Consider the following 104,918-nt stretch of genomic DNA (forward strand, 5'->3'; position numbering starts at 1 on the left):
GGGACGGGCGGGGCGGGGCGGCTCAGGGAGGATTCAGTAAAGAGAGTGTTGCGTCGTTACCGGGTCGTTATATAGTTCAAGTGCGTCGACCGTTTGCTGTGGCGGGAAGCGCGAGAAGTGATTGCAGGACACTCTTGGTGCAAGGGAATGAAGGCCGGCCGCTCGCCTCAGCGGCCGGCCTTCTGTCGTTCCCCCGGCCCCCCTCCTCCGACTCCCCTCCTCCCAGCACCCCGGCGTAGGCTGTACGGCGTCTGGATGTCAGGGAACCGCTTCCTGAGCGCCGAGAAGGAGGACCAGTGGGGTCGAGAGAGGCCGTCGCCGCCTGGGAGTCGCTCTTCCGCGCCCAGGTCCAGGTGATGCGCACCCTGAGCATCGAGTTCCCCTCGCGGGAGATCTCGATGAACGAGTACGACGTGCTCTTCAACCTCACCCGGCAGCCCGGTCGGCGCGCACGGCTGCGCGACCTGAACCGGCACGTCCTCCTGACGCAGCCCAGCGTCAGCAGGCTGATCGACCGGCTCGCCGCCCGCGGCTGCGTCGAGAAGAGCGAGGATCCGGCGGACGCCCGCGGCACGATCATCGCGATCACCGACGAGGGCTACGCGCTCTTCCGCCGCGTCGCGCTCACCCACATGAGGACCATCTCGGAGCAGGTCGGCGGCGTCCTCGACGAGGACGAGCTGAAGCAGCTGACCGCGCTCTGCGACAAGCTCCGCGACGGCATCGCCTCCTCCTGATCCGTCCCCGCTAGCACGGGCCGCAGCGACCGGCCAGGTCTTCGCCGCGGCGCGGGACTCGCGGATCATGGGGGTCACCATGAGTGACACCTCCCCCACCCTCGTCTGGCTCCGCGACGACCTGCGCCTGGCCGACAACCCCGCTCTGCGCGCCGCGATCGACCGTGGCGGCCCCGTCGCGGTCTGCTACGTACTCGACGAGGAGTCGGCGGGCATCCGTCCGCTCGGGGGCGCCTCCCGCTGGTGGCTGCACGGCAGCCTCGCAGCCCTCGCCGCCGACCTGCGCGAGCACGGCGCCCCGCTGATCCTGCGCCGCGGGCCGGCCGAGGCCGTCGTCCTCCAGCTCGCCGAGGAGATCGGCGCAGGAGCCGTGCACTGGAACCGCCGCTACGGAAGGGCCGAGCGCACCGTCGACGCGGCGGTGAAGGAATCGCTCCGCAACGGCGGCCTCGAGGCCGAGAGCCACCAGGGCTCGCTGATGTTCGAGCCGTGGACCGTGCAGACCGGCGCCGGCGGTCCCTACTCCGTCTACACGCCCTTCGCCCGCGCCTGCCGCGCCAAGCCGACGCCGCGCGCGCCGCTCCCCCGCCCCCGCTCGCTCGACGGCGTCACGGGAGACATCGCCTCCGACTCCCTCGACGACTGGGAGCTGCTGCCCACGCGTCCCGACTGGGCGGGAGGGCTGCGCGAGCGCTGGGTCCCCGGCGAGAAGGCGGCGGCCGACCGGCTGCGCGCGTTCCTCGCGGAGCAGCTCGACGATTACGCCGACGGCCGCGACCGGCCGGCGGAGGACGCCACCTCGAACCTCTCCCCGCACCTGAGGTGGGGCGAGATCAGCCCCTTCCAGGTGTGGCACGCCCTGGAGGAGGCGCACGCGAAGGGCCTGCACCGCGGCGACGGCAGCGACCGGTTCCTCTCCGAGGTGCTCTGGCGCGAGTTCTGCTACCACCTGCTGTTCCACTGGCCGGATCTGGCGACCGCGAACTTCGACACCCGGTTCGACTCCTTCCCGTGGGGACGCCCCGGCCAGGAGGCGATCGACGCCTGGCACCAGGGGCGCACCGGCTACCCCCTGGTGGACGCCGGCATGCGCGAGCTCTGGAGCACCGGCTACATGCACAACCGGGTCCGGATGGTGACCGCGTCGTTCCTGATCAAGAACCTGCTGGTCGACTGGCGGGTGGGCGAGGAGTGGTTCTGGGACACCCTGGTCGACGCGGACCCGGCGAGCAACGCCGCGAACTGGCAGTGGGTCGCGGGCTCGGGAGCCGATGCGTCGCCGTTCTTCCGGGTCTTCAACCCGGTCACGCAGTCGAGGAAGTTCGACCCGGCCGGCGAGTACATCCGCCACAACGTGCCGGAGCTCGGCGGAGTCGAGGGCGCCGCCGTGCACGAGCCGTGGACGCTCGAGGACACGCTGACCGGAGGCGCGGACGGCTACCCGGCGCCCCTCGTCGACCTCAAGGAGACGCGGGCGCACGCACTGGACGCCTTCGCGCAGATCAAGAGCGCCCCGCGCGACATCTCGCCGCGGGGCGACGACTGAGCGTCGCCGGCTAGACGCGTCCCGCCGGTCCGGTGGAGCGGCCGGACCCGGCGAGCGGGTCCTCCTCCCCGCCCTGATCGCGCAGATCGCGGGCCGGGATGCCGACGAGCACCGCTCCGTCGGGCGCGTCCTTCACCACGACGGCGTTCGCGCCCACGCTGACGTCGGATCCGAGCACGAGCGGGCCCAGGACGACCGCGCCGGCGCCGACGACCACCCGGTCGCCGAGCGTGGGGTGCCGACGCTCGCGCCGGGCCGACCTCCCGCCCAGCGTGACGGAGTGGTAGAGCATGCAGTCGTCGCCGATCCGCGCGGTCTCGCCGATGACGACGCCCATGCCGTGGTCGATGAACAGACGCCGGCCGATGGTCGCACCGGGGTGGATCTCCACTCCGGTCGCCGCGCGCGCCGCCTGGCTGAGCAGCCGGGCGGGCAGGCGGAGGCCGCGCCGCCACCAGGCGTGCGCGACGCGGTGCACCCAGACCGCGTGCACTCCCGGGTAGGAGAGGACGACCTCCACCGCGCTCCGGGCGGCGGGGTCGCGCTCCCGGGCGGTGCGGACGTCCTCGCGGAGCAGGGCGAGGAGCCCGGGACGCTCCGGTCCGGACGGGACACGGCGCTCCGGCCGACCGTCGCGTCCGGAGCGGGGCGTCCCGGCTCGTCTCGAGGGGCTCAGCTGCGGAGGTCCTCGTACAGGACGGTCGAGATGTACCGCTCGCCGAAGTCGCAGACGATGGCGACGATGGTCTTCCCCGCGTTCTCGGGGCGCTTCGCGACCTCGAGCGCGGCCCACATGATCGAGCCGGAGGAGATGCCGCCGAGGATCCCCTCCTGCGCGGCCATCTCGCGGGCCACCCGCACGGAGTCGTCGAGCGTCACGTCGATGATCTCGTCGTAGACCTCGCGGTCGAGGATCGCGGGGACGAAGTTGGCGCCGATGCCCTGGATCTTGTGCGGACCGGCGGTGCCCTGGGTGAGGAGCGGGGAGTCGATCGGCTCCACTCCGATGATCTGCACACCGGGCTTGCGCTCCTTGAGCACCTGGCCGACTCCGGTGATGGTGCCGCCGGTGCCGATGCCGGCCACGAAGACGTCGACCTCGCCGTCGGTGTCCTCCCAGACCTCCTCCGCGGTGGTGCGGCGGTGCACCTCGGGGTTGGCGGCGTTCTCGAACTGGCGGGCGAGGATCGCGCCGGGGGTCTCGTCGACGATCGCGCGGGCGCGCTCGACCGCTCCGCGCATGCCCTCGCTGCCGGGGGTGAGCACGATCTCGGCTCCGTAGGCGCGGAGGAGGACCCGGCGCTCGACGGACATCGTCTCGGGCATCGTGAGGACGACCTTGTAGCCGCGGGCGGCGCCCACCATCGCGAGCGCGATGCCTGTGTTGCCGCTCGTGCCCTCGACGATCGTCCCGCCGGGGTGCAGCTCGCCGGAGGCCTCGGCCGCGTCGATGATGGCGACGCCGATGCGGTCCTTCACGCTGTTCGCAGGGTTGTAGAACTCGAGCTTGGCGAGGACCGTCGCCTGGTCGGCGCCCTCCAGCCGGTTGATGCGGACGAGGGGGGTCCTGCCGACGAGCTGGGTCACGTCGTCGTGGATGCGTGCCATGGTGTGCGCTTTCTGCCGGGGCCGGCCGCCCGGGGCCCCGGAGCGGTGGGTGGAACGGGTGCTGCAGCGCCCCTCGGAGCGGCGCTCCCCCCACGATACGGATGCATCGACCCGAGGTCAGCACTGCGGACGCGCCCGCTCCTGCGCATCACCCGCCAGCTCCTCATCTCCACCCGGAGGAGGACGCCCCGCGGGCGCACCCGTCACGTACCATGAACTCGGGGGATCGCGCGACTGCTCGCGAGGCTTCTCGCCACCCTCCCTCACATCTCCGCGGCCCCGCGCCGCGTCGAAAGGACGACCGCTCCATGGCACTTCCCACTGCATCCCGCCGCTCCGTCCGGCCGCTCGGGATGTCGCTGCGGGCGGTCATGGGGTTCATCGGGATGAGCGCCGTGGCGGGCGTCCTGATCACCGTCGGCGTCACGCCGGCCCTCGCGCTGACGGGCCTGGCGACGAGCAACACGATCGGCATGTTCCAGAACCTGCCGGGCTACCTCGACGTGGGCCAGCTGATGCAGCGCACCAACGTCTACGCGAGCGACGGGACGACCCTCCTCGCCTCCGTCTACGACCAGAACCGCGTCGAGGTCGGCTGGGACGACGTCGCGCAGTCCGCGAAGGACGCCGCCGTCGCCGGCGAGGACCCGCGCTTCTACGAGCACGGCGGCATCGACCTCCAGGGCACGCTCCGGGCGATCGCCGTCACGCTGACGGGCGACGACCTGCAGGGCGGGTCGTCGATCACGCAGCAGTACGTCAAGAACGTCCTGGTGCAGAAGGCGGAGTCGATCACCGACGAGGCCGCGCGCGACAAGGCCTACCAGGAGGCGACGGACCCGACCCCCGAGCGCAAGCTCAAGGAGATGCGCCTCGCGATCGGCCTCGAGAAGGAGGCGTCGAAGGACGACATCCTGCTCGGCTACCTCAACATCGCCCTCTTTGGGGGCACCGTCTACGGCATCGAGGCCGCGGCGAACTACTACTACGGCATCCCCGCGAGCCAGCTCTCGACCTCGCAGGCGGCCGCGCTGCTGGCGATCGTGAACAACCCGGCGAAGTTCCGCTTCGACAACCCGGGCGACGAGGCGAACGGCGCCGCCAACGGCTACGCCGCCACCAAGGAGCGCCGCGACTACATCCTCTCGGAGGAGCTCAAGCACGGCCGGATCGACCAGGCCGCGCACGACGCCGCCGTCGCCGAGCCGATCACCCCGAACATCACGGAGCCCTCGACCGGCTGCACCACCGCCGGCAACGCCGCGTACTTCTGCGACTACGTGCTGAACGTCCTCCGCAACGACTCCGTCTTCGGGGCGACCGACGACGAGCGCTACCAGCGCATCCGCCAGGGCGGCTTCGACGTCGTGACGACCCTCGACCTCGACATCCAGCAGGTCTCGCAGGCGGCGCTCAACGCCTACATCCCCTCCGTCGACCCGCGCTTCCAGGTCGGCGCGACGGCCGCCTCCGTCGAGGCGAAGACGGGCCGCGTGCTCTCCATGGTGCAGAACACGCAGTACAGCCAGGACGAGCAGTTCCTCGCCGCGAACCCCGGCTACAGCGCGATCAACCTCAACGTCGACCTCAGCATGGGCGGCGGCTCCGGCGTGCAGACCGGATCGACCTACAAGGTGTTCACGCTGGCGCAGTGGCTGAAGGCGGGGCACACCGTCAACGAGTCGTTCGCCTCCCCCACCTCCGGCTTCAGCTCCTACCCCCAGAAGTGCAACGTCGAGGGCGACGGCGGCTACTACGGCAAGTTCTCGCCTCGCAACGACGACCCGTCGGAGGACGCGAGCTCGATGAGCGCGCTCGGCGCGACCACGAACTCGATCAACACCGGCTTCATGGGAATGGCGCAGCAGCTCGACCTCTGCGACATCCGCACCACCGCCGAGTCGTTCGGGATGCACCGCGCCGACGGCCGCGAGCTCGCCAACGGGCCGGCCTCGGTCCTCGGGACGAACGAGATCGCGCCGCTGACGGTGGCCAACGCCTACGCGGGGATCGCGAACGACGGCACGACCTGCTCGGCGATCGTCATCGACCGGATCACCGACAGCGAGGGCAACGCCGTCGCCGCCCCGGCATCGGCGTGCACGCCCTCCGTGTCGCCCGAGGTCGCCCGAGGGATGCAGTACGCGATGCAGCGGGTGATGACCTCCGGAACGGCCTACGCCTCGAACCCCTTCGACGGGATCGAGCACATCGGCAAGACGGGCACCACCGACGAGGCCGCCGACGTATGGACGGCGGGCGCCAGCAAGGCCGCCTCCCTGGCGGTCTGGGTCGGCAGCATCAACGGCTTCGCCGACAACACCAAGCAGAACCTGCGCTTCATCAGCCTGACGGGCGAGAAGGGGACCATCCGCGCCTCCAACGCGCGGCACGCCATCTGGAAGCCGATCATGACGGCGCTCGACGAGAAGTACGGCGGCGACGACTTCACGGCACCGCCGGCCTCGATGCTCGCGTACTCGCCCCGATCGGCGGCGAACTCCGAGGTCCCCGACGTCACGGGCGAGACGGTCGAGAGCGCCACGGCGATCCTCACCGCCGCCGGTTTCGTCGTCGGGATGCACGAGTCGGTCGACTCCGCGACGATCCCGGAGGGCTCCGTCGTGTCGACGACGCCGAGCGCGGAGGAGACGGCGGTCGCCGGCGGGGTGATCCCCCTCCAGGTGAGCACGGGCAAGGCTCCGGCCAATCCGAACGACATCTCGGACCTGAACGGCGACCTGATCGAGTAGAGACGTCGCCCGTCCCGTGAAGGGGCCGATCCCTCCGGGGTCGGCCCCTTCTGCTGTCGCAGGCGCCGGGCCTGCGCGGGCGCCGTCGCGCCGACTCCGGGCGGACGGGCGTCCGGCGCGGCCGTGGCGCGCCTCGTCGGGGATGTCGCAGGCCTCGCCTAGGGTGCTGGTGCAGCGAGAGGATCCACCCTGAAGCGACCGAACGTCCCCGTCTTCCAGCCCCGTCGAACCGTCCACGGGGCTCTCGGCGCGCTGTTCGGATTCGTGATCGTCAGCGTCCTGGCGGGTCTGCTCGCCTCGCTCGTGGTCGCCCCCGCCGCCGCGCTCACCGGCGCGGCGACCTCCGGCACCATCTCGGCGTTCCAGTCCCTCCCGAGCTACCTCGAGGTCGGGCGCCTGATGCAGAAGAGCGACGTCTACGCGGGCGACCCGGACGATCCGACGCTGCTGGCCTCCTTCTACGACCAGAACCGGATCGAGGTCCCGGCCGACCGGATCGCCGACTCCGTGAAGGACGCGCTCGTCGCGAGCGAGGACCCGCGCTTCTACGACCACGGCGGGATCGACCTGCAGGGCACCCTCCGCGCCATCGCCAGCACCTACCTCCTCGACGGCGACACCCAGGGCGGCTCGTCGATCACGCAGCAGTACGTGAAGAACGTGCTGGTGCAGAAGGCAGAGTCGATCCCGGACGAGGCGGACCGCGACCGCGCGTACGCGGAGGCGACGGCGACCACGGCCGAGCGCAAGCTCAAGGAGATGCGGCTCGCGATCGGGCTCGAGAAGGTGTCCTCGAAGGACGACATCCTGCTCGGCTATCTCAACATCGCCCTGTTCGGAGGCACCGTCTACGGCATCGAGGCCGCGGCGGAGTACTACTACGGCATCCCGGCGGCCGACCTCTCCCTCGCGCAGTCCGCCTCGCTCCTGGCGATCGTGAACAACCCCGAGAAGTTCCGCTTCGACCGGCCGGACGACACGGCCAACGGCGAGGCGAACGGCTACGCGCAGACCCGGGAGCGGCGCGACTACATCCTCGACCGGATGCTCGAGACGGGGAGCATCGACCAGGCCGCGCACGACGCCGCGGCCGCCGAGGCGATCACCCCCGACATCACCCCACCGTCCACCGGCTGCCAGACGGCCGGCAGCGCGGCCTACTTCTGCGACTACGTGACCCACGTCCTCCGCGACGACCCGGCGCTCGGGGCGACCGACGACGAGCGCTACGCGGCGATCAAGCAGGGCGGGATCAAGGTCTACACGACGATCGATCTCGACCTGCAGAGGACCGCGCAGGAGCTGATGGACGAGCAGGTCCCCTCCTCCGATCCGCGCTTCGACGTCGGGGCGACGGCGGTCGCCGTCCAGAACGGCACCGGGCGCATCCTCACGATGGTGCAGAACAAGCGCTACAGCCAGGACCCGGACGTGATCGCGAGCGGGCCGGAGTTCTCGGCGATCAACCTCAACGTCGACGCGTCCGCTGGCGGCGGCAACGGCTTCCAGACCGGCTCCGCCTACAAGGTGTTCACGCTCGCCGAGTGGCTCGACCGCGGGCACACCCTGCTCGAGCAGTTCGACTCGAAGCAGAAGAACTGGACCGGCTTCGCCGACAGCTGCGAGGGCACCTGGGACTACGACTCCTACAACCCCAAGAACGCCGGCGACGGCGGCTACACCGACACCCAGACGGCGCTGTACTCGACGATCTACTCGCTGAACACGGGCTTCACCGGGATGTCGCACCTGCTCGACCAGTGCGAGATCCGCAAGCAGGCCGAGGCCTTCGGAGTGCACCGCGCGGACGGGACCGCGCTCGTGCAGTCGCCGGGAGCGGTCCTCGGCACCAACGAGATAGCACCGCTCACCATGGCGACCGCCTACTCCGGCATCGCCGAGAACGGCACGACCTGCACCCCCGTCGCGATCACGGCGATCGTCGGAGCCGACGGCCGCGAGATCGAGCCGGTGGAGACGACCTGCAGCCGGGCGGTGTCGTCGAGGGTCGCCTCGGCGATGCAGTACACGATGCTCAAGGTGACCGCCGAGGGCACGGGCGTCGAGGACGATCCGAAGAACGGCATCCAGCACATCACCAAGACGGGCACCACCGACAACTCCGCCGACACCTGGGCCATCGGGGCCTCGACCGAGACCTCCCTCGCGGTCTGGGTCGGCAGCATCTCGGCACGCGCGGACGGCTCGAGGGTGAACCTCGACTCGATCGACTTCGACAGCGGCTGGGCGCCCTCGGCACGCCACCGGATCTGGAAGCCGTTGATGACGGCGATCGACTCCCGCTACGGCGGCTCCGACTTCCCGCAGGCCGACCAGTCGCTCATCGCGGCGCCGCAGGTCACCGTGCCGGACCTGTCGGGCCGGACCAGCGACTCCGCCGCGCAGGCGCTGACCGCAGCAGGGCTCACTCCCGGAGCGACGTCGCAGGTCGACTCGACGCAGCCGATGAACACCGTGGCCGGCACCGGTCCGGCCGCGGGCACCCGCGTGGACAAGGGATCGGTGGTGGGCGTGCAGCTGAGCACGGGGAAGGCGCCGCCCGCTCCCGCTCCGGGCGGCTGACACCGCTGGACCGGGACGTCGCCGGTCGGCGAGGATCTGCGACGGGAACGGGTCAGGGGGGAACGGGTCAGGGAAGCCGGCTCAGGGCCCGACGGCTCCGGCGGGGAGCAGTCCGAACTCGACGAGCTCGTCGTCGGTGAGCAGTCGGCTGCGGATCATGAAGCGCTTGCCCTCGGGGGCTTCGACGCTGAATCCGCTGCCCCGCCCGTCGACGAGGTCGACGGTGAGGTGGGTGTGCTTCCAGTACTCGAACTGGGAGCGGGACATCCAGAAGTCGATCGGGTCCAGGCTGTCGAGTCGGAGCGATTCGACGAGCACGTCCGAGGCGCCGGTGCGGAACATCCCGGCGGGGAAGCACATCGGCGAGCTGCCGTCGCAGCATCCGCCCGACTGGTGGAACATGAGCGGCCCGTGCAGCGCCGTCATTCGGCGGAGCATGCCGGCCGCCTCCGCAGTGACGTCGACCCTCGTGGAGGTCATGAGTGGTGCTCCTTCGCTCGTGGTGCGGAATGTCTGTGTGCGCCCGACCGCTGACGGCGGACGCTCCTCCGGGCGGCGTCTCCATACGCCGCTGCGCGGACTACTCGATCGACATGAGGGGGCGCCCCCTCATCCGATGCCTCGCCCGCAGGGCCGAGCACCGCCCTTCCGCGCGTCGCGAGGCGCCTCGCCCGAAAGGGCCGAGCACCGTTCTCCCACGCGCCGCCAGATGCCTCGCCCGCAGGGCCGAGCACCGTTCTCCCGCGCGTCGCCAGGTGCCTCGCCCGCAGGGCCGAGCACCGAACGGCGGATCCGCGTGCCAGCGGATCCGTCTCGGTGCGAACGCTCCCCGCTCCTCCCCACCCGGCCACATCCACAAGCCGACCGCGGCACGGGCGACGAGGAACGAGGAGCCCGTGCGAACCAGCTCAGAAGAAGCCCATCGGTCCTTCTGCGTAGGAGACGAGGAGGTTCTTCGTCTGCTGGTAGTGGTCGAGCATCACCTTGTGGTTCTCGCGTCCGATGCCCGACTGCTTGTAGCCGCCGAACGCCGCGTGCGCGGGGTACTGGTGGTAGGTGTTCGACCAGACGCGGCCGGCTTCGATGGCCCGGCCGGCGCGGTAGAGCTGAGCGCCGTTGCGGCTCCACACTCCGGCGCCGAGGCCGTAGAGGGTGTCGTTGGCGATGCCGATCGCGTCGTCGAAGTCGTCGAAGGAGGTGAGGGCGAGGACGGGTCCGAAGATCTCCTCCTGGAAGATGCGCATCGAGTTGCGGCCCTCGAACACGGTCGGGTTGACGTAGTAGCCGCCGCTGAGCTCGCCGCCGAGGTCGGCGCGGTCGCCGCCGATGAGCAGCTTCGCTCCCTCCTGCTTGCCGATGTCCATGTAGGAGAGGATCTTCTCGAGCTGGTCGTTCGAGGCCTGGGCGCCGATCATCGTGGCGGTGTCGAGCGGGTTGCCCTGCTTGATCCGCTTGACCCGCTCGAGGCCGTCTCCGACGAAGTCGTCGTAGATCGAGCGCTGCACGAGCGCCCGCGACGGGCAGGTGCAGACCTCGCCCTGGTTGAGGGCGAAGAACGAGAAGCCCTCGAGCGCCTTGTCGTAGAAGGAGTCGCGTTCCGCGGCGACGTCGGCGAAGAACACGTTGGGGCTCTTGCCGCCCAGCTCCAGCGTCACCGGGATGAGGTTCTCGCTGGCGTACTGCATGATCAGGCGGCCGGTGGTCGTCTCGCCGGTGAAGGCGATCTTGCGGATGCGCGGGTGGGAGGCGAGCGGTGCGCCCGCTTCGAACCCGAATCCGTTGACGACGTTGAGCACGCCGGCGGGGATGAGGTCGCCGATCAGGTCGAGCAGCACGTGGATGGACGCCGGCGTCTGCTCGGCCGGCTTCAGCACCACGCAGTTGCCCGCGGCGAGCGCCGGCGCGAGCTTCCACACGGCCATCAGGATCGGGAAGTTCCAGGGGATGATCTGCCCGACCACGCCCAGCGGCTCGTGGAAGTGGTACGCGATCGTGTCGTGGTCGATCTCGGAGACGCCTCCCTCCTGCGCGCGGATCGCTCCGGCGAAGTAGCGGAAGTGGTCGATGGCGAGGGGGATGTCGGCGGCGAGGGTCTCGCGCACGGGCTTGCCGTTCTCCCACGTCTCGGCGACGGCGAGCAGCTCGAGGTTCGCCTCCATGCGGTCGGCGATCTTCAGGAGCATGTTCGAGCGCTCGGCGGGGCTGGTCTTCCCCCAGCTCGCGAACGCCTTCCAGCCCGCCTCGACGGCGCGGTCGACGTCGGCGGCGGTGCCGCGGGCGATCTCGCAGAAGGGCTTCCCGGTGATCGGGGTGATGTTCTCGAAGTACTGGCCGCTCGCGGGGGCGACGTACTCGCCTCCGATGTAGTGGTCGTAGCGCGAGCGGAAGGAGGCGACGGATCCCTCCGTGCCTGGATTCGCGTAGACCGTGGAACCGGGCTCCTGCGGTGCCTGCTCGGCGACCTGGTCGGCGTACAGCGTCATGTGGACCTCCATCGACGTCGTTGTCGTGGGCGCGGGGTGGGCGCCCGGTCCTGACGCTACGTCGCGGGGGGTTGCACGACGTTGCACGGGTCGACGCACCGGCGGGAGCGGCGGGGACGGAGGCCGGACCGGCCGGGCGGAGACGCGGCCTCCCGAGGAGGAGGGTCCCGCCGGCCCGGACCTCAGCCGCTCGCGAGCAGGCGCTGGGCGATCCGGCTCATGTAGACGCCGTAGGTCACCGTGGCCGCTGCGGCCCCCGCCCCGACCCAGGACCACACCTGCGGCCAGGCGGAGCCGTCGACGAGGACCACGACGACTCCGATCGCTCCGACCAGCGTCGTCCAGGTGGCGAGCCAGAGGTCGAGGGTCCGGCCGAAGATCCTCGCCATCGGGTAGAAGTGCAGGCCCACGATCACGGCGATCGCCGGCACGAGGAACCGGTCGAGCCCGGTGCCGGTGAGGACTCCCACCGCGACACCGATCAGCACGCCCTCCGCGGCGAAGACCGCCCCGAACAGCACGCCGTTCGGCTTCGCCGCGCGGTCGGCGTCGGTGAGCTCCACGGCCATCCTCCGCCGGGCGACGAGGAGGCGGACGGCCTGCACGGCGAAGACCACTGCCGCGAGCGCGCAGACGGTCACGGCGGTCGTCGCCGCCGGTGCCGACCAGCCGACCGTGGTGTCGCTCGCCCACCACATCGTGAAGACCGCCATCAGGAGCAGGCCCCCCGCGACTCCGCTCGCGAGGGCCCGGGGAGGTGGTGCGAGGGTGCTCATGCGTCGAGGCTAGCGAGACGGCTCCGCGGCCGGACGGCTTCGGCGGGACTCCCGGGAGCGGACGGGACGGCTCAGCGCTGCTCCGCCTCGATCGTCTCGAGGTGCGCGGCGACACCGGCACGCCGGGGCGAGCGGGGCGGGAGGACGCGCAGGAGCTCCCGCCACACCTCCGCGTCGTCGCGGCCGTCCGGACCCTCCGCCCAGGCGATTAGGGTCGCGGGCGCCGCATCGGCGAGGACGCTCGCCCGCACCCGCAGGCGCAGCTCGCCGGCGATCGCCCGGATCCCCGGCGCCTCGGACGAGGGCAGCGGCGCGCCCCGGTAGGCGTCCAGGGCGAGGCGGTGGGAGCCGCGGTCGAGCAGGCCGAGCACCTGGCGGGCGTCGAGGTCGACCGGGCTCGCCAGGCGGTAGGGGCGCGAGAGGGGCACCAGGCGCGGGAGGGTCGGCTCGAGCACGCGGCGCAGCCGCACCATCTCGGCGCGGACGGTGACGACGGCCTCCTCGCGCCCGTGCAGCAGCAGAGCGAGCTGCTCGGCCGAGAGGCCGGCGCGGTGCCAGGCGAGCAGGGTCAGGATCTCGGCGTGCCGGGTGCTGAGCTCGAGCGTCGCTCCCGCGGCCGTCACCAGGCCCGTCTCCCGCCCGAGGATCCGCAGGCTCGGCGCCCGGGCCGCCGCGGTGCTCCGAGTGGAGGGGCGGCGCGGGCGGAGCAGCCGCTGCACCATCAGCTCGCTCTCGACCGCGGCTGCGGTCGCCTCCATCAGCGGAAGGGTCTGCGGAGCGACGACGTCCGCGCCTCCCGTGATGTCGATCACTCCGAGGATCTCGTGGGTCTCGGGGTCGTGCACGGGCACGGCGGTGCAGCTCCACGGGTGGACGAGCGAGGCGAAGTGCTCGGCGCCGTGGATCTGCACGCCGTGATCGAGCACGAGGGCCGTCCCCGGCGCGGACGTCCCGACGTCGGGCTCGGCCCACGCGGCACCCTCGACGAACGACATCCCCTCGGCGAGGCTCTTGAGGTGCTGGTCGCCGTCGATCCAGAGCAGCCGTCCGAGCGCGTCGCCGACCGCGACGAGCACGCCGCTGTCCTCGTCGGCGTCGCGCACCAGCAGGCGGCGGATGACGGGGAGGACCGAGGCGAGCGGATGCCCGGTGCGGTACTCGCGGAGATCATCCCCCGAGAACGAGAGCGGCGCCGTCAGCCGGTCCGGATCGAGGCGGCGTCTGCGCGCCCGCTCCCACGACTCCTCGACCAGCGCGCGCCGCCGATCGCTGCCAGGGCGTGCCAGCCACGGGTTGGTCATGGGCTCCGCCTCGTCGTCGGGTCGGTGGGAGTCGACGCTACTCCGCGGAGGGCGGCGGCGCCTCTGCAGTTGAAAGTTGACCCGCTAAAGCAGTACCGGCCTTTCAGTCTCTAATCCTTCCCGAACTCCCTTCACGATTCTTCCCGCGTCGATAACCACCTACCGATCCGAATTGCGACGTCCCAGGATCCGATTGCCTCTGGCGACGCCGCGAGTCGGACCGCGCGCGCCACCTCGGCCTCGGAAACCTCGTAGCCGCAACGCTGCGACACGCCGAGCGCCAGGACGTCTACCAAATCGTGTCCATTACTAAATCGACGAGGCGTGCATGTTTGGCATTTCGCGACCCCATGTTTGCGACAGAACTTTGTGGCACCTGCAATAACAACTTCGCTAACTCTCCTCACTTCATCTGTCGACCATTCAAGTAATTCGCTAATCGCCGGCACCAAATCAAGAGGTGTAATGGGCACGAAGTGACCAAGCCAAAATGGGAACTCCGGCAAGTCTTTCAGTCTCATTCTTCGTCGTGAATTCACGACCGGATCAAAATGGTTAGTAACTACACCGACCCCGCGCGCTGAATCCAGCACGATGCCTAAGCTCGATGATATTTCCTTCGCATAATCCAGAAGATTATTTCCGGTGGCGATGCATTCTTCGGGCGAGTCCCGCAGATGCGCAAAGAACTCGAGTGCAACTCGGTCGAAAGCGCCTACGCTAAACAATAGGTCGGCATCAACATCTCGATTCGAGCTGATTATAAGGCCTTTTCGACCCAGCCAGATTGGATCAGTCCCTCCGTCGCAATCGACAATGAAGAGACAATCGTTCACACCCTCAGCAATCAAAGTATCAAAAGCGGCAAGAACCATCTCTTTTCCGCGAGCAGGTACGTAGTAAATGTGGGGCTCGAGGAGCGGCTGGAACGTTTTCTTGTCAGATAAACCCTCGACAATTAAAAAGGACGTCCCGAATGGCGCCCCAGCCCTACGCATCCGAATCGACTGCGCGAACGCGGCGGGGCTTCGAAAACGGAGTGAACTCATTCGCGACTAAGCGCCCTCTCGAGTTCGGGATGTTCCGCCAGAATTGTTGGCGAGTGCGTCGCCATTAGAAATTGTAGTCCAGCGATGTCCCCCATTCGCGTCAGGTCGTCAATCAGCGAATCTTGCCACAGGACGTGAAGCGAAAGCTCTGGCTCGTCGACAATAACCAGAGTGTTCGGTTTTGCTCTGAAGAGAATCTCGTAACCCAAAACCATCATCTGTTGCTCACCGGACGAAAGCTGACGAGGTCGGATCTCCTGACCAGAATCAGAACGAAAACGCATTCCTTCTCCCCTGCTCAAAACGAGAGATTTCGGATAGAAGCGATTGTCTAAGAAGGCTTTTAAGCTTCCTAGACGTCGTTCTAGCGAGTTGAGAACAGCAAATTTTTGCAAAGTTGAGCTGAGAACGGCATTCATTACCGTTCTCAAATTCTCCTCATCGTAGTTCGCATTCGCGAGATCCGGACCGTATTCCGCTTCCTCAAGTAGCCCGACTGCCCGAAGAGCCTCGCGTTTTTTTTCTACTTCCTGAACGAGATCGCCGAGCCTATCGGCGGTCACCGTCTGATGGCCAGACATCGCTTGAATGATCTTTTCCGGAAAACTTCGATCCAACTGCTGGGAAGTGCGACCGTATTGAGAGAAGGCCTTGTCGATTTCGTCGGAGATTTCTGATGCAGCCGATTCAACCGCGAGACTACTTGTCTTTTGTCTAATTGGGGCGCCTCTCCGCCGCCGTCCGGCCCTTTCGGTCACTAGCCGCTGGTCGCTGACGAAAAGAACAGGGAACTCAGCACCATATTCCCCAAGCCAGTCCGGCGCCGTGACCACTTGGCCACTCCCGCGCAAGGCGGTTAGCGCCTCCCTTGCACTTATGAATTCGTTGAAAGGAGCTCCATTGGTTGCAGCGCTATCAGACATTTTATCCAGAGCCTCGTCAATATCAAAGCGAGACTCTTCCAAGAGCTGGGTGGACCAAGCAGGTAGATCTAAAACACGCTTGGCGACAGTTATTTGGCCGCCACGGTTGCCCCACTTGACACTGAATCCCGGACCGTCTTTCGAACGTGACATAATGAAAGGCTCTATGCCCCGAACATTCAGGACGAACTCATCGAGAGGCGCACTTGCCAGCGTGATGACATCCGCATTTGAGATCGCATTTATCAACCGTAGAATTGTCGACTTACCAGTTCCATTAGCACCCGTCAAGATTGTCGGTTGCATCTGATCGAGCGTTATTACGAAAGTTGATCTACCGAAAAGCCCGGTGATCTCGACGGACTCCAGGGAAATGCCAGCAGCTGCCATGACTCAAATCTAGGGCATCACCGGCAGATCAAGGCACCATATCGACGGTTCAAGCGGGCGCTCGAGCGGTCTGGCTTCGCGTCGTGATGCTGGGAGAAGCTCGGCTAAAGCGAGTGTCTTCTCTTGAAGAAAAATCGCATCTTTTTGCCGGGCATGCGTCCCCGCACCGCCAGCAGCAGCACCGCCGCCACCAGCACGGCGACACCCGCGACCGCTCCCGCGGTCAGCCGCTCCCCCAGCACCGCCACTCCGAGGAGCGTCGCCGTCGCCGGCTCCAGGAGGGTGAGCGTCGAGACGGTCGCCGCGGGCAGCTGCCTGAGGCCCCGCGCGAAGAAGGTGTAGGCCACGGCGACCGTGACCACTCCGAGCCAGAGCACGGCCGGGATCGAGCCGGAGAGTCGGGACGGATCGCCCAGCAGCAGGAACGGGAGCGCGAGCAGCGCCGCGGCTCCGAACGGGGCGCCCATGGCGGCGACAGGGCTCAGTCCCCGCTCGAGCAGGAGCTTGCCGCCGACGGCGTAGAGCGCGTAGGAGGCGCCGGCACCGGCCGAGGCGGCGAGACCGGGGACCGTCATGCCGTCGGCTCCGCCTCCGCTCAGGAGCACCACGCCGACAGCGGCGAGCGCGGTGGAGGCGAACCAGCGCGGGTTCGGCGCGGTCCGCAGGACGAGCCACTCCAGCAGGCCGGTGAAGGCGGGAGCGGAGCCGAGGGCGACGATCGTGCCGACCGCGACGCCGTTCTGCGCGGTGCCGGTGAAGAAGGCGGGCTGGTACGCGGCGACACCGACCGCTCCGAGCACGACGAGCAGCACGACGGCGCGGGTCGGGCGGGAGCGGCTCCGCCGGCGCAGAGCCTCCACGCCGAGGAGAGCGGCCAGCAGGGCGCCGCCGAGGACGATGCGCGCCGCCCCGAGGAGGAGCGGATCCACGCCCGCCGCTCCGAGGGCCTGGGCGGTCCCCGTCGTGCCGAAGCAGACGGCGGCGAGGAGGACGGCGCCGATCGCCGAGGTCCGGGCCCCGCTCATCCCGCCCCGCTCCCCCGGCCGCCTGATGGCCGGCTCCCAGTGTCCCAGGGATGGGCGCGTGCTCTTCCGCCTCTCGCACCGGGGGCCCAGGATGGAGGGACCGGACTAGCGGAGGAGCACGACGTGGGCATCGCGGAACCGTTCGACCTCGAGGACCACCACCGCAGCGCGCACGGCGCCCTGCGCGAGCACTTCTCGGTGCGCGAGTTCGAGGAGGTGCCGCTGGACCGCGAGGCCATCGTCGCCACCGCGTACCTGCGGGCGATCGAGCACGCCACCGTGGCCCGGGTGCTCCCCCTCGCGCGCGCCCACCCCGACGAGCAGGTCCGCGCGTTCGCGTCGGTCTGGGCCGCCGAGCGGCACCGGATCGCCGACGCCCTGGGCGAGGTGCTCGCGGCCTCGCCGCAGATCCGCGGCATCGACATCCGCCCGCCGGAGCCGACGGTGAGGTCGCGCCCGCTCCTCGACCGCGCCGCAGCCTCCCTCGCCGGCCCCGTCGCGCTGGCCCTCGCGGTGGACGCCCGGGTCTCGGTGCACGGCTACCGCCGGCTCGCCCGGCTCTCGCTGCACCCCGAGATGGAGCGCCTCGCAGAGACGGTCACGGGCATCCTCGAGCGGCAGGCCGACTTCTTCACGGTGCACGCGGCGGGACGCCTCGGACGCCCGCTGCCGCGCCGGGTGCAGGCCGCCGGCCTGCTCGCCGTTCTGCGCCTCCCGATCGGCGAGGCCGACCTGCCGGAGGCTCTCGCGCGCGAGGGCCGGGAGCTCGTCTTCGGCCGGGACGACGGCGGACTCGACGGGATCGACGCGGGCGTCGTCGCCGCGTTCGCGCTGCCCTGCACGGCGGCCCGGCGGCTCGTGCACCCGTACCGGCCGGTGTCGATCCGTGCCGCGCACCGCCTCGGACGGCTCGCCGCCGACACCCGCGCCGCCGTCACGACCCTGCTGGAGCAGGTGCGCGAGTAGCGGCGGCGCTCAGCCCAGCAGCTCGCGCACGTCCTCGGCGGTGATCCCGCCGGTGGCCGCCGCGCCGTCGTCCGACATGACCGCGGCGAAGAGCGCGGCCTTCGCCTCCTTGAGGGCCATCACCTTCTCCTCGATCGTGTCCTTCGCGACCAGGCGGTAGACCATGACCGAGCGGGTCTGGCCGATGCGGTGCGCGCGGTCGACCGCCTGCGACTCGGTGGCGGGGTTCCACCACGGGTCGAGCAGGATGCAGTAGTCGGCCTCGGTGAGGTTGAGCCCGAAGCCGCCGGCCTTGAGCGAGATCAGGAACACGCCCGCCGCGCCCGAGCGGAACCGATCGATGACCTCGTCGCGCTTCTTCGTCGCTCCGTCGAGGTAGGCGTACTCGATGCCCGCCGCGTCCAGCCGCCCGCGGACCCGGCCGAGGAACCGCGTGAACTGGCTGAACACCAGCACGCGGTGCCCCTCGCCGAGGGCGTCGCCCAGCAGCTCGTCGAGCAGGTCGAGCTTGGTCGAGGGCACGCTCTCGTGCGCCTCGTCGACCAGTGCCGCGTCGAGCGCGACCTGGCGCAGCACGGTCAGCGCGCGGAAGATCGCGAAGCGGTTCTTCTCGAAGTCGCCGATCAGGCCCAGCACGCGCTGCCGCTCCCGCGCCAGGTAGGTGTCGTAGACCTTCCGCTGCTTCGGGCCGAGCTCGACCTCGAGGGTCTGCTCCTGCTTGGGCGGCAGCTCCTTGGCGACGAGCTCCTTGGTGCGCCGCAGCATCAGCGGGCGGATGCGCCGCCGCAGCTGCGAGAGCTTCTCGCTGTCGGCCTCGCGCTCGATCGGCTTCTGGTAGAACTCGACGAACCCGGCGGGCGAGGGGAACAGGCCCGGAGCGACGATCGACAGCAGCGACCACAGCTCCATCACGTTGTTCTCCATCGGCGTTCCCGTGATGGCGAGCTTGAAGGGCACGTCGAGCCGGCGCGCGAGCTGGTGCGTCGCCGACTGGCGGTTCTTGACGAACTGCGCCTCGTCGAGGAGGAGCCCCGACCACTGGATGCCCGAGTACGACTCGTAGTCGAGCCGGAACAGGGCGTAGGAGGTGACGACCAGCTCGGCCTCGCCGATGACGCTCGAGAGCGCCTTCCGCTTCTTCTTCGACGTCTCGTCGATCCCGACGACGCGGAGGTCCGGGGCGAAGCGCTTGGCCTCGCCGACCCAGTTGGGCACCACGCTGGTGGGCGCGACCACGAGGAACGGGCGCGGCGAGGTGCCCGCCTCCGCGGCCGCGGCGCGCTGCTCCTGCATCACCCGGGTGACCAGGGCGAGGGACTGCACGGTCTTGCCCAGGCCCATGTCGTCGGCGAGCACGCCGCCGAGCTGGTTGTCGTAGAGGAACGAGAGCCAGTCGTAGCCGAGCTGCTGGTAGGGCCGCAGCTCCACGGCGAAGCCCTCGGGCAGGACCCGCGACTCCAGCGCTCCGGTCGCGGTGAAGCCGGAGAGCCCCTCCACGGAGCGGCGCCACGCGGCGGCCTGGGCCTCGACGACGCCCAGCTCGACCAGCTCGTCCCAGAGGGAGGACTGGAACCGGCTGATCCGCAGGGTCTCGCCGGGGTCGTCCGAGAGCTCGCGGGCCTCGGCGATCAGCTCGCGGAGGCGGCCGAACCGCTCGTCGTCGAGGGCGAAGTAGACGCCGCTCGGCAGCACCATGTACTCGTCGCCGCGGGCGAGCGCGAGGAAGATCTCGGCCAGCGGGACCGCCTCGTCGTTGACGGTGACGGAGATCTCGAGGTTGAACCAGTCGCGGCTGTCGGGCTGGGCGACGGTCTGCACGGCGACCACGGGCGCGGTCTGCGCCTCGCGGTACTCGACGCGCTCGCCGATCTCCTCGATCTCGACGGTGCCGAGCTCGCGGAGCCGCTCGACCTCGCCGGTGAGAAAGCCGACGGTCTGCATGCCGCGCAGGTCGAAGGTGGGGCGCAGGCGCCTGCTCGACGGGGACACCAGGGCAGGCGTCGACTCCGGGTCGAGACCCGCTCCGACGAGGGAGTCGAGGATCCGCTGCTCGGCCTCGGGGTCGCGGTAGCCCGCGTCCTCGCCGACCCGCAGCGGGAGCCGCTCGGCGTCCACGCCGCCGCGGGCTCCCTCCACCCCGTAGCGCCACCACCACGAGCCGCGCAGGCCCGCGCCGTCGGTGTGCTCGAGGGTGAGGCCGAGGCGCGGCTCGGGCACCGCGGGCGCCTCGAAGGAGCCGTCGCGGGAGACGATGTCGAACAGCCGGTGCAGCCGCTGGTAGTGCTCGGTGAGGAACGCCGACTCCTCGGCCACCGGGATGCGGATGGCCTCGCGGCTCCAGAGGAACGTGCGCGCGGAGGACAGCAGCGGCGCGGCGAACGGGATGAGCGTGACCGGGCGGGCGCGCATCTCGTCGCCGCCCTCCCACGTGTAGAGGCCGACGGCCGGGTCGCCGATGAAGCCGAACTCCTCGGGCGCCGGGTGGTCGCCGATCGCGACGAGCGAGCGCAGCTCGAGGCCGGCGGCGGTGCGCGTGACGTCGATGGAGGCGGTGGCCGTCGTGTCGAGGATCTTCAGCGGCGTCTGGTCGCGGTCGCCCATCACCAGGCCGATGCCCGCGCGGACGGCTCCGTGCAGGGCCGCCCAGATCGCCTCGCTCCGGCACTGGTCGAGGTAGAGCCAGGTGTCGGGCGAGTAGTAGCTGGAGGCGCTGTGCCCGGAGAGCAGGCCCTGCATCTCGCGGATCACGTCGATCTGGCGCTCGTCGTAGTCGTGGCTGTAGTGCAGGTAGCCGAGGTCGCGCCAGCTGGTGCCGGTGCGGACCCAGCGGTCGCGGTCGCCCATCCGCACCGGGCGCACGCCCAGGCGCGGGCGCGGCTCGGGCGGCGGCCGGTAGGAGTTGTAGCGGCCGGGCGGGCGACGCACGGGCTCGCCGGGCAGCAGCTCGAACTGCAGGCCGAGCGGGATGCCGGTGTGCGAGCGCTCCGCGCCGGCGAGGAGCGGGGCGAGCGCGCTGCGCCACTCCGGGACGGCGTCGACAGCGGCCTCGCCCGGGAAGGGACCGGCCACTCCGCCCTCGCGCTCGCGGCGCAGGGCCTCGATCAGGACGGCGGCGACGTGCTTGCACTCGTGCTTGACCGGGCAGCTGCAGGCGCCGCCGAGGAGGGTCCAGTGCTCGCCCTCGTCGCGGAGCTGCACGCTCACGGCGTACGGCGAGCGCCCGGATCCGCGGACCTGGCCGAAGAGGCGGGTGCGGCCGCCGAACCACTGCAGCTCGCGCACGCGGCCCTCGTCCGCGTACGCGGTGCCCTTCTCGATGGCGGCGGTTCCGACGAGGGCGCGGATGTCCTGCTCGGAGAAGGGCTCGTGGCCGGCGGTCACCGGCCCGGGTGCGGCCGACGGCAGCACCTCACCGGGGGGACTCTGGCGGGCCATGGACCTCACGCTCTCCGCGCTCGAACGAGCGCATCCGTCTATTCAACCCGATTCCGGAGGCGCTGCGAGCCGCGGGCCGGGATCCGTGGAGGACGCACGGCCGTCCCTACGATGGAGGGATGCCCCGTCTGGCCGTCGTCTCGGCGCACACCTCCCCGCTCGAGCAGCCGTCGACGGGCGACGCGGGCGGGATGAACGTCTACCTCGCGGCGGTGCTCCCGGAGCTGGCGGCGCTCGGCTGGGAGATCGAGGTGCTGACCCGCGGCGAAGGCGTTCGCACTCTCGCGCCGGGTGTGCGGGTGGTGGGCGTGCCGGTGCCGGCGGGCGACAAGTACGCGCTGGCGTCCGCGGCGCCGGAGTTCGCGCGCGCCGCGGAGGGGGCCGACGTCGTGCACTCGCACTACTGGGTGTCGGGCCTCGCGGGGGCGCTCACCGGCAGGCCGCACGTGCACTCGATGCACTCGGGCTCGCTCGCGAAGAACGCCCGGCTCGCCCCGGGCGACGTCGCGGAGCCGCAGCAGCGGATCGACGCGGAGCGCTCCGTGCTCGCCTCCGCCGACGCGATCGTGGTGGCGGGCGCCTCGGAGCGGGAGGACGTCGTCAGCGGGTACGGCGCGGATCCGGACCGGGTCGTCGTGGTGCCGCCCGGAGTCGACGCGCGGTTCCGCCCGGGCGGCGAGCGCTCCGGAGTCGTCCTGGTCGGCCGGGTGCAGCCGCTCAAGGGCCAGCTGCTGGCGGTCGAGGCGCTCGCGAGAATCGCGCCGGCGGAGCGGCCGGTGCTGCGGCTGGTGGGCGGGGCGGCACCGGGCCGGGAGTCGTACCTCGACGCGGTGCGCGCCGCGGCGGCTCCGCTGGGAGACCGCGTGCTGATCGAGGGGGCCGCCGACCGCGACCGGGTGGCGGAGCGGCTCCGGAGCGCGCAGCTGGCGCTCGTGCCCTCGGCGGCCGAGACCTTCGGGCTGATCGCGCTCGAGGCGGCCGGCAGCGGCACTCCCGTGCTCGCGCGCAGGACGACCGGCCTGGTGGACGCGGTGCGCGACGGCGGGAGCGGCGTGCTGCTCGACTCCGACTCCCCCGCGGCGTGGGCCGAGGCGATCCTGACCCTGCTGGGCTCGCCCGGTGAGCTGGCGCGTCTCGGCCGCGGCGGCGTCGACTGGGCGGCCGCCCACTCCTGGCCGGCCGCCGCCGCCCGGCTGGACGCCGTCTACCGCGGCCTGTCGACCCGCTGAGGAAACCGCGGACCGTCGAGGGACCCGGCGCCTTCGGAATGCCACGACGGCTCGGCATTTCCCTCGATGCAGGGAGGGGGTCAGTCGGCGATGGCGGGGGCCCCGGGGTCGAGGCGGGCGCCGCGGGTGGAGCGGTACCAGGGCGCGAGGCGGTCGGGCGAGACGGCGACCATCGCGGCGCCCGTGAATCCGGCGTCGTTGCCGAAGCGGGCGGGGACGATCTCGGTGCCGATGTCGAGGAAGCGGGCGAACTCGTCGAAGACGTGCGCCGCCGCGCCGCCGATCACGAACAGCTGCGGCGAGAGCAGCATCTCGAGGTGCCGGTAGTAGACACTGAGGCGACCCGCCCACTCCTCGAGGGTGATGCCCTCGCGGCGGACGGCCGAGAAGCCGACCTGCGGCTCGAAGTCGGGACCGTCGATGTGCAGGTGCCCGAGCTCGGAGTTGGGGATCACCACGCCCTCGTGGACGAGCGCCGTCCCGATGCCGGTGCCGAGGGTGGTCAGCAGGAGGAGGCCCTCGCGTCCGCGCATCGCGCCGAACTCGCGCTCGGCGACCCCTGCCGCGTCCGCGTCGTTGACGACGACGACGTCGACCCCGGTCGCCTCCGAGAGGAGGGCCTGCGCGTCGAGCCCGACCCAGCGCTGCGAGACGTGGGTGGTCTGGCGGACGACGCCGCCGCGGACGATCCCGGGGAAGCCGACGCCGACGGGCGTGCCCGCGATCGGCGAGACGTCGCGGACGATGCCGGCGATCGCCTCGGCGAAGTCCTCGGGCTCCTTGCCCAGCGGGTTCGCGACCGCGAAGCGCCGAGCCGCCCGCTCACCGGTGGTGACGTCGACGAGGGACGCCTTGATCGACGTCCCCCCGATGTCGACGCCGACGGCGAAGCGCGGGAGGAGGCCGTCGTGGGGCTGGGTCACGGATGCTCCGTCTGCAGTGGTGGCGAGTGCGGGGACTCGGGAGAACGGTCGGCCCGTCGGATCCGGGATCGCGACGAGCCGAAGGCGATTCTACGAGCCGTCAGGTGCGCGCGGGCTCCGAGAGGGCGCGGAGGACGAAGTCGATCACCGGCTCGTAGAGGTGGACGGCCAGCCCGTCGTCGATCGGGACGACCACCTCGATCGAGCCCTGCGCCTCGGCGACGAACACCGCCGGGTCGTTGCAGTCGGCGATCGCGATGACCGGCAGCCCCCGCCGACCGGCGGCGCCCGCGAAGCCGTGGTCGGCGACGACCAGGTCGGGGCGGATGCCGAGCTCGTCGAGGCGGTCGAGCAGCGCGTCCATCGGCTCCGGCGAGTGCGTGTGCTGCAGCCCTCCCCCGCGGTAGACGCAGGTGACCCCGCCGGTGCACCACAGGGCCTGGTGCTCGTCCGCGAGAGGCACGCGGATGCCGTCGGGGGCGGCGAACGGGAGCGCGTTCACGTCGATCACGCGAGCGCCCCGCTCCGTCGCGGCAGCAGCGAAGCGGCGGTAGACGTCCATCAGGGTCGCCGGGTGCGCGGTGGCGAACAGGAGGAGCGCCCCCTCGCGGACAGCGGCGGCGAACCGGTCGCGGTAGCGGGCGAGACCCGCGACCGTCAGGCGGGCGTCGATCCGGTCCTGCCCGCTCTCGAAGGAGGGGTCGGTGCTGATCCCCACGCGCTCCCCCATCAGGGCGAGCAGGCTCTCGAGCGTCCAGTGCTCGGCCACGTCCACCCCGTAGAGGTGCGCGGGCTCGCGGGCGGCGAGCCGGCGGAGGTTGCCGAGGTTGCTCGCGCGGCCGGTGAGGACGTCCCCGGCGAGGAGGGAGGAGGCGAGGTACGCCTCGAGCTCGGAGTCGGGAAGCGGCATGCGGGACCTCTCGATCGACGGGGAGCTCCCAGGCTACGGGCAATTCAGGTCTTGACATCCGATCCGTCGCCGATATATCGTTACTGCATCGCCGACAGATCGGAAGCAGCCGCTCCCGACGGGCGACCGGATCCGATCGAAAGGGATCCCCTCACGACAGAGAGCAGCACACCCATGAACTCCAGGACCTTCTTCTCCGACGACCGCCGCGACTCCTGCGACGGCGACCACTCCTCCCGCCACGAGCACCCCGGCCGCGGACAGCGCCGCGGACCCGGCGGTCACGGCCGCGGCTTCGGGCCCGGCTTCGGCTTCGGCCCGGGCTTCGGCCCCGGCTTCGGCGGCCCCTTCGGCCGCGGCGGAGGACGCGCCCGACGCGGTGACGTCCGCGCGGCCCTCCTCTCCCTCCTCTCCGAGAAGTCCTCGAACGGCTACGGCCTGATCAAGGCCATCGCCGAGAAGACGAACGGATCGTGGCGTCCCAGCCCCGGCTCCGTCTACCCCACCCTCCAGCAGCTCGTCGACGAGGGCCTCATCACGGCCGTCGGCGAGGGCCGCGGCACCGAGTACCAGCTCACGGACGCGGGCGGCACCTACGTGCGCGAGCACGCCGACGAGCTCGACGCGGCCTGGGAGGCCACCCCCGGCGCGAGCGACGCCGATCGCGCCTTCATGGAGAACGTCGGCAAGCTGATGGGCGTCGTGCAGCAGTTCCGCGGAGCGACCGAGGCGCAGCGCGCCGCCGCCTCCGCCAAGCTCGACGAGACCCGTCGCGCGCTGTACCTCATCCTCGCCGACTGACCTCGGCTCCCCTCCCGCGATCCGTCGCGGGAGCCCCCGGACGGACGGGACCCCCTCGCCTCGGCGACGGGGTCCCGTCCGTTCTCCGTCTCCGGAGCCGGCGCCTCAGCGGGCGGCGGACAGACGGGCCAGGCCCTCGTCGAGGGTGACCGACGGGCTCCACTGCAGATCGGCGCGAGTGCGGCGCTGGTCGAACCAGTGCGCGGTCGAGAGCTGCTCGGCGAGGAAGCGGGTCATCGGCGGCTCATCGGCGCCGGGCCGCACGGCCCACACGCGCTCGACGAGCGAGCCCGCGGCGCGGGCGACGGAGGCGGGGACGGACCAGCGCGGCGGCTCGACGCCCGAGGCGCGGCAGATCCCGGCGAGCAGCTCGGCGACCGGGCGCGGCTCGCCGTTGGTGACGACGTAGGAGCGGCCGTGCACCTCCTCCGCCCGCCCGAGAGCGGCGACGATCGCCGAGGCGGCGTTGTCGATGTAAGTGGAGTCGATCAGCGCCTGGCCGTGCCCGAGGAGCGGCAGCCGGCCGGCGCGCGCCCGCTCGACGATGCGGGCGACGAGCTGGGTGTCGCCCGGACCCCAGACCAGGTGCGGGCGCACGGCGACCACCGCGAAGCCCGGGGCGTCGGCCGCCAGCGCCAGCAGCTCGGCGCGGGCCTTGGTGCGCGCGTAGTCGCCGCGGGCCCGGTCCGGATCGGCGGGCTCGGCGTCGTCGCCGGTGATCGAGGAGCCGGAGTGGGCGACGGAGGGCGACGAGATCTGGACGAAGCGGCTCACGCCGGCGCGGGCGGCGGCGGCGAGCAGACGCCGGGTGCCGTCGATGTTCACGCGGTCGAAGTCGCCAGGATCGCCGGCGAGCGAGACCTTCGCGGCGAGGTGCACGACGCCCTCGGCCGCGTCGACGGCCTCCTCGACCGCGCGCGGATCAGTCAGGGAGCCCCGCGCCTCCTCGACGCCCGCGACCCCGGAGGGCCGACGCTGGAAGGTGCGGACCTCGTGCCCCTGGGCGACGAGGCCCGCGGCCACCGCACCGCCGAGCAGGCCGCTCGCGCCGGTGACCAGGACCCTCACGGCGCCACCATCCGGCCGCCGGCGAGCACGCCCTCGGCCCAGCGCGAGAGCGCGGCCCGGTCGATCTTGGAGTTGTGGCGGATGTCGGTGGGCAGCGCCGGGACGACGAGAACCGCGGCGACGGGCCGGCCGACGGCCGCGCGCACCTCGGCGGCGAGGGCCTCCTCGGCCAGCACCACGCGGCGCGCGCCCGAGCGCAGCTCGACCACGGCGACCAGCTGCGCGACTCCGCGCGGGCCGGCTCCGACGATCGCGGCGCGGGCGACCGGGGCGACGCGCGCCTCGATCCGCTGCTCCGGTCCGACCGGCGTGACGACGCCGTCCGGCGTGACGACGACGTGCGGCATCCTGCCCTCGACCCAGAGGCGGCCGGCGGAGTCGATCCGCCCGACGTCCCCGGTGCGGTGCCAGCGCTCACCCGGGACGGCGCCGATGCGGGCGGCGCGGTCGGTGAGCCACAGGCGCTCGTAGTGGTCCTCGACGTGACCGGCAGAGACGACGATCTCGCCGGTCGTGCCGGTGATCTCCTCCGGCTCGTCCTCGGCGCGGCCGTCGGCGTCGAGCGGGGCGATCCGCAGCCGGACGCCCGCGGCGGGCACGCCGACGCAGACGCCTCCGCGCGGATCGTCGTCGGAGGCGGCCTCGCGGATGCCCTCCAGCGACGCGTCGGTGAGCAGCAGCCCCTCGGTCATGCCGTAGGGAGTGCGGGCGGAGGCGTTCGGCATGAGGGCCTGCGCCTCGCCGAGCAGTCCCGCCGAGACGGGGGCGCCGGCCGAGAGGAAGGTGCGCACGCCGGCGAGGGCGCGGTGGTCGTCAGTGTCGAGCGCGCCGGCGGTGGCCACGACGTTGGCCAGTGCGGCCGGCGAGAGGAACAGCACGGTCGCGTCGACCCGGGCGGCGGCCGCGGCGACGGCGGCCGCGGTGAGCGTCCGGGGCGCGGTGACGTCCATGTCCGGAGTGGCGGAGCGCGTGCCCAGCGCGGGACCGAGCAGGGCGAAGGGCGCGAAGCCCGCGACGAGCCCGGTGCCCGGTCCGATCCCGTACTGGCGGGCGAGCGCGTCGCGGACGCCGGCGAGCTGGCGGTGCGTGTAGACGACGCCCTTGGCGGGGCCGGTCGAGCCGGAGGTGAACAGGATCGCGGCCACGGCGTCGGCGGCGGGCGCCTCGCCCAGCGCCTCCGGGTCGGCGGCCAGCTCGGCGCGGCCGAGCTCGATCAGCTGCCCGAGCGAGGTGTCGACCCCGAGAGCCGAGGCGGAGGCGCGGGGCAGGGTCTGCGTCGAGACCCGGCCGCCGGGCCAGCGGAGGGCCCGCGCGACGGCGAGGCCGGGCAGGGCGCCGACCACCAGATCCGGCCAGGCGCCGCGGACCGCGCGGGTGAGACCGCGCAGGCCCAGGCCCGCGTCGGCGACGACCACGACGGCTCCGATGCGCAGGCACGCGTAGAGCAGCGCCGTCAGGTCGGCGCCGGGCGGCACGAGGAGCGAGACGCGGTCGCCCGGGGAGACGCCGGAGGCGCGGAGCCCGGCGGCGAGCTCGCGGACCCGCTGCGAGAGCAGGCGCCACGAGACCGAGCGGGGCCCGCCGCCTCCGGGAGGCGCCATCTCGACCAGGGCGAGCGAGTCGTCCTGCGCATTGCGGTCGAGATGCGCCCAGAGCGGCTCGACCGGCGCGGTCGGGCGGCGGACGTCGGGGGCGGGGTCGCCGCCGAACGGCTCCTCGCCGTCGGAGAGGTCGCCCAGCCAGGTGAGGACGGCGGACGCGTAGTCGACGTCCTCGGCCACCAGGTGGCCCGCTCCCTCGTAGCGGTGGACCTGCGCGTGCGGGAGGCGGTCGACGAGGTCGTCGAGGTAGCGGTCGGAGAAGATCGGGTCCAGCGGGCCCCAGAGCATCAGGGCCGGCGTCGTCAGGGCGCTGACGCCCTCGGCGATGCGCTGCAGCTCCGGGTCGCTCGGGTGGGCGGAGTCCACCGGGATGTCGGCGACGAAGCCGCCCACTCCGCCGCGGCGCGACGCGGACCGGTAGGGCGCGCGGTACCCCTCCTTCACCGCGGGGGGCAGCGCGGGGTGCCCCAGCGCGAGGGTCGTCTCGAGGAAGGCCGGCGTGCCGACCGTCGAGGCGCCGAGCACGCCCGAGGCGAGCGCGAGCCGGAGCGGGGCCGGGATCGGCTCGTCGGCGCTCTGGTGGATCGCGGTGTTCAGGAGCATCGTGGCGCGCAGCTGCGCCGGGTGGTCCACCGCCCAGCCCAGCGAGACGACTCCGCCCCAGTCGTGGCCGAGGGTGACCACGTCGTCGAGGCCGAGCACGTCGGTGAGGTCGGAGAGCTCGCGCACGCGGTCCGCGAGCGTGTGCAGGGCACCGGTCCGCTCGGAGAAGCCCATCTCGAGCTGGTCGACAGCGACCACCCGCCAGGCGGGGCCTCCGCGGCGGGCCGACTCGAGCGTGGCGGCCGCGAGGCGGCGCCAGAGGTAGGACCAGGTGGGGTTGCCGTGCACGCAGAGGACGGTGCCGACGGGCTCCGTGCCGAGGGCCTCGCCCGTGTCGAGCAGGTGCCAGCGGCGCGGCACGCCCTGGGCGTCCGGAGCGTCGACGAGGCGCGACCACGCGGGATCGAGCCCGTCGAGCCCGGCCGGGGGCAGCTGCGCCGCTGCCGTGGAGCCGAGCGCTCCGCGGATCCGCTCGGCCGGGTGGGGCGCGGTCACCAGGCGATCTCGAGCATCGCGGTGTTGATGCCCGAGCCCACTCCGATGAGCAGCACCCGGTTGCCGGGCTGCAGGGTCTCGGCCTCCTGGGCCAGGGTGATCGGGATCGACGCCGGGCCGACGTTGCCGAGGGTGGGGTAGGTCGTGGGGACGCGGCTGCGGTCGATGCCGACGGCCTTCACCAGGGCGTCGGTGTGCACGTCCGACACCTGGTGCGTGATGTAGCGGTCCATCCCGCTCCAGTTCCAGTCTCGGGTGGCCTCCTTCCACGCCGAGAGGACGAGCTCCATGCCGCCCTTGAGCAGCGCCTTCGCGTCCGTGAACATGCCGTCGACGCTGCCGACGCAGAGCTCGTTGAACTGCGTGGCCGCGCGGGTGATGCCGCCGAGGATGCGGTGGCCCTTGGGGTGCTCGTCGGCCGGGCCGAGGACGGCCGCGGCGGCGCCGGAGCCGAGGGTCAGGCTCGCGAACTCGCTCATGAAGTCCTTGCGCTTGACGCCCTCGCGGCTCAGGCGCTCGATGGTGTTGACCTGGATCTCGTCGGCGTCCTCGCCGTCGATGATGAGCGCGTAGCGGATCTGGCCGGAGTCGATCAGCTGCGCGGCGAGGGTCATGCCGTTGACGAAGCCGAGGCACGCGTTCGCGATGTCGAAGTTGATGGCCGACGAGGGCAGGCCGAGCCCGTGGTGCAGGCGCACGGCGACCGAGGGCTCGAGGTGCTTGCGGGTCACCGACGTGTTGATGATCAGGCCGATCTGGTCGGCGCGGACGCCGGCCTCGGCGAGAGCGCGCTTGCCCGCGTCGATCGCCGCTCCGTCGAAGCCCTGCTCGGTGCCCCAGTTGCGGCGCTCGTGCACTCCGGCGACGCGCTGGAGGAGCCCGGTGGGGAGCCGCAGTCGCTTGAGCGCCGGGGCGAGCCGCGCCTCGATCTCGGCCGAGGTGGTCACGCGCGGAGCCAGCGTGGTCGCGACGGACAGCAATGCGACGTTGCGGTGCGTGGTCGTTGCGTTTCCGTCCAACGGAACTCCCTGTCGAGTTGTCGATCCTGGCATGTGCCTCCGCGATTTTACGCTGTCGTTCACGCTGCGCTTCCTGGACGCCCGCTGGGCGGTCGCGGAACGCGTCCTCGGGGGCCCGGCGGAGGCTCCTCCCCCGGAACGACGGGCGAGGAGCCGCCGAGGCCACACGCGACGCGCGGTGTCAACCCACCCGCCTGGGCGTCAGGTCCCCATCGCCCACGGCTCGCGATCGCCGCGGAGGCGGGCGGCGAGCGCCATCGCCTGCTCGTCGGTCAGGGTCGCGACGTAGTCCACCACACCGCGCCCCCGGCCGAGCCGCTGCAGCGCCGCCGGGTCGGAGGTCGGCCGGCCGCGCTCGTCCGCCGGGAGCCAGTCGGGGTGGTCGGCGCGCAGGCGGAAGTAGCCGTCGGTCGCGAGCTCGATCAGGTCGAGCAGCTTCTGCGGGGCCCGCGAGCCGTCGCGCGGGTCCTCGAGCCAGGCGTCGAGGTGGGTCACCAGCGTCTCGAGCACCTGCGACTGGCCGCGCTGGTAGGTGGCGAAGTCCGGCCGGTCGATCACGAAGCGCGTGTGCACGAACTTCAGCACGGCCACGTCGTGCCAGGCGTCGGGGAGGAGGGAGAGGTGGCCCGAGCGGACGTTCGGCTCGGCGAGCACCACCACGGAGCGCTGCAGGCGGCCGATCCAGGAGGAGACGAAGGCCTCGATCGCGCGCTCGGTGCGCGTCGATCCGTCGAAGGGGAGCGCGAGGAGCCCCTCGACCAGCTCGGTCGACACCCGCTCCACGGAGGCGCGGAAGTGCTCGTCGCTCGCGATCCACGGGTCGCGGGCCACGAGCCTCCGGCGGAGCATCTCGAGCGAGTGCCCGGGTGCCCGCGCCCACAGCTCCTCGGCGTCGAGGGCGGCGAGCGCGTTCTGCTCGCGGAGGAAGGCGCGGAACTCCACGGCGACGGCCGCCTGCTGCAGCACTCCCGCGCGGTAGAAGTCGTCGAGGTCGTGCAGCGAGTAGGCGATGTCGTCGGCGACGTCCATCACCGAGCACTCGAGGGTCTGCTGCCAGGGGGCGATCGCGGTGAAGCCGGAGCGGGCGTCGAGCAGGTCGTCGAGGTCGAGCGTGTACGCCGAGAACTTCGGCGGAGCGGTCTCCCACCGGCTGGCGGTCGAGCCGCGGGGCAGCTCGGTCGGGTCGGCGGAGTCGATGCCGGGGCGGTGGACCGTCCGCCCCCACGGGTACTTGAGCACGGCGGCTCGGGAGGCGGCGGTGAGGTTCAGCCCCACCTCCACCGTCTCGCAGACGTCGAGCTCGGAGAGGATCCGGAACGACTGCGCGTTGCCCTCGAAGCCCTCCGCGAGCCCCAGCCGCTCGCGCGCGAGCCGGTCGAGCGCCTGCTCGCCGAGGTGGCCGAACGGAGGGTGGCCGAGGTCGTGCGCGCTGGCCGCGGCCTGCACGACCACCGGGTCGCAGCCGCCGAGCCGCTCGACCAGCTCGCGCTGGGCGGGATCGGTGGTGGTCAGCTGCATCGCGATCGCGCGGGCGACCGCGGTGACCTTGATCGAGTGCGTGAGCCGGTTGTGCACGACCTGGCCGACGCCCGAGGGCGAGATGACCTGGGTCACCGCGGAGAGGCGGGCGAAGTAGGGCGAGAAGCGGATCCGCTCCAGGTCGACGCGGTACTCGGGGTACTCCTCGCCGGTGGCGAACCGGTCGACCGGCTCGGGGATGCGCCGGTCGCGGCGGTGGTCGTGCGGGGCCGAGGCCCGCGGGGCCGTCGTCTCGGGGAGTACCGGCTCGCTCATGGCTTCACCCTAATCAGGGGCGCGGGGGCGGAGGGACCGCGCCGCTCCGGCGGCCGGCGTCGCTGCTCCGCCGAGACACCGCGTCCGCCGGCGAGGCACCGCGAGGACGGCGGCGCCTCGGGGAGCGCAGGGACACCTCGGCCGTGGCCCGGGGGCGGGGCCGGCGCCTCGGCGGACGCCGGGACGCCCCGCGGGAGCCCCGCTGACGAGGCGAGCGGGAGACGCCGGGCGCGGACTCCCGTCAGGCGGACTGCTCGCGCGGGGCGACGGCGAGGTGCACGGCCGCGGCGACGACCGCGCCGAGGACGTAGGCCGCGATGTCGAGCCAGGAGAAGGTGGTGCCGACGACGAGGCGGAGCGGCGCCCACAGCTCGACCAGGCGCCCCGCGACTCCGATCGCCTGCAGCTGCTCCATCGCGATCGACCAGGCCAGCGCGATCCCGGCAGCCGTCACGCCCGGGATGCGCGGCAGGAGCACCGCGATCAGCAGCGCCACCAGGACGACGTAGGCCACTCCGCCGGCGAGGTCCGCGAGCAGCCCCGTGAGCACGAACCGCAGCGCCAGGCCCAGGCCGAGCACGGCGACGGCCGCGAGGGCGAAGCGGAACCGCGCCTTCACCGGGCACGCTCCTCGAGGGCGCGCTGGAGGCGGTCGAGAGCGAGGAGGAACGTGCGGTCGTCGGCCACGCGCCAGCCGAGGGCGGCCGGGGCGGCGACGACCAGGGGCACGGGGACGGTGCGCGGGCGCCGCCTCGCCGCACGCAGGACGGCGGAGGCGGGCGGCGGCGCGAGGACCGCCAGGACCAGCGCGCGGACCCGGTGGGCACCCGAGGGCGAGGTGCCGACGCCCACCGAGACGATCCGATCCCACTCGGCGATGCGCAGGGCGTCCGCGAACTCGGCGGCGAGCTCGAGTCCGTCGCGGCCGACGGCCAGCACCGCGGCGGCGGCGGCCGGAGCGGCGGAGGCGGGTGCCGCGATCCGGCGCAGCGCCCGGGCGAGCTCGGGAGTGCGCAGGACGGCGAACCCCTCGGTGACCGCGGCGAGCGCCGCCAGCCGGCGCTGCCGCTCCGGGGCGGCCTGACGGACCCGGGCCCGGATGGCGGCCGGGGCGGGCAGGGGCGCGGCGAGCAGCGCCGTCGGCTCGAACCGCGTGCGCGGGGGCAGCGGGACCGCCGGCGGCGTGCGCGGCGGGGGCTCGCCCCAGTGCGGCGTCGATGCGGGATCCATGCGCCCCTCCCTCCTCGCGCGGCTCCGAGCCGCCCCTGAGATCATCCCCCCTCCGCCCTCCCGCCTTGCCGAGAGGGCTCGGCAGGCTTACCATGGAGTACCCCCCGGGGGTATGCCGTGACCGGCGTGCCAACCGGACGCCCACCGGGCCGATCGACCAAACCGGACCGGACGCACGACATAGGAGGACCCATGAGCACCAGGATCGACCTCGGCCTGACCGCGAGCGGATCGACGGGAGGCTGCGGCTGCGGCGGAGGCGGCGCCTGCGCGTGCGGCGGCCACGGCTCTGGCCGCTCCGATGGCGGCCACCCGGCGCAGGGCTCCCTGTCGGCCGCGTCCGTGCAGAGCTTCGGCGTCGCGGGCATGACCTGCGAGCACTGCGTCCGCAGCGTCACCGAGGAGCTCGCCGCCTACCCCGAGGTCTCGGCGGTCGACGTGTCCCTCGCCCCCGACGGGGTCTCGACCGTCACGGTCGGCTCCTCCCGGCCGCTCGGCCGCGAGGAGATCGCCGCCGCCGTCGCCGACGCGGGCTACCGCCTCGCTCCCCTGAGCTGACGTGACCGAGACCACCGGCACCCCGCTCGAGCTCGCCATCGGAGGGATGACCTGCGCCTCCTGCGTCGCGCGGGTCGAGAAGCGCCTCGACGCGCTCCCCGGCGTCCACGCGACCGTCAACCTCGCCCTCGAGCGCGCGACGCTGACCCTCCCGCCCGGCACGACTCCGGCCGACGCGATCGCCGCCGTCGAGGCCGCGGGCTACAGCGCGTCGGTCCCCTCCACCGGCGAGGCGGCTCCCACGGAGGAGCAGGAGGAGCAGAGCGACGACGACCGCGAGCGGCGCGCCCTGCGCACCCGGCTCCGCGTCTCCGCGCTGCTCGCCGTGCCGGTGGTCCTGCTCTCGATGATCCCGCCGCTGCAGTTCGCGAACTGGCAGTGGCTGTGCCTCGCCCTCGCCTCACCGGTCGCGGTCTGGGGCGCGCTCCCCTTCCACCGCAACGCCTGGCGGGCGCTGCGGCACGGCTCCACCACCATGGACACCCTGATCAGCCTCGGTGTCAGCGCCTCCTTCGCCTGGTCGGTCTGGGCTCTGTTCCTCGGCGACGCGGGGCGGCCCGGCATGAGCATGCCGTTCGAGCTGCTGGGCAGCCGCTCCGGCCACGACGAGATCTACCTCGAGGTCGCCGCCGCCGTCCCCGTCCTCGTGCTGGCCGGCCGCTACCTGGAGGCGCGGTCGAAGCGCGACGCCGGTGCGGCGCTCCGGGCGCTCCTCCGCCTCGGCGCGAAGGACGCCGTGCGCGTCGCCGCCGACGGACAGGAGGAGCGCGTGCCCGCGTCCTCGCTCGCTGTCGGCGACCTCCTCCGCGTGCGCCCCGGCGAGACCGTCGCCGCCGACGGCACCGTGCTCGAGGGCTCGAGCGCGATCGACGCGAGCATGCTCACCGGCGAGAGCGTGCCGGTCGAGGTCGGCCCCGGCTCGACCGTGACCGGCGGAGTGCTCAACGCCCACGGCCTGCTCACCGTCCGCGTCGACCGCGTCGGCTCCGAGACCACGCTCGCGCGGATGGGCCGCCTCGTCTCGGACGCGCAGGCCGGCAAGGCGCGCGTCCAGCGGCTCGCCGACCGCGTCTCCTCCGTCTTCGTGCCGGTCGTGGTGGTGCTCGCCCTGGCCACTCTCGCCGGCTGGCTGATCGCCGGCGCCGACCTCGCCGCCGCCGTCTCTCCCGCCGTCGCCGTCCTCGTCGTCGCGTGCCCGTGCGCGCTGGGCCTGGCCACCCCGACCGCCGTCCTCGTCGGCACCGGCCGCGGCTCCCAGCTCGGGATCCTCCTCCGCGGGCCGGAGGTGCTCGAGGCCGGGCGCCGCATCGACACGGTCGTGCTCGACAAGACCGGCACGCTGACCACCGGCGCGTTCCAGGTCGTCGAGTCCAGCGACGACGAGAGCCTGCGGATGCTCGCCGCCGTCGAGCGCGGGTCGGAGCATCCGCTCGCCGCGGCGATCGTGGCCGGGGCCGCGCACCTCGACGTCCCCGAGGCGACCGGATTCCGCTCCAGCACCGGGTTCGGCGTGCGTGCCCGGGTCGAGGGCCGCCTGGTCGTCGCCGGCCGGCTGCGCTGGCTGGAGGAGCAGTGGGACTTCGCGCCGGGCGGTCTCGCCGAGCGAGCCGAGCGAGCGACCGCCGAGGGCGGCACCGTCGTCGGCGTCGGCTGGGAGGGGGCGCTGCGCGGTTTCGCGGTCCTCCGCGACGAGCCGAGGCCGGAGGCGTCCCGCACCGTCCGCGCCCTGCGCGAGCGGGGCCTGCGGGTGATGGTGCTGACCGGCGACAACCCGCGGGCGGCGCAGGCCGTCGCCTCGGCCGTCGGCATCGACGAGGTCGTCGCCGAGGTGCTGCCGGAGGAGAAGCTCGCCGTGATCGAGCGCCTCCGTGCGGAGGGCCGCCACGTCGCCTTCGTCGGCGACGGTGTGAACGACGCCGCCGCGCTGGCCGCCGCGGACGTGGGGATCGCGATGGGCGCCGGATCGGACGCGGCGATCGAGGCGAGCGACATCACGCTCGTCGGCGACGACCTCGGCCGGGTGCCCGACGCCCTGCGCCTCGGGCGCCGCACCCTCGCGGTCATCCGGGGCAACCTCTTCTGGGCCTTCGCCTACAACGTGGCCGCGATCCCGCTCGCGATGGCCGGACTCCTGGGGCCGCTCGTGGCCGGCGCCGCGATGGCGTTCTCGAGCGTCTTCGTCGTGCTGAACAGCCTGCGGCTGCGGTCGTTCCGCTGAGTCCCGGCGGGCCGTCCGGAGTTCCCTCGCGGAGCTCTTGACGGCCCGCCCGCAGGTGGCGAGGGTGAGCGCATGAGCCTCTTCATCACCTGCCCGGTCGACGACGTCGAGCGCGCCACCGCCTTCTACACCGCGCTGGGCTGGACCCTGAACGCCGAGATGTCCCGCGAGGACGTCTCCTGCTTCGCGATCGGTCCCGGCACGTCCGTCATGCTCGCGAGCCGCGCGATGTACGAGAGCGTCGGCGCCACCGAGGAGCTGATCGGCGCCCCCGGCACCCCCTCGAAGGTGACCGTCTCGTTCGACCTCGACAGCCGCGCGGCCGTCGACGAGCTCGTCGAGCGGGCCGCCGCCGCGGGCGGCCGGATCGGCGACACCGACGACTACCCCTTCATGTACCAGCGCCAGTTCGACGACCTCGACGGCTACCACTACTCCCCGTTCTGGATGAAGCCGGGCGGCGACGCGGCGGAGTGACGGGGCCGCGCGGACTCACTCCGCGTGCCGCAGGCGGTGCCGCCGGACCGCGGCCCGGTTCGCGCAGCGGACGGAGCAGTACCGCTGCCGGCCGTTCCGCGTCACGTCGACGACGACGTTCCTGCAGTGGTCGCCCGGCGCCCGACCGGCCTCGCACCGCAGGAGGCGGCTCATCCCCCGGGTCGTCAGGTGCAGCGCCGTGCCGACCGCGATGACGGCGTGGAGGACGTGCGCCAGGGACTGGTCCTGGTCGCGGTAGTGCAGGTGCCAGCCCTCGTCGTCGTGGTCGGTCAGGCGCGGGTACGCGGCGATCGCGGCCATCTGGCGGTTCAGCGACGTCGCCCGGTCGCTCGGAGTCGGCGCGTCGACCACTTCCAGCCACTCGTCGATCACGTCGCGTGTCCTGGCGTGGTCGTCCGGGCCGGACTCGAAGGCCATCGTCATGCCGAACTCGCGCGTGCGCGCCTCGATGCCCGCGCGGTCGGACGGCCAGTCGTTCGCGAGGGAGGCGGCGAGCAGGACCGCGTACTCGCCGTAAGGGTTGAGCTGCATAAGACCATGACAGCACAGTGACTCCTATGCGCACCTCCACTCCCTCCCCGCACCCCTCCGAGCCGCTCGCCCCCGCCGTCGATCCGCACGAGCACGGCTGGACGACCGAGTCGGCCCACAGGACCAGCGAGGGCGTCGTCGTGTACGTCCGCTGCGTCGGCTGCGGGACGCGGCGCGTGGACGTGCGGACCGGGCACCAGGATCCCCCTGCCGCTCTCAGCCGCGTCCTGCCCGCCTCCGACGACCGCTCCCGCCGTGGAGCAGAGGGAGGATGAGGGCATGATCGCCGACCTGACCCTCCCCTGCGACGCCGGCCCCGGGGAGAGGAGCCTCCTCCTCCTCCGCCGCGCGGTGCTCGACGACCTCCCCTCGCTCGTCCGGCTCCTCTCCGACGACCCGATCAGCGCCGGGCGCGGAGACGTCGCCGCCGACGAGGACGAGGCCGCTTACGAGGCCGCCTTCCGGAGCATCGCGCAGGACCCGGGCAACGATCTCGTGGTCGCGGTGGACGGCGCCGGAGCCGTGGTCGGGACACTGCAGCTGACCGTGATCCCCGGGATGGCGCGCCGGGGCAGCTCCCGCCTGCTCGTCGAAGCGGTCCGGGTGGCGAGCGCCGAGCGGTCGGCGGGGATCGGCACGGCCCTGATGCGCTGGGTGCTGGACGTCGCTGCGATCGAGCTCCGCACGCCGCTCGTCCAGCTGACCTCGGACGCCGCCCGCACCGACGCCCACCGCTTCTACCTGCGCCTGGGCTTCGTCGACTCGCACGTGGGCTTCAAGCGCCGCGTCGAGCTGCCGGGCTCGTAGCGGCGGCGCGGGCAGCCCGTCCGGACGCCTGATCGGCGTGTCCCCGCAAGCACGACCGGCGCAGGAGGGGACGCCCCGAGCGGAGGCCCGGACGGCACCGCTCGCCTCTCCCCGGCCGACGTGATTGGCTGGCCCGATGAGAACCGAGACCCGCCAGGGCGTCCCCCTCCTGCTCGTCGACGACGACGGAGGCGCGCTCTCGACCCCGGACGACGCGATCGCGCTGATCGGCGAGACCTACGGCGGCGACGTCGAGACGATCGTGGTGCCCGTCGTGCGGCTGGACCCCGAATTCCTCCGCCTGCGCTCCGGGATCGCCGGGGAGTTCGTGCAGAAGTTCGTCTCGTACGGCAAGCGGCTGGTGATCCTCGGCGACGTCAGCGGGCCGGTCGCGGAGTCGAGCGCGCTGCAGGCCTTCGTCGTCGAGTCGAACCGCGGCGACCACCTCTGGTTCGCCGCCGACCTCGAGGCGCTCGACGCCCGCCTCCGCAGTTCCGGCACCGCGACCGAGCCCGGCGCCGACGGCGGAGTGGAGCCGACGCCCGGCCCCGCCCGCTGATGCCCCTGCTCCAGGCCGGGCGCGACGGCGCTCCGCCCGAGGTCGACGGTCCGGTCCGCCTCCTCCTGCTCGCCGACACGCACCTCCCGAAGCGGGCGAAGGCCCTCCCGGACGAGGTGTGGCGCGCGGTCGACGAGGCCGACCTGGTCGTGCACGCGGGCGACTGGGTCGACGATTCGACGCTGGACGCGCTGGAGGAGCGGGCGGCGCTCCTGCTGGCCGTGTGGGGCAACAACGATCCGGAGCCGCTGCGCGCCCGCCTGCCCGAGGTCGCGCGCGCCCGCGTCGCCGGCCTCGACGTCCGCGTGGTGCACGAGACCGGAGCGGCGACCGGCCGCGAGACCCGCGCCGACGCCGCCCATCCGGGTGCCGACGTGCTCGTCTTCGGGCACAGCCACATCCCCTGGGACACCGTCTCCCCGGCGGGTCTCCGCCTGCTCAATCCGGGCTCCCCGACGGATCGGAGGCGCCAGCCGGCCTGCACCTTCCTGACCGCCGTCGCCGACGACGGAGCGCTCCGCGACGTGCACCTGACCGCCCTGCCGCTCCGGGCACGAACCATTCCCGGCGGCGGCGCAAGGGGGTCACAGAGCATTTAGGTCGGCCTAAGCTCACCTGGATGAGCAGCTCACACGACCACCCCGACTCCGCGCACCTGCGCCCGGAGGGTCTCGACGACGCCACCGTGGCGGCGCTCGGGAAGCTCTCGGAGGCGCTCGAGACGGTCGAGCACGCCCGCGGTCTGCTCTACGGCTTCCACCGGCTCACCGGCGCAGCCGACCTCGCTCTGGGCGAGGCCGTCGACGCGCTGCGTGAGGCCGGCCACGCCGCGACCGCCGAGCGGATCGAGGCCGAGCTCGTCGGCCGCAACGTCATCGAGGGGCGCTGGACCTTCCAGATCGTCGAGGACTACGACGACACCTACTACGCCGCGTTCCGGGAGCAGGAACGCGCCGCGCGCGACGAGCTCGCCGGCGGACGCCGCCACCTGTTCGAGTCCGAGATGAAGGAGGACCGCCGCTCCGGCGGCCGCCGCCACCACGAGTCGCGCCCGGAGGCGGGCTCGTGAACGCCGTCATCCGGATGCACGCCTCGTCGCTGCGGGTCAAGGCGGTCACGCCCGGCCGCGGCGGACGCGGCACGCCTCCCGAGCCCGAGGCGACGATGCGGCGCACCACGCTCAGCATCGACGGCCGCCGCTTCCTCCTCGCCGTCTCCCTCGACACCGAGGAGCTCGAGAAGCGCCTGGTCGAGGCCGTGCGCAACCGCGGCGACATGGTGAGCTTCACGGTCGCCGGCGAGCGGGAGGTCTGCGTGCTGGTCTCCCCGGGCGTCGCGGTCATCCTCGAGCACGAGGACGTCCCGGTCGAGGATCCGGACGCCGAGGACGCGCCGATCCTGTACGACGACGTCGAGTACCTGACCTGATCCGTCGGCGACCGGTCCCGGCCGCCGGTCCGGGCGCGGACTCTCGACTCGGGTCGTCCGTCCGCTCAGACCGCTCCGGTGCTCGCCCACAGGTGGAACGCCGCGTGCGCCCGGTGCGGCCGCCACGCCTGCGACGCCGCCTCCGCCTCCGCCGTGCTCACCCGGCCGAGCGCCTTCCGCAGCACCAGGTCGCCGGCGGGGAAGGCGTCCGGATCGCCGAGGAACCGGAGCGCGAGGTAGTCGGCCGTCCACGGCCCGATGCCCGGGATCGCGAGGAGCGCGCGCCGCTGCTCCGGCAGGTCGCCCGCGCGGTCGAGCACGGGTCCGGCGACGAAGGCCTCGGCGACGGCTCGGACCGTCCGCGCCCGGGCGTTGGTGATCCCGATCGCTGAGCGCAGCGCCTCGAACTCCGGCGCGAGCAGGGCGGCGGGTGCGGGGAACGCCAGCAGACCGCGCTCCCCCGGGGCGCCGAAGGCCGCGGCGGTGCGTCCGCCGAAGGTCCGGGCCGCGGCGACGGACACCTGCTGGCCGAGGACCGCCATCACCGCCGCCTCGAACGCCTCCGGGTACTGCGTCGCGCGCAGCCCCGGCCGGGCCGCGACGGAGCGGGCGAGCAGCGGGTCCCGCGAGAGCTCGGCGCCGATCGCCACCACGTCGGAGTCGAGGTCGAACCAGGCTCGGACGACCGCGGCCGCCGGCGTCAGCACGTCCGGCTCCGCATCCACCCGCAGCCCGGTCTCCGTCACCTCGAGCGCGATCGGCCGCGGCGCCCCGTCGAGGGTGAGCAGGCGCTCCAGGCGCCGGCCGTCGGCCGAGACCCGCTCCACTCCGGGGAGTGCGTGGTTGCGGAGGAGGCTCGCGGCGCCGGCGGAGTCGAAGGGCCCGAGGGCCGGCAGGTCGAGGGAGGACGTCTCGTTCAGGGGAGCAGGACCGTCTTGCCGCGCGCGCGGCCCGACTCGACGAGGGCGAGCGCGGCGGCCGCCTCGGTCAGCGGGAAGGAGGGCGCGAGCACGACCTCGAGCTCCCCACGACCGGCGCGGTCGAGCAGGCCCGGCCGGGCGGCGTCGCGGAGCGCAGTGCCGGGATCGGCTCCCGGTCCGCCGCCGAGCAGCAGGATGCCGCCGAGGCGGGCGGCGTGCTCGAAGCCGGCGACGGTGGCGATGCGCGAGCGGTCGGCGACCAGAGCCACCGAGGCGTCCAGCGCCTCGTCGGTGCCCGCCGTGTCCAGCGCGACGTCGACGCCGCCGGGGGCCAGGACGCGCACGCGCTCCTCCAGCCCGGCGCCGTAGCGGACCGGCTCCGCGCCGAAGCGGCGGACGACCTCCTCGCCGCGCTCGCTCGTGGTGCCCAGCACCCGTGCTCCGCGGGCGACCGCGAGCTGCACAGCGAGCGAGCCGACGGCTCCGCTCGCCCCGTGCACCAGGACGGTGTCCCCGGAGGAGACGCGGGTGGCCTCGACGAGGTGCTCGGCGGTCGTCCCGGCCAGCAGCAGGCCCGCGGCCGCCGCCCAGCCGAGTCCGGCGGGCTTGGGCAGGACCGCGCTCGCGTGCGCGACCAGCTCGGCGGAGTAGCCGCCGGAGACCCGGAACGCCACGACCTCGTCGCCCACGCGGATCGGTCCGAGCGGCCCCTCGGCCCCCTCGCCGACCGCGGTCACGACTCCGGAGACCTCGCTGCCCGGCCGGACCGGCACCCGTCCGCGCCCGAACATCCCGCGCAGGAGCTTCGCGTCGGCCGGGTTCACGCCCGCTGCGCGCACCGCGATCCGCACCCTGCCGGGCGCCGGCTCCCCCGGATCGACCTCGACGACGCGCAGCGCCTCCGGCCCGTCGAATCCCTCGGCCTGCATCGCGACGACCATGCGTCCGCCTCCCGTCCCCGGGCGCCCGTGCACCCGAGCGCGACGCTAGCAGCAGCGTCCGGCCCCCGGACCCCCCTGCGGAGAGCGCGGCCGCCGACCGAGAACGCCCGTTCTGGTACCGCCTACCATGGAGGGATGTCCCCGATCCTCGACGAGCGCCCTCCCCGCGAGGCGATCCTCGCGGCCGCCGACCGGCTCTACTACGAGCGCGGCATCCAGTCCGTCGGGATGGACGAGCTCCGCACGGCCGCGGGCGTCTCGCTGAAGCGCCTCTACTCGGAGTTCCCGAGCAAGGAGTCGGTCGTGGTCGCCGTCCTGCACGGCCGGCACGAGCAGTGGACCCTCGGCGTGACCACCCGGGTCGCCGCGGCGGACGGACCTCGCGGCAAGCTGCTCGCGATCTACGACTTCCTCTTCGACTGGTTCTCCGAGGACTCGTTCCGCGGCTGCGGCTTCATCAACGCCTTCGGGGAGCTCGGCTCGTCGAACCCGATGGTCGCCGAGATGGCGCGCGACCACAAGGAGACGTTCCAGCGCTTCCTCGCGACCCTCGCTGAGGAGGCGGGAGGCGGCGCCGAGCTCGCCGCGCAGCTCGCGATCCTCGCCGAGGGCGCCCAGACCACCGCGGCCATCGCCGGAACCCCGGAGGCCGCCCTGCACGCGCGTCGCGCCGCCGAGATCCTCATCGACGCGGAGACGCGCCCCGTCTGAGGCGCGCCGCGCGCGGGATCAGGCCTCGCCGCCCCCGGGCGGGCCGACCACCAGCAGCGCCGCGAAGACCACGGCGACCAGAGCCAGGACCAGCGCCCCGGCGAGCACGGGCCGCGCGAGCGCCCAGCGGAGGAGCCGGCTCGTCACGCGCCGGTCGCGCGGGTCGTCCGTCGCATGCGTCCGCCAGGGCCCCTCCAGCAGGCCGCGGCGCTCGAAGCCGCGCTCCAGCGGGACCGTCGCGTAGGGCACGACCGCGCTGACGACGGCGAGCGCCGTCGCGCCCGCCGACCACCGCTGGTTCACCGCGAGCACCAGGGCCGCGGCTCCGTAGGCGAGGAACGCGAACCCGTGGATCGGTCCGGCGACGCTCACCGGCCAGTCGCCGGCACCGGCCGCGTACTTCAGCAGCATCCCGACGATCAGGAGAGTCCAGGTCACCGCCTCGACGATCGACAGCAGGCGGAAGAGGCGGCGCGGGCTCATGGGATCGGCTCCGTTCGGTCCGCGGCGACGCGGCTCGGGGTCGGTCGAGGGTCGCCCGGAGCCTACGGGAGCACGCTCGCGAGGAACCTGAGCGGACGGGGACCGCTCGGGGCGCTCAGCCCAGCCAGCCGGTGAGCGAGAGGGCCGTCACCGCGCCGACCAGGCCCGCGGCGACCAGGGCGACCGTGCCCGTGACTCCGCTGCGGGAGGGGGCTGCCGCGGGGCCGCCGGCCAGGCGCGCCCAGAGCCGACGTGCCACCTCCTCGGCGGAGGGGCGGTCGGCGGGGTCGAGAGCGGTCATCTCGGTCAGCAGCTCGCGCCACTCCGCCGGGACCGACTCCGGGACGACGGGCGCGTGGTGGAGGCGCTGGATCGAGATCTCGAGCGTCGTGCCGGTGTAGGCCCTGCGGCCCGAGACTGCCTCGAGGAGGACCAGCCCGAGCGAGTAGACGTCGGACGCCGGTCCGACCGGGCCGGAGCCGAGGCTCTCGGGGCTGAGGTACGCGGCGGTGCCCACCAGCACGTCGGAGCGGGTGAGCCGGGCGTCGTCGACCGAGCGGGCGATCCCGAAGTCGCTGAGCTTGGCCTCGTGCGCGGAGAAGCCGGATGCGGTGGCGCGCGAGCGGACGAGGACGTTCTCGGGCTTCACGTCGCGGTGGAGGACGCCCTGCGCGTGCAGGTGCGCGAGAGCATCGGCCACCTGGGCGCCGACCTCCGCGATGAGCCGCTCATCGCCGGAGACGAACCAGTCGGCCGCCGGATCGCTGCGGTCGAAGTACTCGAGGACGAGGAACGCGAGGTCGCCCTCCTCGCCGGGGATCTCGCCCTGGTCGAGGACGTCCACCACCGAGGCGTGACGCGAGTCGATCAGGAAGCGGATCTCGCGCTCGCGACGCGCCCGCTCGTTCGGGGTGTCCGGGACGTCGCGGTGGACCTTGACCGCGACCTGGCGGGCGAGGCGGAGGTCGCGGGCCCGGTAGACGACGGCGCTGCCGCCCTCCCCCACCCGCTCGAGCACGAGGTAGCGACCGGCCAGGGTGGAGCCGACCAGCGGATCCACGACGTCGGCGGGGAGCGGCTGCAGGCGGTCGAGTTCGTCCAGCACGGGCAGCTCCCTTCTCGAATGAGTCACTAGCTCGTCTAACTAGTAGTCCCTTCGTAGTGGTCGCCGCCCTTTCGAGCAAGCACCTCGGGGGAGGTTGGCTTGACTAGATCTTCTTGCTACAAGACTGTCTAGACTGTTCGGCATGGATGAGGTCACGCCGAAGCGACCCGGGGCCTTCTGGTTCTCGGGTGAGGCGACCGAGCCCGGAGCGGTGGAGGTCCTCGCCGCGATGCGCGCCTTCCGCACGGCGGAGGCCGCGATGCGCCGCCGGACCCGCGGATCGATGGGCATGGGCGAGAACGACCTGCTGGCCGTGCAGTTCCTCATGCGCCGCCAGCAGAAGGGCGTGCACGTCAGCCCGAAGGACCTGGCCTCCTACCTCGGCATCTCCTCCGCCTCCACGACCGTGCTCATCGACCGGCTGGTCAAGAGCGGGCACGTGGTCCGGGAGCCGCACCCGAGCGACCGCCGCGCCATCCGCATCGTCGCCACCCCCACCTCCCACCGCGAGGTGCGCGAGACGCTCGACGAGATGCACCGCCGCATGCTCGAGGCGGCCGAGACGCTCAACTCCTCCGAGGCCGGGACCGTCATCCGCTTCCTGCAGACGATGCGCGACATCGTCGAGCGCCCGGCCGACTACGAGGCCGTCGACGCGGCCCAGGAGCTCGCGGGCGAGCCGATCGGCGAGTACGCCGACGGCGTGCTGGAGCAGCGCCGCGCCTGACCGGCGTCCCCACCGCCGCGACCGCTCGTCCCCGGGAGTTCACTCCGAGGGCCTTCTGCCGCGCCCCGGATTCGTCGGAGAATCGAGTCGTCCGGCGGCGATGGACAGAAAACGCACTCCGTGACGTAAGTAGCTAGCTCAACTAGTAGGAAGTCTTTCTAGCGATATAGAGTGACGGACGTCAGCCACTCGCACGTCAGATCGGAGCACACCATGGGCAACATCCTGTACGGCACTCCCCCCGCCGCCATCGAGGTCGAGGACCGCGCCCTCGCCCACCTCCAGATCGTCATCATCAACAAGTTCCGCCGCGACGAGCGCTTCCTGCTCACCCTCGACGCGAGCCCCCAGGCCGGCACCGGCCGCCGCGGCGTGTGGATGCACCCGACCATCCCGATCCAGTTCGAGTTCAAGGGCAGCCGCCAGCCCACGATCAACCCGGAGTGGGTCGAGGCCCTCATGGAGCGCGCCAACAGCGGCGCCGGCCTCCGCATCGTGCCCGAGCCGACGAGCAACGCCGCCGTCCCGCTGCGCCGCGCCGAGCCCGCCGCCTGACCCTCCGCGCCGGAGCCGCTCCCGATCAGGCTCCACCGCCGCACACCGACACGACCCGCCTTCCCGCCCGGGAGGCGGGTTCCGTCGTCTGCGGGGCTGAGAACCCCGGGAGCGCGCTCGCAAGTGGTTGACATTCCGCGCCACGGTCAGGGTCGCAGTCCTACACTGCTCCTGCGGCACGGGGTCGTTCCGGCGGGCTCGTCCCTGCTGTCGCACGCATGACCGGCCGCCGGCCGCTCGGGCCCCCCTCTCGAGCGACCGGCGGACGGCTGCGCGGCGCACCCGAAGCGCCGTCCGCGAGGTCCGCCGGAACCAGGAGCGGCCAGATGACCCACGGAACGAACAGCCTCACCACCACCGTCGACGAGGTGCGCCCGGGCGACCTCTTCTGCGCCGTCGTCGCCCACGAGACCGAGCAGTGGCGCGTCGTCGCCGTCCTCGGCATCCGCGTCCTCGCCGAGCGGGTCTCCGGAGGAGACCGCCGCAGCTTCACGCTCCGCTTCGTGCGCCACCAGCTCTCGCCGGACGTGCTCATCGCGAGGGGCGCCGAAGCGACGGCCTCTCCCGACTCCCGCCGCTAGAGCGCCGCCGTCGCCACGGCGGGCCGCGCCAGGCGGGCGAAGAGGCGGTCGAACACGACCCGCCGATCGAACTGCAGGGCGTACTCCCGGGCGGCCGCCGCTCGGCGTGCGCGATCGTCGGCGCTGAGCTCGAGGACGGCGTGGTCGAGGAGCGCGGCGATCGTGTCCGGGCTGTCGACCGGGGTCACGAAGGCGTGCTCGCCGATCGCCTCGCCGATGCCGCCCGTCAGCGTGGTGATGATCGGGCCGCCCCCGGCGAGCATCTTCTCGGCCAGCGCGATGCCGAAGGTCTCGACGAACTCGGGCCGCGGCTTGCTCGGGAGCACGAACGCCGCGCAGCCCGCCATCAGGAAGGGCTTCTCCGCGTCGCCGACGTCGTCGAGGAAGCGGATGCGGTGCGCCAGCGGCGACGCCGCCGCGATCCGGCGCAGCTCCGCCTCCTGCGGACCGCGACCCGCGATGACGAGCTCGTGGCGCTCGTGGACGGCACTGCGCTCGTAACCCGTGATGAGGTCCTCCACGCCCTTCGCCTCGGTCAGGCGCGAGAGGAAGAGGACGTAGCCGTCGGTCCGGAGTCCGCGGGCCCGCACGACCTCCTCGACGATGCCGGGGTCGAGGTCGAGGTAGGCGTCCGCGTCGATCGCCGGGTAGGACACGGCGATGCGCTCCCGGCACTGCGGAGCGAAGCGCGTCCCGTGCGCGGCGTCGACGCGCTCCGCCTCCTCGATGATCAGGTCGCGCGTGTACTCCGACACCGCGACGCAGTGGTCCTGCGAGAGGTAGGAGGAGAGGATGTGGGCGGCGGCGCCCAGCCGGCCCTCCTCCACCGCCCGGCGGACCACGTTGGTGACGTCGGAGCCGACGGCCTCGGCGATCGTGGTGACCTCGACGGGGAGTCCGGTGCTCCAGGCGGCGCGGAGGGCGTCGGCCACGACGAGCGTGTGCGGGCTCAGGTAGAGCGAGAGGCACACGGTCGGGACGCCGTCGGTGAACAGCTCGATCAGGCGTCCGGTCATCCCGGCCAGCCAGCGGCCGTCCGGGACCTTGTAGTCGCCCACGGGTCCCGGCCGCTCCACGACGATGCCGTCGCTGTAGGGCAGCACGGCGTCGAGCGGCTTGAGCGGGAGGCCCGCGGCCTCGAGCCGGTCGATCGGCCAGGTGACGATCCGGACCTCGTCGAATCCGCGCTCCCGGGCGGTCTCGGCGAGATTGCGCGCTTCGACGGAGTGCCCGCAGATCACCGGATCGGCGCGGACGACGATGACGAGTCTGTTCTGCACGGTGTTCGCGTGCGTGCTCTGGTCCATGGGTCTCCTTCAGGGGTCGTCGGTCGGATGCGGCGGCGGAGGCCGGACGCGCGGGGTCGGTGGTGGCGGGGGTGACGGCGAGCGGGGCTCAGTGCCGGCGCGCCGGCCACGAGGGCGGCCGGTGCTCGGGCAGGGTCCCCCAGTCGGAGGGCTCCGGACCGAGGTGCAGGAGCAGCTCACCGCCGCGATGGAGGGCGGCCGCGGTCAGGACGCTCGTCAGGAGGGGCGCGCCGTCGAACTCGGCCGACTGCACGTACTGGACCGGCCCGCCCGGCTCGGGCTCGACGAAGCCGGTGGTCCGGATCTCGAAGTCGGCCCCTCCGATCGCCACCGACGCGCGCGCGAAGCTCGGCGCGTTGACCAGCACCAGGCCCTGCCCGGCGACGGGGAACAGCCCGAGGCTCGCCCACACGTACCAGGAGCTGAGGCCGCCGGAGTCGTCGTTCCCCGGCAGGCCGCCCCGGCCCGCTCCGAACCGCTGGTGCAGCACGCCGTGCACGATCTCGGCGGTCCGGTCGGGCCGTCCCGCGTAGTGGTACGCCCACGGCGAGTCCATGTCGGGCTCGTTGTTGAGCCCCTCGAAGCGTCCGAGCTCGGCTCCCGCGAGCATCTCGCTCCGCTCGGGGCGCAGCCCGAGCTGGACGACCGGCTCGGCTCCGTAGCCGAAGAACTCGTCCAGCTGGGCGACGAAGCCCTCGTCCCCTCCGCTGAGGGCGATGCGCCCGGCCATGTCGTGCAGCAGGCGGAACGAGTAGTTGTGGCGGGTGCCCTCGTAGTACGTCGAGTCCTTGAGCAGGCCGGAGCGGAGGTCGAACGCGTTCACCCACTGCGCGGCGCGCTCCTCGAGCTGCTCGGCGAGCTCGAGATCGCCGACGTGGCGGGCCACGACCGCTGTGCACCAGTAGCCGTGCGCCAGGTCGAGCGTGTGGCTGATCGGGTGAGCCTCCCCCGCGGCGAGGAACTCCTCGCCGTACATCCGCTTGAGGTCCTCGCTCATGTGCACGAGAGCGGCGTCCCAGTCGATGCCGGGCAGCCCCAGCCGGCAGAGGTCGGCGAGGAAGGTGTGCGCGAGGGCGCTGCCCTGGCGCGAGAACCGGTCGCTGCCCTTGGCCATCCGGTAGCCGATCGGGAAGTTGCCCTCCTCCTCGCAGATGGTCAGGAGCGCAGCCGCGATCTCGACCGCCCGCTCGGGCAGCAGCATCGTGAGCAGCGGGAGCTGAGTGCGGTAGATGTCCCACATCGTGCTGATGTCGAAGACGAAGGGTCCGTCCGCCGGCCAGAACGGGCTCTCGGAGGGAGCGAGGCACGGCTTGATCAGCGAGTGGTAGAGCGCGGTCGAGAAGACCGTCTCGCGCTCGGCGGACGGGGCGTCGACGGCGATCGTGCGCAGGCGCTTCCGCCACGTCTTGCGGGTGCGATCGCGGCGCTGGTCGAACCCGGTGCCCGCAGGAGGGACGTCGCGATGCAGGTTCTCGCGGGCGCGGTCGGTGCCCCGCAGCGAGAAGCCCATCCGGAGCTCGACGGTCTGCCCTGCCGTGCTGGGTCCCGCCCACATCAGCCCGAAGGGGCGCAGCGTGGTGGGACGGATGTGGTCGAAGTCGAGCCGGGTCCCGCCGGGCATCAGCCGGCGGTCGTACCAGAGCATCTGCCGCCACTGCAGGGCGTCGCACTCCAGGTGCACCGCGAGCGGCGCCCCCTCCATCACGACCTCGCCGGCCGCGACTCCGGGCGAGATCGAGTGCAGCTGCGCGCGCAGCGGCACCGTCGCTCCGCTCGGGATCGCCAGACCCCCGAGGGAGAGGTCTATCACCACGCGTGCGCTGCGGTGCTCGGGGAAGGTGTAGCGGTGCACTACGGAGGCGGGCCCGACGGTGAGCTCGGCCCGCACGCCGGAGGAGAGGGTGGCCGCGTAGTAGCCGGGCTCCGCCACCTCGTCCTCGAGGGCCCAACTGCGCCCGAGCTCGTCGAGCGGCTCGAGCATCGGCGTGACCCGCAGGTAGTTGTAGTACTTGCGGATCGCGCCGGTGCCCGACTGCTGGAAGTGGGTGAATCCGCTCGCCTCGAGGCCGTCGTGGAGCGTCGGCGGGACCCCCTCGAGCGCGAGGTCGTAGCGGCCGTAGCCCGTCGGATAGGCGCCGGAGTAGGAGCACGCGGACACCATGCCGAGGGGGTAGGTGGCTCCGGGGTGCGTGTTCCCGATCTGCGGCTTCGGCGACCACCACGTCGCTGCGAGCCCGGTCGGCTCCGGGAGCGCGGTCGCCTCCGTGCCCAGGAACGGGTCCACCCGCTCGATCATCCGCTCGCCGCCATGCCGTGACGCTAGGCACGGCGGGGAGACGAGGGGTGTCGACGGGGTGTCCGGCGGACGACGGAGCGGCGACGGATGAGGGCCGACGGGCTAGGGGATCAGGCGCTCCGAGCGGTAGCGGTCGAAGAGCGCCGTGAACGAGTCGACCGTCCGGTGGAACGCCGTGAAGCCGGCGAGGCGGGACTTGCCGATGTCGGTGACGACCTCGAGGTTCCGGCCGAGGTCGGCGTCGGTGTGCCACCAGGAGGCGACGCGGGAGAGGTCGGGCTCGATCAGCCCGTGCTCGTCGACGAGGCGCCGCCAGACGGGCTCGGCATCGGCCATCTGCTGCTCGAGCGGCTGCGGCTCCTCCCCCGGGCCGACCGGCTCGACGCCGAAGTGCTCAGCGATCCGGGTCCACATCCAGCGCCAGCGGAAGACGTCGCCGTTGACCACGTTGAAGGCCTGGTCGCGGCCCGCCTCCGACGTCGACGCCCAGAGCATCTGCTCGGCGAGGATCGTCGCGTCGGTCATGTCGGTGAGTCCGTTCCACTGCGTGAGCGAGCCGGGGAACACGAACGGGGTGCCCTCGGCACGGTGGATCGACGCCGCGACCGCGAGGGTCAGCCCCATGTTCATCGCGTTGCCGACGGCGTGCCCGATGACCGTGTGCGAACGGTGCACCGACCAGGTGAACCCGGCGCGCCCGGCCGCGGCGAAGAGCTCGTCCTCCTGCGCGTAGTAGAAGTTCGGGGCGTCGAGGCGCTCCTCCTCCTCGTGGAACGGGGTGTCGGGCATCGCGCCCTGCCCGTACGCCTCGAACGGGCCGAGGTAGTGCTTGAGGCCGGTCACCAGCGCGACGTGCTCGACGGGAGCGTGCGCGAGCGCGGCGAGGAGGTCGCGGACCATGCCGCCGTTGACCGCGATGTTCTCCTCCTCCGTCGCCTGGCGCGACCAGGCGGTGAAGAAGACGTGCGTGGGGCGCTGGTCGGCGAGCACGCGGGCCAGGTCCTCGGCGGAGCGCAGGTCGGCGGCGAGCGGAGTGACGCCGGGGCGCGCGTCGATCGGGCGGCGCGAGAGGGCGGTCACCGGCCAGCCCTGCTCGGTGAGCAGGTCGACGAGGGCGGAGCCGCCGATGCCGGTCGCGCCGACGACGAGGGCGCTGCGGGAGTCGGACGGGGGGACGGGAGTGGTGGAGGACATCCCCTGGGCCAACAGCCCCGGGGGCGAGGCATTCCCCGATCCGGGCGTCGCGGAGGGACACCGGAGGTCACGGAGGGACACCGGGCGTCACGGGCAGACCGCGGACCGGGCTCCTCCCCTACCGTCGAGCACGAGCCGCCCGGGGTGGGCGCAGCGGAACAGGAGCCGACGATGACCGCGACCGACGTGCGGGCCGTGCCCGAGGTGGACTACGAGGAGCTGGCGGGGCGGTTCCGGCCGCTGTTCGCCGAGATCGCGGCGGGGGCGGCGGCGCGGGAGAGCGCACGCGAGCTGCCGGTCGCGCAGATCCGAGCGCTGGTGGAGGCCGGGTTCGGCGCGGTGCGCGTGCCGCTGGAGTCCGGCGGGGCCGGCGCGAGCCTCCCTCAGCTGTTCCGCCTGCTGACGGAGCTGGCCGCCGCCGACTCCAACCTCCCCCAGGCGCTCCGCGGCCACTTCGCCCTGGTCGAGGACCGGCTGCTCGCGACCGACGGGACCCGCGAGCGCTGGCTCCGGCGCTTCGCCGACGGCGAGCTCGGCGGCAACGCCTGGACCGAGGTCGGCACGGTCGCGATCGGCGATGTGCAGACGAAGGTCGCTCCGGTCGAGGGCGACCCGACGCGGTTCACGGTGACCGGCACGAAGTACTACTCCACCGGCAGCGTCTTCGCGGACTGGATCGACACCTTCGCCCAGCGCACCGACACCGGGCAGAAGGTGATCGCGATCGTCGACGCTCGCCAGGCGGGCGTCGAGCACGCCGACGACTGGGACGGCTTCGGCCAGCGCACCACCGGCTCGGGAACGAGCACCTTCACGGAGGCGGTGGTCGCGGCCGAGGACGTGATCGACTTCGAGACCCGGTTCCGCTACCAGACCGCGTTCTACCAGGCGGTGCTGCTGGCCGTGCTGGCGGGCTCGATCGCGGGGGCCGAGCGCGAGATCGCAGCCGAGGTGCGGGCGCGGACGCGGATCTTCTCGCACGGGAACGCCGAGTCGTTCGCGGCGGATCCGCAGATCCTGCAGGTGGTGGGGCAGGTCTCGGCCGCCGCCTATGCGGGAGCGGCGATCGTGGAGCGCGCGGCGGTCGCGCTGCAGCGGGCGCACGACGCGGCCCTCGACGGCGACCCGCTCGAGGACGAGCGGCAGAACGACCTCGCCGAGCTCGAGACGGCGCAGGCCCAGATCGTCCTGACGCAACTGGCCACCCGGGCGACCTCCGACCTCTTCGACGCGCTGGGCGCCTCCGGGGTGAGCACCCGCAAGAACCTCGACCGGCACTGGCGCAACGCGCGCACGGCAGCGAGCCACAATCCGTGGGTGTTCAAGGCGCGGATCGTCGGCGACCACGCGGTCAACGGCACCGTGCCGCCGCGGGTCTGGGCGATCGGCGCGGGGCCGAAGCGGTAGTCGCCTCGGCGCCGGCCGGGGGCGGTGGACAGCCGACAAGGGCGGAGGAGAGGATCGAGGGGGCGGCGCTGCGGCCGCCGCGGACGAGGGGGCTCGCGATGATCCGGACGACGACCGCGAGGGGCGCCGGTGCGCTGCTCGCCTGCGGGGCGGGGCTGCTCGCGCTGAGCGGCTGCACGGGAAGCGCCGACGAGGGGACGGCCCCGACGACCGCTCCACCGCTGGCCTCGAGCGCTCCGACGCCGAGCAGTGCCGTGCCGACCGCGAGCGCCGGCAGCGCGACTCCGCTGCCCACCGCGACCCCGGCCACCGCCCTGCTCCCCTGCGAGGACCTGCTCACCGCCGAGGAGGAGGCGTCGCTCGCCGAGGACGGTCTCGCCCTCTCGCCCGAGACGACGGTCTACGACGTCGACTACCCCGTCGTGCAGGAGATCGCCGAGGACGGGGTGCTCTGCCGGTGGAGCGGCCAGGGCGACGTGTCGGTCGTGGTCGGGCAGCTGGCGGTCCCGGACGCGGAGTGGCCTGACCGGAGCGCCGCGCTCCTCGCGGACGGGTTCACCGCCGACGACACCGCGGCTCCGGGCTTCCTCGACGGGCCCGACGGACCGGACGAGAGCTACCCCGGCCGCGGCGTCCTCCACCGCGACGGCGTCCTCTACTACGTGAGCTACTCCGGGATCGTCGGCTCGATCGTGCCGCTCTCCGACTGAGGAGGCGGATCGACGACCCAGGGCGGGCGCCCGTGGTCGGCGCTGCTCCCCGTCGTCAGCTGCTCACCGTGGTGGTCGAACGACAGCGGGGCTCCCGCCTCGGCGCACTCACGGCCGATCAGGTCCATGGCGTTCCAGAAGTACTCGCTCGCTCGTCGATCCCCGGAGATCGCGGAGAGCAGATTGCTCGTGGCGAGACGAGCAGCGTCGGACGCGATCGAGTTCGAGGAGCTTCCGTCGAAGCCCTCGAGGGCTTCGCGAAACGGTGGACGCAGAACGGGATCGAGTTCCGGCGCGTAGTCGTTCCACGCGCGCTCGAGCGGGACGCAGGGAGCGGCCTGCTGATCGCCTCCCGGCTCGGTGCAGCCCACGAGGAGCAGCACGGATACGAGTACCGCCGATGAGGCGGTCGTGCGGTCCACCATCGTTCATCGCTCGATGTGCATCGTCCCCGTCGTGACCCGGACCGCGCAGGCCTTCTTGCGATATTCCGGGGCACTGGTCTCGAAGATGTGATCGCAGGTCGAGACGCCGGTGTACCACTTCACGCACCCCCCTTGAAACTCGTCCTCGCAGTTCTTGTTCGGCTGAATCGGAGCGGCCGAGGCCACCTGCGCCCCGAGAACCGACGTCAGCGCCAGCGCGACGACAGCGAGACCGGACCCGAACCACAGAGAACTCTTCATGACGTCTCCTCATTCGCCGGCAGATCCGCCGGGTCCTGGGACCGTATTCATCGCGGAGAGGATGTCGGACGGTCGGCGCGAACTCGACACATCGAGGCGCGGTCCGGGCCCTCGAGAAGGGGTAGCGTCGACAGGTGCGATTCCCGTGGCGTTCCCGAGACAGCGAGCGACTGCCGCGGGACGTGCTCGTGCTGGGGGTCGTCGCCTTCTTCGTGATGCTGGGGTTCGGCGTCGTCGTGCCGGTGCTGCCGACCTACGTGCGCAGCTTCGGCGTCGACTACACGGCGGTCGGCGCGGTCGTCTCGGCGTTCGCGCTGATGCGGCTGGTCGCGAATCCGTTCGTGGGGCCGCTGGTCGACCGGTTCGGCGAGCGGGTCGTGCTCGCCGTCGGCATCGGCATCGTCGCGCTCTCCTCGGCGCTGGTCGGCTTCGCCTCCGACTACCCGCACCTCCTCCTGCTGCGCGGAGTCGGCGGCATCGGCTCCGCGATGTTCTCCGTCGCCGCGATGACGCTCCTCCTGCGCACCGCGAGCCCGGAGCGGCGCGGCCGCTCGATCGGCTTCTACCAGGGCGGCTTCCTCCTCGGCGGCATGGCGGGCCCCGCGGTGGGCGGCGTGCTCACGGCGATCTCGCTCACGGCCCCCTTCTTCTTCTACGCCGGCACGCTCGCGATCGCGGGGCTCGTCGGGCTGATCCTGCTGCAGCGGCCGGAGCGCGACGCGGCACCGTCCGCCGCGGCTCGGACGAAGCCTCTGCGCGAGGTGGCCCGCGACCGCCGGTACCAGAGCGCGGTGCTGGCGAACTTCGCCCTCGGCTGGTCGGCGATGGGAGTCCGCGCGACGCTCGTCCCCGTGCTCGTCGTCGAGGGGCTCGGCGGGCAGCCCGCCTGGACCGGCATCGCCTTCGCGATCGCCGCGGTGGTGCAGACGATCGCGCTCGCGCCCGCCGGCCGCTTCGTCGACACGGTCGGCCGGCGCCCGGCGCTGATCGGCGGGTTCTCCGTCGCGGCGGTGGCGATGCTGGCGATGCCGTTCGTCTCGGAGCTGTGGCTGCTCGTCGTGCTGCTCTGCGTCTACGGAGCGGCGGCCGCCTTCATGGGCACGGCCCCGGGTGCGCTGGTCGGTGACGCCGCGGGCGAGCGCGGCGGCAAGCCGGTCTCGGTGTTCCAGGCCGCGTCCGACCTGGGCGGCGTGATCGGGCCGCTGCTCGCGGGCGCCCTCGCCGATGCCGCGTCGCCGACCGCGGCCTTCGCCTCCGCCTTCGTGCTGCTGGCGGCGAGCGCGCTGCTCGGCCTGCGGATCCCGCGCTCGCGGATCGCCTAGCTGTTCCGCCCGCGGGCGTCGACGGGCCAGACGGCGCCGCCGCCGTCGCGGAGGAGGACGCGGTACTCGTCGGCCAGGTTCACCGCGACGCAGACGTGGTTCGGCGCGATCCGCACGCGCGTCCCCACCGGGAGGTCGACTCCGGTGATCGTCGCATGGTGCTCCGAGAGCACTGGGATGCGCGCCTCCGGGTGCTCCGGGAGGCGGCCGAAGCCGCTCGAGGCCGCGCCGCGGTCGGAGGAGAGCACCTTGCTGCCCGCGTCGGCGATCAGGTGGTCGCCGCGGCGGGACACGATCGTGGCGAGGACGGTGACGGCGATGTCCTCGGGCGCCATCGTGCCGATCTCCCACTGCTGGGCGTCGCCGAGGGCCGAGACCCCGGGGCGCAGCTCCGTGAGCACCGAGGAGTCGGCGAACGCCGCCGAGGGGGTCGAGCCTCCGCTGACCACGCGGGCCTCGACTCCGGACGCCGCGAGCGACGCGACCGCCTCGGCGAGCCCGCGCGCCTCGTCGCGGGCGGCCGTCGCTCCGTTGCCGGCCGCGTAGCTGTGGCCGGGGAAGGTGAAGACGCCGGCGACGTCGAGCCCGGCTGAGACGGCGGCCGCGGCGATCGGGCCGGCCTCGGCGGGGAGCACGCCGCTGCGGTGGTGGCCGGAGTCGATCTCGACGACGACCTCGAGCCTCTCGCGCTCGGGCAGGGCCGCGGCCAGGCGCTCGGCCGACTCCGCCGAGTCGACGCCGACCCGCACGCGGGCGCTCGCGAGGACGTGGCGGAGCCGCCCGGCGCGCTCGGCGTCGAGCCAGAGCGGGTAGGCGATGAAGAGGTCGCGGATCCCTCCCGCGGCGAAGACCTCGGCCTCCGAGACGGTCGCGACGGTGAGCCCGACGGCCCCTGCGGCGAGCTGGCGGCGGGCGATCTCGAGCGACTTGTGCGTCTTCGCGTGGGGGCGGAGCGCCAGGCCCCGCTCGCGGGCCGCCGCGGCGACGGCGGCGATGTCGCGGTCGAGCACCGCCTCGTCGAGCACCAGCGCCGGAGTGGCGAGAGCGTCGAGCACGGCGGAGCGGGCGGAGGAGTCGGCGGCGGCGGCGGTATCGACGGTCACGCGCCGAGCCTAGGCCGCACCACCGGCCCTCGTCCCGCCGTGAGGGCGGCCTCGGGCCGGTCCGCCGCCGGTCGTCGAGCCCAGCGGAAGGCCCCGCGGATGGATCCCGTCGAGCAGGACACCTCGTCGACCTCGGAGGCGGCCGCGCCGCTCCGCTCCGACACCGTCCTCCGGATCGCCCACCTCTCCGCCGGGACGCTCGCGACGACGCTCCTAGGCTTCGGCGTGGTCGGGCTGAGCACTCTCGTCCACTGACCGTTCATCCTCCGCGGGATGCGGGGAGGACCCCGGCGCTGCCAGGCTGAGCGGATGACTCCGCAGTCCTCCCGCCTCCGGCCCTTCGGCCCGTCCGGCGCCACCGTCACCCGGCTGACCCTCGGCACCTCCTGGCGCCCCGAGCGCGTCGCCGACCTCGATCGGGTGCCGGCCCTCGAGCGCGTCCTCGACTCCGACGCCGCCACCCGCGCCGTCTCCGTCGTCGACACGTCCAACGAGTACGCCGGCGGCCACAGCGAGCGCCTGATCGGCGAGGCCCTGCAGGCCCGCGGCGGCGTCCCCGCGGGGATCACCGTGGTCACCAAGCTCGACCGCGACCCGAGCACGGGCAGCTACTCGGCCGAGCGGATGCGCCGCAGCCTCGACGAGAGCCGCGAGCGCCTCGGGATGGACGTCCTCCCCCTGCTCTACCTGCACGACCCGGAGCGCATCTCGTACGACGAGGCCTTCGCCGAGGACGGCCCGGTCCGCGCGCTCGTCGCGATGAAGGAGGCGGGCGTCGCCCTCTCGATCGGGATCTCCGGCGGACCCGCGCCGATGCTGCGCCACTACGTCGACACCGGCCTGTTCGACGCTGTGATCACCCACAACCGCTTCACGCTGGTCGACCGCTCCTCCGAGGAGCTGATCGACGCGTCCGTCGACCGCGGCGTGATCGTGGTCAACGCGGCGGTCTACGGCGGAGGCGCCCTCGCACGCTGGCCGGAGCCGGTCGCCTCCTACGCCTACCAGCCGGCGCCGCGCGAGATCGTCGACGCCGTCGCGGCGATGGGAGCGGCCTGCGACCGGGCGGGCGTGCCGCTCGCCGCCGCCGCGCTGCAGTTCTCGACGCGCGACCCCCGCGTGACGACGACGGTCGTCGGCGCCACTTCCGCCGAGCACTACGACTCCTTCGTGGCCGACGACGCGCTCGAGATCCCCGACGCGCTGTTCGAGGAGCTGGAGTCGCTCGCTCCGCCGAGCACCGTCTGGCAGGACGCGCCCGGGGCGACCTGGCCGCGCTGATCCGGGCATAGCCGGGCTCTCCTCCCGGTTGGAGCACGTGACCCCCTCCGCGAGAAGCCGTCGGCGTGCGCCCTCATCGGCGTATCGCGTACCGAAGCGGCGTTCCGCGGAGAAGCACGACAGGAGAGACATGACCGACACCGCCTTGTTCCAGCCGCTGACGCTCCGCTCGAGGACCGCGCGCAACCGCCTCTGGGCGGCGCCGATGTGCCAGTACTCGGTGGAGGCGCAGGACGGCGTGCCCACCTCGTGGCACCTCGTGCACCTCGGCGGGCTCGCGCGCGGCGGATCGGGCGTCATCATCGCGGAGGCCACCGCCGTCGTCCCCGAGGGGCGGATCAGCCCCTGGGACACGGGGCTGTGGAACGACGAGCAGCGCGACGCCTGGGCTCCGATCGTCGATTTCGTGCACGGGCAGGGCGCGCTCGCGGGCGTGCAGCTCGCCCACGCGGGCCGGAAGGCGTCGACCTACCGCGAGTGGAGCGGACGCGGATCCGTGCCGCTGGAGGACGGCGGCTGGCCGACCGTCGCTCCCTCGGCCGTCGCGTTCGAGGGCTACGCGGAGCCGCGCGAGCTGGCGGCGGAGGAGCTGCCCGGCCTCGTCGAGGCGTTCCGCGCCTCCGCCCGCCGCGCCGCGGACGCCGGCTTCGACGTGATCGAGCTGCACGCCGCGCACGGGTACCTGCTCCACCAGTTCCTGTCGCCGCTCTCGAACACCCGCGAGGACTCCTACGGCGGCTCGCTCGAGAACCGGGCGCGCCTGCTGCTCGAGGTCGTCCGCGCGGTCCGCGCCGAGATCGGGGAGCTCGTGCTGCTCGTCCGCTTCTCCGCGACCGACTGGGCCGAGGGCGGCTGGACACTGGAGGAGACGATCACCGTCTCGGAGTGGGCGCGCGCCGAGGGCGTGGACCTCTTCGACGTGTCGACCGGCGGACTCGTGCACGCCAGCATCCCGGTGGCGCCGCTCTACCAGGTGCCGTTCGCGCGCGACCTGCGGAAGGCGACCGGTGCGCTGGTCGGCGCCGTGGGACTCATCACCACGGCGGAGCAGGCGGAGGGCGTGGTCGCGAACGGCGACGCCGACGTCGTGCTGCTCGCCCGCGAGCTGTTGCGCGACCCGAATGCTCCGGTGCGGATGGCGCACGAGCTCGGCGCGGACCTGCCGGTGCCCCCGCAGTACACCCGGGCCTGGCGCTGAGCCTTCAACCGCGAGATGCCACCTGTGCGCACGCCTCGCGGCGTGTCGTGTGCACAAGTGGCATCTCGCGGAGGAGAGCGGTCGGGCTCCCCGGAGGAGAGCGTCAGCTCTCGGAGGGCTCCTCGGGAGCGTCCTCCTCGGGGTTGAAGTGCGAGTCTCCGGAGACCCCCACCGCCAGCCCGTCCTCGGAGTGCGGGATGGTCCCGTCGTCGCCGAGACCGTTCGCCTTCTTCTCGCCTTCGGACGAGGTGGCTGCGTCGGTCACGGCTCAGGCCTCGACGTCGCCGCGCCAGGCACCGTCGGGGGTGCCCTGCTTCTCGATGTACTCCTTGAAGTTGTTCAGGTCCTTCTTCACGGCGTGGCTGCCGGCGCCGACGAGCGAGCCGAGCGTCTCGAGGAAGCCCTTCGGCTCCCAGTCGAGCTGCACGGTGACGCGGGTCTCGGTGTCGGAGAGCTTGTGGAAGGTGACGACGCCGGCGTGGTCGGTCTCGCCGCCGGTGCTGTTCCAGGCGACGCGCTCGTCGGGGTGCTGCTCGGTGATGTTCGCCTCGAACTCGCGCTCGACGGGGCCGACCTTCACCTTCCAGACGGTGAGGGTGTCGGTGACCTGCTGGATCGACTCGACCTCGTCGAGGAAGCGCGGGAACTCCTCGAACTGGGTCCACTGGTTGTAGGCGACGGACACGGGGACGTTGACGTCGACGGTCTCGATGATCTGCGGCACGGTGGCGCTCCTTGCTGTCTCACTCGGTGTGCGGCGTTCCGCTGCTGCGGTCGTCACGCTCGACGTTAGGCGGGAGCCGCCTGGGAGCGCACCGGGTTGCGGACTCCCTCGAACGTGGTAAGCGGGCGCGTCGCTCCGGCGCGCAAGCAGAGACGGCTCCGGCCGGCGCCGAGCCGCCGCCGTGCGCGCTGGGACGGCCGCGGGCGGGCCGCGTCCGGACGGCACGGCGGCGTCTCGGGAGCGGCAGGACGGAGCTGGCCGCGGTCAGCGGTCCTGCGGGTCGCCGCCGAGCTGGCCGATGGCGGGGAGGGGGCCGCCGTCGTCGGCGCCGGTGCGGCGCCAGCGGGCGATGGCGTTGCCCAGGTGGTAGATCACGAGGGCGGCGCCGGCGCCGAGGACGATGCCGCCGAGCTCGAAGCCGCCGGAGGAGAACGAGAAGCCGGCGATCGCGATCACGAGGGAGACCGCGGCGGTGTACTGGTTGACCGGGCGCGAGAAGTCGACGCGGTTGTCGATCCAGATCTTGATGCCGATCACGCCGATCAGGCCGTAGAGCGCGGTGGTCGCGCCGCCCAGGACTCCGGCCGGGATCGAGTTGAAGACGGCGCCGACCTTGGGCGAGAGGCTGAGCAGGATCGCGGTGACGCCGGCGACCCAGTAGGCGGCCGTCGAGTACACGCGGGTGGCCGCCATCACTCCGATGTTCTCACCGTAGGTCGTGGTGCCGGAGCCGCCGAAGGCGCCGGAGAGGGTGGTCGCCACGCCGTCCGCGATCAGAGCCCGGCCGGTGCTGGCGTTGGCGGAGGCGTCGGTCATCGTCGCGACGCCGCGGACGTGTCCGACGTTCTCGGCGATGAGGACGAGCACGACCGGCAGGAACATCGCGATGCCCGACCACGTGGATCCGGAGGCGAAGTCGGGGAAGGTGAACGGCGGCAGCCCGAACCAGTCGGCCGCACCGACCGCGGAGTAGTCGATCTCGTTCCGCAGCAGGGCGACGACGTAGCCGATGACCACGCCGAGGAAGATCGAGACGCGGCCGAGGAAGCCGCGGAGGAACACGCTCGACAGGATGATCGCGGCGAGCGTGATCGTCCCGGTGATCGGCGCCTGCTTGAAGCTGAGGTACGCGGTCGGAGCCAGGTTGAACCCGATCAGGGCGACGATCGCGCCGGCGACGACCGGCGGCATCAGCCTGTCGATCCAGCCGAGGCCGACGACCTGCACGAGGACGCCGACGGCGGCCAGGAGGAGGCCCACGGCGACGACTCCGGCGAGCGCCGACCCCGTCCCTCCGACGGCGGTCGCGGCCGTGACGGGCGCGATGAACGCGAAGCTCGAGCCGAGGTAGCTGGGGAGCCGGTTGCGCGTGATCAGGAGGAACAGCAGCGTCCCGACTCCGGAGAAGAGCAAGGTCGTGGCGACCGGGAACCCGGTGAGCACGGGCACGAGGAACGTCGCTCCGAACATGGCGACGACGTGCTGGATTCCGATGGCGATCGTGGCCGGCCAGGCGAGCCGCTCGCCGGGGGCGACGACGGCGCCGGGCTCGACGGTGCGGCCGTCTCCGTGCAGGGTCCAGATGGGCATGGGGCTCCTCGGCGGGGAAGGGAGGCGGGGGTCGACGTTCACAGTAGCGAGGGGTCTGGCCGTGCCGCGGCACCCGACCTACGATCGGGCCATGGACGGAGCGCGGCGTCTCGGCGAGGAGGAGTTCTCCGCGCACCTCGCCGAGCGGGTCGCGCGGATCCGCGGGTCGTTCGGCGACCTCCCGCTCTGGGCGGTCTCGGGCTGGAGCGGTCCGCGGCTGCTGGCGGAGTGGACGCTGACGGGCGGCCCGCGGGGGCTCTCGTTCCTCGCCGACGACGCGGTCCCGGGCGGGCCGGGGCCCTCCGTCGAGATCCGCACGACCCTCGGCGATCCGCGTCACGACGTCGCGCTGCTCTGCTGCCGGGAGGAGGCGCCCGTCTCGTTCGTGCAGCCGGAGGCGCTGCCCGCTCCCACGCGGATCGCGGAGATCCCGGTCGACGGGGCTCCGGAGCCCTTCGAGGTCTGGGAGGGAGCCGGCGCGGTGCGCGCGGCCGCCTGGGTGCGGGGGCACGTCCTCACGCTCGAGTGCCGCGGAGTCGATCTGGACGCTCTCGCGTTGAACGAGGTGGACGACATCGAGCCGTTCGTGGCCGGCTGGCTGGAGTTCGTGGGCGCCTCGCGGCGTTGAGCGCCGACCCGCACTCCTTCGGTGCTGGGAGAGCGCGGAGTCCCGCTCGGCGCGCCGGTGAAAGATGTGCGCCGATCCCGGACAGGAGGGAGCATGAGGCACATGCCAGCTCCCCTCGCGGGTCCCGACCGGTTCGCCGCGGTCGCCGCCGCGGTCGCCGATCCCGTCCGCCGCTACCTCTGGCGGCGCACCGACTCCGCCACCGCCGACGACGTGCTCGCCGCGACCCTCTCGGTGCTCTGGCGCCGCAGCGCCGACGTGCCCGAGGACGACCCGGTGCCGTGGGCGATCGGCGTCGCCCGGCTCCAGCTGCAGAACGCCCGGCGGATGCAGCGCCGCCAGGTCATGCTCGCCCAGCGGATCGCGGTCGTCGATCCGCCCCAGGTGCAGATCGACGAAGGCGAGGCGTCGGGCGCGGAGGAGACCGTGCGCCTCGTGCTCGCCCGGATGCGCGAGCAGGACGCCGAGCTGCTGCGCCTCTGGGCGTGGGAGGAGCTCGACGTCCGCGGGATCGCCGCGGTCCTCGGAGTCACGGCGAACGCCGTCTCGATCCGCCTGCACCGCGCGCGGCGCCGCTTCGCCGAGCTCTACGACTCCACCGACCCGCACGCGCCCGAAGGGGGACTCCGATGACCGGAACCGACGACGAGGACGTCCGCCGCCTCCTCCGCACGGTCGACCCTGCGCGGAGCCTCCCCGCGCTCGACCGCGACGAGCTCGCCGAGCAGATCGCCGCCGCGACGGGCGAGGGCACGCGGACGGTCCACTCCCGCCGCCGCTCCCCCTGGCTGATCGTGGGAGTCGGCGCGCTGAGCGCCGGGGCCGCCGCCTCCCTCCTGCTGCCCTTCGCGCTCGGCGTGGGCGGGGGCAGCACCTCGACGCTGATCCTGCCGAGCACGGGCGGGCCGATGGCCGCGTGCTCGCCGGTGACGGCCGCCGCGCTGGCCCCCGCTCAGCTCGCGTTCCGGGCCGAGGTCCGCTCGATCGACGGGAGCACCGTCACCCTGCACGTGCTCGAGCGCTACGCGGGCGAGGTCGGCGACGGCGTCACGGTGACCCAGGGCAGGGAGACGGCGGTGGACGGTGCCCCGATCGTGTTCGAGACCGGGGTCGACTACCTGGTCGCGGCCGACGGCGACACGATCCTGACCTGCGGCCTCAGCGGTGAGAGCTCCCCCGAGCTGGCGGCGCTGTACCAGGAGGCGTTCTCGCGGCAGTAGGCGGAGGCGGGCAGCGTCCAGGGCGGGCGGTGGCAAGGGCCTCCCCGATCGGGGGGAGCGGCGCGCAGGCTGAGGCCTGGGCCTCTCGGTCCTCCACTCCGGTCGCCCGGCGGCGCCCGCGGGCCCTCGGCGACACCGCCCCGCCCGCCCCGCAGGAGGCCCGCATGCCGGTGTTCCGGCTCCTCGAACCGCTCCATGCCGCCGGTGTCGCGCTCGCCGACCTCGCGAGCGATCGGCTCCGCCTCCACGGCGACGGCTCCGACGTCCGCATCACCGCAGTGACCGTCGCGCACACCGAAGCGGGCCCCGGCGCCCTCTTCGCCGCGCTCCCCGGGAGGAGGAGCCACGGGGCCCGGTTCGCGGCCGACGCGGCGGCGGCAGGAGCGGTCGCCGTGCTCACCGACGCGGGCGGGCTCGACGAGGCGCGCGCCTCCGGACTGCCCGTCCTCCTCAGCGACGACCCCCGCACCGCGCTCGGCCCGGTCGCCGCGCAGGTGTACGGCACGAGGAGCGGACCGGTGCTCCTCGGCGTGACCGGCACCAACGGCAAGACCAGCACCGTGCACCTCCTCGACGCGATGCTCCGGCAGCTGGGCGTCGTCTCGGGGCTGAGCTCCACCGCCGAGCGCCGCAGCGCCGACCACGTCGTCGCCAGCCGCCTCACCACGCCCGAGGCCTCCGAGCTGCACGCGCTCCTGGCCCGGATGGCGGAGGACGGCGTCGAGGCGGCGGCCATCGAGGTCAGCGCCCAGGCGCTCGTGCGCTCCCGGATGGAGGGGATCGTGCTCGACGTCGCCGGGTTCACCAACCTCAGCCACGACCACCTCGACGACTTCGGCGACCTGGACGAGTACCTCCGCGCCAAGCAACGCCTGTTCACGCCCGAGCGGAGCCGGCGCGGCGTCGTGGTCGTCGACACCGAGGCGGGGTGCCGGGTCGCCCGCGAGGCCTCCGTCCCGGTCGTCACGCTCTCGGCCGGGGACGGAGCCGACTGGCGGATCGACGTGCTCGAGACCGCGGTCGACCGCACCCGCTTCCGACTCACCGCCCGCGACGGCTGGTCGACGATCACCTCCGTCCCGCTCCTCGGACGCCACATGGCCTCGAACGCGGCCCTCGCGCTGGTGATGCTGATCCAGGCGGGCCACGCGCGCGACCGGGTGGCCGATGCGGTCGTCTCCGGGATCGACGTCACCGGGCCCGGGCGGACGCTGCTCGTGTCCGGCGCCGACGGGCCGCGGGTGTTCCTCGACTTCTCGCACACGCCCGACTCGGTCGCGCGCACCGTCGACGCCCTCCGCGAGGTGACGCCCGGCCGTGTGCTCGTCCTCCTCGGCGCCGACGGCGACCGCGACCCGAGCAAGCACGCGCCCATGGGCCGGGCCGCTGCCGAGCGCGCCGACCTGGTGATCGTCATCGACCACCACCCGCGCTTCGAGGACCCCGCGCGGATCCGCCGCGCCCTGGTCGACGGCGCCCGCCGCGTCGAGCGCTGCGAGGTGCTCGAGATCGCGGAGCCGGCCGACGCCGTCCGCGCCGCGCTGCACCGGGCCGGCCCGTCCGACTCCGTCCTCTGGGTCGGCCCCGGCGACACCGACTACCGCGTGGTCGGCGCCGACGACCTCCCCTACTCGCCCCGCGCCGACACGGCCCGCGCGCTGGCCGAGGCCGGCTGGAGCGTCGACCTGCTTGACTGACCGGGTGTTCTCGACCCTCCCGGTGCGCCGCGTGCAGGCCCGACCCGAGCACCCCGCCGACCTCGCGCTGTGGCCCGCGACGCTCGCGCCGGTGCGGCAGGTGCTGGCCGAGGGCTGGGATCTCGGCCAGGTGACGGTGATCACCGGCGAGAACGGCTCGGGCAAGTCGACGCTGCTCGAGGCGGTCGCCCTCGCCTACGGGCTGAACGCGGAGGGCGGATCCACGGGTGCGATGCACTCCTCCCGCGCCTCGGAGTCGGACCTGGCCGAGCACCTCCAGCTGGTCCGCGGGGCCGGGGCGTCCAAGCGCGGCTTCTTCCTCCGCGCCGAGACGATGCACGGCTTCTTCAGCTACCTGGAGGAGGTGGGGATCGACGGCGGGTACCACGAGCGGAGCCACGGCGAGTCGTTCCTCGACATCGTGGCGAACCGCTCCCGGATCAGCGGGCTGTGGCTCCTCGACGAGCCGGAGTCGGCCCTCTCGGTGTCGGGCTGCCTCGCCCTGATCGGGCAGCTGCGCGATCTGGTCGCCGGCGGCTCGCAGGTCGTCCTCTCCACGCACTCGCCGATCCTCGCGGCCCTCCCCGGAGCCGACCTCTACGAGCTCGACGAGACGGGCCTGCGCCCCTGCCGCTACGACGACCTCGACCTGGTGCGGACCTGGCGCGGCTTCCTCGACCAGCCGGCCCGCTTCCTGCGCCGGCTGGAGTAGGTCGGCGGGCGCTCAGCCGCGCCGGAACGGGCCGTCCGTGTTCACCACGAAGGGAAGTACGTCGGCAGGCAGCCCCGTTCTCGCGCATCTCGAGCCGCCCGGGCGAAGCCCTCCTCCGGCACGAGCACTGTCAGGCCGCGGAGGCCGCCGTCGGCCGGGCGACCCGGGGCGCCCAGCCCACCGCGATCGCGGCGCCGGCGAGCGCGAGCTGTCCGAGCGGCGGCAGGATCGCCGAGACCAGGGAGCCGTCGCCGCCGGACGTGACGAAGGTGTCGGCGACCGACATCCCGAAGCCGAACCCGGCGAAGAAGCGGAAGACGACGGCGCCGGCGACCAGGGCGAGCATGAGCACCGCGATCCGCCGCGGAGTGAGCGGCGACCTCCGGCCGACGAGGGCGCCGGCCGTCACGACGATCGCGGCGGCCGTCCAGAACGCGGCCCACCCGGTGACCCAGATCGCGTGGGAGCCGAACTCGAAGCCGTCGCGCTCGGACATGGTCGCGTAGATCTCCGCCAGGGCCACGCCCGGGACCTTCGCCTGGGGATTCCAGACCAGCAGATCGACGGCGCCCACCACCGTGACGCTCGCCACGAGCGCGAGGCCCGCGAGGGCGACGGGGAGGCGCTGAGCGCGGGTCGCCGTCCGCGGTGCGAGGGCGATGGTCCGCGAGCCGCCGAGGACGATCGCCCCGCAGACGAGTCCGGCGAGGGAGACGGGCAGGCCGACGAGGGCGAGGGGTCCGGGGAGGAGGAGGCCGGCCGCGGTGAGCACCGGGCCGACGACGGCCGCGACCAGGGAGATCCGCGCGAGCACCGTGCGGGCCGACGCCGCGGCGCCGAGGAGGTGGATCGCGCCGAGGACCGCGACCGCGACGGCGGCGACGAGCACCGCGGTCTGCACGGCGCCGACGGCGGCCAGGGCGGTGTCGGAGGCGGCACCCGGCTCGGGGACGATCCCGCCGCCGGTCAGCGCGATGCCGCTCAGCATCAGCGCGGCCGCGGCGAAGAGCGCGAGTCCGCGGCGGGCGAGGCGGCGCGGGAGCGTGCCCCGCGCCTCGCCGGTGTGCGCGGGCAGGTCGCGGTCGACGCTCACCAGCAGGGCGAGCGCTCCGAGGACGACGCCGCGCCGGCGCAGTCCCAGCTCGGCGGCCCCGGCCAGGTCGGCCCGCCACTCCTCGAGGTAGCGCTCGCGGGCGAGCGGGGGCAGCAGCAGCGACAGGAGCCGCAGGAGCGCGCTCATGCGGTCGCCTCCGCCGCTCGCGGCGCCGTCCGCGCGGTCGACCGCATCCGCTCGACGGCGGCCAGGGCTGCCGGGGCGCCCTCCGCGGTCAGCTCGTAGAGCCGGCGACGCGGGCCGCTCCGCTCGCTCGCGGCCTCCCACTCCGAGACCACCCAGCCCGCTCCCTCGAGCCGCTCCAGGATCGGGTAGACGCTGCCCGCCGGTCGCCCGGTGGCCTTGATCACGACCATGCCCCAGGTCGGGCCGTCGGCATCGAGGAGGGTCCGGAGGACGTCCGCGGTGGCGGACGTGAGGCGAGGGAGTGGCTGCACAGAAGCGACGCTACCTATGTAGAGATAGCGGAGTCAATCGGATCGCCTCCGTGCGTACGGGCGATACCACTCCACTCCCCGGCCGCGGTCGGGCCCTCAGCCGTGCGACGACTTCGCCGCCCCCGTCCGAGGAGGACCGGAGTCGGTTCCGGCCCCGCCGCCCTGATCGGCGAGATCGGCGCCCTGATCCTCCGATGACCAGGGCGGGATCAGCTGACGCATCACCCTTCACGGCGGGACGTCGCCGAGCAGACGAGCACAGGCGCGTCCGCCTCCGCCATCCGGTCGTCGACCCCACAGCAGCCGCGGACACGGCCGCCGGACCCCGCACGCAGAACGTCGGCCGAGAGCAGCCGCCCCCACCCTCGGGGGACGGCGGGCACTCTCGGCCGACGTTCTGCGCGCGAGCGCGGGGACTACTTGCGGAACATCCGTGCCGTGGTCTCGAAGAGGCCCTTCACGGGGCGCTGCTGCTCGCCCTGCTGGGCGCCGAGGACGATGATGACGGCGGTCAGCACGGGGATCGCCCACTGGGTGACCTTCTGCACGCGGAGGGCCGTGGTCAGCTCCTGCGAGTTCTGCTCCGACGCCTCGGTCACCCCGGGGGCGCCCTCGTCGGCGTGCTTGGCCTGCGTCGCTCCGGCGACCGCGGCGATCACCGAGGCGGCGCCGGCGAGCCCGGTCACGACGGTCTTGACGACCGTGTTCGTGCGGCTCTCCTGCTGGTTGGCCAGGCGGGTCTTGTTGGCGAGGACGAGTCCGATGCCGCCGACGCCGTGGGCGGCGATCGCGGCGAGCTGCACGGGGGTCCAGCGGGCCCAGCCGTTCGACGAGAGGCGGAGGCGCTCCGCCGGGTCGGACGAGGTGGACGCGGCGCCGTTCAGGCCGACGGCGCCCATGAGCGAGCCGCCGAACCAGGCGGCGGCTCCGAGGTCGTGGAGACTGCGGACGAGGGTGTTGCGGGAGGGCATGTGGGCCTCTTCTCTGCCGGCGGCGGACGCCGGCGGCGGTCGGCTGGTGCGGACTCCTCCGACGCTACGCGCGCCCTGGAACCGCGCACGGGGCTTGACCTCTCCCCCTCCGACACGCTCCGCTGGAGGTCACCGACCGACCCGAGGAGCCCCGCGATGCCCACCGACGACGAGAAGCGGACGACCCGCGACGAGTTCCACGACGCCGTGAACATGACCGCGAAGGAGCTCGAGGAGTGGCTCGGCACCGACGAGTCGAAGGAGGTCGGCCAGAAGCCGGAGGGCGGAGGCGAGTCCGTCGGCCACGAGAGCGGGCGCCGCATCGTCGAGCTGCTCGGCACGAAGCAGGCCGACCTGAGCGACGACGACTACGCCCACATGACGAAGGTCGTCGGCTACGTGCACCGGCACGCGAAGCAGCGTCCCTCGGGCGATGTCACCGAGACGAAGTGGCGCTACTCCCTGATGAACTGGGGCAACGACCCGCTGAAGGGCTGACCCGGTCCGAGAGCTGCGCTCAGCACATCCCGAAGAGGTTGCAGAGGGCGCCGCGGTCCTGGATCGACTCCATGCCGCCCGGCTTCTGCACCTTCGGCAGCTCGTAGGAGGCGGCGACCGTCTGCACGCCGGCGGACGAGGCGGTCTGCACGGGAGCGGCGGCAGGAGCAGCGGCGGGAGCGAGGACGGCTCCGAGGGCGAGTGCGGCGGCGGCGAGGATCGGGGCCATGGTCGTTCTCCTGTGATCGAGGGGTGCGATCGGCTCGACCGCTCCACCAGCATGGCGACGCCCCGTCGCACCGCTCCTGTACGAAAGACCAGTCCGCCCTTGTACGGAAGGCCGACGGGGCTCGGAGAAGGCTTCGGTACCCTGGTCCCGTGGTGGGGACGACGCGGTGGACGAACGACGTGCGGACGCTGCCCGGCGGCTGGATCACCCGGTCCCTCCTCCTCGGCTCCTTCACGCTCCTCGTCGTCATCGACCTGATGGGCGGCAGCGTCGACCTCACGTCGGTCCGCGGCTGGATCGAGCTGGCGCTCCCCTACCTGCCGCTCCTGGCGCTGCTCGCCGGCGCGATCCCCGCGGCGGTCTCGCTCTACCTCGTCTACGCCGTCGTCCTGATGCTCGGCGCCCCGCCGCTGCTGCTCGCGGCGCTGATCTTCCCGACCATCGTGGTGGTCGGCTTCGTCACCTTCCTCCTCCCCTGGCGCGCGGGGCTCGTCTTCGTGCTCGGCACCCTCGTCCTCCTGCCCGCGGTGCTGCTCGTCGACCGCGCCATGGGCACGGCCGTCTACGTCCTGGGCGCGTTCGTCCTCTTCGGCGGCACCGCCGGGCTGGGCCTGAACGCCTTCCGGGGCCGCAGCGAGCGGAGCGAGCGCCGGGCCGACCGCATCCAGGAGGAGCAGGCGCGGATCCGCAACGAGGAGCGGACCCGGCTCGCGCACGAGCTGCACGACATCGTCGCGCACGAGGTCACCATCATCGCCATGCAGGCCCGCCGCGCGACCTCGGTCGAGGACCCGGCCAAGACCGAGCGCATCCTCGAGAGCATCGGCGACGCGGCGCAGCAGGCGCTGCAGGATCTGCGGAGCCTCGTGACGCTCCTCCAGGACGAGGACGAGGCAGGCGCTCCCGCCCGCGGCGACTCCGACCTGCTCGGGACCCCGGAGGTCTCGGGCGCCACGACCACCGCCGTCGGCTTCGTCCACGACGTGCGGAACGTCGCCGACGCGATCGAGCGCGCGGGCTTCCGGGTCCGCCTCGACGTGGCGGGCTCCGTGGCGCAGGTGCCCGCGAGCCTCCGCCAGGTGCTGCGGCGCACGGTCCGGGAGCTGGGCACGAACGTGCTCAAGCACGGCGACACCGCCGGTGAGGTGCAGCTCCGGCTCGAGGTGTCGGGGGGCGAGGTGCAGCTGAGCTCCTCCAACGCGATCGCCTCCGCGGCTCCGATCGTCTCCTCGCACCTCGGGATCGAGGCGATGTCGGCCCGCTGCGCCGTCTTCGGCGGGCGGCTGGATGCGGGAGCCCGCGGCGGCCGCTGGACCACGACCATGACCATCCCCCTCGAGGGCCGGGCGTCCGGTGCGCTCGTCGCGGGGGCGACCGACGAAGGACGAGAGCGATGACCCGCGTGCTGCTGGTGGACGACGAATCGATGACCCGCGAGATCCTCCGCGACTACCTCTCGCAGGACCCGGCGATCGAGGTGGTGGGCGAGGCCTCCGACGGGAGGATCGCGGTGCAGCAGGCGGCGACGCTCCAGCCCGACCTGATCCTGATGGACATGCAGATGCCGGTCATGAACGGCGTCGCCGCGACCGAGCGGATCCACGCCGAGCACCCGGGCATCGCGATCCTCGGGCTCAGCACGTTCACCACGGACCGCTACGTCGTCGACCTGCTCCGCGCGGGCGCCTCCGGCTACCTGGTCAAGGACACGAAGCCGCGGGAGATCATCGCGGCGGTGCACGCGGTGCTCGCGGGCGAGTCCGTGCTCTCCGCCGAGGTCACGCGCCACGTGGTGAAGGGGCTCGAGGAGTCGGTGCCGGCGGAGACGGTGCCGGACCCCGATCTGCTCGAGGCGCTCACCGAGAAGGAGCTCGAGGTGATCCGCCTGCTCGCCCGCGGGATGAGCAACCGCGAGATGGCGCAGGAGCTGTTCGTCACCGAGTCGACCGTGAAGGCGCGGTTCGTGAAGGTGATGGAGAAGCTGGGCGTGCGCGATCGGGTGCAGATCCTGGTCTCGGCGATCGAGCACGGGCTCGTCGACCTGGGGACGCGTCCCGGCCGGAGCTGATCGAGCCCGCCGGATTCAGCCCCAGCCGACCACGTCGGCGACGGGCCGCACGAGCCCCGCGACCGCCCGCTCGAGCGCACTCTCGTCGACCGCGGCGAGCGCCGGCTCCGGATCGAGCACCAGGGCGCCGCCCCAGCCCATCACCTCGTACTCCACCAGGGTGCGCGCGAGCGTCTCGGGCGACCGCCAGGCGCGGAGGAGGTTCGCCCGCGCGAACGCGTGCGCGGCGCGTGCTCCCTCCCCGTGCGCGGCGCGGCCGTCGAGGACGGTGCGCAGCACGGTCTCGAGGGTCGGGATGCCCTGGCCGGCCGGGGAGACGACCTGCCAGGTGAGGGAGGGGCGGCTCGAGCGCAGGCCCCGCGCGACCTGGGCGACCGCATCGCCGCCGGCGGAGCGCAGTGCGGCGGGGACGAGCGGCTCGGCCCCCGCGGTGAGGCGGCACAGCGCGAGGAATGTCGCGGCGTGGCCGACCTCGCCGGACGGGTCCGCGCCGGTGACGATCGTGCTCTCGTAGCCCTGCTCGCGGGACTGGTGCAGAGCGCTCGGCAGCGGAGCCGCGGCGGGCACGGAGACGGGCCGGGACGTCTCGCAGACGGCGCGTTCGGGCCCGACCACGGCGAGCACCGGATCCCCGGCTCCCTGGGCGCGCTCGAGCGTCAGGGCGGTCCAGGCCGCGGCGCCCTCCGGAGGGAGCACCGCGGTGAGGCTCTGCGCCCCGGCCGTCGCCGTCCACGCGAGCGAGACCGCTCCGGGGGGAACGGCCGAGCGGAGGCGGGCAGCGCGGTCGGGCCCGTCGTCTCCGGCCGGGTCGCGCCAGCCGAGGGCGACGACGGCGAAGCGGGAGCGCTCGTCGACGACGGCGAGCGGGGGTGCGGCGGTCATGGGCTCCTCCTTCCTGGAGGGGTGGAGGCGGCGGGAACGCCCAGTGCGGCGAAGGGCTGCTCGGCCAGGCGGGCCGCGGCGTCCGCGAGCAGCGGGCGCGGCGGCCGCGCGGCGAGGGAGTCGACGAGCTCGCCCGCGAAGCCGGGCGCACCGCGCAGCAGGGCATCCCGGGCGACGGTGCGGGCCAGACGCTCGTCGTCGTGCACCAGCCGCTCCGCACGCAGCACCGCGCGATGCCGGGCGTGCTCGAGGGCGGAGTCGTCGCTCACCGCGAGGGCGCGGAGGCGGTGCCACGGATCGACGGGCACGGCGGTGTCGTCGACCAGCACGAAGAGGTCGTCGGCGACAGTGTCGCCCGGGCCGAAGAGTCCGGCGCTCGCGTCGAGTCCGGCCTGCGCAGCGAGCGCCTCGGCGGCGATCAGGTCGCCGAGCAGCTCGTCGGAGACGCGGGTCGACGGCGCGGCGGCGGTCGCGGCGAGCCGGCGGGCGGCGGGCTCGGCGCGGTACTCGGGGCGGGCCGTCCCAGGTGGGACGGCGACCGGTCCTGCCGCGCGATCGGGCGCCTCCGCGAGGGCCGCGACCAGGCGGTCCAGGAGCCGGGCGGGGTCGTCGGCCGTGACGCCGACCAGCACGGAGCCGGCCGGGCGGTAGTGGCGCCGGTGCAGCGCGCGCAGGACGGGCTCGGTCGCGCGGCCCTCGAGGTCGAGGTCGCCGCTGCCGTCGTGCGCGTTCGGGGCGTCGGCCCAGTAGCGGGCGGTCAGGTGCGGCCACGGCAGCACGCCGCCCGGAGCGGGGGCGAGGCGCGCGGCCCGCTCAGAGGCGACCGCGCGGATCTGCTCCGCGATCTGCTCCGGCCGGAAGGCGGGGCGGAAGACCTGCTCGACGAGCCGCTCCGCGATCACGGTGGCCGACCCGGGAGAACCCGTCTCGAAGAACTCGGAGTAGTCGAGGTGCGTGTGACCGCCGAGGACGCCGCCGCTCTCGGCGACGCGGGTCTGCCGGACGAGACCGGCGACCCCCTCGCTGTCCTGGTAGACGAGGTGCTCGATCAGGTGCAGCATCCCCTCCTCGCCGTCACGCTCGTGGCGCATGCCGGCGGGCACGGCGAGGGCGACCGAGTCGTTGCGGACCTCCGGCCGGTGCACGACGAGCGCGCGGGCGCCGGAGGGCAGGGCGGCGGACAGGGTCGGGACGTCGCGGGCGCTCATTCCGCCCGCTCCCCCAGGTGTGCGGCGGACAGGCGCAGCAGCAGCCGCGCCTGATCGCTGCTGGCGCCCCCGGAGCGGTGCCAGTCGACGGCGTGCTGGGCCAGCCGGAACGCGGTGCCGACCCGCAGCAGCTCGGCGTCGTGGTCCTCCTCGAGCGAGAGTCCCCGGCGGAGCGCGTCGAGGGCCGGGCGGAGCGCGGGGTGGAAGGCGTGCAGCTCTGCGAGCTCCCCGAGCACCCAGGCGGCGTCCCAGACCGGGTCGGCGAGCCCGACGTCCTCGCCCGTGAGCAGAGCGACGCGGGTCCCGTCGACGACGAGGTGGGCGAGGCCGGGGTGGCCGTGAACCACGACCGCGGCCGGCGAGGCGACGACCGTCTCCGCCCAGTCGGCGAGCTCGAGGAGACCGCCGGCGCCGAGCTCCTCGGCGGCGGGCGCCCAGCCACCGGCGAGCCAGCCGCGGGCGCGCTGCAGCGGACGCGGAGGGAGCGGCTCCCCGGCGGGCCGGGCGCCGTGGAGCGCGTCCAGCGCGCCCTTCCACTCGCGGCCGACGGAGACGAGCGCCTCCTCCGACAGCTCGTGGAGGAGCGCGGGCAGCAGGGCGCGGGCGGTGGTGCGGTAGCGGCGGATCGACGGGTCGGCGCCTCCCGGCACGATCCGGGGATCGGGCGCTGCGAGGTGGACGGGCACCGGCGAGAACGGCAGCGGCGCCTGCTCTCCGAGGCGGCGGGTCCAGACGGTGGTCCCGTCGGGTCCTTCCGAGAGCTCGGTGACGAGCAGCCCGGTGACGAGGGCCCGCGGAGGGGCGGTGGTGCTCACGCCGACCTCGCCTCCTCCGCGGCCGCCGGTGCCGTGCGCAGCGACTCCAGGTGGCGCAGCACCGCGGGGAACGCGGGCGGCACCCAGGCGAGCGCCGTGTCGCTGGACTCGCTCGGCCCGGGCACGGGGTCGATGACGGTGAAGTTGGCCGGCTCGCGCAGCAGCGCGAGGGTGGACTCGACGACCGGGTTGCCGAGCGCCCGCGGCGGCAGCGACGGAGCGATGCACACCGGCGCCTCCGTCGTGAGGGCCGCGAGCAGCGACGGGGAGTCGGTGATGCCGTGCGCGAGGCGCGAGGCGTAGTCGAGGGTGGCCGGGTAGATCAGGATGAGGTCGGCCCACTCGGCGAGGTCGACATGGGCGACGACGATCTCGTCGTCCCAGCGGTCGTCCTGGATCCGGCCGCGCAGTCGCGACTCCAGGTTGTGCCGGGTGGTGAAGCGGTAGGCCGAGTCGCGGACGAGCACGCGGAACTCGGTCGCCGGAGCGGCGGCGCGCGCCCACTGGATCCAGTAGGGCATGACCTGGGTCATGGCGGAGCCGGTCAGGACGAGGGCCACCCGGGAGTAGCCGAAGCGGCCGAGCGAGAGGTCGGAGAGTGCGGCGCTCTGCGCACCGGGCGGGGTGGTCATGGCGGTCTCCTCAGAGGGCGGCGGGCGGGAGGGCGGATCGGGTCGCGGCCGGCGGTGAGGACGGCGGCGGACGGGCGGACCGTGCCCGCGGAAAGGGCGGACGGGGATGGGCGGACGGCGCGAGCGGACGGCGCGAGCGGACGGCGCGAGCGGACGGCACGCGCCCGGGAGGGGCCGGGGCGACGCGGTCGAGGACCGGTCGCCCCGTGCCCGTCAGCACCCTGCGGTGAGGGTGACGCCGATGATGACGCCGGCGCAGAACGGGGTGGTGGCGGGCGCCTCGGAGGCGGCGTCGGTGCCGATCTCGTCGGCGGCGGTGAAGGTGTCGTGGGCGGTGGCGAGGTCGGCGAGGTCGGCGGGCTGGACGGTCTGGGCGGTGATGGTCGACATGGTGTTCTCCTTGGATGAGTGGTGGCGGCGGATCCGCCGGGTCGTGCGGGGAGTGGTGCGGGTGGTCCGGCCGGAGGGCCGGGGAGCGGGTGCTGCGGGAGCACCCGGGCGGGAGGAGGGCCGGGTCAGCAGCCCGCGCCGAGGGTGGCGCCGACGATGATGCCGACGCACAGGGGCGTGGTGGCGGGCGCCTCGGTCGCGGCGTCCGAGCCGAGCTCGTCGACGGTGGCGAAGGTGTCGTGCGCTCCCGCGAGGGCGGTGAGGTCGGCGGACTGGGCGTCGGTGGAGATGGTGGTCATGATGTGTCCCTTTCGTGGAGTACCTCGGGCTGAGGTGGTGGTCCCCTCGGGATCGAGGGGAGGTTCGTGGGGCCCTAGCGGGCGGTGAGTCCCGGGCGGTCCGGGTCGATGCGCGCGGCGCGGGCGGCGTCGGCCCAGGCGTCGGCGGCGGGGATCGTCTCGGCCGAGGAGCGCAGGAGCGCTTCGGCGAGGACGCGGGAGCGGTGCTGGCCGAAGCTCAGTCCGCGGTAGGAGGAGCGCTCGTCGGCCGGGTCCTCGGCGTAGGCGAGGCCGTCGGCGAGCCTCTCGGCGAAGGCCGAGACGGCGGTGCGGGGCGAGGGCCGGGCATCGAGCAGCGGAGTGATCCTCCGGGCGACGTCGTCGGCGGAGTCGGCGGGCAGGTAGACGACGAGGGCGTCGGAGCGGGGGAAGGCCCGCGGGTCCGAGAGCGCCTTGGCCTGGTGGCGGGCTCCGGAGGCGGCGAGCGCCTCCAGGAGCGGGCCCCACAGGGCGAGCGCGTCCTCCGCCGAGTCGGCGACGAGCGAGAGGCGCACGACCCGGTCGGCGGGATCGAGTCCCATCGGGCCGAGGGCGAGGAGGTAGCCGGGAGTGGTGCGGGTGCGCCAGCTCGGCAGCCGGACGCCGGCGACGGCCCCGTCGGCGGAGCGGACGAGATCGACCTCGGGCACGAGGACCCGGACGCGGCCCAGCTCGACGACCCGGCGCTCCTCCCCCTGCACGGTGGCGGAGCCGAGCACCCCGGAGGGAGCGGGCTGCAGGACCGTGCGGTGCGGGATCGCGTCGATCAGCCGGGGGGCGAGGTCCTGGCCGTCGCCTCCGGCGGTCTCGCCGAGCAGCGGGTTCCGGAGGTGCAGGTGGGTGTAGAGGGTGGCGGCGAGTCGGGCCCGCAGCTCGATCGGCCCGGTGGCCTCGATCACGGTCCCGTCGACCTCGGCCCGCAGCCGGGCGGCGTCGACGCTGATCACGGCCTCGTCGAGGACGGAGCGGGTGGTGAGGGCGGTCATCGCGGGCTCCTGTCGAATCCGAGGGCGGTGGAGTAGGCGGAGGGGGCGAGCAGGACGCGGCGGCCGATGCCGGCGGCGGCCCGCTCGATCCCGGGGAGGCGGGAGACCATCGAGGCCCGGGCGAGGGTGCGGTCGACGAGGTGCCAGCCCAGGTGGGCGGTGGCGCGGACGGCGAGGGCGTCGTCCGAGCCGGCGGTCTCGGCGGCGTAGGCGAGCCACATCCGCCGGATCCTCGGGACCAGTGCCGCCATCCGCTCCGCGATGCGGGCGTCCGCGGCCGCGGTGTCGAAGGCGAGGGGAGGAGCGGAGGCGCCCTCCCGGGTGGTCACGGTGTCGAGCACCGCGCGGTGGATCCACTCCCCCGCCAGCGTGCCGAGGTCGCGGGCCGGATCCCCGATCCCGAACTCCTCCCAGTCGAGCAGCTGGAGGCGCCCGTCGCGGAGGTGGAACTGGTCGAGGCGGAGGTCGCCGTGGATCGGGGCCGTGCGGTTGCCGCTCTCCCACTCGCGGAGATCCTCCGTGGCCGAGACGAGCTGCTCGTCGTGCTGCAGGTCGCCCCAGAAGGCGAGCTCGGCGAGGGTGAGGTCGACGTAGCGGGTGTGCGGGATGCCGACGCGCAGCATCTCGACGGGAGGGCTGGGGTGCGAGGTCGCGGTGAGGCCCGCCACCGGGCCGGCGTGCAGCCGGGCCAGGAGCCGGCCGGCCTGTTCGGGGAAGTCCGCGGGGACGCGCTCCGCCACGAGCAGGAGGGCCAGGCTGGTGCCGGGGCAGTGCTCGAACACCAGCAGGGAGTCGTCCTCGTCGGCCGCCAGCAGGCGGGGTCCGGCCGGGGCGTGCTCGGGGCTCCGGGCGGCGAAGCCGGCGAAGTCCCTGGAGCGGCGGAAGGCCGCGGGGCCCGCCGTCCGGGGCGAGACGTGCTTGACGAAGACGCGGGCGCCGTCGTCGAGGGTCATCGTCCACGACGCGTTCCGGCCGGCGAAGGCGGGGCGGTCGATCGCGGCGACGCGGTGGCGTCCGCCGCCGAGCAGCCGCTCGGTCGAGGCCGCCGCCCGGAGGGCCGCCGGATCCGCGGGGCGGTGCCCAGGGGTCGCGGGGCGGAGCCCGGGAGTCGCGAGGAGAGTCACGATCGTGTCCTTCGGTCGGTCGAGCGGATCAGAAGAGGTAGGTGACGACGAGGTAGGCGCCGCCCGCTCCCCCGACGAGGAGGGCGGTGTTGACGAGCAGCTTCTTGAGGGGCGAGGGGCGGGTCGAGGCGGTGCGTGAGGTGGTCATGGTGGTGTCCTTCCGAGGGGTGGTGGTGGTGGATGGAGGAGCCGGGCCTAGGAGGCGTCGGTGGCCTTGAGGGAGGCGCGGAGCGAGACGCGGGAGCCGGTGCGGAGCGCGTTGTTGCGGTAGACGCGGACGACCAGGCGGAACAGCAGCGGCACCGTGATCGCGGCGACGACGGCGGCGATCACCATCTCGGGGGTGCCGACCGAGTCGAGGCCGAAGCGCATCGGCATCAGGTAGGAGGAGAAGAGGGGGACGAAGGAGAGCGCGTGCACCCAGGCCTCGTCGAGGTTCGCCGGCACCACGTAGAGCGCGATGATCAGCAGCGCCATCTGCACGACGGAGAGCGGCATGGCGGCGGTGCCCAGGTCCTCCTGCCTCGACACGGTCGAGGCGAGCAGGGTGCTGAGGAGCGCGAAGAGCACGTAGCCCTGCAGGAACCAGACGAGGAACCAGACCAGGCTCGGGCCGAGCTCGATCTCGAGGACCGACCACCCGCCGACCACGCTGAACCCGCCGACGACGGCGCCGCCGATCACGAGCAGCTGGGCCAGGGTCACCAGGCCGACGCCGATCATCTTCCCGGCGAGCAGCGGGGCGACGCCGATCTTCGTCAGCAGGATCTCGACGATCCGGGACGACTTCTCCTCGACCACCCCCGAGGCCAGACTCGACGAGGAGTAGACCATCGCGGCGAGCAGGGCGCTGATCATCGCGGTCGCGAACAGGATCCGGGTGTCGAGGACCACGGTCCCCGCCTCCCTCGTCGCGTCGACCAGGAACCAGCCGCCGATCCCGGCGCCGAGGCCGGCGATCGCGGCCAGCGCGAGGGTCGCGGTGAGGATCGTGCGGTTCCCGGTGCGGGTCAGGATCTCGCGGCGGACGATCGTCGCGGCTCCCCGGGCCGGCGTCGGAGGAGCGGAGCTCTCGGCGGTCCGGGGGTGGGCGGCGCGGGGGTGCGTGGTGGTCATCGTCCTGCTCCTTGGATCTCGAGGCGGCGCTCGGCCGCAGGGGTGGAGGCGGCGGTGAGCCGCTCGGACAGCAGCTCGGTCAGCGAGCGCTGCGCGGTGCGGATGCTCCGGAGGCCGCCGTGGCGGGTGAGGGTCGCGAGCACCTGCTCGGGGACGTCCCGGCCGCTGCCCTCGATCGAGACGAGCAGCGACTCCGGCTCACCGGGGACCGGCTCGGCCGACAGTCCCGGTGTGACGCCGAGCTCGGCGACGAGCAGGTCGTCCAGAGGGCGGGAGAACTGCAGCTGCCAGCGGCTGCGGCCGTCGTCCTGCAGCTCGGCCACCGCTCCGCTCGCGGTCACGCGGCCGGAGTCGAGCACGCAGACGGTGTCGCAGAGGCGCTCGACCAGGTCGAGCTGGTGGGAGGAGAAGAGCACGCCGACGCCGCGGGCGGACTGCTGCCGGATCAGGCCGGCCATCGTCTCCACGGCGACCGGGTCGAGCCCCGAGAAGGGCTCGTCCAGCACCAGGAGCGACGGATCGCCCACCAGGGACACGGCCAGCTGCACGCGCTGCTGGTTGCCGAGCGAGAGGTCCTGCACCAGGGTGTCGGCCCGCTCGGCCAGGCCCAGCGCGTCGATCACCTCCTCGGCGGTCTCACGGGCTCCACGGGCGTCGTGCCCCTCGAGCAGAGCGAAGTGGATCACCTGCTCGCGGACCCGCATCTGCGGGTAGAGGCCGCGCTCCTCCGGCATGTAGCCGATCGAGCGGCGGTCCTCGGCGGTGATCGGCGCGCCGTCCCAGGTGATGGTCCCCGTGTCGGGGGTCAGCAGGCCCAGGATCAGCCGCATCGTCGTGGTCTTGCCGGCGCCGTTGCCGCCGATGAAGCCGACGATCTCGCCGCGGCCCACGGACAGGTCCACGTCGTGCAGGACCCGGTGGCCGCCGAATGCACGGCTCACGCCGCTGAGCTGAAGCCCTCGCATGTCATCTCCTCGAAGTCGTTTCTCTTGACTCCTCAGACGCTACGGACGCTCTCGCGACGGGCTCCTGTACTTCGGTACAGCGCCGAGGTGGCCGAAAGTGCAGGTCCCGGATCACCGGACGTGCAGGTCCCGAGGCGGCCGCGCGTGCAGGTCCGGGGGCGGCCCGGGTGCGGGCCGCCGGCGTCCCGAGCACGACGGACGCCCCCGTGCTCGTCCGGTCGGCGACCGGAGCGCACAGGGGCGTCCGTGGAGGAGGAGGAGCGGGGTCAGGCCGTCGCGCAGCTCCCGTCGACCTCGCCGATGACGCCGTCCGTCACCGACACGACCGCGCAGTTCGGGTAGCCCCGCTGCGGCCGGTGCGCGGGGTCGAGCGCGCGGAGGATGCTCCCCAGCACCGCTCCATGGGTCACGACCAGCACGTCCCCGTGCTCCGCCGCCGGCACGAACCGCGCGATCGCGGCCTCCACGCGGGCGCGCACGGTGGCACCGCTGTCGGCCCGGCCGGAGGGGTCGTGGCGGTGGATCGCGTCGAGCACCGAGTCGAGCCCGGCGTCGGTCATCCGCGGCCAGTCGGCGGAGGAGGGCACGAAGGAGTAGCCGTGGTCGGCGAACACCGGCTCCCAGAGCGAGGCGTTCGGCTGCCCCTCGAAGGCGCCGAAGTGCCACTCGCGGAGCTCGACCATCGGCTCGGCCTCGAGCGACGGGTGCCCGGCGAGCGCCGCCGCCGCCGTGGTGCGGGTGCGGGTGAGGTCGCTCGTGAACGCCGCGACGAGCGGCACGTCGCGCATCCGCTCGCCGAGGGCCGCCGCCTGGCGCTCGCCGCGCTCGGTCAGCGGCGAGTCGCACCAGCCCTGCAGCTGGCCGGCGACGTTGAAGAGGGTCTCGGCGTGGCGGACGAGGTGGATCGTGCCGCTCACGGGCGCGCGCTCGCGGGCGTCGTCGGGCGGGCGGGGGTGGTGCGGTGCATGCGGTTCTCCGGGGTCAGCGCGCTACTCCGGAGCGGCGCGCGCGATGTGGAGGGCCAGGAAGGCGACCTCCTCGTTGGGCAGGGCGGCCTGGTACTCGGCCGCCACGAAAGAGCGCACGCGCTCGGCGGAGGCGATCGCGCGCGGGTAGCGGGCGCTGAGGCTGGTGAAGAGGAAGTCGTCCTCGCTCTCGAGCAGGCCGCCCGAGAAGAAGCGCTCGGCGAAGTACTGCAGGTGCGCCACGAAGCGGGCGGAGCGGAGGTCGTCGCGGTCGAGCGCGGCTCCGCTGGAGTGCTGGATGATCGCGGTCACCGAGCGGATGAGCTGCACGATCCTGAGCGAGTCGATCCCGACCTTGCCGAGCTCCGCGTTGGCGAGGTGGAAGGCGACGTTCGCGGCCTCGTCGGCGGGCAGCTCCACGTCCAGGCGCTCGCGCATCCGCTCGACCGCCCGCTCCCCCACCGCGTACTGCACGGGGTAGACCGTCCGCATCTCCCAGGCCAGCCGGTTGGCGACCGAGAGCCCGCGCCGCTGCCGCTCCACCGCGAAGTGCAGGTGGTCGGTGAGCGCGAGGTACACGTGCGGGTCGAGCCTCAGCCCCTGCTCCTCCGCATCGGCGACGACCGCGCGGGTGAGCTCGACGAACTCCGGCGGGATCTGCGCCAGGAGCTCGACGAGGTTGCGCTGATCCGAGTCGTCCAGCGCCACGAACACCTGGTCGACGCTCGAGGGCTCGATCGCCTCGCCGGCCTTCGCTCCGAAGCCGATCCCCCTGCCCAGGAGCACGCGCTCGACGCCGCGCTCGTCGACGACGAGGACGACGCTCGAGTTGAGCACCTTCTTGATGGTCTGCATGCGTGTCTCCGTCGACGGCCGCGTCAGGGCTGGGGTGGGGGTGGCGGGGCCTCTGCCCGGAGAGCCGGACGGCTCCTCCGGGCAGAGGAGGATCATCCCAGATCCGCGCCGTTGGAGGCGATGACCTTCTGGTACCAGAAGAACGAGTCCTTGCGGTAGCGCTCGGTGCTGCCGTGGCCGAGGTCGTCCATGTCGACGTAGACGAACCCGTAGCGCTTCGAGATCTGCGAGCTGGAGGCGCTGATCAGGTCGATCGGCGCCCAGCTCACGTAGCCGAGCAGCTCCACGCCCTCGTCCACCGCCTGGATCATCTGCTCGAAGTGCGCGCGGAAGTAGTCGATCCGGTACGGGTCGTGGACCCGGCCGTCCTCGGTCATCTCGTCGCGCATCCCGAGGCCGTTCTCGACGATGAACAGCGGCTTGCCGTAGCGGTCGTAGAGGTCGATCAGCGAGATCCGCAGGCCGACGGGGTCGATCTGCCAGCCCCACTCGCTCGACTCGAGGAACGGGTTCTTGACGCCGAGGACCGTGTTGCCGGGGGTGCGCTCGGCGTCGGGGCGCACGGACTCGGTCATCGACATGTAGTAGCTGAACGAGATGAAGTCGACCGGGTGCTCGCGCAGCAGCTCGACGTCGCCCGCCTCGAACGGGATCTCGACCCCGCGGCTCTCGAGCGCCCGCAGCGCCAGGCGCGGGTAGGCGCCGCCCGCCTGGACGTCGGTGCAGAGGTAGAGCATCCGCTCCTTCGCCTGCGTCGCCGCGACATCGTCGGGGTGGCAGGTGTTGGGGTAGGTGGTCAGCATCGTGAGCATGCAGCCCATCCGCGACTCGGGCCACAGCTCCTTCAGCGTCCTCGTGACCGAGGCGGAGGCGACGAACTGGTGGTGCAGGGCCGTGTAGCAGGCCTGCTCCACGCTGCCCTCGACGGTCTCCTCGATGATCCCGCCCGAGGTGAACGGGTGGCGGATGATGCCGTCGATCTCGTTGAACGTCAGCCACATGTCGACGAGGTGGCCGAAGCGCTCGAAGCAGGTGCGGGCGAAGCGCTCGAACAGCCCGATCGTGCGGCGGTCGACCCAGCCGTTGTGCTTCAGCGCGAGCGCGAGCGGCGGGTCGTAGTGCGAGAGCGTGACCAGCGGCTCGATCCCGAGGCGCCGCATCTCGGTGAAGAGAGCGAGGTAGTAGGCGATGCCCTCCTCGAGCGGCTCCGCCTCCTCCCCCGTCGGGTAGAGGCGGGTCCAGGCGATCGAGACGCGGAGGGTGGTGAAGCCCATCTCGGCGAACAGCGCGAGGTCGCCGGGGTAGCGGTGGTAGAAGTCGATGCCGCGGCGCTTGGGGTAGTACTCGGTGTCGTCGTCGGACATCGCCGCCGTGATGCTCTCCACCGTGTTGCGGTGGTGGATCGCGTACTCCTTCGGGTCCGCCTTCGGCTTGTAGGAGGCGACGTCGCTGACCGCCGGGCCGCGCCCGCCCTCGCGCCACGCGCCCTCGACCTGGTTGGCGGCGAGGGCGCCGCCCCATCGGAATCCGTCAGGAAGCGCCATCGGCGAGCTCCTTCTCTCTCTGCGTCACGGTCATGATCCGGTCGCCGGCGGTGATCCGCTCGGCGGCCTCGACGAGCACGGTGTACTCGGCGGAGTTGGTCACGAGCACCGGGGTCGTGGTGTCGTAGCCGGCCGCGGTGATCGCGGCCAGGTCGGCGGTGAGGAGCAGCTGCCCGGCCTCGACCCGGTCGCCGACCGCGACGTGCGCCTCGAACGGCGCGCCGTCCAGCTGCACCGTGTCGATGCCGACGTGGATGAGCACCTCGACGCCGTCCGCGCGGCGGAGCCCCACGGCGTGACGAGAGGAGAGCAGCGCGATGACCTCGCCCGCGAACGGCGCCCGGACGGCTCCGTCGGTGGGGCGGATCGCCAGCCCCTCGCCGAGCACGCCGGCCGAGAACACGGGGTCCGGCACCTCCGAGAGGGGGATGACGGAGCCGGTGAGCGGCGCCTGCAGCGCGAGCGGGCTCCCGGCGGCGGCCGCCACGTCCCCGAGCGCCTGGACGCTGGCGGAGGCGTCGTCGCGCCAGATGACGAAGGAGACGACGAACGAGACGGCGACCGAGATCAGCAGGCCGATCACGGCGTTGAGCAGGTTCCAGGGGTTCAGCCCGTCGATGAACATCGAGATGCTCGCGACGCCGGGGCTGACCAGCGCGAACGCGGCGACCTGCGTGGCGCCGATGTAGGCGCCTCCGACGACGCTGCCCGTGATGACGGAGACCAGGGCGCGCTTGTTCTGCAGCGTGACGCCGTAGAGCGCCGGCTCGGTGATCCCGAAGAGAGCCGAGAGGCCGCCCGAGAAGGCGGTGGCGCGGAGGGTCGCGCTCTTGGTGCGCAGGGCGATCGCGAGGCTGGAGCCGGCCTCCGCCGCGTTGTGGGCGAGCGAGGAGGCGAGGTAGAAGGTGTCCTTGCCCGCGCTGGCCATCGTCGCGATGGTCGGCGGGATGAACGCCTTGTGCATGCCGACCGAGATGATCAGCGGGAGCACGCCGGCCAGCAGCGCGACGGCCACCCAGCCGAGCGCCCCGTAGAGGCCGATCATCGCGCCCGTGAGCATGGAGCCGAGCCAGTAGCCGAGGGGGCCGAGCAGGAAGATCGTGGCCGGAGCGACGATCACGAGGCACATCAGCGGCACGTAGAACGTGCGGATCGGGCCCCACGAGTGCTTCGTGAAGAAGCGCTCGACGACCGAGAGCAGCAGCACGGCCAGGATCGCCGGGAACACCTGGGCGTTGTAGGCGATGACCGGCACCGGGATGCCGAAGAGCGCGACGCCGCCCTCCTGGTTGAGCAGCGTCGTGAACGCCGGGAAGACCAGGACGCCGACGAGCCCGAGCGCGAGCGGCCGGTTCACGTCGAGCTTCTTCGCGCTCGTGTACGCGACGAGCAGCGGCAGGAAGCCGAACACCGCGTCCGGGATGGCGGACAGCAGCTTGAAGTTGTCGGAGGCCGGGTCGAGCCAGCCCAGCGCCGAGGCGAGAACGAGGAACGACTTGAAGATGCCGGCGCCCGCGATGGCCGGGATGATCGGCGTGAAGACGCTGACCACGAAGTCCATGATCGTCGCGCCGAGGCGCTTGAGGGACCGCGGCTGCTTCGCCTGCTCCGCGGATGCGGTGGTGCCGCCGCGCAGCTTCTCGACCGCCGCGTACATCTCGCTGACGCCGCTGCCAACGATGACCTGCGTCTGCGGGCCGGTGACGACGCCGATCACGCCGGGCACCGCCTTCAGCGCCTCGACGTCGGCCTTCGCGTCGTCCGCCAACGCGAACCGCAGACGGGTCGAGCAGTGCTGCAGCTTCGCCACGTTGGCGGCGCCGCCGACGTGCTCGAGGATCGCCTTCGCGCTCTCCTGGGTACTCATCGGTACTCCTCCGGGTGTGTGGGGACGCGCGCTTCCCTGCGCTGTGCTGCCCGGCCGTCCGTCGCCGTCCCCGCCCCCTCCGGCACCGTCATCGGTGCTCCGGCGGAGCGTCAGGAGGCATCCGGGCACAAAAAAAGGACCCGACGACGCTCAATACGCGTTTCGTCGGATCCTGCCTGCACGACCAGTCACATGTCCGAGAGCGACGCTAACACGGGGGTGGGTGGGGCGTCAAAGAGGGGGTCTGTGCGCACGGCCATCGCGTACAGGGCGGTTGTTGCACCGGTGTCGGCATGATGGACACGTGGACACTCTCGACGTCGTTGCGGCGGTCATCAGCGATCGCGGCCGTATTCTTGCCTGCCGTCGGCGGGCGGACAAGGCGGCGGGCGGGCTCTGGGAATTTCCCGGCGGCAAGCGAGAACCTGGCGAAACGGCTGAAGGCGCCCTCGCGAGGGAGATCCGCGAGGAGCTGAGCGTGGAGATCGAGGTCGGCCCCAAGCTGACGTCAGACGAAACGGAGGTCGGCGCTCTCACCATTCGGTTGCACTGCTTCCGAGCCGTGGTTCGTGGCCCACGCCCCACGGAGAGCACCGACCACGACCAACTCCTCTGGCTCCTTCCGAGCGAACTCCCCGGACTGGAGTGGGCCCACCCCGATCTGCCGGCCGTTCGGCTTCTTTCCTCTACGGATCAATGAGGTCGAAGCCCTCGTCAGACCTGAACGCTGTGATGATCGAGAGGCTGCGGATGAGATCCACCATGTCCTCTTCCGGGCGACCGGGAAGCAGGATGACGGGGACTGCCGCGTAGCCCTCGCGCTGCGCAAGATGGGCATAGTCGAGCACCTGCCCGATGGCCATGCGGACGAAGGACCGGGCGGTCGACTTCTTGGCTTCGACGATCCAGCCGCTCGATCGGACGTAGAGGTCCGGCTCGACCCGTGAGCTGCCAACCGGGAGGGTCAGACGACTGGGCGGCGTGCCGTTCTCGGTCAGCCAGAGCCCAAAGTCGGACTGCAGCTCGAACTCAATTCGGGAGACGACCCGGTCATCGAGAGGGCTGACATCCGCACCCGCGATGACGATGTCGGAGTGCTCGGGAGGCGTCCAGTCGCCGAGCGAGGCAGCGGACTCCTGCGTGCCACCATAGGTCGGCAGCCGAGTGATGTCCGCTGCGAGCGGCAGGAGAGTGAAGATGATGCCGCGTCGCTGCGTCCCTTCGGTGTCCGGGATGATCTCCCACCGGTAGGTCGGAGTCCCTGTCGTGAAGGCACCGATGTAGGTCACGCTCGTTCCCTGCACCGTGAAGAGCCGAAGCACCCGCCCATCCTGCGCCGCGTCCCGGAGAGCCCTGTTGCCGCGAAGAAAAACCTGGTCACCGACCTGCCCTTCTCCCGTGTATGAGTAGGACCCGTCCTCGCGAAGTCCCTCGAACCGGTCGTAGCCGTATCGAGCTCCCTTCGCCGGATCGGTGAAGATGAAGATTTCACGGAGCGCTCGCGGCGTCACGATTCCCTGCTGCTGCTGCCCTCCGTAGGCGCGGTGAATATCACGCCGGAGGACCTGGTCGCCCACTTCCAAGGTGAACCGACGCTCGGTGGTGTCTCGTCGAAGCAGACGGGAGCGGACAGCCTCCGCCTGCGCTTCGGTCAGATCCCACCGAGATTCCTCAGCCGGAAGAGTTCCGTAGGAGGAGCGGAGGAGGCTTCGGATTCGACGCTGAGAAACGCCCAGTTCAAGTGAGAGTGTGGCGGGAGTAACGGGAGGCATCTCGCGAGACTAGGAATGCTCGGAACACGTTCTGTCGAGATGCACTCGTGTTAGCGACAGAGTTACTCATATTGCCAAAGTGCTGAACTCTGTGCCGCATGTGTCCCAGAAGAGAGGTCAGAGAAGAGACCATTACTCACTATCGCAGAGTTGAAGGACGCTAATGCGGGCACGCCCGCCGCTGTTGCGGCGTCGGGACGACCCTCCATCAGAGGAAAGAGGTTCTCCCCCTCAATACCGGCACTCCGCCAGCACCGCCTCCGACGCCGCCCGGTCTCGAGCGTCGATCCCGAGCCCGTACTCGCTGAGCACGGCAACGAACTGCTCCACGTACCCGCAGCGCAGCTCCGCGGCCGGTGGCAGCCACTCCCCCGGGCCGGCGTCGCTCTTCGCGCGGTTGGTCTGCTCGGAGGCGGCGACGAGGTTCGCGGGATCGTTCGCGAAGGCCAGGCGCTGGTCGTCCGTCCACGACCAGGCGCCGTGGTGCCAGGCCCAGCCGAGGGCGACGACGTGGTCGATCTGCACGAGGCGGGAGGTGTCGGTCCCGGAGACGAAGGCGACCGAGGTGCCGTCGTAGGGGTCGATCAGGGTGCCGGTGAGGACCTTGCAGTCGCGGGTGCCGGGCTTGAACACGGGGGCGAGCAGGTCGCGGCCGAGGACGTCGTTGCGGGTGTCGCAGCCGTTGCGGTCGACGTCCGACCACGCCTGCCCGAAGAGGTCGCGGTCGTAGGGGACGGCGGCGGGGCCCTCGACCGAGGGGAGAGCGGCCAGCGTTGCGAGGGACGGAGCGGACGGCTCCGTTTCCGGAGCGGACGGCTCCGTTTCCGGAGCGGACGGCTCGACGTCCGCCGAGGGTCTGCTCGGCGCGGGAGCAGCGGGACTGCTCGACGCCGCAGACGCACCGGCCGAGGAGGACACCGCCTCCGGTCCACCTCCTCCCGCCGTGTCCGACAGCGCGACGGCGGCGACGGCGAGCGCCGCGGCCCCCAGCAGAGCGAGGATCGCGCCGGCCCGTCGACGAGGGCGCCGGCGCACGGGGGCCGCCGACCAGTGGCGCATGATCGACCCCTCCTGCGATGAGACCCGCGATGCGGTCGACGCGACGCGCCTCTTCAGTATGCGGAGTGACCCGCTCCGGGCTCGACGGTCGGGTGGAGCGTCGGGAACGGGGCGGCCGCGCGGAGCGGCGGCGTCGACGGCCGGGATCGAGCCTCCCGGAGGCCACCTCGTCGCGCCCGCGTCGGCGACCCGCGCCTGCTTGACTGCTCCCATGGAGATCTTCATCGGAGTGGTCGGCCTGCTCGGCGGGCTGGTCATCGCCGGGCTCGCGGTCGTCGCGGTGGTCATCGGACGGCGGCGGGCGGTGCCTGCGTCGCTGGTCGACGTCGAGGTGCGGCTGACGCACGCCGGGGACGACTGGTGGCGGGTGGGCGCGCGGGTGCGCAACTCCGGCCGCTCGCTCGTGCCGGTGACGAGCTACAGCGACGGGCGGCCGATCTCGGTCGATCTCGGCGGGGCCGTGTCGGCGGAGTGGTACGGGTCGGCTCCCCGATCGGACGCGTGGCGGATCGATCCGGCGGTCGGGCTCCTCCTCGGACCCGTCGCGCTGGAGCGCGGGGCCGACCTGGGGGCGACGATCGTCGTGCGCGGGCGGCCGCAGGTGCGGATCGACGCGCCGCTGCGCTACGTGCCGGTGCGCGAGAACGTGATCGAGTCGCAGACGCCGGACGCCGCTCCGGTCTGGGGCGTGTCCGAGGCCGCCGCTGCAGCCGGCCCGCCGGCACCTCCCGCGCCGATCCGGCCGCGTCAGCAGCGCCCGATGGACGCCGACCCGGCACGTCCCGAGCGCGAGAGCATCCTCCGCGGCGGCTTCGGAGTGTGGGCGGCCATGATCGCGGGCGGTGCCGGAGCCGTCGGCGTCGCGATCGGGATCGCCCTCGAGCTGGCCGGCGTCGAGGCGTCGGGGCTGGGCGGCGCGGGCATCATCCTGATCGCGGCCGGCTTCCTCGGCCTGGTCGGCACCCTCGTGATCCGGCTGCTGCGCCGCTGGCTCGAGCCGCCCGCCCTCTGGCGGACGCCCGCGCAGCGCCTCCGCCGCCCCGGGACGATCACCGTCCTCATCCTGAGCTACGCCGGACTGGCGCTGTTCTGCACCGAGTTCGCAGCGCAGTCGGTGACGGGCGACACGACCTGGGTGGCCGGTGTCGCCGTGCTGATGCTGATCGCCGCGCTGATCGGCATGGGACTCGTCGGGTTCCTCCGCCTGGTCGTCCTGCTCGGCGTGCGCCGCGCCTCCCGGGAGACTCCGTGACCCGTGAGGTCGTCGTCGTCGGGGCCGGCCTGGTCGGAGCGGCGACAGCCCGCGCCCTCACCGAGCGCGGCGATCGCGTGGTGCTCGTCGAGCAGTTCGAGCGGGGTCATGACCGCGGCTCGTCCCACGGCGCGACGCGCATCTTCCGCCGCGGCTACCTCGAGGAGGACTACCGCGCCCTCACCGGACGGGCCGGGCGCGCCTGGGCACGGCTGGAGGCCGAGACCGGCCGCCGCCTGCTGCACCCGGTCGGCGCGATCGACCACGGCGACCCCGCCGTCCTGGCCGCCGTCGAGGCTGTCCTCCTGCGCGACGGGATCCCCGTGGTGCGGATCGAGGCGGACGAGGCGCAGCGGCGCTGGCCGGGACTCCGCTTCGAGACCGACGTCCTGCTGCACCCCGAGGGCGGACGCCTCGACGCGGCGGCCGCGATCGACGCGATGCTCGACTCCGCCCTCGGACGCGGCGCCGTCCTCCGGACGCGGACGCGAGTGCTGGGCATCGAGGAGCGCGCCGACGACGTGCGCGTGCTGACCACCGACGGCGCCCTCGAAGCCGACGCGGTCGTCGTGGCCGGCGGATCCTGGACGCCTCCGCTCGTGGACGGCCTCGTCCGCGCGGCCGGCCGACGCCTCCCTCCGCTGCGCGTCACGCAGGAGCAGCCCGCGCACTTCGCGACGGACCTGCCCCTCGACTCGTGGCCGAGCTTCGCCCACCACCGCGCCGGCCTGCCCGTCGTCTACGGGCTCGCGACGCCCGGAGTCGGGGTGAAGGTGGGCGAGCACAGCACCGGAGTCGTCGTCGATCCGGACGAGCGCACCTTCGAGCCCGAGCCCGGAGCGCTCGCCCGCCTCGTCGGCTACGTCGCGGAGTGGATTCCGGGCGTGGACGCGGCGAGCGCCACTCCGATCAGCTGCCTCTACGACAGCACGCCCGACGAGGACTTCGTGCTCGACCGCGTGGGCCGCGTGACTCTGGCGACCGGGTTCTCGGGGCACGGCTTCAAGTTCGGTCCGGTCCTGGGCGAGCTGCTCGCGGACCTCGTCGCCGGCGGAGCGGCGCGGGAGCGGTTCCAGCTGCTGCCGGCGTGAGGGGCGGGTGCGTCTGGAGGAGCGGCTTCCGACCGGGGAGCAGCGGATGGCTTCCGACGCAGCAGCGTCTGCTCAGCGGCCTGCGGGGCCCGTCCCGTGCTGCTCGCGGCCGTCCGGGTCGAGGAGCACGGCGTCGTCCCAGCCGCTCGCCGCCTCCGTCGTGCGGGCCTTCGCCGGCGGGCGCCGCGCGACCGCGACGACGATCAGCGCCCCCAGCATCACCAGGGCGGCGGTCTGGAGCGGCGGCGCGACCATCGCGAGCGCCTGCCGCACGTAGAGCTCCGGCGGGACCGTGATCGAGTCGCCCTGGTACTGGTTCGGCAGCAGGAGGACCACGACCGGGAGCGCGAGCACGGCGGCCCAGAGGACGACGGTGACCGCGATGGCGGCGGCCCAGAGAAGGCGGACCCGCGTCATCAGCGGGGAGCCCTCAGCAGCGGGACCACGACCGCCAGGCCGAGCGCGATCAGGCCGACGGTGAGGAACGGTCCGATCGCGTTGTCGCTGAGCACGCGGAGGTACTGCTCGGGCCCGAAGGCGCTCTGCGACGGCGAGTAGTCGTACCAGCTGTGGGAGCTGTTCCAGAGGGCGAGGAGTCCGACGAGGACGCTCACGGCGCCGACGACCGCCAGGGCTCCGGCGATGCGGCGAGTGGAGACAGCAGGGCGGTGGTCGGCGTCGGGCGCGTCGTGACGGTCACCGGAGTCGGGTGCCGCGTCGCCGGGAGCGGAGTCGGGTTCGGTGGGGAGCGGGACGGTCGGCTCGGTCGGGAGTGGGGCTGTCGGCTCCGCGGGTCGGGGCGCGGTCGGCTCCGCGGGTGTCGGGACGGCCCGCACCGCCGCTCTCGCGCGCTCAGGAGCGGTCCGTCGGCCGGAGACTCGGGAGCCGGTCGGGCCGCCGACCGATCGCACGTCCTCCTGATCAGAAGCGGACCCGCCACCTCGCCGGCCGGCCGAGCGCCCGATGCCCGAGGTCCCGCCCGACAGGAACGGGGAGCGGAGGCGCTCCTCTCCGCTGCCGCGCCGCTCGGCCTCGCGTCCGTCGTAGCCGCGCTGGAAGCCCGCGTGGTAGCGCGGGTCGGTGCCGCCCTCATCCGTTCCGCCGCTCTCGCGTGGGGAGCCGTCCGCTCCGGTGCTCCGCGCCATGCCGTCCCCCGCTCCGTGCAGTCGGGCCATCATGTCGCACCTCGCCCGCTGCGGGGAGGTGCCGGCGGAGCTCGGGGTGCGGTCGGCGGAGGCGGGGGTTCAGCGCCCGGCCGCGGTGGTGCGGGACGGGAGGCTGACGATCCCCGCTCCGACCAGCAGCAGGCCGATCGTCACCGCCGTCAGGGCCGGCCAGCCACCGGCTCCGACGGCCAGGCCGAGGAGCCAGCCGCCGGCGGCCGAGCCCGCGTAGAAGGCGATCGTGTAGACCGCGCCGGCGTGCCCGCGGAGTGCCGGAGCCGCCCGCGCTCCCGTCCAGGCGGCGCCGGTCGCGTGCAGGGCGAAGAAGCCGGCCGTGAAGACGAGGAGTCCCGCGATCACCACGGCGACGTTCTCGGCGAGCATCACCAGCAGTCCGACGATCATCAGGGCGACGCCGATCCGCATGACGAGGCGGGGACCGATCCGCGGTCCCCATCTCCCCGCGAGCCGGGAGGAGACGGTTCCCGCGAGGTAGGCGGCGAAGAGGAGGGAGACGAGCGCGGGCGCGAGTGCGAACGGCGGCGCCTCGAGCCGGAACGCCAGGTAGTTGTAGACCGCGACGAACACGCCGACCGCGAGGAACGTCTGCAGCGCGATCGCGACGAGCATCGGATCGCGGAGCACCTGCGCCGTCTTCCCTCGCCAGCCGCCGGGGGCCGCCTCGCGCGCGCCGCCGCCCCGGGGCGCGAGCACCGCGAAGACGATCGCCGCCGCCGCGCAGACGGCCGTCACGACGAGCAGGGCTCCGCGCCATCCGAGCGCCGCCGCGAGCGGTCCGGCGAGCAGGCGTCCGGCCGCACCGCCGATCGTGGTCCCGGAGACGTACGCCGTCGCGGCGGCCGTCGCTCCGGCGCCTCCGACCCGGTCGTGGATCGCCGCGACGGCGAGGGCCGGGACGGCACCCAGTGCCGCTCCGCCCAGGAAGCGCAGGACGAGCAGGAGCTCGAAGGTCGGGGCGACGCAGGCGAGCAGCGCCAGGACCACGGACGTGAGGACCGCGATCCGCATGGATTCGAGCCGTCCGATGCGCTCGGCCACCGAGGCCCACGGCAGCACCGAGAGCGCCAGCCCGAGGGTCGCGGCCGAGACCGTGAGCGCGGCGTCGGACGGGGCGAGGGCCCACTCCCGCGCGAGCTGCGGGAGGACGCTCTGCACGGCGTAGAGCTCGGCGAAGGTCGCGACTCCGGCGGCGAGGAGGGCGATGGTCAGCCGCCGCTGCGAGAAGGGCGCCGCTGCGCACATCGGTCGGGTGCCTGCGGCGGTGCTCATGATTCCGACGGTAGACCGCCTCTGGGTGCATGACTAATGTCCCTTCTCGTACTGTTCATGCGTTCTGGTCATGTCCGGATCTAGGGTGGTGGCGTGTCCGACGACTGGCCCGCGACCCTCCGCCTCCTGCCCCTGCTCGTCGCGGTCGCCCAGACCGGGAGCGTCACGGCGGCGGCCGCCGAGCTCGGGATCCCGCAGCCGACCGCGAGCCGGTCGCTCGCCCGGCTGTCCGCCCTGGTCGGCACTCCCCTGGTCCGCCGGGAGGGCCGCGGGGTGGTGCTGACAGAGGCGGGGACCCGTCTCGCCGAGGCCGCTCAGGACGGCATGTCGGTGATCCGCGCCGGGCTCGCGGAGGTGCGGCAGGCGGGCGACGTGGAGCACGGCCGGATCGACCTCGCCTTCCAGACGCTCCTCGGGGAGAGCTTCGTGCCGGATGTGATCCGCCGGTTCCGCCGCCGCTGGCCGCAGGTCGGCTTCGGGCTCCGGCACGGCTCCCGAGCGCTCTGCCTGCGGGCCGTGGCGGAGGGCGAGTCCGAGCTGGCGATCGTCGCGGATCCGCCCGATCTGCCCGGCACCACAACGACGACCCTCTACTCGGAGCCTCTCCTCGCGGTCGTGGACCCTCGTCATCCGCTGGCCTCGCGGCGCTCGGTCACGGTCGAGGACCTCCGCGGCCTCGACCTGATCATGCTGGCGCCCGGCTACGGCCTCCACGAGTCGGCCCGGCGCCTGCTCGCCGTGGACGGCCGCGACCCGGTGCCGGCGTTCGAGGTCGGCGACTACCGCGCCGCCCGAGGACTCGCGGCAGCCGGCCTCGGACTCACGATCCTGCCGCCGAGCCCGTCCTCGGTCGACGACGACGTCCGCGAGATCCCGATCGACGATCCGGGCGCGAGCCGTGAGATCGGTGTGCTCGCCCGCGACACCGGGAACCCGGTCGTCCCCGAGTTCCTGCGGGCCCTGCACGCCGCGGCGGCCGCCCGGCGCCGGTGACCGCTGCTCGGCTCTGCTGTCAAGCACAGGAAGCGGAGGCCCTTCGTGCAGCAAGCTTCGAGAGGATCCCCGCACCGCCAGCGACACCCCCCTCCCCCGCTCCTGCACCACGTCACCGAGGACGGCCCCGGTCATGATCCTTCTCCGCACCCACGCCAACCGCTGGACCGCGCGCGCCCGCCGCAGCGGCGTCGTCCTCGGCATCATCACCCTGGTCTCCGACCTCCCCCGCCCGGCCTACCGGACGGTCCGCCTCGATCCGACAAGCGGCGAACGCGTCCTGCTCCGCGACACCGCCGAGCTCGAGGAGGCCTTCGCCGTGCTCCTCGCCGGGCTCGAGCGCTCGCGCATCGCGGCCTCGGCGCCCCCGGCCGAGTCGGCTCCCCCGTGCGCCCCGGTCGACGCGCCCGTCGCAGTCGAGGACGACCTCGAGGAAGCCGCCTGACCCGACGGCGTCCTTGCGGGGAGACCCTCACCGCGCATCAGGTGCCGAGCTCTCCGCCCGCCTCCTTCACACTCGACGTGTCGGATCGACGTGCCGTGACACCTCGACCGGCGGATCCGTCCTCGGCAGGTCCCGCGGGCCGATGACCCGTCGGAGCCGGGCCGACCTGCGCGACCGCAGGAGAGCCCGGCGCCAGCGCGGATCGGTGCGGGCTCGGAGGTGGGGGTCGAGCGGGCGGAAGCCTCCCGCGGTCCGCTCCTCGATCAGCACGATCGTCGCGGTCGCGAGGTGCAGTCTCCGGACCGGCTCCCTCTCGGGATGCGGATGCCCGGAGCGCGTGCGGAGCTGCTGCTCCAGCTGCTCCGGGTCGGCGGACCACCAGGTGCTGACGCCGACGCGTCCATCGGGGAGAGGGAAGCGCTCGGTGATGCGGTACGGGAGGCCGTGCTCGGTCATGCAGTAGTGCCTTTCGAGGAGAGGGTCCGGGAGCCCGGGCCGCGTTGCAGCGGCCCGGGCTCCGGTTCACGAGATGCGGGTCGAGCGACGGCGCAGCGCCGTCAGGGCGCCGCCGGCCAGGAGCAGAGCGCCGGCTCCGGCCGCGAGGGGCCCGGCCGCCGCTCCCGTCGAGGCGAGGACCGTCGGCACGAGTCCGACCGGAGGCACCGCCACCTGGGCGCAGCTGGCTCCGCCGTCGTCCGCGCACGGGTGCAGGACGGTCGTCGGATCGAAGCCCTCCGGGACCTCGGTCAGGCGCGCCCGGTTGGGGATGGTCCACGCGTCCACGCCGTCGGCGACCCGTCCGGTCACCGTGAACGTCGTCGACGCTCCCGGGGCCAGAGACAGGTTCTCGACAGTCAGGTCGGACGACGCCGGGCCGCCGTCCCGGGAGATCGTGACGTCGCTCAGGTGCGCGAGCTCGGGGATGTCGGTGAGGGTCACCCCGTCCGCCGGCCGAGCCCCCTCGTTGGCGACCACGATCCGGAACACGGCACGCCCGCCGTGGTCGACCTGATTCCCGATCGCCGTCTTCTCGATGGAGAGCCTTCCCTCGACGGGCGGCACCGAGATCTCGGCGCAGGACGACGTCGCATCGTCAGCGCAGGCGTTCTCGACCGTCGGCGGGTCGAAGCCCTCGGGCTGGTGGGTGATCGAGACGCGGTTGGGCAGGGTCGCGGAGTCGTACCCGTCGGCGACCCGGCCGCTGACGTGCAGCGACACCTGGCCGCCGGCGGGGATGTCGAGACCCGTGACGGGCTCCGTGGCCGGCTGCGTTCCTCCGGCGCCGTTCTCGATGGTCGCCTCGAGCAGGTGGTCGAGCGTCGGGACGTCGGTCACGGTCACGTCCGTCGCGTCGACCGTTCCGGTGTTCGCCACGACGATGTCGAAGCCCGCCGTGCCGCCGTGCTCGGCGCTCGCCTGGGACGCGGTCTTCCGGATCAGGAGCGACCCCTCGCCGATGTCGTGCGGGACGGTGGCGCAGGGGTTCGCGTCGGTCCCCGTGCCGGACGAGGCGGGAGCGAAGGGCGCATCGGCGAGGCAGGCCGTGTTCGTCAGCGCGCGGTCCCCCTCGCCGGTCACGATCACGTCGAAGGTCAGCTCGGCCGTCGCCCCGACCGGCAGGCTGCCGGCCGCCCAGGAGATGCGGCCCGTCTCCGCATCGATCGTGGTCGTGCCCTGCGAGGCGCGGAGGGAGCCGGAGTCGAGCTCGGCGTCGTCGAGCACGCCCTTGTCGAGGTAGTCGATGACGGCGGCGTCGGTGTAGTCCCCGGTCCCGTCCGAGGTCAGCGTCACCCGGTAGGGCACGCGGGCGCCGCGGAGCAGCGGAGTGGCGGAGTCGACCGACGAGGTCTTCGCGATGGTCACGTGCGGCGCGAGCGGATCGAGGCGTGCGACCGCGACCGCACCGTCCGAGCCGTAGGCCCAGTCGTCGATCGCCCGCAGGTCGCCGTAGGAGCCGTGCACCGAGTCGTTGGCGTTGGGGATGCGGCCCCGCCCGGAGTCGTCGCCCTCCCAGCGGTGCACCCCGCCGGACGAGTCGGTGCCGCCGTCGCCGGACGTCACCGCGGAGGTGCCGGAGTACCGCTCCGAGTTCGATCCGGCGAGGAGCGAGTCGTCCCAGTGGACCATCGACGGGTCGTCGCCGCCGCCGGTCGACCTCACGACGGACACGCCGCCGGCGGACGTCTCGGCGTCGACCCGCGTGAAGTGGAACTCGTTCGTGCGGCCGATGGAGGCGCGGAAGGTGACGTCGGGGTCGGTCACGTCGACCGTCCCGCCCTTCGCGTCCCGTCCGTCCCAGTCGACCGAGAAGGGACCGGTCGTCCCCGCGATCCGGGTGAGGTGCACGTCGCGCTCGCCGTCGTAGGAGCCGTCCCCGTCCGCATCGACGTCCACGACGACGGTGCCCGGCTGCGTCCCCAGGACGCCGGTCAGCGTGCCCGCGTCGGAGCCCGCGGTCGACCGACGGAAGGCGAGGCCCTCGATCGTCGGCGCGCGGTAGGCCGGAGCGATCGACTCCGGCAGGTCGGACGACGGCGGGTCCAGGAAGAGCTTGTAGGTCTGCAGGCCGTCGATCCCGGAGCGTCCGGACGCCTGCACGTACTGAGCCCCGATCCCGCCCGCCTCGCTCGACTGCGGCATGGGGACCGAGAGGTAGGACGGATCGGACGACCCGGCCTTCACGTTGCCCTTGTTCGTGGCCTGGACCGTCGAGGCGACCCCGTCGTAGCCGCGCAGCCCCAGCTCGTAGCGGGCGCCCGTCTCCGTGACGGCGTGGAGCGTGAAAGACGAGCGCCGCTCCTCGGGCGAGGAGTAGGACTCCTTCGCCCCGGACTGGATCGCATAGGAGTCGGACCACACCCGGCCCGCGACCGCCGCGCCCCGCGCGTCCTGGACGCCGATGCTCCAGACGAGGTTCACCGGCGCCGTCACGTCGTCGTCGGACACCCGGATCTGGAAGACGCCGGTCTCGTCCGCCACGAACGAGCCGCCGGCGGAGACCGAGGGCGCCGCTCCGGGCGCGAAGTCCTGCTCGTCGAGGACGGCTCCGCCCGGAGCCGTCACCCGGGCGGTACCGCCGCCGGTCTCGCCCTCGCCGGCGCCCGAGCCCGCCTGGAGCGGGTGGAGGTCCACCCGGAGCGTCTCGCCCTTCTGGACCCAGGCCGAGACGGTCGTCACGCCGGCGTTCGTCGCGCCTCCCTGCAGGAGGGTGTTCTCGATCGTCGTGTGAGGACCGTCGGCGGCGAGGGCAGGCGGCGGCGCGAGGCCTCCGCCCAGCAGCCCGCTCACGAGCACGCAACCCGCCGTCGTGCCGACCAGCGCTCGCGCCGTCCGCGCTCGGGGTCGTCCGCGCTCGTCCTGCCCCGACTGTTCCGTTCGACTCATCCGATGTCCTCTCCTCTGCCGACCGAGCGCACTGCGTCGGCGGCGACCGTTCAGCCCCACGGAAGGAGAGTATTGCTCGGTTCGACGTCACCGCGGCCGGTACGGCTGCATCCGTGGAGAACGGCGCGAGATGGGCGCTGTGGAGGAGGAAACGGCGCGCGAGAAGAGCCGAGCGGCGTGCTCGCGACGGGTGATCGCGGAGCCTGCGCGGAGTGACCGCGAGCGCGGGCGAGGACTGATCGCGGATGCGGGCGGAAGACGGTCGGCGCCATCGACGGCGCGAAGAGGCGTCCTGCGAGACGGAGGACCGGCCGTTCCGTCGCCCCGCGCTCTTCGGGAGACCGACGCCGACAGCCACCGGAACGAGCGACTGTTAAAACGAGAACGGCCCGCCGAAGCGGGCCGTTCTGCTCTGTCTCAACCAGAGTGCGCCCGGAGGGATTCGAACCCCCAACCTTCTGATCCGTAGTCAGATGCTCTATCCGTTGAGCTACGGGCGCAGTCCATCGCGTGGGCCAGAGGCGCACGCAACGAGGTACGACTATACATGCCGGGAGCCCCCTCCGCGAATCGGCGGCGGCGGCGCAGACGACTCCGTCTCGCGACGCCGCCGCAGCCACGAGAACCCAGGCTCCGTCGCGGTGTCCCGGAGCGCCTCGCAGAGCCTCCGACGGGCGGACGCCGCTGCTCCCCCTCACGGCGTACCGTGGGCTCATGGAGGCCGCCGCGATCGAGCTCGTGGGCTTCGTCGTCTCTCCGCTGCACCGCTACGAGGGCCGCCCCGCCGATGGCCCGGTGCCGTCCGAGGGCAACGAGCAGCCCGAGCGGATCGAGATCCGCGCAGGCCTCGGCATCGTCGGCGACCGCTTCTTCGCCCAGCGCGCGCACCGCCCCGCGGCGATCACGCTCTTCGCGGTCGAGACCCTCGAGCACATCGCCGCCGAGCTCGGCGCAGGGCCCTTCGACCCCGCCGACACCCGCCGCAACATCATCGTCCGCGGCGCCGACGTCGATGCGCTCGCCGGCCGTACGTTCGCGATCGAGCAGGGCGGGGAGCGGATCGAGTTCCAGGGCGGACGACCGGCGAACCCCTGCGCCTGGATGGACGTCGTGCTCGCCCCCGGAGCGTTCCGGGCGATGCGGAGGCGCGGCGGCGTCCGGACCGCCCCCCTGACCAACGGCGTCCTCCACACCGGGCCGGCCCGTCTGATCCTCCACAGGTCGGACGACATGCTGATCTGAGCCCGGCGGCGAGCGCCTAGGCTCGCAGCGACCGACTCCCCCGATCGAAGGAGGCCCCGTGCTCCGCCCGAGCGACCTCCTCCCCACCCTCGCCACGACCCTGCGGCGCGGAGTCCGCGACGTCTTCGCGACCACGCGCTCCCGGGGGCGGGATCCGCACCGCCGCACCCGCAGCACCGACGTCTCGGTCCAGCGCGTGCACCACCGCGACGTCTGGGCGCGGGTGAGCACAGTGGGGCGCGACGGCGAGCGCACGTTCGTCCTCGTGCCGGGGATCGGAGTCGCGGCCACCTACTTCGAGCGCCTCGCGCCCGCGCTCAACGAGTTCGGCCCGGTGCACGCTCTCGACCTGCCGGGCTTCGGCGGCGTGCCGCACCCGATCGACGCGCGGCGCATGGACATCGGGGACTACGCCGAGCTGGTCGGCGCCGTCATCGACGAGCTCGGCCTCGACGATCCCGTCGTCCTCGGCCACTCGATGGGGACGCAGGTGGTGGCCGAGCTCGCCGCCCGCCGTCCGGAGCTGACCACCATCGTCCTGCTCGGACCCGTGATGAACCGGCACGAGCGCCGCCTCCCGACCGCCGCGCTCCGCTTCGCCCAGTCGAGCGTCCGCGAGCCGCTCAAGGTCGCGATCCTCGCCGCGGGCGCCTACCTCCTCTGCGGACCGCGCTGGTTCTCCCGTGTGCTGCCCGAGATGATGCACTACCGGATCGAGGAGACCGTCCCCCGGATCCGCGCGTCCGCCCTCGTCATCCGCGGCGAGTTCGACCGGCTCGTGCCGCGCGAGTGGGCGGAGGAGATCGCCCGGTCGATGCCGCATGCGCGGGCCTGGGAGATCCCCGACGCCTCCCACTCCGTGATGCACGCGCACGCGGAGGAGGTCGCCCGCCTCTGCGTCGAGCACGCGCGGGCGCCGCAGCCCGACCGGGACGAGGCCGCCCTCCGCCGCTACCCCGACTCGGAGGTCGACCATTCCGAGGAGGACGCGCCCACCGAGGACCCGATCGGCGCTCTCCGGGGGCGCATCACCGAGCTGGCCGGGATCCTCGTGGACGACGACTCCCTCATCGCCGAGGGCAAGACCCTCCACGCCGAGGCGAGCGATCCCGAGGCACTGCACCAGGTCGCTCCCGACCCGGGCGACGGCGAGCTCGTCGAGGGCGGCGGATCGAGGGAGGACGGCGAGCAGGACGGCTGACCACCGCAGGCCACCACGAGCCGCATGTCGCGCGGCGCGAGACGCCGAGCGCCCGCGAGAGCAGCCCTCCCGCCGACGCCACTCGGCGCCCGCCGGTCAGGACTCCGCGCCGACGATCTCCTCGCGGATGCGCCGCAGGTCCTCGGCGAGCGCCCCCAGCAGGATCCAGTGCTGCGGGTGCGGAGTCGCGATCACGAGCGGCGCGGTGAGAGCGGGCAGCTCGTCGGTGATCGCCTCCGGCTCGGGAACGTCGACCGAGGACTGCACGAGGAGCCGCAGATCGTGGGCGGCCCGGTGCAGCTGGACGGCGATGTCGGCGATCGTCGGCTCCCCGACGAGCTCGTCGTCGTAGAGGTCGTGCACGGTCCGCGTCATGCCGCGGACCCGGGTCACGATGCGCCCCAGCCGCGGGACGACGGAGTCGAGGGCCAGTAGCCGGTCGCGGTGGGCGGAGCGGCGCGGGTTGAGGCGGAGGGACTCCTCGCCGGTCGCGATCGCCTCCTCCGCCTTGCTCTGCATGGTCTGCAGCAGCCGGGCGTTGATGAGCAGCTCGTCGAGCCGGCGTCGCGGGACGGGGGCCTGGAGGGCGTCGCCGAGGTCGTCGAGGGCGGCGGCGAGCTGAGCGGTGAGGTCTCCGATCGCCCGCTCGGCCGGCGCCAGCACGACCGGAGGGACGATGAGCACGTTGATGACGACTCCCACCGCCGCGCCGAGGAGGGTCTCGAGGATGCGGTCGAGCGCGTAGTTCGGCGTGACCGCGCCCACCGAGAGCACGAGCATCGCGCTGATCGGGATCTGCACCGCGGAGGCGGGGGTCAGGCGCACGGCCCACCCGACGGCGATCGCGGCCACGATCGCGAGGAGAACGATGATGCTCTCGCCGCCGAGCACCGTGCCGATCACGGATCCGACGATCACGCCGATGATGACGCCGACCGAGCGCTCGAGGGCCTTGGAGAACGACTGGTTGATGCTCGGCGCGACGACGAGGAGCGCGGCGATCGCGCCGAAGACGGGCAGCGTCCCCGGGAAGACGACGCCGGCGAGGAGCCAGGTGACGACCGTGGCCGCCGCCGTCTTGACCAGCTGCAGCACCGGCGGCCGCGTCGGCACGGTGAAGCTCGAGGTCAGGCGCATGGGACCACGGTAGCGAGCGCCCGCCGCCTCGCGGTCCCCGCGCGCATCACCGGCTCGCGGCCGCCTCGACGCTCGCGAGCACCGCGCGGAGCGAGCGCGACGCCTCCGCCCGCAGATGGGCGGGCACCCCCGAGAGCAGCGCCCGCTCGGCGTCGAGCACCTCGGGGAAGGCCCGGCCGACCAGCTCCTCCCCCTCGCGAGTCAGCGTGATGAGCGAGCCGCGCCCGTCCGCCGGGTTCGCGGCGCGCCGCACCAGGCCCCGCCGCTCCAGCGAGTGCACGCGCTTGGTGATCGCGGGAGCGGAGGCGAGGGCGATCGTCCGGAGGGTCGTCGGCGACTGCGGAGCGCCGGCGCGACGCAGCGTGGAGAGCACGTCGAACTCGCCGCGGGTCAGCCCGTGGGCGGCGAGCAGCTCCTCCGTCGCCCGGACGATCAGCGCGGAGGCGCGGATCACCCGCCCGACGACGTCGACGGCGGAGGTGTCGAGCTCGGGCCGCAGCACCGCCCAGCCCGCCCTGATCTCGTCGACCGCGTCATCCGGCTGGCTTTCAGAGTCATTCACGCGTAAAGTATATCTGCTTCACCCGTGAAACACTCCTCCGGCCGCCGCCGCTCGGACCCCGATCAGAGGACCCGATGGCCGCCACCCCCGTTCTGCCCCACCCCCGCGAGCTCCTCGCCTTCGGCCCGCACGCCGGCGCCCATCGCGTCGCCCTGCGCGCCGGCGTCTCGATCGCCGTCCCGCTGCTCGTCCTCTGGGCGCTCGGCCGCACCGATCTCGCCCTCTACGCGACCTTCGGCGCCTTCACGGCCCTCTACGGTCGCCAGCACACGCACCGGCCGCGCCTGCTGATGCAGCTGTCGGCAGCCGCGTTCCTCGTCACCACCGTGACACTCGGCACCGTTGTCTCCCTCTCTCCTCACCGCGACTGGCTGATCATCCCCGTCGTGGTCGCCGTGACCGTCGCGGCCGCCTACCTGAGCGACGCCCTGCACTGGCACCCGCCCGGCCCGCTGTTCCCGGTGTTCGCCGTCACGGCGTGCGCGTCCGTCCCGTCCGAGCCCTCGCGGATCCCGCTCGCCGTCGCTCTCGCCGCGGGCTCCGCCGCCTTCTCGCTCGTCGTCGGCCTGAGCGGTCTCGCGCTCCCCCGCGCACGCCGCCTCGCCCCGACGCCGTGGCGCACCTCGTTCCGCGCGGCGGCGGCCCGTCCGGCGACGCGCGCCGCCCTGCTCCGCTTCGGGGCCGTCGTCCTGGTGGCAGGCACCATCCCGACCGCGACCGGCCTGGGCCACCCCTACTGGGCGATGATCTCCGCCGTCGCAGCCGTCTCGGGAGCTGACGCCGGCGCCCGGCTCGTGCGCGCGGGCCACCGGATGCTCGGCACGATCGTCGGAGTGCTGATCGCGGCCGCGCTCCTGGCCCTGCCGCTCTCCCCGCTCGCCGTGATCGTGGTGGTGGTGCTCCTCCAGATGACCGCCGAGCTCGTCGTCGGCCGCAACTACGGCCTGACCCTCGCCTTCGTCACTCCGCTCGCGATCCTCATGGTCGAGCTCGCGCATCCCGTCGACGAGCTCGTGCTGCTGCGCGACCGGGCGCTCGAGACCGCGCTGGGCGTGCTCGTCGGAGTCGTGGCGACGCTCCTGACCCACGCCGCCTCGCAGCGCTCCCGCTCCTAGGCTCAGGAGGATGGACCGCACGATCCCCGCTGTGCTCGCCGAGATCGCGGCGGCCGTCGCCGAGGTGCGCGAGGTCGCACGGTCACAGCAGGACGGCGAGCGGGCCCGCGCCGCGGACCGGCTCGACGAGCTGTTCGCCGGAGCGACGACCCGCGGAGAGGTGCGGGCGGCGGCCGCCGACGCGCTCGGGCTCTGGGGCGGGGCGGGCTCCTTCTCGGACGTCGGCTCGGCCGAGGCCGACCACGCGGTCAGGCGCCTGTACCGGGCCCTGCGCGTCGGCCGGTCCCGGCTGCTCCGCGCCGGCTGACCCGCTCGTCACGCCCGCCGGACGCCGCCGGAAACGACGAAGGCCCCCTGCTTCCGTGGAAGCGGGGGGCCTTCTCGTTGGCGGTACCGGTGGGATTTGAACCCACGGTGGACGCAAGCCCACACATGTTTTCGAGACATGCTCCTTCGGCCGCTCGGACACGGTACCGGGGTCGAGTGTACGCGACGGCCGGAAGTCGCGCCAATCGAGCGGACCGGCCGCCGTCAGGCGGGGAGGAGGAAGCCGAGCACGCGGTCCCACTCCGGGATCGCGAGCAGGTGGCCGCGGCCGGGCACGACCTCGAGGCGGGAGTCGGGCAGCCGTGCGGCGTACCACTCGGCGTGGCGGCGGCCGGCGACCGCGTCCTCGGCGCCGTAGAGGAGGAGCGCGGGCGGCTCGGCGGACTCGACGGCGAAGCCCCAGTCCTGCACCCCGTAGCCGATGAGGTCGGCGGCCATGCCGAGGGCGCCCTGGGCGACGGCGCGCTCGAGCATGCGCGAGAGGCGCTCGCGGACGCCGGGGGTCTCGAGCACCGCGGTGTCGGCGTCGCCGGAGCCGAGCATCCCGAGCAGGGCGTCCGGGGCGGGGGTCGGGCCGAAGGCGCCCTCGAGCGTGCGGGTGAGCGAGCGGACGGCCTCGTCGAGCGGAAGCTCGGCCAGGCGGGCGAGCTCGGCGCGGTTCTCGTCGCCGACCCACGGCACGGCGTCGTCGGGAGCGGGCGTGCCGATCACGGCGACTCGCTCCACGAGGCCGGGGTAGTTCGCGGCGAGCGCGAGGGCCACGCGGCCTCCCGCCGACCAGCCGGCGGCGCTGACGGAGGCGATGCCGACGGTCGCGAGGTACTCGGCGATGTCGGCGGCGGCCTGCTCGGGGCTGGCGCCGACGCTCGCTCCGGCGGGGTCGAGGTCGGTCAGGAGGGAGGAGGCGCCGTAGCCCGGGCGGTCGAACGAGAGCAGGCGCACCCCGTGGCGCGCGGTCGCCTCCGGGTCGGGGTCGAAGTCCGAGGAGCCGGGAGCGGGATGCGCCAGGACGACGACCCGCTCGGCGCCCTCGGGGCCGGACCAGCTGACTCCGAGCGGGCGGCCGGACTTGAGGACGTGCACTGTCGAGGGCATGTCCCCCAGTCTCCCGCAGACGTCCGACGCCGACGGGGCGGCGCTCGGGGCGGAGTCGTTCTCCGAGGCGCGATCCTCCGCCTCCGCTCCTCCGCGACGACGCTCCTCCACAGACGGCTTCCACGAGACCTCTCCCCCGGCCTGGCGCGCCCCGCTCGCGGCGTCAGTGGTCGACGGTACTGTCGAAGACACGTTCGAACGAGCGGCGGTGTCGGGGGTCCCCCGTAGCGTCGCGCTCGTCCCCCTCCTCGCCCCGAAAGGACCTCATGGCCTCCTCGAAGACGCGCACCGCCCCGTACCGCTGCTCGGAGTGCGGATGGACGACCGCGAAGTGGGTCGGCCGCTGCGGCGAGTGCCAGCAGTGGGGCTCCGTGATCGAGAGCACCGAGCGAACCGGCCTCGTCCGCGCGGTCGCCGCTGTGGCTCCGGCCGCCGGCCGCATCGCGCGGCCCATCACCGAGATCGAGACCACGTCGGCGGCGCACCGCCCCACCGGCGTGGGCGAGCTCGACCGCGTGCTCGGCGGCGGGATCGTCTCCGGTGCGGTCGTGCTGCTCTCGGGAGAGCCCGGCGTGGGCAAGTCGACCCTCCTGCTCGAGGTCGCGAGCCGCGCCGCGGCCGAGGGCCAGCGGGTCCTCTACGTCAGCGCGGAGGAGTCGGCCGCGCAGGTGCGCATGCGAGCCGAGCGCACCGGCGCGATGCACGACAGCCTCTTCCTCGCGGCCGAGACCGACCTCGCCACCGTGCTCGGCCAGATCGACGAGGTCCGACCGGACCTGCTCATCGTCGACTCGGTGCAGACGGTCGCGAGCGACACCGTCGACGGCCTGCCCGGCGGTCCCAGCCAGGTCCGCGAGGTCGCCGCGACCCTCATCCGCGTCTGCAAGGAGCGGGCGCTCCCCCTCGTGCTCGTCGGACACGTCACGAAGGACGGCTCCATCGCGGGGCCGCGCCTGCTCGAGCACCTGGTCGACGTGGTCTGCCACTTCGAGGGCGATCGGCAGACGGCGCTGCGCTTCGTCCGCTCGCTCAAGAACCGCTTCGGCCCGACGGACGAGGTCGGCTGCTTCGAGATGACCGCCGAGGGCATCGCCGAGATCCCCGACCCGAGCGGTCTGTTCCTCAGCCGCACCCGCTTCCCCACCCCGGGCATCTGCGTCACGGTCGCGATGGAGGGACGCCGCGCGCTCCCCGTCGAGATCCAGGCGCTCGTGATCGCGAACGACGGCGAGCACCCCCGCCGCGTCACGAACGGAGTCGACGCGTCCCGGGTCGCGATGATCCTCGCGGTCCTCGAGCGGCAGGCGGGCATCCCCCTGCGGCGCTGCGACGTCTACGTGTCGACCGTCGGCGGCGTGAAGCTCATGGAGCCGGCGGCGGACCTGGCGATCGCGGTCGCCATCGCCTCCGCGCACGCCTACACGCCGCTGCGGCCCGGGATCGCCGCGTTCGGCGAGATCAGCCTCTCGGGAGACATCCGGCCCGCCTCCGGAGCGAAGCAGCGCGCCTCCGAAGCGACACGACTCGGGCACTCCTCGCACCTCGACTCCAGCGCCTTCACCCTCTCGAGCGCGATCACCCACGCGCTCGTCCCCGTTCCCGAGCGCATCCGTCCGGAGCGGGTCCCCGCGCACTGACGGTCCCGTCCCCGGCACGCTGCACACGCACCCGTCCACCGCTCGGAGCCGCGGGCGCCCCCGTCCACCGCATCGTCGATGCATCGACACCGGAGGCGAACACCGGCTCCATGGGCACTGCTCAGCAGCTCCCCGCGCCCACCGCACGCGTCCGCTCCGCCCACCGCGACCGGCTACTGGCCCTCGACTCCGTCGTCCCGCGGCTGGGGCGCATCGTGACCCGGG

Annotated in this window: 104 protein-coding genes and 2 tRNA genes; 44 read left to right on the forward strand and 62 right to left on the reverse strand. The window is 73.2% G+C overall.

Annotation, left to right across the window (positions count from 1 at the left end; all coding sequences use genetic code 11):
- Positions 1 to 356 precede the first annotated feature (356 nt).
- Complete coding sequence (locus C5C59_RS10105) at positions 357 to 737, forward strand: MarR family winged helix-turn-helix transcriptional regulator (RefSeq protein ID WP_104237824.1); 381 nt, start codon at positions 357 to 359, stop codon at positions 735 to 737.
- A gap of 79 nt (positions 738 to 816) precedes the next feature.
- On the forward strand, positions 817 to 2,283 hold the full coding sequence (locus tag C5C59_RS10110) for a deoxyribodipyrimidine photo-lyase (RefSeq protein ID WP_104237825.1): 1,467 nt from the start codon (positions 817 to 819) through the stop codon (positions 2,281 to 2,283).
- Positions 2,284 to 2,293: 10 nt separating this feature from the next.
- Here C5C59_RS10110 and epsC read toward each other — a convergent pair whose 3' ends face one another.
- Entirely contained in the window at positions 2,294 to 2,860 is a 567-nt protein-coding gene (gene epsC, locus C5C59_RS10115; protein ID WP_104224204.1) for a serine O-acetyltransferase EpsC, read from the reverse strand.
- 95 nt (positions 2,861 to 2,955) lie between these two features.
- On the reverse strand, positions 2,956 to 3,891 hold the full coding sequence (gene cysK, locus C5C59_RS10120) for a cysteine synthase A (RefSeq protein WP_104237779.1): 936 nt from the start codon (positions 3,889 to 3,891) through the stop codon (positions 2,956 to 2,958).
- A 308-nt stretch (positions 3,892 to 4,199) separates the two neighbouring features.
- Here cysK and C5C59_RS10125 point away from each other — a divergent pair, with 308 nt between their 5' ends.
- A complete protein-coding gene (locus C5C59_RS10125; protein ID WP_159939720.1) occupies positions 4,200 to 6,644 on the forward strand; it encodes a penicillin-binding protein in 2,445 nt (814 codons plus the stop codon).
- Positions 6,645 to 6,908: 264 nt separating this feature from the next.
- Complete coding sequence (locus C5C59_RS10130; protein WP_104237781.1) at positions 6,909 to 9,227, forward strand: transglycosylase domain-containing protein; 2,319 nt, start codon at positions 6,909 to 6,911, stop codon at positions 9,225 to 9,227.
- 81 nt (positions 9,228 to 9,308) lie between these two features.
- Here C5C59_RS10130 and C5C59_RS10135 read toward each other — a convergent pair whose 3' ends face one another.
- The 7 genes from C5C59_RS10135 to C5C59_RS10160 all read right to left on the reverse strand — a co-directional run bounded on the left by C5C59_RS10135 (position 9,309) and on the right by C5C59_RS10160 (position 17,174).
- Positions 9,309 to 9,707, reverse strand: a complete 399-nt coding sequence (locus tag C5C59_RS10135; RefSeq protein WP_104237782.1) for a DUF779 domain-containing protein — start codon at positions 9,705 to 9,707, stop codon at positions 9,309 to 9,311.
- 428 nt (positions 9,708 to 10,135) lie between these two features.
- Entirely contained in the window at positions 10,136 to 11,710 is a 1,575-nt protein-coding gene (locus C5C59_RS10140) for an aldehyde dehydrogenase family protein (protein WP_104233506.1), read from the reverse strand.
- 182 nt (positions 11,711 to 11,892) lie between these two features.
- The gene (locus C5C59_RS10145; RefSeq protein WP_104237783.1) at positions 11,893 to 12,486 is read right to left on the reverse strand and encodes a hypothetical protein; all 594 of its coding nucleotides are present in this window, start codon (positions 12,484 to 12,486) and stop codon (positions 11,893 to 11,895) included.
- Between the two features lie 71 nt (positions 12,487 to 12,557).
- Positions 12,558 to 13,787: a GAF domain-containing protein gene (locus C5C59_RS10150; RefSeq protein WP_104237784.1), complete on the reverse strand. Its 1,230-nt coding sequence runs from the start codon at positions 13,785 to 13,787 to the stop codon at positions 12,558 to 12,560.
- A gap of 131 nt (positions 13,788 to 13,918) precedes the next feature.
- Complete coding sequence (locus C5C59_RS17030) at positions 13,919 to 14,662, reverse strand: hypothetical protein (protein WP_146082806.1); 744 nt, start codon at positions 14,660 to 14,662, stop codon at positions 13,919 to 13,921.
- A gap of 170 nt (positions 14,663 to 14,832) precedes the next feature.
- Positions 14,833 to 16,149: an AAA family ATPase gene (locus tag C5C59_RS10155; RefSeq protein WP_104237785.1), complete on the reverse strand. Its 1,317-nt coding sequence runs from the start codon at positions 16,147 to 16,149 to the stop codon at positions 14,833 to 14,835.
- 104 nt (positions 16,150 to 16,253) lie between these two features.
- Positions 16,254 to 17,174: a DMT family transporter gene (locus C5C59_RS10160; protein ID WP_104237786.1), complete on the reverse strand. Its 921-nt coding sequence runs from the start codon at positions 17,172 to 17,174 to the stop codon at positions 16,254 to 16,256.
- A 123-nt stretch (positions 17,175 to 17,297) separates the two neighbouring features.
- Between C5C59_RS10160 and C5C59_RS10165 the strand changes: the two genes are divergently transcribed.
- Entirely contained in the window at positions 17,298 to 18,140 is an 843-nt protein-coding gene (locus C5C59_RS10165; protein WP_104237787.1) for a hypothetical protein, read from the forward strand.
- 9 nt (positions 18,141 to 18,149) lie between these two features.
- On the opposite strand, the gene C5C59_RS10170 is transcribed toward C5C59_RS10165, so the two are convergent.
- Positions 18,150 to 21,575 carry a DEAD/DEAH box helicase gene (locus C5C59_RS10170; protein ID WP_104237788.1) on the reverse strand — a complete coding sequence of 1,142 codons (3,426 nt, stop codon included), beginning with the start codon at positions 21,573 to 21,575 and terminating at the stop codon, positions 18,150 to 18,152.
- Between the two features lie 119 nt (positions 21,576 to 21,694).
- On the opposite strand from C5C59_RS10170, the gene C5C59_RS10175 reads away from it, so the two are divergent.
- Positions 21,695 to 22,804 (forward strand): glycosyltransferase, encoded by a 1,110-nt coding sequence (locus tag C5C59_RS10175; protein ID WP_104237789.1) that lies wholly within the window; start codon positions 21,695 to 21,697, stop codon positions 22,802 to 22,804.
- 80 nt (positions 22,805 to 22,884) lie between these two features.
- Here the strand turns inward: C5C59_RS10175 and C5C59_RS10180 are convergent, their stop codons facing one another.
- The gene (locus C5C59_RS10180; RefSeq protein WP_244229583.1) at positions 22,885 to 23,727 is read right to left on the reverse strand and encodes an ROK family protein; all 843 of its coding nucleotides are present in this window, start codon (positions 23,725 to 23,727) and stop codon (positions 22,885 to 22,887) included.
- A 100-nt stretch (positions 23,728 to 23,827) separates the two neighbouring features.
- On the reverse strand, positions 23,828 to 24,637 hold the full coding sequence (locus C5C59_RS10185) for a phosphatase (protein ID WP_104237791.1): 810 nt from the start codon (positions 24,635 to 24,637) through the stop codon (positions 23,828 to 23,830).
- A 174-nt stretch (positions 24,638 to 24,811) separates the two neighbouring features.
- On the opposite strand from C5C59_RS10185, the gene C5C59_RS10190 reads away from it, so the two are divergent.
- Entirely contained in the window at positions 24,812 to 25,438 is a 627-nt protein-coding gene (locus tag C5C59_RS10190; protein WP_104224185.1) for a PadR family transcriptional regulator, read from the forward strand.
- 105 nt (positions 25,439 to 25,543) lie between these two features.
- Here the strand turns inward: C5C59_RS10190 and C5C59_RS10195 are convergent, their stop codons facing one another.
- The 6 genes from C5C59_RS10195 to C5C59_RS17280 form a co-directional block, all read right to left on the reverse strand.
- On the reverse strand, positions 25,544 to 26,506 hold the full coding sequence (locus C5C59_RS10195; RefSeq protein WP_104224184.1) for an NAD(P)-dependent oxidoreductase: 963 nt from the start codon (positions 26,504 to 26,506) through the stop codon (positions 25,544 to 25,546).
- Positions 26,503 to 29,205 carry an alpha/beta fold hydrolase gene (locus C5C59_RS10200; RefSeq protein WP_258062700.1) on the reverse strand — a complete coding sequence of 901 codons (2,703 nt, stop codon included), beginning with the start codon at positions 29,203 to 29,205 and terminating at the stop codon, positions 26,503 to 26,505. Before C5C59_RS10200 ends, C5C59_RS10195 begins: the two co-directional genes overlap by 4 nt.
- Positions 29,202 to 30,257, reverse strand: a complete 1,056-nt coding sequence (locus C5C59_RS10205) for a 3-oxoacyl-ACP synthase III (protein WP_104225938.1) — start codon at positions 30,255 to 30,257, stop codon at positions 29,202 to 29,204. Before C5C59_RS10205 ends, C5C59_RS10200 begins: the two co-directional genes overlap by 4 nt.
- A 168-nt stretch (positions 30,258 to 30,425) precedes the next feature.
- Positions 30,426 to 32,018, reverse strand: a complete 1,593-nt coding sequence (locus tag C5C59_RS10210; RefSeq protein ID WP_104237792.1) for a deoxyguanosinetriphosphate triphosphohydrolase family protein — start codon at positions 32,016 to 32,018, stop codon at positions 30,426 to 30,428.
- A gap of 241 nt (positions 32,019 to 32,259) precedes the next feature.
- Positions 32,260 to 32,637 carry a DUF2809 domain-containing protein gene (locus C5C59_RS17275; protein WP_181134876.1) on the reverse strand — a complete coding sequence of 126 codons (378 nt, stop codon included), beginning with the start codon at positions 32,635 to 32,637 and terminating at the stop codon, positions 32,260 to 32,262.
- Positions 32,634 to 33,248, reverse strand: a complete 615-nt coding sequence (locus C5C59_RS17280; RefSeq protein ID WP_181134877.1) for a hypothetical protein — start codon at positions 33,246 to 33,248, stop codon at positions 32,634 to 32,636. Before C5C59_RS17280 ends, C5C59_RS17275 begins: the two co-directional genes overlap by 4 nt.
- 192 nt (positions 33,249 to 33,440) lie before the next feature.
- Between C5C59_RS17280 and C5C59_RS17580 the strand changes: the two genes are divergently transcribed.
- The 3 genes from C5C59_RS17580 (at position 33,441) to C5C59_RS10230 (ending at position 36,501) form a co-directional block, all read left to right on the forward strand.
- The gene (locus tag C5C59_RS17580) at positions 33,441 to 33,806 is read left to right on the forward strand and encodes a heavy-metal-associated domain-containing protein (protein ID WP_104237794.1); all 366 of its coding nucleotides are present in this window, start codon (positions 33,441 to 33,443) and stop codon (positions 33,804 to 33,806) included.
- Position 33,807: 1 nt separating this feature from the next.
- Positions 33,808 to 36,024, forward strand: coding sequence for a cation-translocating P-type ATPase (locus C5C59_RS10225; RefSeq protein ID WP_258062702.1), 2,217 nt, complete (start codon positions 33,808 to 33,810; stop codon positions 36,022 to 36,024).
- Positions 36,025 to 36,096: 72 nt separating this feature from the next.
- A complete protein-coding gene (locus C5C59_RS10230) occupies positions 36,097 to 36,501 on the forward strand; it encodes a VOC family protein (protein WP_104225941.1) in 405 nt (134 codons plus the stop codon).
- Between the two features lie 15 nt (positions 36,502 to 36,516).
- Here the strand turns inward: C5C59_RS10230 and C5C59_RS10235 are convergent, their stop codons facing one another.
- Complete coding sequence (locus C5C59_RS10235; RefSeq protein ID WP_104233451.1) at positions 36,517 to 37,053, reverse strand: CGNR zinc finger domain-containing protein; 537 nt, start codon at positions 37,051 to 37,053, stop codon at positions 36,517 to 36,519.
- 26 nt (positions 37,054 to 37,079) lie between these two features.
- On the opposite strand from C5C59_RS10235, the gene C5C59_RS10240 reads away from it, so the two are divergent.
- The 6 genes from C5C59_RS10240 to C5C59_RS10265 all read left to right on the forward strand — a co-directional run bounded on the left by C5C59_RS10240 (position 37,080) and on the right by C5C59_RS10265 (position 39,847).
- A complete protein-coding gene (locus C5C59_RS10240; RefSeq protein ID WP_104233452.1) occupies positions 37,080 to 37,328 on the forward strand; it encodes a hypothetical protein in 249 nt (82 codons plus the stop codon).
- A gap of 4 nt (positions 37,329 to 37,332) precedes the next feature.
- Complete coding sequence (locus tag C5C59_RS10245) at positions 37,333 to 37,860, forward strand: GNAT family N-acetyltransferase (RefSeq protein WP_104237795.1); 528 nt, start codon at positions 37,333 to 37,335, stop codon at positions 37,858 to 37,860.
- Positions 37,861 to 37,996: 136 nt separating this feature from the next.
- On the forward strand, positions 37,997 to 38,419 hold the full coding sequence (locus C5C59_RS10250; RefSeq protein WP_104237796.1) for a DUF4180 domain-containing protein: 423 nt from the start codon (positions 37,997 to 37,999) through the stop codon (positions 38,417 to 38,419).
- Positions 38,419 to 39,018, forward strand: coding sequence for a metallophosphoesterase (locus C5C59_RS10255; protein ID WP_104237797.1), 600 nt, complete (start codon positions 38,419 to 38,421; stop codon positions 39,016 to 39,018). The genes C5C59_RS10250 and C5C59_RS10255 overlap by 1 nt, the downstream gene beginning before the upstream one ends.
- 20 nt (positions 39,019 to 39,038) lie before the next feature.
- Positions 39,039 to 39,488 (forward strand): hypothetical protein, encoded by a 450-nt coding sequence (locus C5C59_RS10260; protein WP_104224173.1) that lies wholly within the window; start codon positions 39,039 to 39,041, stop codon positions 39,486 to 39,488.
- Entirely contained in the window at positions 39,485 to 39,847 is a 363-nt protein-coding gene (locus tag C5C59_RS10265) for a hypothetical protein (RefSeq protein ID WP_104224172.1), read from the forward strand. Before C5C59_RS10260 ends, C5C59_RS10265 begins: the two co-directional genes overlap by 4 nt.
- Positions 39,848 to 39,912: 65 nt before the next feature.
- Here C5C59_RS10265 and C5C59_RS10270 read toward each other — a convergent pair whose 3' ends face one another.
- Positions 39,913 to 40,767 (reverse strand): AlkA N-terminal domain-containing protein, encoded by an 855-nt coding sequence (locus C5C59_RS10270; protein ID WP_308470704.1) that lies wholly within the window; start codon positions 40,765 to 40,767, stop codon positions 39,913 to 39,915.
- A complete protein-coding gene (locus C5C59_RS10275) occupies positions 40,764 to 41,708 on the reverse strand; it encodes an NADP-dependent oxidoreductase (RefSeq protein ID WP_258062703.1) in 945 nt (314 codons plus the stop codon). Before C5C59_RS10275 ends, C5C59_RS10270 begins: the two co-directional genes overlap by 4 nt.
- A 135-nt stretch (positions 41,709 to 41,843) precedes the next feature.
- Here C5C59_RS10275 and C5C59_RS10280 point away from each other — a divergent pair, with 135 nt between their 5' ends.
- The gene (locus tag C5C59_RS10280; protein ID WP_104224170.1) at positions 41,844 to 42,419 is read left to right on the forward strand and encodes a TetR/AcrR family transcriptional regulator; all 576 of its coding nucleotides are present in this window, start codon (positions 41,844 to 41,846) and stop codon (positions 42,417 to 42,419) included.
- Positions 42,420 to 42,437: 18 nt separating this feature from the next.
- Here the strand turns inward: C5C59_RS10280 and C5C59_RS10285 are convergent, their stop codons facing one another.
- Positions 42,438 to 42,902, reverse strand: coding sequence for a DUF3817 domain-containing protein (locus tag C5C59_RS10285; RefSeq protein ID WP_104225947.1), 465 nt, complete (start codon positions 42,900 to 42,902; stop codon positions 42,438 to 42,440).
- Between the two features lie 115 nt (positions 42,903 to 43,017).
- Positions 43,018 to 44,007: a serine/threonine-protein kinase gene (locus C5C59_RS10290; RefSeq protein ID WP_181133448.1), complete on the reverse strand. Its 990-nt coding sequence runs from the start codon at positions 44,005 to 44,007 to the stop codon at positions 43,018 to 43,020.
- A 142-nt stretch (positions 44,008 to 44,149) separates the two neighbouring features.
- On the opposite strand from C5C59_RS10290, the gene C5C59_RS10295 reads away from it, so the two are divergent.
- From C5C59_RS10295 to C5C59_RS10305, 3 genes are all read left to right on the forward strand, one after another.
- Positions 44,150 to 44,734: a MarR family winged helix-turn-helix transcriptional regulator gene (locus C5C59_RS10295; protein WP_104237800.1), complete on the forward strand. Its 585-nt coding sequence runs from the start codon at positions 44,150 to 44,152 to the stop codon at positions 44,732 to 44,734.
- Between the two features lie 213 nt (positions 44,735 to 44,947).
- Complete coding sequence (locus C5C59_RS10300) at positions 44,948 to 45,289, forward strand: ATP-dependent DNA ligase (RefSeq protein ID WP_104224199.1); 342 nt, start codon at positions 44,948 to 44,950, stop codon at positions 45,287 to 45,289.
- Positions 45,290 to 45,615: 326 nt separating this feature from the next.
- Entirely contained in the window at positions 45,616 to 45,870 is a 255-nt protein-coding gene (locus C5C59_RS10305; RefSeq protein WP_104237801.1) for a hypothetical protein, read from the forward strand.
- Here C5C59_RS10305 and C5C59_RS10310 read toward each other — a convergent pair.
- The 3 genes from C5C59_RS10310 to C5C59_RS10320 all read right to left on the reverse strand — a co-directional run bounded on the left by C5C59_RS10310 (position 45,867) and on the right by C5C59_RS10320 (position 50,667).
- A complete protein-coding gene (locus tag C5C59_RS10310) occupies positions 45,867 to 47,177 on the reverse strand; it encodes a glycosyltransferase (protein ID WP_104237802.1) in 1,311 nt (436 codons plus the stop codon). The genes C5C59_RS10305 and C5C59_RS10310 overlap by 4 nt on opposite strands.
- An 88-nt stretch (positions 47,178 to 47,265) precedes the next feature.
- A complete protein-coding gene (locus tag C5C59_RS10315) occupies positions 47,266 to 49,461 on the reverse strand; it encodes a glycoside hydrolase domain-containing protein (RefSeq protein ID WP_258062706.1) in 2,196 nt (731 codons plus the stop codon).
- 114 nt (positions 49,462 to 49,575) lie between these two features.
- Complete coding sequence (locus C5C59_RS10320; RefSeq protein WP_104237804.1) at positions 49,576 to 50,667, reverse strand: SDR family oxidoreductase; 1,092 nt, start codon at positions 50,665 to 50,667, stop codon at positions 49,576 to 49,578.
- Between the two features lie 171 nt (positions 50,668 to 50,838).
- Between C5C59_RS10320 and C5C59_RS10325 the strand changes: the two genes are divergently transcribed.
- The gene (locus tag C5C59_RS10325; RefSeq protein ID WP_104237805.1) at positions 50,839 to 52,074 is read left to right on the forward strand and encodes an acyl-CoA dehydrogenase family protein; all 1,236 of its coding nucleotides are present in this window, start codon (positions 50,839 to 50,841) and stop codon (positions 52,072 to 52,074) included.
- 98 nt (positions 52,075 to 52,172) lie between these two features.
- Positions 52,173 to 52,784 carry a hypothetical protein gene (locus tag C5C59_RS10330; RefSeq protein WP_104237806.1) on the forward strand — a complete coding sequence of 204 codons (612 nt, stop codon included), beginning with the start codon at positions 52,173 to 52,175 and terminating at the stop codon, positions 52,782 to 52,784.
- Here C5C59_RS10330 and C5C59_RS10335 read toward each other — a convergent pair.
- Positions 52,742 to 53,209 carry a hypothetical protein gene (locus C5C59_RS10335; RefSeq protein ID WP_104237807.1) on the reverse strand — a complete coding sequence of 156 codons (468 nt, stop codon included), beginning with the start codon at positions 53,207 to 53,209 and terminating at the stop codon, positions 52,742 to 52,744. The genes C5C59_RS10330 and C5C59_RS10335 overlap by 43 nt on opposite strands.
- Before the next feature lie 3 nt (positions 53,210 to 53,212).
- A complete protein-coding gene (locus tag C5C59_RS10340) occupies positions 53,213 to 53,470 on the reverse strand; it encodes a hypothetical protein (protein WP_104237808.1) in 258 nt (85 codons plus the stop codon).
- Positions 53,471 to 53,604: 134 nt separating this feature from the next.
- On the opposite strand from C5C59_RS10340, the gene C5C59_RS10345 reads away from it, so the two are divergent.
- Positions 53,605 to 54,792 (forward strand): MFS transporter, encoded by a 1,188-nt coding sequence (locus tag C5C59_RS10345; RefSeq protein WP_244229579.1) that lies wholly within the window; start codon positions 53,605 to 53,607, stop codon positions 54,790 to 54,792.
- On the opposite strand, the gene C5C59_RS10350 is transcribed toward C5C59_RS10345, so the two are convergent.
- Positions 54,789 to 55,895 (reverse strand): alanine racemase, encoded by a 1,107-nt coding sequence (locus tag C5C59_RS10350; protein WP_258062708.1) that lies wholly within the window; start codon positions 55,893 to 55,895, stop codon positions 54,789 to 54,791. The genes C5C59_RS10345 and C5C59_RS10350 overlap by 4 nt on opposite strands.
- A 99-nt stretch (positions 55,896 to 55,994) precedes the next feature.
- On the opposite strand from C5C59_RS10350, the gene C5C59_RS17285 reads away from it, so the two are divergent.
- The 3 genes from C5C59_RS17285 (at position 55,995) to C5C59_RS10360 (ending at position 58,374) form a co-directional block, all read left to right on the forward strand.
- The gene (locus C5C59_RS17285; RefSeq protein WP_181133447.1) at positions 55,995 to 56,150 is read left to right on the forward strand and encodes a hypothetical protein; all 156 of its coding nucleotides are present in this window, start codon (positions 55,995 to 55,997) and stop codon (positions 56,148 to 56,150) included.
- A 54-nt stretch (positions 56,151 to 56,204) separates the two neighbouring features.
- Positions 56,205 to 57,176 (forward strand): aldo/keto reductase, encoded by a 972-nt coding sequence (locus tag C5C59_RS10355; protein ID WP_181134878.1) that lies wholly within the window; start codon positions 56,205 to 56,207, stop codon positions 57,174 to 57,176.
- 130 nt (positions 57,177 to 57,306) lie between these two features.
- Positions 57,307 to 58,374, forward strand: coding sequence for an NADH:flavin oxidoreductase/NADH oxidase (locus tag C5C59_RS10360; RefSeq protein WP_104237810.1), 1,068 nt, complete (start codon positions 57,307 to 57,309; stop codon positions 58,372 to 58,374).
- Between the two features lie 103 nt (positions 58,375 to 58,477).
- Here the strand turns inward: C5C59_RS10360 and C5C59_RS17290 are convergent, their stop codons facing one another.
- From C5C59_RS17290 to C5C59_RS10370, 3 genes are all read right to left on the reverse strand, one after another.
- Positions 58,478 to 58,639: a hypothetical protein gene (locus tag C5C59_RS17290; protein ID WP_181134879.1), complete on the reverse strand. Its 162-nt coding sequence runs from the start codon at positions 58,637 to 58,639 to the stop codon at positions 58,478 to 58,480.
- A 3-nt stretch (positions 58,640 to 58,642) separates the two neighbouring features.
- Complete coding sequence (locus C5C59_RS10365) at positions 58,643 to 59,098, reverse strand: SRPBCC family protein (protein ID WP_104224157.1); 456 nt, start codon at positions 59,096 to 59,098, stop codon at positions 58,643 to 58,645.
- A gap of 264 nt (positions 59,099 to 59,362) precedes the next feature.
- Positions 59,363 to 60,688, reverse strand: coding sequence for a uracil-xanthine permease family protein (locus C5C59_RS10370; RefSeq protein ID WP_104225956.1), 1,326 nt, complete (start codon positions 60,686 to 60,688; stop codon positions 59,363 to 59,365).
- Between the two features lie 91 nt (positions 60,689 to 60,779).
- On the opposite strand from C5C59_RS10370, the gene C5C59_RS10375 reads away from it, so the two are divergent.
- From C5C59_RS10375 to C5C59_RS10395, 5 genes are all read left to right on the forward strand, one after another.
- Positions 60,780 to 61,316, forward strand: coding sequence for a hypothetical protein (locus tag C5C59_RS10375; protein ID WP_104237811.1), 537 nt, complete (start codon positions 60,780 to 60,782; stop codon positions 61,314 to 61,316).
- 102 nt (positions 61,317 to 61,418) lie between these two features.
- The gene (locus tag C5C59_RS10380; protein WP_160033683.1) at positions 61,419 to 61,949 is read left to right on the forward strand and encodes an RNA polymerase sigma factor; all 531 of its coding nucleotides are present in this window, start codon (positions 61,419 to 61,421) and stop codon (positions 61,947 to 61,949) included.
- Positions 61,946 to 62,536 (forward strand): hypothetical protein, encoded by a 591-nt coding sequence (locus C5C59_RS10385; protein WP_104237812.1) that lies wholly within the window; start codon positions 61,946 to 61,948, stop codon positions 62,534 to 62,536. The genes C5C59_RS10380 and C5C59_RS10385 overlap by 4 nt, the downstream gene beginning before the upstream one ends.
- 164 nt (positions 62,537 to 62,700) lie before the next feature.
- Entirely contained in the window at positions 62,701 to 64,233 is a 1,533-nt protein-coding gene (locus C5C59_RS10390) for a Mur ligase family protein (RefSeq protein ID WP_104237813.1), read from the forward strand.
- Between the two features lie 4 nt (positions 64,234 to 64,237).
- A complete protein-coding gene (locus C5C59_RS10395; protein ID WP_258062709.1) occupies positions 64,238 to 64,945 on the forward strand; it encodes an AAA family ATPase in 708 nt (235 codons plus the stop codon).
- A gap of 130 nt (positions 64,946 to 65,075) precedes the next feature.
- Here the strand turns inward: C5C59_RS10395 and C5C59_RS17295 are convergent, their stop codons facing one another.
- The 3 genes from C5C59_RS17295 to C5C59_RS10410 form a co-directional block, all read right to left on the reverse strand.
- Positions 65,076 to 66,185, reverse strand: a complete 1,110-nt coding sequence (locus tag C5C59_RS17295) for a hypothetical protein (protein ID WP_181134880.1) — start codon at positions 66,183 to 66,185, stop codon at positions 65,076 to 65,078.
- A complete protein-coding gene (locus C5C59_RS10405) occupies positions 66,182 to 66,496 on the reverse strand; it encodes a PadR family transcriptional regulator (RefSeq protein WP_104237814.1) in 315 nt (104 codons plus the stop codon). The genes C5C59_RS17295 and C5C59_RS10405 overlap by 4 nt, the downstream gene beginning before the upstream one ends.
- Before the next feature lie 416 nt (positions 66,497 to 66,912).
- Positions 66,913 to 67,467 (reverse strand): hypothetical protein, encoded by a 555-nt coding sequence (locus C5C59_RS10410; RefSeq protein ID WP_104225093.1) that lies wholly within the window; start codon positions 67,465 to 67,467, stop codon positions 66,913 to 66,915.
- Between the two features lie 156 nt (positions 67,468 to 67,623).
- Here C5C59_RS10410 and C5C59_RS10415 point away from each other — a divergent pair, with 156 nt between their 5' ends.
- Positions 67,624 to 67,965 carry a DUF3140 domain-containing protein gene (locus C5C59_RS10415; protein ID WP_104237815.1) on the forward strand — a complete coding sequence of 114 codons (342 nt, stop codon included), beginning with the start codon at positions 67,624 to 67,626 and terminating at the stop codon, positions 67,963 to 67,965.
- A 19-nt stretch (positions 67,966 to 67,984) separates the two neighbouring features.
- Here the strand turns inward: C5C59_RS10415 and C5C59_RS10420 are convergent, their stop codons facing one another.
- Positions 67,985 to 68,194 carry a hypothetical protein gene (locus C5C59_RS10420; protein ID WP_104237816.1) on the reverse strand — a complete coding sequence of 70 codons (210 nt, stop codon included), beginning with the start codon at positions 68,192 to 68,194 and terminating at the stop codon, positions 67,985 to 67,987.
- 149 nt (positions 68,195 to 68,343) lie between these two features.
- Between C5C59_RS10420 and C5C59_RS10425 the strand changes: the two genes are divergently transcribed.
- Together C5C59_RS10425 and C5C59_RS10430 are read left to right on the forward strand one after the other, a co-directional pair.
- On the forward strand, positions 68,344 to 69,591 hold the full coding sequence (locus C5C59_RS10425) for a sensor histidine kinase (protein WP_258059356.1): 1,248 nt from the start codon (positions 68,344 to 68,346) through the stop codon (positions 69,589 to 69,591).
- The gene (locus C5C59_RS10430) at positions 69,588 to 70,262 is read left to right on the forward strand and encodes a response regulator transcription factor (protein WP_104225096.1); all 675 of its coding nucleotides are present in this window, start codon (positions 69,588 to 69,590) and stop codon (positions 70,260 to 70,262) included. The genes C5C59_RS10425 and C5C59_RS10430 overlap by 4 nt, the downstream gene beginning before the upstream one ends.
- Before the next feature lie 15 nt (positions 70,263 to 70,277).
- Here C5C59_RS10430 and C5C59_RS10435 read toward each other — a convergent pair whose 3' ends face one another.
- The 14 genes from C5C59_RS10435 to C5C59_RS10490 all read right to left on the reverse strand — a co-directional run bounded on the left by C5C59_RS10435 (position 70,278) and on the right by C5C59_RS10490 (position 83,928).
- Positions 70,278 to 71,144, reverse strand: a complete 867-nt coding sequence (locus tag C5C59_RS10435) for a hypothetical protein (protein ID WP_104225097.1) — start codon at positions 71,142 to 71,144, stop codon at positions 70,278 to 70,280.
- Complete coding sequence (locus C5C59_RS10440) at positions 71,141 to 72,352, reverse strand: pitrilysin family protein (RefSeq protein ID WP_104237817.1); 1,212 nt, start codon at positions 72,350 to 72,352, stop codon at positions 71,141 to 71,143. Before C5C59_RS10440 ends, C5C59_RS10435 begins: the two co-directional genes overlap by 4 nt.
- A complete protein-coding gene (locus C5C59_RS10445) occupies positions 72,349 to 73,167 on the reverse strand; it encodes a hypothetical protein (protein WP_104237818.1) in 819 nt (272 codons plus the stop codon). The genes C5C59_RS10440 and C5C59_RS10445 overlap by 4 nt, the downstream gene beginning before the upstream one ends.
- Positions 73,164 to 73,799, reverse strand: coding sequence for a flavoprotein (locus C5C59_RS10450; protein WP_104225100.1), 636 nt, complete (start codon positions 73,797 to 73,799; stop codon positions 73,164 to 73,166). Before C5C59_RS10450 ends, C5C59_RS10445 begins: the two co-directional genes overlap by 4 nt.
- 213 nt (positions 73,800 to 74,012) lie before the next feature.
- Positions 74,013 to 74,189, reverse strand: a complete 177-nt coding sequence (locus C5C59_RS17300) for a hypothetical protein (protein ID WP_181134881.1) — start codon at positions 74,187 to 74,189, stop codon at positions 74,013 to 74,015.
- A 125-nt stretch (positions 74,190 to 74,314) separates the two neighbouring features.
- Positions 74,315 to 74,488 (reverse strand): hypothetical protein, encoded by a 174-nt coding sequence (locus tag C5C59_RS17305; protein WP_181027122.1) that lies wholly within the window; start codon positions 74,486 to 74,488, stop codon positions 74,315 to 74,317.
- Positions 74,489 to 74,562: 74 nt separating this feature from the next.
- Entirely contained in the window at positions 74,563 to 75,492 is a 930-nt protein-coding gene (locus C5C59_RS10455; protein ID WP_104237819.1) for a T3SS effector HopA1 family protein, read from the reverse strand.
- Positions 75,489 to 76,616 (reverse strand): class V lanthionine synthetase subunit LxmK, encoded by a 1,128-nt coding sequence (gene lxmK, locus C5C59_RS10460; RefSeq protein WP_258062710.1) that lies wholly within the window; start codon positions 76,614 to 76,616, stop codon positions 75,489 to 75,491. The genes C5C59_RS10455 and lxmK overlap by 4 nt, the downstream gene beginning before the upstream one ends.
- Before the next feature lie 195 nt (positions 76,617 to 76,811).
- Positions 76,812 to 77,732, reverse strand: a complete 921-nt coding sequence (locus tag C5C59_RS10465) for an ABC transporter permease (protein ID WP_104237820.1) — start codon at positions 77,730 to 77,732, stop codon at positions 76,812 to 76,814.
- Positions 77,729 to 78,673 (reverse strand): ABC transporter ATP-binding protein, encoded by a 945-nt coding sequence (locus tag C5C59_RS10470; RefSeq protein ID WP_258059757.1) that lies wholly within the window; start codon positions 78,671 to 78,673, stop codon positions 77,729 to 77,731. Before C5C59_RS10470 ends, C5C59_RS10465 begins: the two co-directional genes overlap by 4 nt.
- A 290-nt stretch (positions 78,674 to 78,963) precedes the next feature.
- Complete coding sequence (locus C5C59_RS10475; RefSeq protein WP_104237821.1) at positions 78,964 to 79,614, reverse strand: histidine phosphatase family protein; 651 nt, start codon at positions 79,612 to 79,614, stop codon at positions 78,964 to 78,966.
- A gap of 72 nt (positions 79,615 to 79,686) precedes the next feature.
- A complete protein-coding gene (locus C5C59_RS10480) occupies positions 79,687 to 80,517 on the reverse strand; it encodes a PRD domain-containing protein (RefSeq protein ID WP_104237822.1) in 831 nt (276 codons plus the stop codon).
- A gap of 92 nt (positions 80,518 to 80,609) precedes the next feature.
- Complete coding sequence (locus C5C59_RS10485; RefSeq protein ID WP_104237823.1) at positions 80,610 to 82,061, reverse strand: glycoside hydrolase family 1 protein; 1,452 nt, start codon at positions 82,059 to 82,061, stop codon at positions 80,610 to 80,612.
- Complete coding sequence (locus C5C59_RS10490; RefSeq protein WP_104225132.1) at positions 82,048 to 83,928, reverse strand: beta-glucoside-specific PTS transporter subunit IIABC; 1,881 nt, start codon at positions 83,926 to 83,928, stop codon at positions 82,048 to 82,050. The genes C5C59_RS10485 and C5C59_RS10490 overlap by 14 nt, the downstream gene beginning before the upstream one ends.
- A gap of 304 nt (positions 83,929 to 84,232) precedes the next feature.
- Here C5C59_RS10490 and C5C59_RS10495 point away from each other — a divergent pair, with 304 nt between their 5' ends.
- On the forward strand, positions 84,233 to 84,628 hold the full coding sequence (locus tag C5C59_RS10495; RefSeq protein WP_104239299.1) for a (deoxy)nucleoside triphosphate pyrophosphohydrolase: 396 nt from the start codon (positions 84,233 to 84,235) through the stop codon (positions 84,626 to 84,628).
- On the opposite strand, the gene C5C59_RS10500 is transcribed toward C5C59_RS10495, so the two are convergent.
- The gene (locus C5C59_RS10500; RefSeq protein WP_258062712.1) at positions 84,615 to 85,505 is read right to left on the reverse strand and encodes a hypothetical protein; all 891 of its coding nucleotides are present in this window, start codon (positions 85,503 to 85,505) and stop codon (positions 84,615 to 84,617) included. The two genes, C5C59_RS10495 and C5C59_RS10500, sit on opposite strands and share 14 nt — an antisense overlap.
- Before the next feature lie 426 nt (positions 85,506 to 85,931).
- Positions 85,932 to 86,759, reverse strand: coding sequence for an HNH endonuclease family protein (locus C5C59_RS10505; RefSeq protein WP_104239297.1), 828 nt, complete (start codon positions 86,757 to 86,759; stop codon positions 85,932 to 85,934).
- Positions 86,760 to 86,970: 211 nt separating this feature from the next.
- Between C5C59_RS10505 and C5C59_RS10510 the strand changes: the two genes are divergently transcribed.
- Both C5C59_RS10510 and C5C59_RS10515 read left to right on the forward strand, forming a co-directional pair.
- The gene (locus tag C5C59_RS10510) at positions 86,971 to 88,011 is read left to right on the forward strand and encodes a hypothetical protein (RefSeq protein ID WP_104239296.1); all 1,041 of its coding nucleotides are present in this window, start codon (positions 86,971 to 86,973) and stop codon (positions 88,009 to 88,011) included.
- Positions 88,008 to 89,102, forward strand: a complete 1,095-nt coding sequence (locus C5C59_RS10515; RefSeq protein ID WP_104239295.1) for an FAD-dependent oxidoreductase — start codon at positions 88,008 to 88,010, stop codon at positions 89,100 to 89,102. The genes C5C59_RS10510 and C5C59_RS10515 overlap by 4 nt, the downstream gene beginning before the upstream one ends.
- Before the next feature lie 72 nt (positions 89,103 to 89,174).
- On the opposite strand, the gene C5C59_RS10520 is transcribed toward C5C59_RS10515, so the two are convergent.
- The 3 genes from C5C59_RS10520 to C5C59_RS10530 all read right to left on the reverse strand — a co-directional run bounded on the left by C5C59_RS10520 (position 89,175) and on the right by C5C59_RS10530 (position 91,555).
- Complete coding sequence (locus C5C59_RS10520; protein WP_104239294.1) at positions 89,175 to 89,519, reverse strand: hypothetical protein; 345 nt, start codon at positions 89,517 to 89,519, stop codon at positions 89,175 to 89,177.
- A complete protein-coding gene (locus C5C59_RS10525) occupies positions 89,519 to 90,277 on the reverse strand; it encodes a hypothetical protein (RefSeq protein WP_146082876.1) in 759 nt (252 codons plus the stop codon). Before C5C59_RS10525 ends, C5C59_RS10520 begins: the two co-directional genes overlap by 1 nt.
- Positions 90,278 to 90,346: 69 nt before the next feature.
- Entirely contained in the window at positions 90,347 to 91,555 is a 1,209-nt protein-coding gene (locus tag C5C59_RS10530) for an MFS transporter (protein ID WP_104239292.1), read from the reverse strand.
- 93 nt (positions 91,556 to 91,648) lie between these two features.
- Between C5C59_RS10530 and C5C59_RS10535 the strand changes: the two genes are divergently transcribed.
- Both C5C59_RS10535 and C5C59_RS10540 read left to right on the forward strand, forming a co-directional pair.
- Entirely contained in the window at positions 91,649 to 92,548 is a 900-nt protein-coding gene (locus C5C59_RS10535) for a LysR family transcriptional regulator (protein WP_104239291.1), read from the forward strand.
- A gap of 133 nt (positions 92,549 to 92,681) precedes the next feature.
- Complete coding sequence (locus tag C5C59_RS10540) at positions 92,682 to 92,993, forward strand: hypothetical protein (RefSeq protein WP_104239290.1); 312 nt, start codon at positions 92,682 to 92,684, stop codon at positions 92,991 to 92,993.
- 66 nt (positions 92,994 to 93,059) lie between these two features.
- Here C5C59_RS10540 and C5C59_RS10545 read toward each other — a convergent pair whose 3' ends face one another.
- The 3 genes from C5C59_RS10545 to C5C59_RS10555 form a co-directional block, all read right to left on the reverse strand.
- Positions 93,060 to 93,449: a hypothetical protein gene (locus C5C59_RS10545; protein ID WP_104239289.1), complete on the reverse strand. Its 390-nt coding sequence runs from the start codon at positions 93,447 to 93,449 to the stop codon at positions 93,060 to 93,062.
- 66 nt (positions 93,450 to 93,515) lie between these two features.
- Complete coding sequence (locus C5C59_RS10550; protein ID WP_146082875.1) at positions 93,516 to 96,377, reverse strand: DUF11 domain-containing protein; 2,862 nt, start codon at positions 96,375 to 96,377, stop codon at positions 93,516 to 93,518.
- 427 nt (positions 96,378 to 96,804) lie between these two features.
- Positions 96,805 to 96,877 (reverse strand) — tRNA-Arg (locus C5C59_RS10555).
- 214 nt (positions 96,878 to 97,091) lie between these two features.
- On the opposite strand from C5C59_RS10555, the gene C5C59_RS10560 reads away from it, so the two are divergent.
- Complete coding sequence (locus tag C5C59_RS10560) at positions 97,092 to 97,619, forward strand: MOSC domain-containing protein (RefSeq protein ID WP_104225994.1); 528 nt, start codon at positions 97,092 to 97,094, stop codon at positions 97,617 to 97,619.
- Between the two features lie 58 nt (positions 97,620 to 97,677).
- A complete protein-coding gene (locus C5C59_RS10565; protein ID WP_104239287.1) occupies positions 97,678 to 98,820 on the forward strand; it encodes an alpha/beta fold hydrolase in 1,143 nt (380 codons plus the stop codon).
- Positions 98,821 to 98,916: 96 nt separating this feature from the next.
- On the opposite strand, the gene C5C59_RS10570 is transcribed toward C5C59_RS10565, so the two are convergent.
- Together C5C59_RS10570 and C5C59_RS10575 are read right to left on the reverse strand one after the other, a co-directional pair.
- The gene (locus C5C59_RS10570) at positions 98,917 to 99,957 is read right to left on the reverse strand and encodes an aromatic acid exporter family protein (protein WP_104225996.1); all 1,041 of its coding nucleotides are present in this window, start codon (positions 99,955 to 99,957) and stop codon (positions 98,917 to 98,919) included.
- A 46-nt stretch (positions 99,958 to 100,003) separates the two neighbouring features.
- Positions 100,004 to 100,519: a MarR family winged helix-turn-helix transcriptional regulator gene (locus tag C5C59_RS10575; RefSeq protein WP_104239286.1), complete on the reverse strand. Its 516-nt coding sequence runs from the start codon at positions 100,517 to 100,519 to the stop codon at positions 100,004 to 100,006.
- Between the two features lie 74 nt (positions 100,520 to 100,593).
- Between C5C59_RS10575 and C5C59_RS10580 the strand changes: the two genes are divergently transcribed.
- Both C5C59_RS10580 and C5C59_RS10585 read left to right on the forward strand, forming a co-directional pair.
- Positions 100,594 to 101,634, forward strand: a complete 1,041-nt coding sequence (locus tag C5C59_RS10580) for an FUSC family protein (protein ID WP_104239285.1) — start codon at positions 100,594 to 100,596, stop codon at positions 101,632 to 101,634.
- 10 nt (positions 101,635 to 101,644) lie between these two features.
- The gene (locus C5C59_RS10585; RefSeq protein ID WP_104239284.1) at positions 101,645 to 101,941 is read left to right on the forward strand and encodes a hypothetical protein; all 297 of its coding nucleotides are present in this window, start codon (positions 101,645 to 101,647) and stop codon (positions 101,939 to 101,941) included.
- 78 nt (positions 101,942 to 102,019) lie between these two features.
- Here the strand turns inward: C5C59_RS10585 and C5C59_RS10590 are convergent.
- Positions 102,020 to 102,109: transfer RNA gene (locus C5C59_RS10590), tRNA-Ser, on the reverse strand.
- Positions 102,110 to 102,165: 56 nt separating this feature from the next.
- Positions 102,166 to 103,056 (reverse strand): alpha/beta fold hydrolase, encoded by an 891-nt coding sequence (locus C5C59_RS10595; RefSeq protein WP_146082874.1) that lies wholly within the window; start codon positions 103,054 to 103,056, stop codon positions 102,166 to 102,168.
- 266 nt (positions 103,057 to 103,322) lie between these two features.
- Between C5C59_RS10595 and radA the strand changes: the two genes are divergently transcribed.
- Positions 103,323 to 104,693, forward strand: coding sequence for a DNA repair protein RadA (gene radA, locus C5C59_RS10600; RefSeq protein ID WP_104239282.1), 1,371 nt, complete (start codon positions 103,323 to 103,325; stop codon positions 104,691 to 104,693).
- Positions 104,694 to 104,918 lie beyond the last annotated feature (225 nt).

This window comes from Rathayibacter sp. AY1F4 (assembly GCF_002931775.1).
Classification (GTDB): Bacteria; Actinomycetota; Actinomycetes; order Actinomycetales; family Microbacteriaceae; genus Rathayibacter.

What these genes read in the sequence shown, in the direction of transcription:
- C5C59_RS10105 (WP_104237824.1), top strand. Translation starts at nt 357, where the DNA reads ATGCGCACCCTGAGCATCGAGTTCCCCTCGCGGGAGATCTCGATGAAC.
- C5C59_RS10110 (WP_104237825.1), top strand. Translation starts at nt 817, where the DNA reads ATGAGTGACACCTCCCCCACCCTCGTCTGGCTCCGCGACGACCTGCGC.
- cysK (WP_104237779.1), bottom strand. Translation starts at nt 3,891, where the DNA reads ATGGCACGCATCCACGACGACGTGACCCAGCTCGTCGGCAGGACCCCC.
- C5C59_RS10125 (WP_159939720.1), top strand. Translation starts at nt 4,200, where the DNA reads ATGGCACTTCCCACTGCATCCCGCCGCTCCGTCCGGCCGCTCGGGATG.
- C5C59_RS10135 (WP_104237782.1), bottom strand. Translation starts at nt 9,707, where the DNA reads ATGACCTCCACGAGGGTCGACGTCACTGCGGAGGCGGCCGGCATGCTC.
- C5C59_RS10140 (WP_104233506.1), bottom strand. Translation starts at nt 11,710, where the DNA reads ATGACGCTGTACGCCGACCAGGTCGCCGAGCAGGCACCGCAGGAGCCC.
- C5C59_RS10145 (WP_104237783.1), bottom strand. Translation starts at nt 12,486, where the DNA reads ATGAGCACCCTCGCACCACCTCCCCGGGCCCTCGCGAGCGGAGTCGCG.
- C5C59_RS10150 (WP_104237784.1), bottom strand. Translation starts at nt 13,787, where the DNA reads ATGACCAACCCGTGGCTGGCACGCCCTGGCAGCGATCGGCGGCGCGCG.
- C5C59_RS17030 (WP_146082806.1), bottom strand. Translation starts at nt 14,662, where the DNA reads ATGGTTCTTGCCGCTTTTGATACTTTGATTGCTGAGGGTGTGAACGAT.
- C5C59_RS10155 (WP_104237785.1), bottom strand. Translation starts at nt 16,149, where the DNA reads ATGGCAGCTGCTGGCATTTCCCTGGAGTCCGTCGAGATCACCGGGCTT.
- C5C59_RS10160 (WP_104237786.1), bottom strand. Translation starts at nt 17,174, where the DNA reads ATGAGCGGGGCCCGGACCTCGGCGATCGGCGCCGTCCTCCTCGCCGCC.
- C5C59_RS10170 (WP_104237788.1), bottom strand. Translation starts at nt 21,575, where the DNA reads ATGGCCCGCCAGAGTCCCCCCGGTGAGGTGCTGCCGTCGGCCGCACCC.
- C5C59_RS10175 (WP_104237789.1), top strand. Translation starts at nt 21,695, where the DNA reads ATGCCCCGTCTGGCCGTCGTCTCGGCGCACACCTCCCCGCTCGAGCAG.
- C5C59_RS10185 (WP_104237791.1), bottom strand. Translation starts at nt 24,637, where the DNA reads ATGCCGCTTCCCGACTCCGAGCTCGAGGCGTACCTCGCCTCCTCCCTC.
- C5C59_RS10190 (WP_104224185.1), top strand. Translation starts at nt 24,812, where the DNA reads ATGAACTCCAGGACCTTCTTCTCCGACGACCGCCGCGACTCCTGCGAC.
- C5C59_RS10205 (WP_104225938.1), bottom strand. Translation starts at nt 30,257, where the DNA reads ATGCCAGGATCGACAACTCGACAGGGAGTTCCGTTGGACGGAAACGCA.
- C5C59_RS10210 (WP_104237792.1), bottom strand. Translation starts at nt 32,018, where the DNA reads ATGAGCGAGCCGGTACTCCCCGAGACGACGGCCCCGCGGGCCTCGGCC.
- C5C59_RS17280 (WP_181134877.1), bottom strand. Translation starts at nt 33,248, where the DNA reads ATGGATCCCGCATCGACGCCGCACTGGGGCGAGCCCCCGCCGCGCACG.
- C5C59_RS17580 (WP_104237794.1), top strand. Translation starts at nt 33,441, where the DNA reads ATGAGCACCAGGATCGACCTCGGCCTGACCGCGAGCGGATCGACGGGA.
- C5C59_RS10230 (WP_104225941.1), top strand. Translation starts at nt 36,097, where the DNA reads ATGAGCCTCTTCATCACCTGCCCGGTCGACGACGTCGAGCGCGCCACC.
- C5C59_RS10235 (WP_104233451.1), bottom strand. Translation starts at nt 37,053, where the DNA reads ATGCAGCTCAACCCTTACGGCGAGTACGCGGTCCTGCTCGCCGCCTCC.
- C5C59_RS10240 (WP_104233452.1), top strand. Translation starts at nt 37,080, where the DNA reads ATGCGCACCTCCACTCCCTCCCCGCACCCCTCCGAGCCGCTCGCCCCC.
- C5C59_RS10245 (WP_104237795.1), top strand. Translation starts at nt 37,333, where the DNA reads ATGATCGCCGACCTGACCCTCCCCTGCGACGCCGGCCCCGGGGAGAGG.
- C5C59_RS10250 (WP_104237796.1), top strand. Translation starts at nt 37,997, where the DNA reads ATGAGAACCGAGACCCGCCAGGGCGTCCCCCTCCTGCTCGTCGACGAC.
- C5C59_RS10255 (WP_104237797.1), top strand. Translation starts at nt 38,419, where the DNA reads ATGCCCCTGCTCCAGGCCGGGCGCGACGGCGCTCCGCCCGAGGTCGAC.
- C5C59_RS10260 (WP_104224173.1), top strand. Translation starts at nt 39,039, where the DNA reads ATGAGCAGCTCACACGACCACCCCGACTCCGCGCACCTGCGCCCGGAG.
- C5C59_RS10275 (WP_258062703.1), bottom strand. Translation starts at nt 41,708, where the DNA reads ATGGTCGTCGCGATGCAGGCCGAGGGATTCGACGGGCCGGAGGCGCTG.
- C5C59_RS10280 (WP_104224170.1), top strand. Translation starts at nt 41,844, where the DNA reads ATGTCCCCGATCCTCGACGAGCGCCCTCCCCGCGAGGCGATCCTCGCG.
- C5C59_RS10285 (WP_104225947.1), bottom strand. Translation starts at nt 42,902, where the DNA reads ATGAGCCCGCGCCGCCTCTTCCGCCTGCTGTCGATCGTCGAGGCGGTG.
- C5C59_RS10295 (WP_104237800.1), top strand. Translation starts at nt 44,150, where the DNA reads ATGGATGAGGTCACGCCGAAGCGACCCGGGGCCTTCTGGTTCTCGGGT.
- C5C59_RS10300 (WP_104224199.1), top strand. Translation starts at nt 44,948, where the DNA reads ATGGGCAACATCCTGTACGGCACTCCCCCCGCCGCCATCGAGGTCGAG.
- C5C59_RS10305 (WP_104237801.1), top strand. Translation starts at nt 45,616, where the DNA reads ATGACCCACGGAACGAACAGCCTCACCACCACCGTCGACGAGGTGCGC.
- C5C59_RS10310 (WP_104237802.1), bottom strand. Translation starts at nt 47,177, where the DNA reads ATGGACCAGAGCACGCACGCGAACACCGTGCAGAACAGACTCGTCATC.
- C5C59_RS10320 (WP_104237804.1), bottom strand. Translation starts at nt 50,667, where the DNA reads ATGTCCTCCACCACTCCCGTCCCCCCGTCCGACTCCCGCAGCGCCCTC.
- C5C59_RS10325 (WP_104237805.1), top strand. Translation starts at nt 50,839, where the DNA reads ATGACCGCGACCGACGTGCGGGCCGTGCCCGAGGTGGACTACGAGGAG.
- C5C59_RS10330 (WP_104237806.1), top strand. Translation starts at nt 52,173, where the DNA reads ATGATCCGGACGACGACCGCGAGGGGCGCCGGTGCGCTGCTCGCCTGC.
- C5C59_RS10335 (WP_104237807.1), bottom strand. Translation starts at nt 53,209, where the DNA reads ATGGTGGACCGCACGACCGCCTCATCGGCGGTACTCGTATCCGTGCTG.
- C5C59_RS10340 (WP_104237808.1), bottom strand. Translation starts at nt 53,470, where the DNA reads ATGAAGAGTTCTCTGTGGTTCGGGTCCGGTCTCGCTGTCGTCGCGCTG.
- C5C59_RS17285 (WP_181133447.1), top strand. Translation starts at nt 55,995, where the DNA reads ATGGATCCCGTCGAGCAGGACACCTCGTCGACCTCGGAGGCGGCCGCG.
- C5C59_RS10355 (WP_181134878.1), top strand. Translation starts at nt 56,205, where the DNA reads ATGACTCCGCAGTCCTCCCGCCTCCGGCCCTTCGGCCCGTCCGGCGCC.
- C5C59_RS10360 (WP_104237810.1), top strand. Translation starts at nt 57,307, where the DNA reads ATGACCGACACCGCCTTGTTCCAGCCGCTGACGCTCCGCTCGAGGACC.
- C5C59_RS10370 (WP_104225956.1), bottom strand. Translation starts at nt 60,688, where the DNA reads ATGCCCATCTGGACCCTGCACGGAGACGGCCGCACCGTCGAGCCCGGC.
- C5C59_RS10375 (WP_104237811.1), top strand. Translation starts at nt 60,780, where the DNA reads ATGGACGGAGCGCGGCGTCTCGGCGAGGAGGAGTTCTCCGCGCACCTC.
- C5C59_RS10380 (WP_160033683.1), top strand. Translation starts at nt 61,419, where the DNA reads ATGCCAGCTCCCCTCGCGGGTCCCGACCGGTTCGCCGCGGTCGCCGCC.
- C5C59_RS10385 (WP_104237812.1), top strand. Translation starts at nt 61,946, where the DNA reads ATGACCGGAACCGACGACGAGGACGTCCGCCGCCTCCTCCGCACGGTC.
- C5C59_RS10390 (WP_104237813.1), top strand. Translation starts at nt 62,701, where the DNA reads ATGCCGGTGTTCCGGCTCCTCGAACCGCTCCATGCCGCCGGTGTCGCG.
- C5C59_RS17295 (WP_181134880.1), bottom strand. Translation starts at nt 66,185, where the DNA reads ATGAGCGCGCTCCTGCGGCTCCTGTCGCTGCTGCTGCCCCCGCTCGCC.
- C5C59_RS10410 (WP_104225093.1), bottom strand. Translation starts at nt 67,467, where the DNA reads ATGCCCTCCCGCAACACCCTCGTCCGCAGTCTCCACGACCTCGGAGCC.
- C5C59_RS10415 (WP_104237815.1), top strand. Translation starts at nt 67,624, where the DNA reads ATGCCCACCGACGACGAGAAGCGGACGACCCGCGACGAGTTCCACGAC.
- C5C59_RS10420 (WP_104237816.1), bottom strand. Translation starts at nt 68,194, where the DNA reads ATGGCCCCGATCCTCGCCGCCGCCGCACTCGCCCTCGGAGCCGTCCTC.
- C5C59_RS10430 (WP_104225096.1), top strand. Translation starts at nt 69,588, where the DNA reads ATGACCCGCGTGCTGCTGGTGGACGACGAATCGATGACCCGCGAGATC.
- C5C59_RS10435 (WP_104225097.1), bottom strand. Translation starts at nt 71,144, where the DNA reads ATGACCGCCGCACCCCCGCTCGCCGTCGTCGACGAGCGCTCCCGCTTC.
- C5C59_RS10440 (WP_104237817.1), bottom strand. Translation starts at nt 72,352, where the DNA reads ATGAGCGCCCGCGACGTCCCGACCCTGTCCGCCGCCCTGCCCTCCGGC.
- C5C59_RS10450 (WP_104225100.1), bottom strand. Translation starts at nt 73,799, where the DNA reads ATGACCACCCCGCCCGGTGCGCAGAGCGCCGCACTCTCCGACCTCTCG.
- C5C59_RS17300 (WP_181134881.1), bottom strand. Translation starts at nt 74,189, where the DNA reads ATGTCGACCATCACCGCCCAGACCGTCCAGCCCGCCGACCTCGCCGAC.
- C5C59_RS17305 (WP_181027122.1), bottom strand. Translation starts at nt 74,488, where the DNA reads ATGACCACCATCTCCACCGACGCCCAGTCCGCCGACCTCACCGCCCTC.
- C5C59_RS10455 (WP_104237819.1), bottom strand. Translation starts at nt 75,492, where the DNA reads ATGACCGCCCTCACCACCCGCTCCGTCCTCGACGAGGCCGTGATCAGC.
- C5C59_RS10465 (WP_104237820.1), bottom strand. Translation starts at nt 77,732, where the DNA reads ATGACCACCACGCACCCCCGCGCCGCCCACCCCCGGACCGCCGAGAGC.
- C5C59_RS10480 (WP_104237822.1), bottom strand. Translation starts at nt 80,517, where the DNA reads ATGCAGACCATCAAGAAGGTGCTCAACTCGAGCGTCGTCCTCGTCGTC.
- C5C59_RS10485 (WP_104237823.1), bottom strand. Translation starts at nt 82,061, where the DNA reads ATGGCGCTTCCTGACGGATTCCGATGGGGCGGCGCCCTCGCCGCCAAC.
- C5C59_RS10490 (WP_104225132.1), bottom strand. Translation starts at nt 83,928, where the DNA reads ATGAGTACCCAGGAGAGCGCGAAGGCGATCCTCGAGCACGTCGGCGGC.
- C5C59_RS10505 (WP_104239297.1), bottom strand. Translation starts at nt 86,759, where the DNA reads ATGCGCCACTGGTCGGCGGCCCCCGTGCGCCGGCGCCCTCGTCGACGG.
- C5C59_RS10510 (WP_104239296.1), top strand. Translation starts at nt 86,971, where the DNA reads ATGGAGATCTTCATCGGAGTGGTCGGCCTGCTCGGCGGGCTGGTCATC.
- C5C59_RS10520 (WP_104239294.1), bottom strand. Translation starts at nt 89,519, where the DNA reads ATGACGCGGGTCCGCCTTCTCTGGGCCGCCGCCATCGCGGTCACCGTC.
- C5C59_RS10525 (WP_146082876.1), bottom strand. Translation starts at nt 90,277, where the DNA reads ATGGCCCGACTGCACGGAGCGGGGGACGGCATGGCGCGGAGCACCGGA.
- C5C59_RS10530 (WP_104239292.1), bottom strand. Translation starts at nt 91,555, where the DNA reads ATGAGCACCGCCGCAGGCACCCGACCGATGTGCGCAGCGGCGCCCTTC.
- C5C59_RS10540 (WP_104239290.1), top strand. Translation starts at nt 92,682, where the DNA reads ATGATCCTTCTCCGCACCCACGCCAACCGCTGGACCGCGCGCGCCCGC.
- C5C59_RS10545 (WP_104239289.1), bottom strand. Translation starts at nt 93,449, where the DNA reads ATGACCGAGCACGGCCTCCCGTACCGCATCACCGAGCGCTTCCCTCTC.
- C5C59_RS10550 (WP_146082875.1), bottom strand. Translation starts at nt 96,377, where the DNA reads ATGAGTCGAACGGAACAGTCGGGGCAGGACGAGCGCGGACGACCCCGA.
- C5C59_RS10560 (WP_104225994.1), top strand. Translation starts at nt 97,092, where the DNA reads ATGGAGGCCGCCGCGATCGAGCTCGTGGGCTTCGTCGTCTCTCCGCTG.
- C5C59_RS10570 (WP_104225996.1), bottom strand. Translation starts at nt 99,957, where the DNA reads ATGCGCCTGACCTCGAGCTTCACCGTGCCGACGCGGCCGCCGGTGCTG.
- C5C59_RS10580 (WP_104239285.1), top strand. Translation starts at nt 100,594, where the DNA reads ATGGCCGCCACCCCCGTTCTGCCCCACCCCCGCGAGCTCCTCGCCTTC.
- C5C59_RS10585 (WP_104239284.1), top strand. Translation starts at nt 101,645, where the DNA reads ATGGACCGCACGATCCCCGCTGTGCTCGCCGAGATCGCGGCGGCCGTC.
- C5C59_RS10595 (WP_146082874.1), bottom strand. Translation starts at nt 103,056, where the DNA reads ATGCCCTCGACAGTGCACGTCCTCAAGTCCGGCCGCCCGCTCGGAGTC.
- radA (WP_104239282.1), top strand. Translation starts at nt 103,323, where the DNA reads ATGGCCTCCTCGAAGACGCGCACCGCCCCGTACCGCTGCTCGGAGTGC.